The sequence below is a fragment of the Arthrobacter sp. LFS091 genome (assembly GCF_047977885.1).
GTDB lineage: Bacteria > Actinomycetota > Actinomycetes > Actinomycetales > Micrococcaceae > Arthrobacter.
Window position 1 is genome coordinate 226995 of the sequence record NZ_JBFPFP010000007.1, and the last position, 114930, is coordinate 341924.

At 62.6% G+C, this 114930-nt stretch carries 104 protein-coding genes and 1 tRNA gene (2 of these 105 running past the window's edge); 68 read left to right on the forward strand and 37 right to left on the reverse strand.

The window, feature by feature from the left end:
* From ACNQOP_RS14985 to ACNQOP_RS15025, 9 genes are all read right to left on the reverse strand, one after another.
* Positions 1-544, reverse strand: the 5' portion of a protein-coding gene (locus ACNQOP_RS14985) for a type II secretion system F family protein (RefSeq protein ID WP_349471127.1). 335 nt of this gene lie to the left of the window's left edge; the window shows 544 of its 879 coding nt (coding positions 1-544); it begins with the start codon at positions 542-544; the stop codon falls past the left edge of the window.
* Positions 545-554: 10 nt separating this feature from the next.
* Entirely contained in the window at positions 555-1493 is a 939-nt protein-coding gene (locus tag ACNQOP_RS14990) for a type II secretion system F family protein (RefSeq protein ID WP_416404948.1), read from the reverse strand.
* A gap of 2 nt (positions 1494-1495) precedes the next feature.
* Positions 1496-2938: a CpaF family protein gene (locus tag ACNQOP_RS14995; protein ID WP_416404949.1), complete on the reverse strand. Its 1443-nt coding sequence runs from the start codon at positions 2936-2938 to the stop codon at positions 1496-1498.
* On the reverse strand, positions 2935-4134 hold the full coding sequence (locus ACNQOP_RS15000; protein ID WP_416404950.1) for an AAA family ATPase: 1200 nt from the start codon (positions 4132-4134) through the stop codon (positions 2935-2937). Before ACNQOP_RS15000 ends, ACNQOP_RS14995 begins: the two co-directional genes overlap by 4 nt.
* The gene (cpaB, locus tag ACNQOP_RS15005) at positions 4131-4898 is read right to left on the reverse strand and encodes a Flp pilus assembly protein CpaB (protein WP_257371260.1); all 768 of its coding nucleotides are present in this window, start codon (positions 4896-4898) and stop codon (positions 4131-4133) included. The genes ACNQOP_RS15000 and cpaB (ACNQOP_RS15005) overlap by 4 nt, the downstream gene beginning before the upstream one ends.
* A gap of 53 nt (positions 4899-4951) precedes the next feature.
* Positions 4952-5998: a pilus assembly protein TadG-related protein gene (locus tag ACNQOP_RS15010; protein WP_416404951.1), complete on the reverse strand. Its 1047-nt coding sequence runs from the start codon at positions 5996-5998 to the stop codon at positions 4952-4954.
* Positions 5986-6393: a TadE/TadG family type IV pilus assembly protein gene (locus ACNQOP_RS15015; RefSeq protein ID WP_416404952.1), complete on the reverse strand. Its 408-nt coding sequence runs from the start codon at positions 6391-6393 to the stop codon at positions 5986-5988. Before ACNQOP_RS15015 ends, ACNQOP_RS15010 begins: the two co-directional genes overlap by 13 nt.
* 94 nt (positions 6394-6487) lie before the next feature.
* Positions 6488-6676, reverse strand: coding sequence for a Flp family type IVb pilin (locus ACNQOP_RS15020; RefSeq protein ID WP_257371255.1), 189 nt, complete (start codon positions 6674-6676; stop codon positions 6488-6490).
* 324 nt (positions 6677-7000) lie between these two features.
* A complete protein-coding gene (locus ACNQOP_RS15025; RefSeq protein ID WP_416404953.1) occupies positions 7001-7660 on the reverse strand; it encodes a prepilin peptidase in 660 nt (219 codons plus the stop codon).
* Between the two features lie 273 nt (positions 7661-7933).
* Between ACNQOP_RS15025 and rplM the strand changes: the two genes are divergently transcribed.
* The 3 genes from rplM to glmM all read left to right on the forward strand — a co-directional run bounded on the left by rplM (position 7934) and on the right by glmM (position 10439).
* Positions 7934-8377: a 50S ribosomal protein L13 gene (gene rplM, locus ACNQOP_RS15030; RefSeq protein ID WP_024817563.1), complete on the forward strand. Its 444-nt coding sequence runs from the start codon at positions 7934-7936 to the stop codon at positions 8375-8377.
* Between the two features lie 38 nt (positions 8378-8415).
* Positions 8416-8925 carry a 30S ribosomal protein S9 gene (rpsI, locus tag ACNQOP_RS15035; RefSeq protein ID WP_024817562.1) on the forward strand — a complete coding sequence of 170 codons (510 nt, stop codon included), beginning with the start codon at positions 8416-8418 and terminating at the stop codon, positions 8923-8925.
* A gap of 149 nt (positions 8926-9074) precedes the next feature.
* Positions 9075-10439: a phosphoglucosamine mutase gene (glmM, locus tag ACNQOP_RS15040; RefSeq protein ID WP_257371251.1), complete on the forward strand. Its 1365-nt coding sequence runs from the start codon at positions 9075-9077 to the stop codon at positions 10437-10439.
* Positions 10440-10504: 65 nt separating this feature from the next.
* On the opposite strand, the gene ACNQOP_RS15045 is transcribed toward glmM, so the two are convergent.
* Both ACNQOP_RS15045 and coaA read right to left on the reverse strand, forming a co-directional pair.
* On the reverse strand, positions 10505-11347 hold the full coding sequence (locus tag ACNQOP_RS15045) for a D-alanyl-D-alanine carboxypeptidase family protein (RefSeq protein WP_416404954.1): 843 nt from the start codon (positions 11345-11347) through the stop codon (positions 10505-10507).
* A 4-nt stretch (positions 11348-11351) separates the two neighbouring features.
* A complete protein-coding gene (coaA, locus tag ACNQOP_RS15050) occupies positions 11352-12323 on the reverse strand; it encodes a type I pantothenate kinase (protein ID WP_211711187.1) in 972 nt (323 codons plus the stop codon).
* Between the two features lie 139 nt (positions 12324-12462).
* Between coaA and glmS the strand changes: the two genes are divergently transcribed.
* The 8 genes from glmS (at position 12463) to ACNQOP_RS15090 (ending at position 25173) form a co-directional block, all read left to right on the forward strand.
* Positions 12463-14343: a glutamine--fructose-6-phosphate transaminase (isomerizing) gene (gene glmS / locus ACNQOP_RS15055; protein ID WP_235517101.1), complete on the forward strand. Its 1881-nt coding sequence runs from the start codon at positions 12463-12465 to the stop codon at positions 14341-14343.
* A gap of 4 nt (positions 14344-14347) precedes the next feature.
* Positions 14348-14695 (forward strand): holo-ACP synthase, encoded by a 348-nt coding sequence (locus tag ACNQOP_RS15060; RefSeq protein ID WP_235517100.1) that lies wholly within the window; start codon positions 14348-14350, stop codon positions 14693-14695.
* A gap of 18 nt (positions 14696-14713) precedes the next feature.
* Complete coding sequence (locus ACNQOP_RS15065; RefSeq protein WP_416404955.1) at positions 14714-16291, forward strand: NAD(P)H-hydrate epimerase; 1578 nt, start codon at positions 14714-14716, stop codon at positions 16289-16291.
* Positions 16292-16359: 68 nt separating this feature from the next.
* A complete protein-coding gene (glgX, locus tag ACNQOP_RS15070) occupies positions 16360-18666 on the forward strand; it encodes a glycogen debranching protein GlgX (RefSeq protein WP_284986494.1) in 2307 nt (768 codons plus the stop codon).
* Complete coding sequence (gene treY / locus ACNQOP_RS15075) at positions 18663-20975, forward strand: malto-oligosyltrehalose synthase (RefSeq protein WP_416404956.1); 2313 nt, start codon at positions 18663-18665, stop codon at positions 20973-20975. The genes glgX and treY overlap by 4 nt, the downstream gene beginning before the upstream one ends.
* A gap of 58 nt (positions 20976-21033) precedes the next feature.
* Positions 21034-22806 carry a malto-oligosyltrehalose trehalohydrolase gene (gene treZ, locus ACNQOP_RS15080; RefSeq protein ID WP_416405013.1) on the forward strand — a complete coding sequence of 591 codons (1773 nt, stop codon included), beginning with the start codon at positions 21034-21036 and terminating at the stop codon, positions 22804-22806.
* A 76-nt stretch (positions 22807-22882) separates the two neighbouring features.
* Positions 22883-23920 carry an L-glyceraldehyde 3-phosphate reductase gene (mgrA, locus tag ACNQOP_RS15085; RefSeq protein WP_257371244.1) on the forward strand — a complete coding sequence of 346 codons (1038 nt, stop codon included), beginning with the start codon at positions 22883-22885 and terminating at the stop codon, positions 23918-23920.
* Positions 23921-24087: 167 nt separating this feature from the next.
* Positions 24088-25173, forward strand: a complete 1086-nt coding sequence (locus tag ACNQOP_RS15090; RefSeq protein WP_257371243.1) for an inositol-3-phosphate synthase — start codon at positions 24088-24090, stop codon at positions 25171-25173.
* Between the two features lie 89 nt (positions 25174-25262).
* On the opposite strand, the gene ACNQOP_RS15095 is transcribed toward ACNQOP_RS15090, so the two are convergent.
* Entirely contained in the window at positions 25263-26951 is a 1689-nt protein-coding gene (locus tag ACNQOP_RS15095; protein ID WP_416404957.1) for a formate--tetrahydrofolate ligase, read from the reverse strand.
* Between the two features lie 100 nt (positions 26952-27051).
* Positions 27052-28296 (reverse strand): D-inositol-3-phosphate glycosyltransferase, encoded by a 1245-nt coding sequence (gene mshA / locus ACNQOP_RS15100; protein ID WP_416404958.1) that lies wholly within the window; start codon positions 28294-28296, stop codon positions 27052-27054.
* 111 nt (positions 28297-28407) lie between these two features.
* Here mshA and ACNQOP_RS15105 point away from each other — a divergent pair, with 111 nt between their 5' ends.
* Positions 28408-28926, forward strand: coding sequence for a GNAT family N-acetyltransferase (locus ACNQOP_RS15105; protein WP_416405014.1), 519 nt, complete (start codon positions 28408-28410; stop codon positions 28924-28926).
* On the opposite strand, the gene ACNQOP_RS15110 is transcribed toward ACNQOP_RS15105, so the two are convergent.
* Positions 28923-30302 (reverse strand): 6-phospho-beta-glucosidase, encoded by a 1380-nt coding sequence (locus ACNQOP_RS15110; RefSeq protein WP_416404959.1) that lies wholly within the window; start codon positions 30300-30302, stop codon positions 28923-28925. The two genes, ACNQOP_RS15105 and ACNQOP_RS15110, sit on opposite strands and share 4 nt — an antisense overlap.
* Positions 30303-30348: 46 nt before the next feature.
* Between ACNQOP_RS15110 and ACNQOP_RS15115 the strand changes: the two genes are divergently transcribed.
* The 6 genes from ACNQOP_RS15115 (at position 30349) to tsaD (ending at position 35630) form a co-directional block, all read left to right on the forward strand.
* Entirely contained in the window at positions 30349-31443 is a 1095-nt protein-coding gene (locus ACNQOP_RS15115) for a carbohydrate kinase family protein (RefSeq protein WP_257371237.1), read from the forward strand.
* Between the two features lie 69 nt (positions 31444-31512).
* The gene (gene alr, locus ACNQOP_RS15120; protein WP_416404960.1) at positions 31513-32763 is read left to right on the forward strand and encodes an alanine racemase; all 1251 of its coding nucleotides are present in this window, start codon (positions 31513-31515) and stop codon (positions 32761-32763) included.
* Positions 32760-33344, forward strand: a complete 585-nt coding sequence (gene tsaE, locus ACNQOP_RS15125; RefSeq protein ID WP_416404961.1) for a tRNA (adenosine(37)-N6)-threonylcarbamoyltransferase complex ATPase subunit type 1 TsaE — start codon at positions 32760-32762, stop codon at positions 33342-33344. Before alr ends, tsaE begins: the two co-directional genes overlap by 4 nt.
* Entirely contained in the window at positions 33344-34015 is a 672-nt protein-coding gene (tsaB, locus tag ACNQOP_RS15130; protein WP_416404962.1) for a tRNA (adenosine(37)-N6)-threonylcarbamoyltransferase complex dimerization subunit type 1 TsaB, read from the forward strand. The genes tsaE and tsaB overlap by 1 nt, the downstream gene beginning before the upstream one ends.
* Entirely contained in the window at positions 34012-34500 is a 489-nt protein-coding gene (rimI, locus tag ACNQOP_RS15135) for a ribosomal protein S18-alanine N-acetyltransferase (protein ID WP_416404963.1), read from the forward strand. Before tsaB ends, rimI begins: the two co-directional genes overlap by 4 nt.
* Entirely contained in the window at positions 34497-35630 is a 1134-nt protein-coding gene (gene tsaD / locus ACNQOP_RS15140; protein WP_284986502.1) for a tRNA (adenosine(37)-N6)-threonylcarbamoyltransferase complex transferase subunit TsaD, read from the forward strand. Before rimI ends, tsaD begins: the two co-directional genes overlap by 4 nt.
* Before the next feature lie 59 nt (positions 35631-35689).
* Here the strand turns inward: tsaD and ACNQOP_RS15145 are convergent, their stop codons facing one another.
* Entirely contained in the window at positions 35690-36841 is a 1152-nt protein-coding gene (locus ACNQOP_RS15145) for a glutamate--cysteine ligase (RefSeq protein WP_257371231.1), read from the reverse strand.
* A gap of 182 nt (positions 36842-37023) precedes the next feature.
* On the opposite strand from ACNQOP_RS15145, the gene ACNQOP_RS15150 reads away from it, so the two are divergent.
* From ACNQOP_RS15150 to ACNQOP_RS15160, 3 genes are read left to right on the forward strand one after another with little or no spacing between them, the layout of a single operon-like run.
* A complete protein-coding gene (locus tag ACNQOP_RS15150; RefSeq protein ID WP_416404964.1) occupies positions 37024-38175 on the forward strand; it encodes a GTP-binding protein in 1152 nt (383 codons plus the stop codon).
* 29 nt (positions 38176-38204) lie between these two features.
* Complete coding sequence (ykgO, locus tag ACNQOP_RS15155) at positions 38205-38327, forward strand: type B 50S ribosomal protein L36 (protein ID WP_011775528.1); 123 nt, start codon at positions 38205-38207, stop codon at positions 38325-38327.
* Positions 38328-38366: 39 nt separating this feature from the next.
* A complete protein-coding gene (locus ACNQOP_RS15160; RefSeq protein WP_416404965.1) occupies positions 38367-39179 on the forward strand; it encodes a shikimate 5-dehydrogenase in 813 nt (270 codons plus the stop codon).
* Between the two features lie 4 nt (positions 39180-39183).
* On the opposite strand, the gene ACNQOP_RS15165 is transcribed toward ACNQOP_RS15160, so the two are convergent.
* Positions 39184-40410 carry a THUMP-like domain-containing protein gene (locus ACNQOP_RS15165; protein ID WP_416404966.1) on the reverse strand — a complete coding sequence of 409 codons (1227 nt, stop codon included), beginning with the start codon at positions 40408-40410 and terminating at the stop codon, positions 39184-39186.
* 67 nt (positions 40411-40477) lie between these two features.
* On the opposite strand from ACNQOP_RS15165, the gene ACNQOP_RS15170 reads away from it, so the two are divergent.
* The 3 genes from ACNQOP_RS15170 to groL all read left to right on the forward strand — a co-directional run bounded on the left by ACNQOP_RS15170 (position 40478) and on the right by groL (position 43027).
* Entirely contained in the window at positions 40478-40840 is a 363-nt protein-coding gene (locus ACNQOP_RS15170; protein ID WP_284986507.1) for a hypothetical protein, read from the forward strand.
* A gap of 192 nt (positions 40841-41032) precedes the next feature.
* Positions 41033-41329: a co-chaperone GroES gene (gene groES / locus ACNQOP_RS15175; protein ID WP_011775524.1), complete on the forward strand. Its 297-nt coding sequence runs from the start codon at positions 41033-41035 to the stop codon at positions 41327-41329.
* Between the two features lie 84 nt (positions 41330-41413).
* Entirely contained in the window at positions 41414-43027 is a 1614-nt protein-coding gene (gene groL / locus ACNQOP_RS15180; RefSeq protein ID WP_416404967.1) for a chaperonin GroEL, read from the forward strand.
* Between the two features lie 394 nt (positions 43028-43421).
* Here groL and ACNQOP_RS15185 read toward each other — a convergent pair whose 3' ends face one another.
* On the reverse strand, positions 43422-44399 hold the full coding sequence (locus tag ACNQOP_RS15185; RefSeq protein ID WP_416404968.1) for a DUF389 domain-containing protein: 978 nt from the start codon (positions 44397-44399) through the stop codon (positions 43422-43424).
* 186 nt (positions 44400-44585) lie between these two features.
* Here ACNQOP_RS15185 and ACNQOP_RS15190 point away from each other — a divergent pair, with 186 nt between their 5' ends.
* The 11 genes from ACNQOP_RS15190 (at position 44586) to ACNQOP_RS15240 (ending at position 63591) form a co-directional block, all read left to right on the forward strand.
* Positions 44586-46685: an acyltransferase family protein gene (locus ACNQOP_RS15190; protein WP_416404969.1), complete on the forward strand. Its 2100-nt coding sequence runs from the start codon at positions 44586-44588 to the stop codon at positions 46683-46685.
* Positions 46682-48763 (forward strand): acyltransferase family protein, encoded by a 2082-nt coding sequence (locus tag ACNQOP_RS15195; protein ID WP_416404970.1) that lies wholly within the window; start codon positions 46682-46684, stop codon positions 48761-48763. Before ACNQOP_RS15190 ends, ACNQOP_RS15195 begins: the two co-directional genes overlap by 4 nt.
* 242 nt (positions 48764-49005) lie before the next feature.
* On the forward strand, positions 49006-50517 hold the full coding sequence (gene guaB, locus ACNQOP_RS15200) for an IMP dehydrogenase (RefSeq protein ID WP_416404971.1): 1512 nt from the start codon (positions 49006-49008) through the stop codon (positions 50515-50517).
* A 93-nt stretch (positions 50518-50610) separates the two neighbouring features.
* Positions 50611-52503: an ABC transporter ATP-binding protein gene (locus tag ACNQOP_RS15205; RefSeq protein ID WP_416404972.1), complete on the forward strand. Its 1893-nt coding sequence runs from the start codon at positions 50611-50613 to the stop codon at positions 52501-52503.
* 71 nt (positions 52504-52574) lie between these two features.
* Entirely contained in the window at positions 52575-53711 is a 1137-nt protein-coding gene (locus tag ACNQOP_RS15210) for a GuaB3 family IMP dehydrogenase-related protein (RefSeq protein WP_211711214.1), read from the forward strand.
* 131 nt (positions 53712-53842) lie between these two features.
* Positions 53843-55597: a glycerol-3-phosphate dehydrogenase/oxidase gene (locus ACNQOP_RS15215; protein ID WP_257371222.1), complete on the forward strand. Its 1755-nt coding sequence runs from the start codon at positions 53843-53845 to the stop codon at positions 55595-55597.
* Positions 55598-55645: 48 nt separating this feature from the next.
* Positions 55646-56134: a PTS sugar transporter subunit IIA gene (locus ACNQOP_RS15220; RefSeq protein ID WP_416404973.1), complete on the forward strand. Its 489-nt coding sequence runs from the start codon at positions 55646-55648 to the stop codon at positions 56132-56134.
* A 60-nt stretch (positions 56135-56194) separates the two neighbouring features.
* Positions 56195-57070: an SURF1 family protein gene (locus ACNQOP_RS15225; protein WP_284986516.1), complete on the forward strand. Its 876-nt coding sequence runs from the start codon at positions 56195-56197 to the stop codon at positions 57068-57070.
* Positions 57067-57567 carry a DUF3817 domain-containing protein gene (locus ACNQOP_RS15230; protein WP_284986517.1) on the forward strand — a complete coding sequence of 167 codons (501 nt, stop codon included), beginning with the start codon at positions 57067-57069 and terminating at the stop codon, positions 57565-57567. The genes ACNQOP_RS15225 and ACNQOP_RS15230 overlap by 4 nt, the downstream gene beginning before the upstream one ends.
* Positions 57568-57676: 109 nt before the next feature.
* Positions 57677-59266: a glutamine-hydrolyzing GMP synthase gene (guaA, locus tag ACNQOP_RS15235; protein ID WP_257371218.1), complete on the forward strand. Its 1590-nt coding sequence runs from the start codon at positions 57677-57679 to the stop codon at positions 59264-59266.
* A gap of 161 nt (positions 59267-59427) precedes the next feature.
* Entirely contained in the window at positions 59428-63591 is a 4164-nt protein-coding gene (locus ACNQOP_RS15240) for an AAA family ATPase (RefSeq protein ID WP_416404974.1), read from the forward strand.
* Positions 63592-63614: 23 nt separating this feature from the next.
* On the opposite strand, the gene cpaB (ACNQOP_RS15245) is transcribed toward ACNQOP_RS15240, so the two are convergent.
* From cpaB (ACNQOP_RS15245) to ACNQOP_RS15255, 3 genes are all read right to left on the reverse strand, one after another.
* Positions 63615-64409, reverse strand: a complete 795-nt coding sequence (cpaB, locus tag ACNQOP_RS15245; RefSeq protein ID WP_416404975.1) for a Flp pilus assembly protein CpaB — start codon at positions 64407-64409, stop codon at positions 63615-63617.
* Positions 64410-64478: 69 nt separating this feature from the next.
* Positions 64479-64751: an FmdB family zinc ribbon protein gene (locus tag ACNQOP_RS15250; protein WP_235517030.1), complete on the reverse strand. Its 273-nt coding sequence runs from the start codon at positions 64749-64751 to the stop codon at positions 64479-64481.
* A 154-nt stretch (positions 64752-64905) separates the two neighbouring features.
* Entirely contained in the window at positions 64906-65508 is a 603-nt protein-coding gene (locus tag ACNQOP_RS15255) for a 5-formyltetrahydrofolate cyclo-ligase (RefSeq protein ID WP_416404976.1), read from the reverse strand.
* Positions 65509-65639: 131 nt separating this feature from the next.
* Between ACNQOP_RS15255 and galU the strand changes: the two genes are divergently transcribed.
* The 5 genes from galU to ACNQOP_RS15280 all read left to right on the forward strand — a co-directional run bounded on the left by galU (position 65640) and on the right by ACNQOP_RS15280 (position 69108).
* Positions 65640-66545 carry a UTP--glucose-1-phosphate uridylyltransferase GalU gene (gene galU / locus ACNQOP_RS15260; protein ID WP_284986521.1) on the forward strand — a complete coding sequence of 302 codons (906 nt, stop codon included), beginning with the start codon at positions 65640-65642 and terminating at the stop codon, positions 66543-66545.
* Positions 66546-66551: 6 nt separating this feature from the next.
* Entirely contained in the window at positions 66552-67178 is a 627-nt protein-coding gene (locus tag ACNQOP_RS15265) for a GNAT family N-acetyltransferase (protein WP_416404977.1), read from the forward strand.
* Positions 67179-67308: 130 nt separating this feature from the next.
* Entirely contained in the window at positions 67309-68190 is an 882-nt protein-coding gene (locus ACNQOP_RS15270; protein WP_416405015.1) for a hypothetical protein, read from the forward strand.
* Between the two features lie 9 nt (positions 68191-68199).
* A complete protein-coding gene (locus ACNQOP_RS15275) occupies positions 68200-69000 on the forward strand; it encodes an SDR family oxidoreductase (protein WP_416404978.1) in 801 nt (266 codons plus the stop codon).
* 35 nt (positions 69001-69035) lie between these two features.
* Positions 69036-69108: transfer RNA gene (locus ACNQOP_RS15280), tRNA-Ala, on the forward strand.
* A gap of 66 nt (positions 69109-69174) precedes the next feature.
* Here the strand turns inward: ACNQOP_RS15280 and ACNQOP_RS15285 are convergent.
* Entirely contained in the window at positions 69175-69678 is a 504-nt protein-coding gene (locus ACNQOP_RS15285; RefSeq protein WP_416404979.1) for a MarR family winged helix-turn-helix transcriptional regulator, read from the reverse strand.
* Positions 69679-69762: 84 nt separating this feature from the next.
* On the opposite strand from ACNQOP_RS15285, the gene ACNQOP_RS15290 reads away from it, so the two are divergent.
* Positions 69763-70581 (forward strand): class I SAM-dependent methyltransferase, encoded by an 819-nt coding sequence (locus tag ACNQOP_RS15290; protein ID WP_416404980.1) that lies wholly within the window; start codon positions 69763-69765, stop codon positions 70579-70581.
* Positions 70582-71218: 637 nt separating this feature from the next.
* Here ACNQOP_RS15290 and ACNQOP_RS15295 read toward each other — a convergent pair.
* Positions 71219-71623: a hypothetical protein gene (locus tag ACNQOP_RS15295; RefSeq protein WP_416404981.1), complete on the reverse strand. Its 405-nt coding sequence runs from the start codon at positions 71621-71623 to the stop codon at positions 71219-71221.
* Between the two features lie 187 nt (positions 71624-71810).
* Between ACNQOP_RS15295 and ACNQOP_RS15300 the strand changes: the two genes are divergently transcribed.
* From ACNQOP_RS15300 to crcB, 5 genes are read left to right on the forward strand one after another with little or no spacing between them, the layout of a single operon-like run.
* A complete protein-coding gene (locus ACNQOP_RS15300; protein ID WP_235517017.1) occupies positions 71811-72353 on the forward strand; it encodes a PadR family transcriptional regulator in 543 nt (180 codons plus the stop codon).
* A gap of 5 nt (positions 72354-72358) precedes the next feature.
* On the forward strand, positions 72359-74065 hold the full coding sequence (locus tag ACNQOP_RS15305; RefSeq protein ID WP_416404982.1) for an ABC1 kinase family protein: 1707 nt from the start codon (positions 72359-72361) through the stop codon (positions 74063-74065).
* A gap of 60 nt (positions 74066-74125) precedes the next feature.
* On the forward strand, positions 74126-74650 hold the full coding sequence (locus tag ACNQOP_RS15310) for a universal stress protein (protein ID WP_257371210.1): 525 nt from the start codon (positions 74126-74128) through the stop codon (positions 74648-74650).
* On the forward strand, positions 74637-75080 hold the full coding sequence (locus ACNQOP_RS15315; protein ID WP_416404983.1) for a fluoride efflux transporter FluC: 444 nt from the start codon (positions 74637-74639) through the stop codon (positions 75078-75080). The genes ACNQOP_RS15310 and ACNQOP_RS15315 overlap by 14 nt, the downstream gene beginning before the upstream one ends.
* Positions 75077-75442: a fluoride efflux transporter CrcB gene (gene crcB / locus ACNQOP_RS15320; RefSeq protein ID WP_257371208.1), complete on the forward strand. Its 366-nt coding sequence runs from the start codon at positions 75077-75079 to the stop codon at positions 75440-75442. Before ACNQOP_RS15315 ends, crcB begins: the two co-directional genes overlap by 4 nt.
* 52 nt (positions 75443-75494) lie before the next feature.
* On the opposite strand, the gene zapE is transcribed toward crcB, so the two are convergent.
* Genes zapE through ACNQOP_RS15340 form a run of 4 tightly spaced genes read right to left on the reverse strand, consistent with a single transcriptional unit; the run spans position 75495 to position 78588 of the window.
* The gene (zapE, locus tag ACNQOP_RS15325) at positions 75495-76649 is read right to left on the reverse strand and encodes a cell division protein ZapE (protein WP_416404984.1); all 1155 of its coding nucleotides are present in this window, start codon (positions 76647-76649) and stop codon (positions 75495-75497) included.
* Positions 76640-77635: a magnesium/cobalt transporter CorA gene (gene corA, locus ACNQOP_RS15330; protein ID WP_235517006.1), complete on the reverse strand. Its 996-nt coding sequence runs from the start codon at positions 77633-77635 to the stop codon at positions 76640-76642. The genes zapE and corA overlap by 10 nt, the downstream gene beginning before the upstream one ends.
* Positions 77636-77645: 10 nt before the next feature.
* Positions 77646-78071: a DUF1761 domain-containing protein gene (locus ACNQOP_RS15335; RefSeq protein ID WP_235517004.1), complete on the reverse strand. Its 426-nt coding sequence runs from the start codon at positions 78069-78071 to the stop codon at positions 77646-77648.
* Between the two features lie 10 nt (positions 78072-78081).
* Positions 78082-78588 (reverse strand): Lrp/AsnC family transcriptional regulator, encoded by a 507-nt coding sequence (locus ACNQOP_RS15340; protein WP_374111552.1) that lies wholly within the window; start codon positions 78586-78588, stop codon positions 78082-78084.
* Between the two features lie 190 nt (positions 78589-78778).
* On the opposite strand from ACNQOP_RS15340, the gene ACNQOP_RS15345 reads away from it, so the two are divergent.
* Positions 78779-80014 carry an MFS transporter gene (locus tag ACNQOP_RS15345; protein ID WP_416404985.1) on the forward strand — a complete coding sequence of 412 codons (1236 nt, stop codon included), beginning with the start codon at positions 78779-78781 and terminating at the stop codon, positions 80012-80014.
* 10 nt (positions 80015-80024) lie between these two features.
* Here the strand turns inward: ACNQOP_RS15345 and ACNQOP_RS15350 are convergent, their stop codons facing one another.
* Both ACNQOP_RS15350 and ACNQOP_RS15355 read right to left on the reverse strand, forming a co-directional pair.
* The gene (locus ACNQOP_RS15350) at positions 80025-80531 is read right to left on the reverse strand and encodes an Lrp/AsnC family transcriptional regulator (protein ID WP_235516998.1); all 507 of its coding nucleotides are present in this window, start codon (positions 80529-80531) and stop codon (positions 80025-80027) included.
* Between the two features lie 57 nt (positions 80532-80588).
* The gene (locus tag ACNQOP_RS15355) at positions 80589-81797 is read right to left on the reverse strand and encodes an MFS transporter (protein ID WP_416405016.1); all 1209 of its coding nucleotides are present in this window, start codon (positions 81795-81797) and stop codon (positions 80589-80591) included.
* Between the two features lie 117 nt (positions 81798-81914).
* Between ACNQOP_RS15355 and ACNQOP_RS15360 the strand changes: the two genes are divergently transcribed.
* Complete coding sequence (locus ACNQOP_RS15360) at positions 81915-82889, forward strand: LysR family transcriptional regulator (protein WP_257371203.1); 975 nt, start codon at positions 81915-81917, stop codon at positions 82887-82889.
* Here ACNQOP_RS15360 and ACNQOP_RS15365 read toward each other — a convergent pair.
* Complete coding sequence (locus tag ACNQOP_RS15365; RefSeq protein ID WP_416404986.1) at positions 82864-83907, reverse strand: nitronate monooxygenase; 1044 nt, start codon at positions 83905-83907, stop codon at positions 82864-82866. The two genes, ACNQOP_RS15360 and ACNQOP_RS15365, sit on opposite strands and share 26 nt — an antisense overlap.
* Positions 83908-83948: 41 nt before the next feature.
* On the opposite strand from ACNQOP_RS15365, the gene ACNQOP_RS15370 reads away from it, so the two are divergent.
* Positions 83949-84884 carry an N-acetylglucosamine kinase gene (locus ACNQOP_RS15370; RefSeq protein WP_416404987.1) on the forward strand — a complete coding sequence of 312 codons (936 nt, stop codon included), beginning with the start codon at positions 83949-83951 and terminating at the stop codon, positions 84882-84884.
* Positions 84885-84886: 2 nt separating this feature from the next.
* On the opposite strand, the gene ACNQOP_RS15375 is transcribed toward ACNQOP_RS15370, so the two are convergent.
* Positions 84887-85918 carry a pirin family protein gene (locus ACNQOP_RS15375; RefSeq protein WP_416404988.1) on the reverse strand — a complete coding sequence of 344 codons (1032 nt, stop codon included), beginning with the start codon at positions 85916-85918 and terminating at the stop codon, positions 84887-84889.
* A 50-nt stretch (positions 85919-85968) separates the two neighbouring features.
* On the opposite strand from ACNQOP_RS15375, the gene ACNQOP_RS15380 reads away from it, so the two are divergent.
* The 9 genes from ACNQOP_RS15380 (at position 85969) to ACNQOP_RS15420 (ending at position 95564) form a co-directional block, all read left to right on the forward strand.
* Entirely contained in the window at positions 85969-87765 is a 1797-nt protein-coding gene (locus tag ACNQOP_RS15380; RefSeq protein WP_416404989.1) for a glycoside hydrolase family 35 protein, read from the forward strand.
* A gap of 36 nt (positions 87766-87801) precedes the next feature.
* Positions 87802-88254, forward strand: a complete 453-nt coding sequence (locus ACNQOP_RS15385) for an NUDIX hydrolase (protein WP_416404990.1) — start codon at positions 87802-87804, stop codon at positions 88252-88254.
* Between the two features lie 217 nt (positions 88255-88471).
* On the forward strand, positions 88472-89635 hold the full coding sequence (gene rsgA, locus ACNQOP_RS15390; protein ID WP_416404991.1) for a ribosome small subunit-dependent GTPase A: 1164 nt from the start codon (positions 88472-88474) through the stop codon (positions 89633-89635).
* 155 nt (positions 89636-89790) lie between these two features.
* Positions 89791-90885: an ABC transporter ATP-binding protein gene (locus ACNQOP_RS15395; RefSeq protein WP_416404992.1), complete on the forward strand. Its 1095-nt coding sequence runs from the start codon at positions 89791-89793 to the stop codon at positions 90883-90885.
* Positions 90885-91625 carry an ABC transporter permease gene (locus tag ACNQOP_RS15400; RefSeq protein ID WP_416404993.1) on the forward strand — a complete coding sequence of 247 codons (741 nt, stop codon included), beginning with the start codon at positions 90885-90887 and terminating at the stop codon, positions 91623-91625. The genes ACNQOP_RS15395 and ACNQOP_RS15400 overlap by 1 nt, the downstream gene beginning before the upstream one ends.
* Positions 91622-92365 (forward strand): ABC transporter permease, encoded by a 744-nt coding sequence (locus ACNQOP_RS15405; RefSeq protein ID WP_257371195.1) that lies wholly within the window; start codon positions 91622-91624, stop codon positions 92363-92365. Before ACNQOP_RS15400 ends, ACNQOP_RS15405 begins: the two co-directional genes overlap by 4 nt.
* Positions 92362-93318: an ABC transporter substrate-binding protein gene (locus tag ACNQOP_RS15410; protein ID WP_235516976.1), complete on the forward strand. Its 957-nt coding sequence runs from the start codon at positions 92362-92364 to the stop codon at positions 93316-93318. Before ACNQOP_RS15405 ends, ACNQOP_RS15410 begins: the two co-directional genes overlap by 4 nt.
* Before the next feature lie 119 nt (positions 93319-93437).
* A complete protein-coding gene (locus ACNQOP_RS15415; protein WP_211711254.1) occupies positions 93438-94658 on the forward strand; it encodes a pyridoxal phosphate-dependent aminotransferase in 1221 nt (406 codons plus the stop codon).
* Between the two features lie 54 nt (positions 94659-94712).
* Positions 94713-95564 (forward strand): polyphosphate kinase 2 family protein, encoded by an 852-nt coding sequence (locus ACNQOP_RS15420; protein WP_416404994.1) that lies wholly within the window; start codon positions 94713-94715, stop codon positions 95562-95564.
* A gap of 15 nt (positions 95565-95579) precedes the next feature.
* Here ACNQOP_RS15420 and ACNQOP_RS15425 read toward each other — a convergent pair whose 3' ends face one another.
* Entirely contained in the window at positions 95580-95837 is a 258-nt protein-coding gene (locus ACNQOP_RS15425; RefSeq protein WP_416404995.1) for an exodeoxyribonuclease VII small subunit, read from the reverse strand.
* 41 nt (positions 95838-95878) lie between these two features.
* The gene (gene xseA, locus ACNQOP_RS15430; protein WP_416404996.1) at positions 95879-97156 is read right to left on the reverse strand and encodes an exodeoxyribonuclease VII large subunit; all 1278 of its coding nucleotides are present in this window, start codon (positions 97154-97156) and stop codon (positions 95879-95881) included.
* A 230-nt stretch (positions 97157-97386) separates the two neighbouring features.
* Between xseA and ACNQOP_RS15435 the strand changes: the two genes are divergently transcribed.
* On the forward strand, positions 97387-98250 hold the full coding sequence (locus tag ACNQOP_RS15435) for a hypothetical protein (RefSeq protein WP_416404997.1): 864 nt from the start codon (positions 97387-97389) through the stop codon (positions 98248-98250).
* 24 nt (positions 98251-98274) lie between these two features.
* Complete coding sequence (locus tag ACNQOP_RS15440; protein ID WP_235516963.1) at positions 98275-99360, forward strand: 4-hydroxy-3-methylbut-2-enyl diphosphate reductase; 1086 nt, start codon at positions 98275-98277, stop codon at positions 99358-99360.
* Between the two features lie 76 nt (positions 99361-99436).
* Here the strand turns inward: ACNQOP_RS15440 and ACNQOP_RS15445 are convergent, their stop codons facing one another.
* Positions 99437-100666 carry a DNA recombination protein RmuC gene (locus ACNQOP_RS15445; protein WP_416404998.1) on the reverse strand — a complete coding sequence of 410 codons (1230 nt, stop codon included), beginning with the start codon at positions 100664-100666 and terminating at the stop codon, positions 99437-99439.
* 115 nt (positions 100667-100781) lie between these two features.
* Between ACNQOP_RS15445 and ychF the strand changes: the two genes are divergently transcribed.
* From ychF to ACNQOP_RS15460, 3 genes are all read left to right on the forward strand, one after another.
* On the forward strand, positions 100782-101867 hold the full coding sequence (ychF, locus tag ACNQOP_RS15450; protein ID WP_257371188.1) for a redox-regulated ATPase YchF: 1086 nt from the start codon (positions 100782-100784) through the stop codon (positions 101865-101867).
* A 117-nt stretch (positions 101868-101984) separates the two neighbouring features.
* A complete protein-coding gene (locus tag ACNQOP_RS15455; protein WP_416404999.1) occupies positions 101985-104741 on the forward strand; it encodes a hypothetical protein in 2757 nt (918 codons plus the stop codon).
* A gap of 268 nt (positions 104742-105009) precedes the next feature.
* Positions 105010-106038 (forward strand): hypothetical protein, encoded by a 1029-nt coding sequence (locus ACNQOP_RS15460; protein WP_416405000.1) that lies wholly within the window; start codon positions 105010-105012, stop codon positions 106036-106038.
* A gap of 453 nt (positions 106039-106491) precedes the next feature.
* Here ACNQOP_RS15460 and ACNQOP_RS15465 read toward each other — a convergent pair whose 3' ends face one another.
* The gene (locus ACNQOP_RS15465; RefSeq protein WP_416405001.1) at positions 106492-108558 is read right to left on the reverse strand and encodes an alpha/beta hydrolase; all 2067 of its coding nucleotides are present in this window, start codon (positions 108556-108558) and stop codon (positions 106492-106494) included.
* Between the two features lie 96 nt (positions 108559-108654).
* Between ACNQOP_RS15465 and ACNQOP_RS15470 the strand changes: the two genes are divergently transcribed.
* The 3 genes from ACNQOP_RS15470 (at position 108655) to ACNQOP_RS15480 (ending at position 109980) form a co-directional block, all read left to right on the forward strand.
* A complete protein-coding gene (locus ACNQOP_RS15470; RefSeq protein ID WP_416405002.1) occupies positions 108655-108885 on the forward strand; it encodes a helix-turn-helix domain-containing protein in 231 nt (76 codons plus the stop codon).
* 297 nt (positions 108886-109182) lie between these two features.
* Positions 109183-109371 carry a hypothetical protein gene (locus ACNQOP_RS15475; RefSeq protein ID WP_416405003.1) on the forward strand — a complete coding sequence of 63 codons (189 nt, stop codon included), beginning with the start codon at positions 109183-109185 and terminating at the stop codon, positions 109369-109371.
* A gap of 27 nt (positions 109372-109398) precedes the next feature.
* Entirely contained in the window at positions 109399-109980 is a 582-nt protein-coding gene (locus ACNQOP_RS15480; RefSeq protein ID WP_416405004.1) for a hypothetical protein, read from the forward strand.
* A 26-nt stretch (positions 109981-110006) separates the two neighbouring features.
* Here ACNQOP_RS15480 and ACNQOP_RS15485 read toward each other — a convergent pair whose 3' ends face one another.
* From ACNQOP_RS15485 to ACNQOP_RS15495, 3 genes are read right to left on the reverse strand one after another with little or no spacing between them, the layout of a single operon-like run.
* The gene (locus ACNQOP_RS15485) at positions 110007-110774 is read right to left on the reverse strand and encodes an SCO1664 family protein (RefSeq protein ID WP_416405005.1); all 768 of its coding nucleotides are present in this window, start codon (positions 110772-110774) and stop codon (positions 110007-110009) included.
* Positions 110774-111325 carry a DUF3090 domain-containing protein gene (locus ACNQOP_RS15490; protein WP_257371179.1) on the reverse strand — a complete coding sequence of 184 codons (552 nt, stop codon included), beginning with the start codon at positions 111323-111325 and terminating at the stop codon, positions 110774-110776. The genes ACNQOP_RS15485 and ACNQOP_RS15490 overlap by 1 nt, the downstream gene beginning before the upstream one ends.
* A gap of 24 nt (positions 111326-111349) precedes the next feature.
* Positions 111350-112042: a histidine phosphatase family protein gene (locus ACNQOP_RS15495; RefSeq protein WP_416405006.1), complete on the reverse strand. Its 693-nt coding sequence runs from the start codon at positions 112040-112042 to the stop codon at positions 111350-111352.
* 305 nt (positions 112043-112347) lie between these two features.
* Between ACNQOP_RS15495 and ACNQOP_RS15500 the strand changes: the two genes are divergently transcribed.
* Entirely contained in the window at positions 112348-113985 is a 1638-nt protein-coding gene (locus tag ACNQOP_RS15500) for an ABC transporter substrate-binding protein (RefSeq protein WP_349472006.1), read from the forward strand.
* Positions 113986-114195: 210 nt separating this feature from the next.
* Positions 114196-114930, forward strand: partial view of an ABC transporter permease gene (locus tag ACNQOP_RS15505; RefSeq protein WP_235516911.1) — the 5' portion only. Its footprint extends 195 nt past the window's final position; only the first 735 of its 930 coding nucleotides appear in the window; its start codon is at positions 114196-114198; its stop codon lies beyond the right edge, outside the window.

Consider the following 114930-nt stretch of genomic DNA (forward strand, 5'->3'; position numbering starts at 1 on the left):
GTCCTTCGCCGTGAATCGACGCCCTCTCCATGGCGGACTCGAAACCCAGCCCCGCCTCAACTGAAATGAGCATTTGATCGAGGGTGTTGGGAAATTCCAGCTTGATGGCGTCCTGTCGTTTGATCCCGATGTTGACGATCAGAAGATCCGGGAGGAAGTACAGGAGCACAGCCAAGAACATACCGAAGACCGACGCTGCACCGTTCTCACTGGCTAGAACCAACATGACGCCCGAGAGTGCGCCAATGAGGGCAAGCGATGGTTTCAAAGCAATGACCTTGCTGAGCGGCATGGAACTGGGCCGTCCAGCCAAGGCCAACCAATGGTCCAGTTTGGCTTCGTAGCTCCCGGGCATCAGCTTTTTGGCCGCTCCAAGCATGAACGGGGAGCGTTGGTTCTTGGCCCCGTCGCCGCGGCCGAACCCGGAGCCAAGGTTGGACTGGATGGACACGAGCCCTTTCCGGTCTACCGATGCCAGGGACCAGGCGAAGTACGCCAACGGCGTGACAATGAGTGCGATAAAAAGCCATGCAAGCGGAGTCATGATGGGCCTCCTAGAATTTGATCTTTATGGTGCGGCTCATCCAGAAACCACCGACGACGAACAGCAGACAGCTGAGGACAGTCATGGCTATTCCCAATGGGTGGTCTACAAAGAGACGCATATATGTCGGATTCATGACGGCTACGGCAAGCGCCACTACAACAGGCAGTGCCATGAGGATCAGGGCAGACATCTTGCCTTCTGCGCTGAGCGACCGCACGTGTCCCTTGATCTCGCTGCGTTCGCGAATTGTTCCTGACACCTGTTCAAGGACTTCTGCCAAGTCGCCACCCACTTCGCGGTTTATCTGGACGGCCTGGCCAATCCATCGAAAGTCTTCACTTTGCATTCGTGTCGCAACATCTTCGAGGGCCTGCCGGGGGTCTTTGCCTATTCTGACCTCGTTGACTACCCGCGCCAGCTCTTCGGATGTGGGCACTTGTGCTTCACGTGCTGCCGCTTCCAACGAACGCATGATGCTGTGGCCCACACGGAGTCCGCCGATCAACATCTGAATGGTGTCCGTTAGTTGGTCCTCAAACGCGGCTCGTCGCTTCGCCGTTTTGGCGATCAGTATGAACCTGGCGCCGAAGGGGACGGCAATCGCCAGAAGGACGCCGATGATCGGGCTGATGAACAGCCATCCGAAACCTCCCAGGATCAGGAGGGCGATGCCAACCACCACCGTGACGTCAGCCGGGGTCTGTTTGACCCCCGCGTTGTACAGAACCGCCCTATTAAAGGGCCCACCGGACTTGCCAATCGCGCCATCAACCCAGCGGACGGCCGACTCGGAAACACGTCCCACGGCTGAAGGGTCCAACGTTGTTTCGATACGCCGGCGTTCAATCGGAATAGCCTTATTCTTCGGCTTCAGGACCACAACCACAAACAGCATCAGTGAGCCTACGCACAGGCCGATTGCTGTAAAGAACACCCAAGTCTCCACGGCTACCTCCTCCCTAGGGGCAATGTCGTTACGCCGAAGGTGGATGGTGAAACCGAAATTCCCAACTCAACAAACCGGTCAAGGAACCTGGGCCGGATGCCAGTGGGAAGTGCTTTGCCCAGAAAGCGCCCCTGGGCGTCAAGGCCTGCCGAGTAGTCGAAGAGGAAAGCATCCTGCAAGGTCACAACGTCTCCCTCCATGCCCTGGACCTCGGTCACGTGAGTTACCCTGCGGCTGCCATCCCGCAGTCGAGTGACCTGAACAATAAGGTCGACTGCTGAGGAAACTTGTTCTCGGACGGCACGCAGGGGAAGGTCCATGCCGGCCATCAGTACGAGGGTCTCCAAACGGGCTATGGCGTCACGGGGAGAGTTGGCATGGACTGTGGACAACGATCCGTCGTGGCCCGTATTCATTGCCTGCAGCATGTCCAGGGATTCGCCGCCGCGCACTTCGCCAACGATGATGCGGTCGGGACGCATGCGGAGGGAGTTTCGGACGAGATCGCGGATGCTGATAGCACCCTTTCCCTCAATGTTCGGTGGACGGCTCTCCAATCGGACCACATGTTGTTGCTGCAGTTGGAGTTCTACAGCATCCTCGATAGTGACAATGCGGTCCGACTCAGGGATGAACGATGACAGGACATTCAGCAACGTCGTTTTACCTGTACCAGTGCCTCCCGAAACAATGATGTTGAGCCGTGCCTGCACGCAAGCGCTTAAAAGCTCCGCCATCTCCTGGCTTACGGAGCCCCACTCGATGAGGTTCCGTACTGTAATGGGGATATGGCTGAACTTTCGGATTGTCAGCGATGGACCGTTGACTGCCAGTGGAGGGATGATGGCGTTGACACGGGATCCGTCTTCCAACCGGGCATCGACAAGTGGCGAAGACTCGTCAATTCGACGCCCCACCTTGGAGACGATCCGCTCAATGACTTTCCGAAGGTGGGCATCGGAGCTGAACTGCAGATCGGTTAGGGCCAGATGTCCATGCCGCTCCACGTAGATTTGGTCGAATCCATTCACCATCACTTCAGTAACCGATGGGTCCTCCAGCAGACGTTGAAGCGGCCCAAAGCCCATAACTTCATCAGCTATTTCGCGTATGAGGCGACGCCGTTCCTCGGGTGACAAAGGGACCTGCTCGTCGTCGATGACCGCTGAAAGCTCGTCTACAGCGAAAGAACGCAGTTCCTCTTCTGAGGACGAGGTGTCACCGGTCCTGTTGCCCATCCTTTCAAAAAGGGCCGAGGCCGCACGTTGCTTGAGGCCTGCCAAGGCATCAACGGCGGGGAGTGCCGGAGTTCCACCTAAGATAGGACCCGAAGCCAGCGTTGCTGCCGTCCCCTCACCAGCCAAGGTGCTTTCGGGCGAGTGCGAATCGGTGAAGCTGGCCGCAGCAAGCGGATTATTCCTTGTCAACCTCTCGGACAGTTTCATGACACCACCACCCTGCGGTGGAGCTTGTTCTGCGGTGTCGATTCCAATCGCGGATCGAAACGCTGAACCAACTTTCGCAACCCCTTGATCGCCGTGTCCCTTGCCGTTCCCTGAAGGACCGGTACGCCCCGATTCGTCGAGTACGGAAGGGTCCGGGACCGCGGAATCACCGTGTCAATCGGGACACCGATGGTGGCCTCAACATCCTGGACTGAAAGACCACTCTTTCTGTCCGCAAAATTCAGTACAGTGTGTCGGCCTTGCGGCAGGAGTTGGAGTTCCTTCAATACGCTGAAGCATTTTCGGAGTCCCCGAATGCTTGGCACATCCATCCCACAGACCCAGACACCGTCAGTGGCCAGTTCCAGCGTGGCGAGGCAGTGTTCGCCCAAGCCCGGTGCCGTATCCACAACGACGTACTTGAACTCCGTGGCCAACTGATTGAGGAGGCGGGTCACATGATCGGCTGTGATGTAGTCCGACTCGGAAGGCTTCAGTGGTGCGCAGAGTGCGTAGATGCCAGCCGGATGGACGGTCAGGAACGCCTTGAGGACCATGGAGTCCTGAGCGGCTGCACCGTGAACTGCCTCCGTGATGGAGTGCTCCGGTTCCAAGAGCAGGCCGGAGGCGACATCCCCGAACTGCAGGTCCAGGTCCACAATCACCACGCTCATTGGGGCCAGAGCCCCGAGTCCTATGGCCAGATTGGTGGCGACGGTTGTTTTTCCCACGCCGCCCTTGGGCGACATGACGGCTATCACCCGCCCCTTTTCTTGAGCCGGGTCCGCAGCGGGCTGCATTCCTCGCCGCCGGCTGGCGGACGCCAGGCATGCACGCTCCAGGAGGATGCGAAGCTCGTTGACTTCGGCGTCCGGGGCTACGACATCCCTGACGCCAGCATGCATGGCTTTCAAGACGATGTCCGCACTCGGCTCTGCCACCATCAGCAGGCTGATTTCCGGGTACTGTAGGTCGACGACTGTGGCCAGCTTGAATGCATCGTCCGGATTTACGCCCGGGCCAAGGATCATCACCTCGGGGGGAGCACCAGTCATTTGCTTGAAGAGTTCGTCCGTACCAGCCTGGAGAATAGAAGGGGACAGGGTTTGCAGGTCGCCGTGAAGGGCCCCTGTGACGGCCTGGCGGACGCGGGCTTCAAAGTCCCTGACGGCGGTGATGGCTACGAATCGGCTCATTGGAGCAGCCCTCCAAAGGTGGTGGTTGGGGGATCGCTCTTGGCGGTCTTCTCAGTTTGCTTCGAGAGCCATAAGGTTCCGAACTCCGCACCAAAGACCATCTTTGAAGCGTTGGCGTCGCTGAGGGCGACAGTTACATAAGCGGATCCGTTTGGCAGTGCCACCGCCTTTTCGGTGCCCGCTGACTTCTCAGCGTCGGGGGCGGCTTGTTGAACTGCAGTAACCAGGACATCGTGGTAAAGCAGCTTGGTGAAGTTCTTCCAGCCCGTCACATTGGCTGGAAGATTGGCCCCAGCCGCTACGGCGTCATCCACTTTGAAAGATGCGTATACCGTGACGGTGTCGCCGGCCTCGATACGGCCCCCGAGGATGCGCTCGGGCGAAAGGACGAAAGTGGACTCCTGCAGCCCTTCCGGGACCGGCACGGTGCCAGGTGCCAGATCCTTTGGACTCACCAGCTTCATTCCCAGGAGTTGTTCGCCGGGCTGCATGTCAGCGGCGGTGACCTTGCCTGTTTGATCGGCGAGAGCGCTTATTGACCCGGGCGCGACTGCTGATTGAGGCAAAGTTTCGGTTTTTACCTTGGACTGAAGCTCTTCCGCTTTGGTGCCGGCAGGAATGCGTTCCTTCACCACCAGGACACTTACGGGATCGAGCCCCTCTTGTGCACGTTTGTCGGCTCCCTGAACGTAGGTGACCAGTAGGACTGTGCCAATGACTGCCAGAAGCAGTGCAGCTATGCCTCCCAGTAGGCGTGTTTTCACTTTGTAGCTCCTTTCGGGTTCTTGCGTGGTTATTAGCAGGCACTCTTGGGCGCCTACTTGGTGAGTGTCACAACAGATGCTCCGTAGTTCGGAATGCCACCCGTTGCTTGAGAACCCTCGTCGAGAGATACGAAACGGGAGAAGTAGCCTTGGATGGCTCGACAATTGTTGGTGCAGCTGGGCGCCGCCGGGTCCAGCTTTTGGCCGCCGTCGAATTTGTAGCCTGTGACCTGGAATGCGGCGAAACCAACTAGCGTGTATTTGGTCTTGCTGCCGTTTTGAGCAGCCGTTTTGAAGAGCGGTATCAGCGCGGGCGCGTCCATGATGTGCGCCAGGACGGAATTGCAGGTACTTCCATTCGGGAAGTGGTTTCCCGGTTGACCGATCACGACGGCGCTGATGCTGATGTCAGTCGAACACCCGGAGTTGGTCTCCAACCAGCCAAAGCCTCCTGGCTGATAGCCGTTCTGTGCAACGCAGCCCCCTACGGCCGGTGCATTCGTGTCGTACCGAAGGGTCACATGTGTCGGGATAGGCTCACCCGAGAAGTTTCCAGTCGAATTCAGGGATGCCAGTTGTGCGGGTGAGAGGTACTTTTTGAAGACGCACTCGCTGGCGGTCCAGGGGAGCGTTGTGGCGCTTGTTGGCGAACCCCATGTGGCTTCGGCCGTGGCACCTACCTGGGCAGTTTGGAAGCCCAGCACCCGTGCAAACATTAGCGAGAAACTGTTGGCACCGGTTCGCGCATCCCTGGCATTGGTTACCACGCGGACTCTGGTAGCGGCCGGGAATGTGACCACGGCACCGCTGGAGTTGTCGTTCGCGTTGCTGTTGGCGAACTGGCTCCCGGTGGCGGCGCTGCTTCCGCATGTGCCTTCCGCACAGTCAGTAGCAATAGCCAAGGCAGCTGCGTCGGCCCCATTTTGGAGCTGGGCCTTCTCGGCATAGACGGCACCAACATCCACTGCAAGGGCAGCAAAACCGAGAAGGACCACCATCATCAGTGCAACCAGCACAGAGACGGCACCCCGCTCCTTGTCCTCGCATTGGGCTTTGCCGGCTGTAAGGGCATCTGCCGGCGAACACGTTATCCGCCGCATCGCATGACCCCCACTCCTGTCATAGTGATCGGGAAGATGCCCGGAGCTCCAAAGAAGCCCGAGTCCAGGAAACCGGACATCGAACGAAGCGAAACACGGGTGGTCACCGTGACGTTTGCACCGGGTGCGCAGCTTGCGGCGTTGTTGGTGACAGTCACACCCAGGCCGTTGAGCCCCGGGGCCGCAGCCAGCGCCGTGCCGGTGACATTGAGGCTGCCCTCTTTGTAATGAACCGCCGCATACCGGGCACCCTCACGAGCCGCTTCGGTGAGGGACACCTGGACGTTGTAAGCGCGGCCAAACTCCATGATGCCAACAAGGATCAGCAGCAGTAGGGGCAGGACAATTGCCATTTCAACGGCAACTGCTCCTTTTTCCGTGGTTCTCGCTTTCATTGTTTTCTCCCAGAGCCAGAAAGAACGATGCCTTAAATGGCGTCGGCCGGTCGTGATGACTTTGCAGTCTCACGACCGACCGCCGCCTGACTCGCTACGGGATGAGGCCGGCGAACAGGGCCGAAACCCGGCCACCCAGCGCGAACGCTGCGGCGCCGACCACGACGGCGATGGCGGCGACCATGATGCCGTATTCAACCATCGTGGCTCCCTTCTCCTCCTTGGTGAAGCGGTCCTTGACGCCGGCGATGTACGAAGTGATGGTGAACATAAAAGTAGACATTGGAAAATCCTTCCCAGAAAAAGTGAATGCAAAATGGGTTATAGGTCCAGCAAATTATCGGAATTTGCTTCGAGTTCCGAACTACCCCCATGTTTCCTTTAGCGGTTCGGAATTCGATGACATAAGAATTCACCCTGGGTGGCCGTCGCGACAATGCGTAGCCGTACTCGATTTCCTGGTAGGGGCACTACTTGGCGGGGTGCGCCCGAGCTGGGAAGTACTCAGTTTTGGGGGTGCAAGGGACCCAAACTACTTGGTTTTGACAGTGGCCTTATTAATTTCGAAGGGGGGAGTCAGCCTTGGTTAGTGCGTACTCAGGCAGGGCTAAACCATGACCACGGCAACGGCCAGGGCGGCGATGACCATTGCTGGCCCGTGAGCTGTCTCCCTCGGTTTTTCCCCGCGTCGCAGGCGTAACATCAGCACCGTGAGCAACCCGCCCACCACGAATCCCAGCAGTCCGCCGTAGAGTACCTGCGCCCAACCCAAGTAACCCAAGTACAGGCCAAGGGGAGCTGCGAGCTTTACGTCGCCCATTCCGATGCTCCCGGGCGAAAAAAGTCCCAGAATCAGGTAGCCGGCGAACAAGATGGCCCCACCCGCCAGGGCACGGAGCAGCTCGCTCCACGCAGGAGCCAGCGTTGCGGCGGTCGCGAGAAGACCCACGCCACCACCAAGCAGGAGCAGAACCAGCGGATTCGGCAGCAAATGCAGCGTGAAATCAATGCGGGAAAGTTGCACCCCACAGAGCGCCAGAAAAAGGAAAGCCGGCAATTCGGCAGAAAAGCCGAACCGCCACGCGAGCAAGCCAAACAGCAAGGCGGTGACGGCCGCCGTCGTGATCCGGACCCTGGGGGAGGGGAGTCCGCCAAGCCGCGGCAGCCAGGCGTGGATGAGGGACTCGGCCAGCGGGCTCAACAGCAGACCGGGCAGGGCCAGCAGGAGCGGCAAGGCAAGTCCATCGGTCACGTGTTTCCCCCTCATTAACACAGGTACCCCCATGTGCGGTAACCCCATTTTGACCCGGGCGCCCCGTTGAAGGTATTGTTTAGAGTCGTTGTGCGTGTCCTATCTCGATGACACATGCCTTATGGGGGATCCAGTTGCAGGGTCGCTAACTCCTGAGGCATTTCGAGATCCTGGGATGACTGGTACATAGAGCCCTCACCTCTGCTCCGGTAGCGCATACATAGTAGGTACACGCCTTATTGCGTGTCGCCTAAAACATGAACGCCAGAACAAGAACGAGGCAAAACCGTGCGTACGTACACCCCGAAGCCCGGCGATATCAACCGCCAGTGGCACGTCATTGACGCCACCGACGTTGTCCTTGGTCGTCTTGCCAGCCAGACCGCAACACTGCTGCGCGGAAAGCACAAGCCGACCTTTGCGTCCCACATGGACATGGGCGACTTCGTCATCATCATCAACGCTGAAAAGGTCGCCCTCACCGGCGCCAAGCTGGAGCAGAAGCGCGCATACCGCCACTCCGGTTACCCGGGCGGCCTGACCTCCGTCAACTACGCCGAACTGTTGGAATCCAACCCGGTTCGCGCTGTTGAGAAGGCCATCAAGGGCATGCTCCCCAAGAACTCCCTCGCAGCTCAGCAGCTGGGCAAGCTCAAGGTCTACCGTGGCGCTGAGCACCCCCACGCTGCACAGCAGCCGAAGACTTTCGAAATCACCCAGGTCGCCCAGTAGTCCTGGCCACCAACCAACTTTTCATTACAAGGAGAACCGTGGCTCAGAACGAAGAACTGACCGCCGAAGCCGTCGAGGCCGAGGAAACCCTCACCAGCTACACCTCTGAAAGCAGCAACGCTGCTGAAGATGCTCCCAAGAAGGAGCGCCCGGCACTGACCGTTGCCGGCGCAGCTGTTGGCCGCCGCAAGGAAGCCGTTGCACGCGTTCGCGTCGTACCGGGCTCCGGCAAGTGGACCATCAACGGCCGCACGCTGGACAACTACTTCCCGAACAAGCTGCACCAGCAGGACGTCAACGAGCCCTTCAAGATCCTTGATCTCGAAGGCGCCTACGACGTCATCGCCCGTATCCACGGTGGTGGCATCTCCGGCCAGGCCGGTGCGCTGCGTCTCGGTGTTGCTCGCTCGTTGAACGAGATCGACGTCGACAACAACCGCGCAACCCTCAAGAAGGCCGGTTACTTGAGCCGTGACGCCCGCGTCATCGAGCGCAAGAAGGCTGGTCTCAAGAAGGCACGTAAGGCTCAGCAGTACTCCAAGCGTTAATTCGCTGCACGAAAGCCCGTTCCGCCACTGTGGCGGGGCGGGCTTTCGCCGTTTAAGGCGGCCCGCAGGCGCCTGGATTGGGGTTCCAGTGTGACTCTCCGATGCGTCCCTGAACTGATGGTGTCCCGTCGTCGTCTAAACTTGAGCCGATGTCTAGATTATTTGGAACAGATGGCGTGCGCGGTCTCGCGAACGGATTGCTTACTGCTGAGCTGGCTATGCAGCTCGCCCAGGCCGCCGCCGTCGTACTCGGCCATGACCGCGCAACCAACGGCAAGCGGCCCCGCGCCGTCGTCGCCAGGGACCCCAGGGCAAGCGGTGAGTTCCTCGCCGCGGCCGTCGAAGCAGGGCTTTCCAGCTCCGGCATCGACGTCTACGACGCCGGTGTCCTGCCGACCCCCGCCGCCGCTTACCTGGTTGCAGACCTGGACGCTGACTTTGGGGTCATGCTCTCGGCCTCCCACAATCCCGCGCCCGACAACGGGATCAAGTTCTTCGCCCGTGGCGGCCAGAAGCTCCCCGACGACGTCGAGGACGCCATCGAGGCACAGCTGGGCCAAGAGCCGCAGCGCCCGGTGGGTGCCGACGTCGGACGCATCCAGCGGTTCTCCGACGCCGAAGACCGTTACATCGTCCACCTCCTTGGAACCCTGCCCAAGCGCCTTGACGGCCTGAAGGTCGTTCTCGACTGCGCCCACGGTGCAGCCAGCGGGTGCTCACCGCAGGTGTTCAAGGACGCTGGTGCTGATGTTGTGGTGATTGGTGCTGAGCCGGACGGCCTGAACATCAACGAGGGCGTCGGATCCACCCACCTGGGCCCGCTGAAGGAAGCTGTTGTAAAGCACGGAGCTGACCTCGGCATTGCGCACGACGGCGACGCCGACCGCTGCCTGGCAGTGGACCACGAAGGCAACGAGGTGGACGGTGACCAGATCATGGCGATCCTGGCCCTCGCCCTCAAGGACTCAGGGAAGCTCAAGGACAACGTCCTGGTAGCCACAGTCATGAGCAACCTTGGCCTCAAAATCGCCCTCCGCGAAGCCGGAATCACCATCCTCGAAACGGCAGTGGGCGACCGCTACGTGCTTGAAGGAATGCGCGACGGCGGCTACAACCTCGGTGGCGAGCAGTCCGGCCACGTGATCTTCTCCGATTACGCAACTACGGGCGACGGTGTCCTGACCGGCCTCCAGCTTGCAGCGCAGGTGGCACTGACCGGCCGCAGCCTCAAGGAACTGGCCACCGCGATGACCAAGCTCCCGCAGCTCATGATCAACGTCAAGGGCGTGGACAAGGCCCGTGCAGGTACCGATGAAGGCGTTGCTGCTGCGGTTGCCGCTGCGGAACTCGCATTGGGTGAAACCGGCCGCGTGCTGCTTCGCCCGTCCGGTACCGAAGCCCTGGTGCGCGTTATGGTGGAGGCCGCCGACATGGAAACTGCTGAGCGGATCTGTACGGGTCTTGCAGCTGTTGTCCGCGAACGATTGGGCGCTTCCAGCGAATTGGCTGTCTAAGAAACGAAATGGCCCGCTCCCTGATTCATCGGGGAGCGGGCCATTCTTCTTTAAAACACAAACGCTCAGAGGTAGTCCGGCGCCGCTTCGAGCCCGAAGTACTCCTCCAAGGTGGCGATACCGCGTGCCGCCATATCCGTTGCCGCTTCCACGCCGACGTAACGCAGGTGCCAGGACTCGTAGAAGTAGCCGGTGGTTTCGTGGAACATCCACGGGTACCTGACCACGAAGCCGAATTTGCTTGCGTTGGCTTTGGCCCACACGGCGGCGGGCTGTTCAGCGAAACACGGCTGGAAGCTGCAGGCGCCCCCACCGTCGCCGATGTCGAAGGCCCAGCCTGTTTGGTGTTCGGAGTGTCCGGGGCGGGCGGATGCGCGGTCGGCGGCTGCTTGCCCCGTGCTGGCGACATAGCCGTTGTAGGTGGCTACCTGGGTGGTATAGGAGCGGTAGCCCGATGCCAACGTCATGATGACGCCCTCCGCGGCTGCGGCGCCGAACATCTTCTCTGCGGCAGCCGCCGTCGTGCTGTTGACCAATGACGCTTCGCCGCTGACGGCGAGCCGGATGTTGGGTTGCACGAGATCCGCGGGAACGAAGTTCTGCGGGTTCAGCGGCCGGTGCTTGTTCACCACCACCCAGGGGCTGGTTGGGTCGGTGAGGGAGAATTGTGGGGCGGCAGCGCTCGACGGCGTGGCGCTGGGTAGCGGAGTCGCCGCGACGTCGGTGGGGGTGACGGCAGGCGACGCGGACGTGGCCGTCACGGTGGGGCTCGGAGATCCAGTGGGGGTATCGGCCGCAGCGGTTGAGGGCGTGTTGCTGGCCGGCGAGCAGGCTGACAATGCGAGTAGCCCGGCGCCGGCTGTGAGCAGGCCTGTAAAGGCCCTGCGGCTTGGTTGCTGGGTGGCCAAGGGCTCAGACCTTCCGGAGGAGCATACGGCGGATTGAGTGGTCTGCATCCTTGGTGAGCACCAGTTGGGCCCGTCCACGGGTCGGCAGCACGTTCTCCTCGAGGTTCGGCTCGTTAATTCGCTTCCAGATGCCGCGCGCCGTCGATTCGGCGTCGTCGTCGGAGAGCGTGGCATAACGGTGGAAGTAGGATTCGGGCTGCGCGAAAGCCGTACTGCGGAGCTTGCGGAAACGGTCCACGTACCATTCCTCGATGTATGAGGTTTTGGCGTCCACATAGATGGAGAAGTCGAAGAAATCGCTGACGGCCAATCCCTGCTTGCCGTCCATGCGGGGACGCGCCGGAGCCAGAACGTTCAGGCCTTCGACGATCAGGACATCGGGGCGCCGGACCACGACTTCCTTACCGGGCACGATGTCGTATGTGACGTGCGAGTACCAGGGCGCGCGGACTTCCTCCGCACCTCCCTTGACCTCTGAGACGAAGCGGAGGAGCCCGCGGCGGTCATAGGACTCGGGGAAGCCCTTGCGTTCGAGCAGGTGGCGCCGTTTCAGCTCAGCCAGGGGGTAGAGGAAGCCGTCAGTGGTGATGAGTTCCACATTGGGCGTACCGGGCCAGCGCCTGAGCATTTCCCGGAGCACGCGGGCGATGGTCGACTTGCCTACGGCAACGGAACCTGCGACGCCGATGACGAAGGGAGTGCGCTGTGTCTGCTCACCCAGGAACGTGGTGGTGGCGGCGTGGAGTTGGTGGGAGGCCTGCACGTACAGGTGGAGGAGCCGCGAAAGGGGGAGGTAAACCTCCCGGACTTCCTTCATATCGAGGGGGTCGCCGAGGCCCCGGAGACGGAATATGTCCTCTTCGTTGAGGGGCTGCTCCATCTGTGCTGCAAGCCTGGACCAGGTCTGGCGGTCCAGCTCAACAAACGGGGAAGCGCCGTCGCCATTAGCTTCGGTGCGTTGCAAAGTCACGCTCATGATTCTGCCCTCCGCGGGGCGGATCAGGAAATGCGCGACGACGGGAGGGTGAATTATGAGTGACTTGGCTCTCGTCATATAGCCTAAGAGCTGGGACGTCCCACATCAGTTGTTTGCATGAGCCGCTAAGCTTGAGCCCATGTGTGGAATCGTAGGCTATGTTGGCAATTCGTCCCGTAAGGCAGCTGGTCACAGCGCCCTGGACGTCGTTGTGGAGGGGCTGCGTCGTCTTGAGTACCGCGGCTATGACTCCGCCGGCGTCGCAGTGGTGGCTGACGGCACCATCTCGTCCCGTAAGAAGTCCGGAAAACTGAGCAACCTGATTGGCGAGCTCGAAGCAAACCCCATCCCGGAGTCCCTGACCGGCATCGGTCACACCCGCTGGGCGACGCACGGCGGACCAACCGACCGTAACGCGCACCCGCACCTCTCCGACGGCGGCCGCTTGGCCGTGATTCACAACGGCATCATTGAAAACTTCGCCGAGCTCAAGCAGGAGCTCCTCGGCAAGGGCGTCACCTTCGAATCGGAAACCGACACCGAAGTAGCGGCTGCACTCATCGGCGACATCTTCCGTACCCAACTCAACGACGGCGGCAGCCTCACCGAGGCCATGCGCCTCGCCTGCCAGCGCCTTGAGGGTGCCTTCACCCTCCTGGCCGTCCACGCGGACCAGCCCGACGTCGTCGTGGCCGCCCGCCGCAACTCCCCGCTGGTCGTAGGCCTGGGCGAGGGCGAGAACTTCCTCGGCTCCGACGTCTCCGGCTTCATCGACTACACCCGCCGTGCCGTGGAACTGGGCCAGGACCAGATCGTCACCATCTCGGCTGATTCGGTGGAGATCACCGACTTCTTCGGCGCACCGGCCGAAGGCAAGGAATACCACGTTGACTGGGACCCGGCATCGGCAGAAAAGGGTGGGTTCAACTCCTTCATGGAGAAGGAAATCCACGACCAGCCTGACGCCGTAGCGCAGACCCTCCTGGGACGTTCGGACCTTGACGGCAAGCTGACCCTGGATGAGCTCCGCATCGACCCGGAGCTGCTTAAGCAGGTCAACAAGATCATCGTCCTCGCTTGCGGCACCGCGGCCTACGCCGGCCTGGTTGCCAAGTACGCGATCGAGAACTGGTGCCGCATCCCCACGGAAGTGGAGCTCGCACACGAGTTCCGTTACCGCGACCCGATCGTCGATTCCAACACGCTGGTGGTCTCCATCAGCCAGTCCGGCGAAACCATGGATACGCTGATGGCCGTCCGCTACGCCCGCGAACAGGGCGCAAAGACCATTTCCATCTGCAACACCAACGGTTCCACCATCCCGCGTGAATCCGACGCCGTGCTCTACACGCACGCAGGCCCGGAGATCGCCGTCGCGTCCACCAAGGCGTTCCTGGCGCAGATCACTGCCGCTTACCTGTTGGGCCTGTACCTGGCCCAGCTGCGCGGCAACATCTTCTCCGGCCAGATCAAGGACGTCCTCGCGGACCTGTCCAAGATCCCGGCCAAGATCCAGCACATCCTGGACAACGCAGGCCCCCTCCGCGAGCTCGCCCGCAGCATGAAGGACGAAAAGTCCGTCTTGTTCCTGGGCCGCCACGTCGGCTACCCGGTAGCCCTCGAAGGTGCTTTGAAGCTCAAGGAAATTGCGTACATCCACGCAGAAGGCTTCGCAGCCGGCGAGCTCAAGCACGGCCCGATCGCCCTGATCGACGACGGCCAGCCCGTCTTCGTCGTGGTGCCTTCCCCGCGTGGCCGAGACTCCCTGCACTCCAAGGTCGTCAGCAACATCCAGGAAGTCCGCGCACGTGGCGCCCGCACCCTGGTGATTGCCGAGGAAGGCGACGAGTCGGTCAAGGACTACGCAGAGCAGGTGTTCTACGTTCCTGAGACGCCCACCCTGTTGATGCCGCTGCTCACCACGGTTCCGCTGCAGATCTTTGCCGCTGAACTTGCCGGTGCCAAGGGTTACGACGTCGACCAGCCGCGTAACCTCGCCAAGAGCGTGACCGTAGAATAACGGCATGATTGTTGGCATTGGCGTAGACGTCGTAGACATCGAACGGTTCGGCAAGCAGCTGGAGCGGACCCCCGGCCTCCGGGACCGCTTGTTTGTTCCCGCGGAACGCGAGCTCAACACCCGCTCTTTGGCTGCCCGGTTCGCGGCCAAGGAAGCCGTGGCCAAAGTGCTCGGCGCGCCTGCGGGAATGAACTGGCAGGACTGCTGGATCGGGCTGGACGAAAACGGGCCTACCGTTCAGGTCAAGGGCACGGTACTTGCCGTGGCTGAGGCCAAAGGCGTCAAGCGCTGGCACTTGTCCATCAGCCACGACGGCGGCATCGCTACGGCCACCGTTATTGCCGAGGGCTAGGGCAGGCATAACAGAACAATGATCAGCGCCTTCACCGGACAACAGATCAGGGATGCGGAACAACCGCTCCTGGACTCCGGCGAGGGCGCTGTTCTTATGCAGCGGGCGGCCTACGGGCTGGCGCAAGAGGTAGTCCGGCAGGTCAAAAGGAAACGTAAGCTGAGCGGCGCCAGCGTCACGGTCCTTGCAGGCAAGGGAAACAACGGTGGAGACGGTCTTTTCGCCGCAGCCTTCCTTGCCCGTCGCGGAATGCGCACGACGGCGGTCCTCGCCGCCCCGGAAGTCCATCCCGGGGCACTGGCTGCTTTTACCGCCGCCGGTGGTCGGACCCTGCGCCTGGAGCCCGGGAACGCCGAAGAACTCGCCGTCATGTGCGCCGGCGACGATGCAATCATCGATGCCCTGCTTGGTACGGGGGCCCGTGGAGGCTTGCGTGGGGCTGCAGCCGAGCTGGTTGCCGCCTTGCAGGAACTGCGCCCCTCCCTGGTAGTAGCCTGCGACCTTCCCAGCGGACTGGACGCCGGCACAGGGGAAGTCCACTGGCCCGTGCTGAATGCGGACGTGACGGTCACTTTCGGCGGCATCAAAGCCGGCCTGATGACTGACCCGGGGGAGGCCTGTGCGGGTCGGGTTGAACTGGTGCCAATCGGTATCGAATCCGGGCTTGGTTCCGTGAGCCCGGAGCTGCGACGCCTCACTGCCGGCGACCTCGGACCCCTGCTTCCGACACCGGATCGCCGCGCGCACAAGTACTCACGGGGTGTCCTTGGGGTGGTGGCAGGTTCTGCGCGGTTCGCCGGTGCCGCCGTCCTGAGTGTCCACGCTGCAGCACTTGCCGGAGTGGGGATGGTGCGGTATTTGGGCCCAGAAGCCGCAGCGAAGGCTGTGCTGGCCCTGACCCCTGAGGCCTTGTGGGAGTCCGGCGATTCTGGTCGCGTCCAGGCCTGGGTGCTGGGGCCAGGGGTGGATGGGGATGAACAACTGCGGCGCGCCGGGGACGCGGCGAAGAAAGCCATGGAAGTCGGATTGCCCGTGGTGGTTGATGCCGGAGCGCTGGGCGTCCTGCCGGACCGTTGTCCGCCACACTGGATCCTGACACCGCACGCGGGGGAGCTGGCCTCCCTGCTCGATTCACTTCCGGCCCTGGGTGAGATCGCAGTGGCCCGCGACGACGTGGAAGCCCGCCCACTGCATTTCGTACGGCTGGCCGCCGAACTGACCGGCGCCACGGTGCTGCTGAAGGGTGCCACCACACTCGTGGCCTCGCCGTCGGGCGTTGTTTTCAGTCAATCGGAGGGCACTGCGTGGATGGCAACCGCCGGGAGCGGTGATGTCTTGGCCGGCGTTTTGGGTGCCCTGGTGGCGCAGTCCGCCGAAGAGGTCAGGGACGACGACGGCGCCTATGCTGCCTTGGGCTTGGAGCAAGCGGACCGTTGGGCTGCTGTGGCAGCCGTCGCGGCGAGCGTCCATGGCAGGGCAGGAGCCAACGCATCTGCCATTTTTGACGGTGGACCCATTACAGCCTCAGCAATCATGAAGGCCGTTCCAGCCGTCATTGGTTCGCTCAGCGCGGAATACGACCACACAAGACCCTAAGGTTACTGTCGTTGTCGGGGTTCTCTGTAGTCTTGCAACAGTTGTTCGCATCATCAAGAGGAGAACGCATGGAAGTCTGGCCCGGATCGGCTTATCCGCTGGGTGCCACCTTTGACGGCACCGGCACCAACTTCGCGCTGTTTAGCGAGAAGGCCGAAAAAGTGGAGTTGTGCCTCTTCGACGACGACGGCGGGGAAGTCCGCGTAGATGTCACCGAGGTTGATGGTTATGTATGGCACTGTTACCTGCCGCAGGTTCAGCCCGGGCAGAAGTACGGCTACCGCGTGCACGGGCCCTACGACCCCGACGCGGGTCAACGGTTCAACCCCAACAAGTTGCTCCTGGATCCTTATGCCAAGGCTGTCCACCGGCAGATCGATTGGGATCCGTCATTGTTTTCCTACAACATGGGTGACCCGGAGTCCCGGAATGACGAGGACTCCGCCGCGCACATGATGCTCGGTGTGGTGATCAACCCGTTCTTCGACTGGGACGGCGACAAGCTCCCGCGGATCCCGTACCACAAGTCGGTCATTTATGAGGCACACGTCAAGGGCCTGACGCAGACCCATCCGGAGGTGCCCGAAGAGCAGCGCGGCACGTACGCGGGCGTTGCCCACCCCGCCGTGATTTCACACCTGCAGAAGCTCGGCATCACAGCGATCGAGCTCATGCCCGTGCACCAGTTCGTCAATGACGGCATCCTGCAGGACAAAGGCCTGAGTAACTACTGGGGCTACAACACCATCGGGTTCTTCGCGCCCCACAACAGCTACAGCTCCAAGGGCGATACCGGGCAACAGGTCCAGGACTTCAAAGCCATGGTCCGCGCACTGCACAGCGCAGGCATCGAAGTGATTCTTGACGTCGTGTACAACCACACGGCCGAAGGCAACCACTTGGGACCCACGCTGTCCTTCAAGGGCATCGACAACTCCGCGTACTACCGGCTGGTGGAGGACGACCAAAAGTACTACATGGACTACACGGGCACCGGAAACTCGCTCAACGTTCGCAGCCCGCACTCCCTCCAGTTGTTGATGGACTCACTCCGCTACTGGGTCACCGAAATGCACGTTGATGGCTTCCGCTTCGACCTCGCGTCCACCCTGGCTCGTGAGTTCTACGATGTGGACAAGCTCTCCACGTTCTTCGAACTCATCCAGCAGGACCCGGTTGTTTCCCAGGTGAAGCTCATTGCCGAGCCGTGGGATGTCGGCCCCGGCGGCTACCAGGTGGGTAACTTCCCGCCTCAGTGGACCGAATGGAACGGCAAGTACCGCGATACCGTCCGCGATTTCTGGCGCGGTGAGCCCTCCACCTTGGGTGAATTCGCGTCCCGCCTGACCGGTTCGGCAGACCTTTACGAGCACTCCGGACGCCGGCCCTACGCCTCGATCAACTTCGTTACGGCACACGATGGCTTCACGTTGATGGACCTTGTGTCCTACAACGAGAAGCACAACGAGGCCAACGGCGAGGACAACAACGACGGCGAATCCCACAACCGCTCATGGAACTGCGGCGAGGAAGGGCCGACCGAAGATCCCACAGTGCTTGCGCTGCGGGCACGCCAGCAACGCAACTTCATTGCATCCCTGTTCCTCTCACAGGGTGTACCGATGCTGCTCCACGGCGATGAGCTTGGGCGGACACAGAACGGCAACAACAACGGGTACTGCCAGGACTCCGAGCTCACATGGATCAACTGGGACAACGTGGACCAGCCGCTGATCGAATTCACGGCGGCGGTGAGCGCCCTGCGCGCCAAGCACCCCAGCCTGCGACGCAGCCGCTTCTTCGACGGACGCCCGGTCCTCCGTGGCGAAGGTGAGCGGCTCCCGGATATCGTATGGCTGGATGCTGACGGCAGCACCATGAGCCCGTCCGACTGGGACGAAGCCTTCGGCCGCTCCGTGGGCGTGTTCCTCAACGGAGACGGTATCAACGGCCGCGACACCCAGGGCCGGCGCATCACGGACGTCAACTTCCTGCTCTACTTCAACGCCGACCAGGAAGATGTGGACTTCCAGATCCCCTCGGACGAGTACGCGCCCGCGTGGGACGTCATGATCGACACCGCTGGAGAGGGCGCCGAAGCCGGCGTCATCAAGCCCGAGCAGCACCTGAAGGTCAGCGGCAAGTCTCTGGTGGTCCTCCGCGCCCACAGCACGCCCGAGGTTGAGCCCGATCATTCCGTGGCTGCTTCCCTGGCTGCCCTGACCCAGACGAGCACCCCGGAAACGGCATCGCTCACTTCTCCCGCCGTAACGTCCCTGCCCTTCGACTACAAGGGGGAGGGGACCGCCACGCAGGAGAGCGGCCAGGACGGCGACGCTGCAGCTGAGCCGGCTTCAAAGGAGAACCAGGCGTGAAAACTCCCATCTCGACGTATCGGCTGCAGATCCGTCCGGGCTTCACCCTCCAGGACGCTGCCGGGCTAACCGGCTATCTGCGCTCCTTGGGAGTCGACTGGGTCTACGTGTCACCGATCCTGACGGCCGAACAAGGCTCTGATCACGGCTACGATGTCACCGATCCGTCAACCGTGGATGCCTCCCGCGGCGGCCCTGAGGGGCTCGAAGCCCTGGCCCGGTCAGCCCGGGAACAGGGCCTTGGCATCCTGGCTGACATCGTGCCAAACCACATGGGAGTCGCCTCACCCAAGCAGAACTCGTGGTGGTGGCAGCTCCTGAAGGAGGGCCAGGGTTCCAAGTACGCCGAAGCCTTCGACGTCGACTGGGCCTTTGGCGGCGGCAAGATCCGCGTTCCGGTCCTGGGCAGCGATGACGACCTCGACGAACTCAAGGTCGTGGACGGTGAACTGCGTTACTACGATCATGCCTTTCCGCTGGCAGAGGGAACTTACGCCGAAGGTGACAGCCCGAAAGATGTGCATGCCCGGCAGCACTACGAGCTGGTCGGCTGGCGGCGTGCCGATGCCGAGCTGAACTACCGGCGATTCTTCGCGGTCAACACGTTGGCTGGCGTGCGGGTCGAAATCCCTTGGGTTTTCGATGAAGCGCACCAGGAAATTGTCCGCTGGTTCCGTGACGGCCTGGTTGACGGGCTGAGGATTGACCACCCCGATGGCTTGGCCGACCCGGAAGGCTACCTGGCCAGGCTGCGGGAGGCTACCGGCGGGGCATACCTGCTGGTGGAAAAAATCCTTGAACCGGGCGAACAGCTTCCGGAGACCTTCGACTGTGAAGGCACCACCGGCTATGACGCACTTGCCGATGTGGACCGCTTGTTCGTGGACCCCTCAGCCGAGGAGTACCTGAACTCCCTCGACGCCCGGCTCCGTGGAACGGATGCGCCCGCTGATTACCACGCCATGATCCGTGGGACGAAGCGACGCATTGCCGATGGGATCCTGCGCTCCGAGATACTGCGGCTGGCGCGTTTGGTTCCTGAATCCCTGGAACTTCCCCATGGGAAAGTCGCGGATGCCCTCGCTGAGATCATTTGCTGCTTCCCGATCTACAGGACTTACCTGCCTTACGGCGCCAAGGTCCTGAGCCAGTCCATAGAAGAAGCAGCACGGCACCGCCCGGATCTCGACACCGTACTGCGTCGCTTGGAGCCACTGCTCCTTGATGAATCCGGCCCGCTGGCCCGCCGTTTCCAGCAGACCTCCGGAATGGTCATGGCCAAGGGTGTGGAAGACACTGCGTTCTTCCGCTACACGCGGCTGGGGACGCTCACGGAAGTGGGAGCCGACCCCACCGAGTTCTCAATCCCCGCAGGGGTTTTCCACGAGCGCATGGCACGTCGTCAACAGCTCCTGCCGTTGTCGATGACCACGCTGAGCACGCACGACACCAAACGGAGCGAGGACGCCCGCGCCCGGATTTCGGTTATTTCGGAGGCTGTTCCCGAGTGGGAGTTGTTCCTGGGAACGGTTCAGCAACTCGCTCCGATTCCGGACGGCCCCCTCGCAGCGTTGATATGGCAGTCAATCGTCGGAGCCTGGCCGGCTGATCGTGGACGCCTGCAGTCCTACGCCCTGAAAGCGGCGCGGGAAGCAGGAAACTCGACCAACTGGACCGATCCGAATGCCGAGTTCGAACGGCACCTGGCTGCCGCCGTCGACGCCGCTTTTGATGTCCCCGAAGTTGCGGCCGCGCTGGACAACTTCGTTGCCGAGCTTGAACCCTTCGGGACGACGAACTCGCTGTCGGCGAAGCTGATCCAGCTGACCATGCCCGGCGTCCCGGACGTCTATCAGGGCACGGAATTCCGGGATGGTTCGCTGACCGACCCGGACAACAGGCGGCCCGTGGATTTCAAGGCCCGCATCGCGGCACTCGCCGAGTTGGACGCCGGTGCCAAGCCGGCGTTCACGGAGGAATCGGCCAAGCTGCTGGTGCTCTCCCGCGCCCTGAGGCTGCGCCGCGATCGGCCGGAGCTGTTCGCAGGCTACCTGCCGGTGGCAGCTCGGGGTTCGGCGGCAGGCCATGTGGTGGCCTTCGACAGGGGAGCGGAAAAGCGGGGAGCCTTCACGGTAGCCACCCGGCTGCCCAGGCGGCTCGAACGTGACGGCGGGTGGCGGGACACCGTTATCGATCTCACGGTGGACAGCATCGACCAACTGACCGGTGCGTCCTACAGTGCCGGGGCTGTGCCGGTTGCACGGCTGCTTGAGCGTTACCCCGTGGCCCTGCTGGTGCCTGCCACCTGATTCCGGAACGACCAACGTCGTCACTGCAATGCACGCTTGAACACCTAAAGGGAGCATGATGCTGGAGCACGCTGCTGGGAAAAACCGCTATGACGTCTGGGCGCCGAACGCTGGTTCGGTGCGGCTGGTCGCAGGCGGTCAAGAGTACGCCATGGAACAACAGCACGACGGCGCGGCCACCGGTTGGTGGCGCGCCCCGGCTGACGCGGTGGCACGGGGAGCGGACGGTGACTCCTACGGTTACCTCGTGGACGGGGAAGGTCCTTTCCCGGACCCCCGTTCCCGTCGACAACCTGATGGCGTCCACGGCCTGTCGGCGATCTTCGATCCCGACGTCCACCAATGGCAGGATGCCGAATGGAAGGGCAAGGCACTGAAGGGCTCGGTCATTTACGAGCTGCACCTGGGCACCTTCACCCCGGAAGGGACGCTGGATGCGGCCGCCGGGAAACTGGACTACCTTGTGGACCTTGGCGTGGATTTCATCGAGTTGCTGCCGGTCAACGGCTTCAACGGTGTCCACAACTGGGGTTACGACGGCGTCCTTTGGTACGCCGTGCACGAACCATACGGCGGACCCGCGGCATACCAGCGGTTCGTCGACGCTGCCCACGCAGCAGGTTTGGGCGTCATCCAGGACGTTGTCTACAACCACCTTGGACCCAGTGGAAACTATTTGCCCAAGTATGGCCCGTACCTGAAATCGGGGGAGGGCAATACCTGGGGTGACTCCGTGAACCTGGATGGTCCCGGCTCGGACGATGTCCGCCGCTACATCCTGGAGAACGCAGAAATGTGGCTCCACGATTACCACGTGGACGGGCTGCGCCTGGATGCTGTTCATGCCCTGCGCGACGAACGGGCCGTCCACATCCTGGAGGACTTTGGGGCGTTGGCGGACCGGATCGAAGCCGAGACGGGTATTCCCAAGACCCTGATCGCGGAATCGGACCTGAACAACCCGCGCCTCATCTACCCGCGCCAGGACAACGGATACGGCTTGGAAGGCCAGTGGAGCGACGACTTCCACCACGCGGTGCACGTCAACCTCAGCGGCGAGATCACCGGTTACTACTCGGATTTCGAATCCCTGGCTGTGCTGGCCAAGGTCCTGGAACATGGCTTCCTGCACGATGGCAGCTACTCCAGCTTCCGCGGGCGGCACCACGGCCGACCCATCCGGCATGACCTGGCACACCCGTCAGCACTGGTGGTTTGCCTGCAGAACCACGACCAGATCGGGAACCGTGCAATCGGCGACCGGCTCACCGCCTCGCTCTCCTTCGGGAAACTGGCCATCGGTGCCGTGCTGACCATGACGTCCCCCTTCACGCCCATGCTGTTCATGGGTGAGGAATATGGCGCGTCCACTCCCTGGCAGTTCTTCACCTCGCATCCGGAACCGGAGCTGGGCAAGGCCACAGCCGAAGGCCGGATCAAGGAGTTTGAACGCATGGGATGGGACCCGGCGGTCGTTCCCGACCCCCAGGACCCAGAAACGTTCCAGCGCTCCAAGCTCAAGTGGGAGGAAGCAGAAGAGGGAGACCACTCCCGCCTTCTGCAGCTGTACAAGGATTTGGCACAGCTGCGCCATAACACCCCGGAACTGGCGGACGGCGGATTTGGGGATACCTCGGTTGAGTTCGACGACGACGAACGCTGGCTGCAGATGTCCCGCGGCGATGTACGGGTTGTCTGCAACTTCGGGGACGAGGCACTCGCGACACCCCTGGACGGCTCCGTGCTGCTGGCCACTGACCACGAAGCAGCCCTGGACGACGGGACGTTGACGCTTCCTGGCGGTAGCGCCGTCGTCGTCCGTATCAACTGACCTGATTCGAGGGTGACGGCGCCCACATAGCGGACGCGCCGTCACCCTTGGATTGTGCAGTGGCAGGATGGAACGTATGACTTATTCGGCTGCGGAGAACCGCTACGAAACCATGCCCTACCGCCGCGTCGGACGCAGTGGACTAAAGCTTCCCGCCATCTCGTTGGGCCTCTGGCACAACTTCGGCGACGACAAGCGGTTCGACGAACAGCGCGCCATCCTGCGCCGTGCGTTCGACCTTGGGGTCACCCACTTTGACCTCGCCAACAACTACGGACCACCGGACGGATCCGCCGAGACGAACTTCGGGCGCCACCTGAAGGACGACTTCAAGCCGTATCGAGACGAACTCATCATCTCCACCAAGGCCGGTTACTACATGTGGCCAGGCCCCTATGGTGAATGGGGCTCCCGCAAGAACCTGATCTCCAGCCTTGACCAGTCGCTGGAGCGGATGGGCCTGGACTACGTGGACATCTTCTACAGCCACCGCCCCGATCCTGAGACCCCGCTGGAAGAGACCATGGGGGCGCTGGACTACGCAGTACGCTCCGGCAAGGCCCTCTACGCCGGCATCTCCTCCTACACTCCGGAGCAGACCATCGAGGCCGCCCGGATCCTGAAAGAACTCGGTACGCCGCTGCTCATTCACCAGCCCAGCTATTCCATGCTCAACCGCTGGACGGAGAATGGCTCACCCAACCTCTATGAGGCACTGGATCAGGTGGGAGCAGGTTCCATCGCGTTCTCGCCCCTCGCCCAGGGGATGCTGACCGACCGGTACCTCAACGGTGTCCCGGCGGATTCCCGCGCGGCCAAGGAAAGGTTCCTCTCCGAGTCCGCGCTGACGGAAGAAAAACTGGACCGTGTGCGCGGACTCAAGGCGATAGCCGAAGGACGTGGGCAAACCCTGGCCCAGATGGCGATTGCGTGGATCCTGCGCGAGCAGCCGAAGGGCTCGCCCGTTACCTCTGCGCTCGTCGGGGCGTCCAGCGTCGCGCAGCTCGAGGACACCCTAAGCGCTATCAACAACCTGGAGTTCAGCAAGGACGAGCTGACGGCGATCGACGAATTCGCGGTGGAATCCGACATCAACCTTTGGGCGCAGAAGTAGCCAGCAGGAACTGACACAAACAGCAGGGGCCGGTAAGGAACAAAACCGGTCCCTGCTGTGTTGGTTAGAATGCAAGTGTGCGCCGAATGGCGCCGTGCCAATTAGCCGCGCCCTGGACATACTCAGGGACCCGCCTGGCACCTGAGGTTATTTCTCAAAGGAGTTCCGTGTCTTCACATCCGATTCGTGTTGCCATTGTTGGTGTAGGAAACTGCGCTGCATCGCTGGTCCAAGGTGTCCAGTACTACCGCGACGCTGACCCGAAGGCCACGATCCCGGGTCTGATGCACGTTGAGTTCGGTCAGTACCACGTCAATGACGTCCAGTTCGTCGCTGCTTTCGATGTCGATAGCAAGAAGGTTGGACTGGACCTGGCCGACGCCATCGGTGCCAGCGAAAACAACACCATCAAGATCGCCGACGTCCCGGCCACCGGTGTCACCGTTCAGCGCGGCCACACCCTGGACGGCTTGGGCAAGTACTACCGCGAGACCATCGTCGAAGCCCCCGAAGAGGCCGTGGACATCGTCGCAGCGCTCCGTGAAGCCAAGGTTGACGTCATGGTGTGCTACCTGCCCGTGGGTTCGGAACAGGCCGCCAAGTTCTACGCCCAGTGCGCCATCGACGCCGGCGTCGCATTCGTCAACGCCCTGCCCGTCTTCATCGCCGGCACCAAGGAGTGGGCCGACAAGTTCACCGAGGCCGGTGTTCCGATTGTTGGCGACGACATCAAGAGCCAGATCGGTGCCACCATCACGCACCGCGTCATGGCCAAGTTGTTCGAAGACCGCGGCGTCACCCTGGACCGGACGTACCAGCTGAACGTCGGTGGCAACATGGACTTCAAGAACATGCTGGAGCGCGACCGCCTCGAGTCCAAGAAGATCTCCAAGACCCAGGCCGTGACCTCCAACGTCGAGGCTGAGTTGCACGCCGACGACGTCCACATTGGACCGTCCGACTACGTTGCCTGGCTCGACGACCGCAAATGGGCGTTCGTCCGCCTCGAGGGCCGCAACTTCGGCGACGCACCTGTCTCCCTGGAGTACAAGCTTGAAGTATGGGACTCCCCGAACTCGGCCGGCGTGATCATCGACGCCATCCGCGCCGCCAAGATCGGCCTGGACCGCGGCATCGGCGGCCCGCTGCTCTCCGCTTCCAGCTACTTCATGAAGTCCCCACCGGAGCAGTTCAACGACGACCTCGCCCGCGACAAGGTGGAAGCCTTCATTCGCGGCGACATCGAGCGCTAAAGCCCTCAACAAGCGCCCCCGCACCCCGGTGAACAACACCTGGGAGCGGGGGCGTTTGTCGTGCGGCGGGTGGATTTTTTGGGGGAGGGCTAGAACAGGCCCGTGGGGTTGCCGTCGGCGTCGACGTCCATGCGCATGGCGGCCGGTTCCTTGGGGAGGCCGGGCATGGTCATCACCGCACCGGTCAGGGCCACAATGAACCCTGCCCCTGTCTTGGGGATCAGATCCCGTACGTGCACTTTGAAACCCTTGGGCGCGCCCAGCCTGGAGGCGTCGTCGGTGAAGGAGTACTGGGTCTTGGCCATGCACACGGGAAGTCCTGACCAGCCGTTCTTCTCGATCTCGGCGAGGCGTTTGAGCGCCGGTACGGAAAAGTCCACGCCGTCCGCCCCATAGATTTCCTGGACAATGGTTTGGATCTTTTCCTCGACGGAGAGCTCCAGCGTGTACAGATGGTGGAAGTCCGAGGGCCGTTCCAGCGCGGCGGTTACCTTGGCTGCGAGCTCATCACCGCCGTCGCCTCCGCCGCCGCGCCCCCAGACGTCGGCGACGGCTGCGTCCACGCCCTCGGCTGCGCACCAGGCCAGGAGCCAGTCCAGTTCTTCCGGAGTATCAGAGGCGAACCTGTTGATGGAGACCACGGGGGAGATGCCAAACTTTGCCACATTGCCGATGTGCCGCTTCAGGTTCTCCACGCCCGCTGCCAGAGCCTCGACGTTGGGCTCGTTGAGCCGGTCCTTGGGAATCCCGCCCTGCATCTTGAGCGCGCGGATGGTCGCAACAATGACGACGGCGGAGGGCGCCACGTCTGCGATGCGCGCCTTAATGTCCATGTATTTTTCGGCGCCGAGGTCTGCTCCGAAGCCCGCCTCGGTGACGACGATATCGGCGAGCTCCATGGCCGTGCGGGTTGCAATCAACGAATTGCAGCCATGGGCTATGTTGGCGAACGGGCCGCCGTGAACCAGCGCGGGGGTGCCTGCGATGGTTTGCACCAGGTTGGGCTTGATGGCGTCCTTGAGCAGCATGGTGAGGGCTCCCTCGACACCGAGGTCGGCGACGGTCACCGGGGACCGGTCGAAGGTGTAGCCGAACGTAATGCGACCGAGCCTGCTTCGCAGGTCATCCAGATCCGTGGAAAGGCAGAACACTGCCATGATTTCGGAGGCGACGGTGATGTCGAAGCCGTCTTGTCGGGGCACTCCTTGTGCCGGTCCGCCAAGCCCGATAACGACCTCCCTCAGCGCGCGGTCGTTCATGTCCAGCACCCGTTTGAAGGTCATCCGGCGAGGATCGATGCCCAGGGCGTTTCCCTGGAAGATGTGGTTGTCCACCAATGCCATGAGGGCGTTGTTGGCCGACGTCACGGCATGGAAATCCCCGGTGAAATGCAGGTTGATGTCGTCCATGGGCAGGACCTGGGAGTAACCCCCTCCCGTGGCTCCGCCTTTCATCCCCAGGATTGGGCCAAGCGAGGGCTCACGCAGGGCGATCATCACGTTGTTCCCGGCCCGTGCCAGGGAATCGGCGAGCCCCACGGTGGTCGTTGATTTGCCTTCGCCCGCCGGGGTGGGTGACATGGCCGATACCAGCACCACTTTGCCCGGTTTCCTGCCTTGGGGGAGTTGCAGCTTGGCCGGATTGATTTTGGCCTTGTAGGGCCCGTACAACTCAAGGGCGGCCACAGGGATTCCTGCCCGTTCGGCGATCTGCTCGACGGGCAGCATGGTGGCTTTGTGGGCGATTTCCAGGTCACTTAGGACCTTCTGTTCAGACATCGTTGTCCTTTGGCTGTGGCCATACAGGGTGCTGCGGGCCGGGCGTACTTGCGCTGTGCGCGACAATCTACCAGCACCGTTGAGCCAAACAGGCGAGGACTCAGCGCCTGGGGACCAACAAACCGCTGACTGCTTCCCGGTAGCTCTCCAGTGTGATCGCGGCTGTTCGCTGCCACCCGAATGACTCGGCATGGGTGGCGGCAAGCCTTCCCATGCCTTCGCGGGTCTGGACGTCGTCGTAGAGGTCTTCCAGGGCGTCCGCCCAGTCCGAGGGGTCGTGTCCATCCACCAGGAGTCCGGTGCGGCCGTCGGAAATGGCGCGGGAGAGGCCACCGACGTTGGTGGCAACGACGGGTGTGCCACACGCCTGTGCTTCCAAGGCGACCAGGCCGAACGACTCGCTGAAGGAGGGCATGACCACGACATCGGCGGAGCGGAACCAGCTGGCCAACTCGGGAGCCACGACCGGCGGCCGGTGGGTGACGACGTCGTCGAGCCCGGCGTCGTGGATGATCTGCGTGAGGTTGAAGTCCTTCGATCCGCTGAGGGATCCCAGGATGGTCATTTCGAGGTCGATGTCGGGCCGGCGCCGACGAAGGATTCCGGCGGCCTTCACGAACACCTGCGGACCTTTGAGCCGCTGGATCCGGCCGGCGAAGAGGATGTGGAAACTGTCCGGGCGCACTCCCCGGAGGGCGCGGGATTTCTTGCGGAAGGACGGTGTGAAGACGTTCAGGTCGACCCCGGGCGGTGCAATGTCGATGCGGTCGCGGTCCGCCCCGTAGTGGGAGACGAGTTCCTCGGCCTCTGCGGGGGTGTTGGCGACCAGGCGGGCTGCACCGTCGACGATCTTTTGCTCGCCTTCTTCCCGTCTACGGGGTTCGGGGCGCTCGCCGGACTGCAGCACCAGGTTCTTGACCTTGGCCATGGTGTGCATGGTGTGAACCATGGGAACGCCCCAAAGCTCCGACAGTTCCAGCCCTGCCACCCCCGAAACCCAGTAGTGGGAGTGGATGGCATCGTAGCGGCCGTGCAGTTGTTCATGGCGGATCCGGTCTATCTCGCCCACCATCTGGTGGAGGAGCTCCGGCAGCTCTTCTTTGGGAATCTTCCTGCGGGGTCCGGCCATGACGTTGTGGACGCAGACGCCGGGCCCGGGATGCTCGACGGCGGGCTGGTTGGCCTTGGTGGAGCGCGTGAAGATTTCCACTTCCACGCCGGTCTCAGCCAATGCCATGGCGAGGGCCCGCACGTAGACGTTCATTCCGCCGGCGTCCCCGGCACCCGGTTGCTCCATGGGGGAGGTGTGCAAGGACAGGAATGCCACGCGACGAATCAATGGCATGGCGTTCCTCCTGACAAGACGGGGCAAAGGCTGTTTGCCCTGCAGAAAACACTACTCCTGCCGGGCATCGCCTGGCCGAAGCAAACCCGCTATGTGGACAACGCTGCTACCGTGGCCGCTGTGACCGACGAAAAGACTTTCGACATTCGACAAGCAACAACCGCGGACTGGCCCGGCATCTGGGCCGTGCTGGAACCCGTGATCCGAGACGGTGAAACGTTCACCTGGGACCGTGACACCACGGAAGAGACAGCGCGGGCCAAGTGGTTCAAGGAGGCTCCGGGACAGACCTTCGTGGCCGTCGACCGGGGAAGCGGCGAGGTGCTGGGAACCGGCGAATTCCATGCGAACCAGGGCGGTGGTGGCAGCCACGTGGCCAACGCCGGGTACATGGTGGGGGCCAAGCACTACGGCAAGGGCATTGCCCGGGCCCTGTGTGCGTACTCCTTGGCGGAAGCCAAGGCAGCCGGCTTCTACGCCATGCAGTACAACGCCGTGGTGGAGAGCAACGTCCGCGCGGTCTGGCTCTGGCAATCCATGGGATTCACCATCCTCGCCACCGTGCCTGAAGCGTTCAACCATCCTGAGATCGGGTACGTCGGACTGCACGTGATGTACCGGAAACTCTAGGACCACAGCCTGCGCAGTTCGGGGAAAGCCTGCTCGTACCGATCCAACAGATCCTTGCCCAGCGACGCCGAACCCACCAGCGGATGCGCGGCGAAGGCCCGTACGGCGGATTCCCGGTCGCCCTCCCTGACAGCACGAATGGTCAGTTTCTCCACCTCCTTAACGCGTTTCATCAAAGTGAGGAACTGCCTGCCGGGACGCTCCTGCGCAAGCGGCAGGGCGCCGTCGGGCGTTACCTCGCAGGGAACCTCGACGACGGCGTCCCCGGGAAGGCCGGGCACCGCACCATACGCTGTGGCCGGGCCGCCGGCGGCAGACACCGGAGAGTTGGGAACGTTCAGGATCAACTGGGTCCTCCCGCCCCCGAAAAGGGCTTTCATGAGGGCCAACGCCACCCGCTCGTAGCCGCCACCGGCCAGGTCTTCCTCATCCCGTTGTTCGCCGTGGGTGCGGGCTTCGGCCAAATAGCCTTCCTCCCGGGACCGTCGAGCGGCATCCCACAGCGCATAGGCGTGGTCAGAGTCCACCAACGCCGGGTACAGCGAGCGTTGCTGCTGGTGGATGGAGGTGCCCCGGGTTTCCTGTTGGGCCCTGATGGCGTCAGTTGCCTGCGCGGTTTGGTAGTAGTAGTAAAGGTATTCGTTGGGAAGGCAGCCGAGCCTCTTCAGGAGCTTGCGGCCGAACAGCCGACCCTCTTCCATGGACCCAAGGGCCCTCTCGTCCTCGAGCAGGCCGGGCAACAGGTCAGTCCCACCCGGAGCCAGCCGGTATAGCCAGCCGAGGTGGTTCAGCCCAAAGTAGCCCACGCCGTCGAGCATTCCGTCCTTCAGCGGCGCCCCTGCGGCGCGGGCCGCCCGCTGCACCAGTCCGCCTGCGGAATCGCAGATCCCGATCACGTGCCCGCCCAGCACTGGACGCAGCGCCTCGGTGACCATCCCCGCGGGGTTCGTGAAATTGATCAGCCACGCATCCGGGCAGTGGCGACGCATGGCCTCTGCCAGTTCAAGCATCCGGGGAATGGAGCGCAGCGCATAGGAAATCCCACCCGCCCCGGTTGTCTCCTGTCCCAACAGGCCCAAGTCCAGGGCGACGCGCTCGTCTTCAATGCGGCCCGCCGTTCCACCGGGGCGCATCGCCGCGAACACCACATCCGTACCTTCAAGGGCCTGTGCCAGGTCCGTCGAAACCACGACGTCGGGCCGGGAACCTGCCGCGGTGGGCATATCGCGGAGCACAGCCTCAATGGCCGCAACCCGCAACGCGTCGACGTCGTAAAGCACCAGTGAGTCCACCAACCCCGCGAAGGGGCCCGCGCACAAAGCCCGGTACACCAGGGGAACCCGGAATCCGCCGCCACCGGCGATCATGAGCCGCATGGTCCGAGTCTATGCAGCCCGGAGGGTGCAGCGTAGTCTGCCGTGCATGGACGCTATGCCCCAGCGACGTTACGATCCCCTTGCCGCCGTCAGGTCTGACGGCGATCACCAATGCGACCTCCTCCTGACCGGCACGGTGTTCCAGGACATTATTTTCACGGGCTTGCCGCACGCACCTGAACCCGGCACGGAAGTCTGGAGCGAAGGCATGGGAAGCTGCCCGGGCGGCGTGGCCAACCAGGCCATCGCCGCCGCGAGGCTGGGACTGCGGACCAATCTGGCAGCAACGTTCGGGGACGACGGCTACGGCGACTACAACTGGCAGATATTGGAGAGCCAGGAACACGTGGACCTGTCCCTGTCCAGGAGGATTCCAGGCTGGCACTCTCCGGTCACGGTGTCCATGTGCGTGAACCAGGACAGGTCCATGGTGACCCACGGCCACCCTGCTCCCATCAGTGCATCCGAACTGATGGGGCAGCCACCCAAGGCGCTCGCCGCCGTCGCGGACCTGGGTGAGGAACTGGAGCCGTGGATGATGGCCGCGAAGACAGCGGGAACCAAACTCTTCGGCGTCGTGGGGTGGGACCCCACCGGCAAATGGTCCGAGCGTCGGCTCGAACAACTCGGGAACTTCCATGCCTTCCTGCCCAACGCGCCCGAAGCGATGGCGTTCACCGGCAAAGCAGACCCGTGGGCTGCCCTGTATTCGCTGGCCGACCGGGTGCCCGTTGCGGTGGTGACCCTTGGGCCCCAAGGCGCTGTGGCAGTGGATTCGGAAACCGGCGAAGAGGAGTGGGTTCCGTCCCTGCCGGTTTCTGCGTCCGACCCTACGGGTGCCGGGGATTGCTTTGGAGCGGCCTTCATTGTGGGCTGCCTTGCGGGATGGACGCTGGGGGACAGGCTGCGCTTCGCGAACCTCTGTGCCTCGCTGGCAGTCCAGGAAGTCGGAGGATCGCTGGCTGCGCCCGGATGGGGTGACATCGCCGACTGGTGGCACCGGGCAAACGCGCGCAAGGAGCGTCAATCCAGCCAGTGGGTCCGTCGCTTCGCGTTCCTGGAACCGATCGTCAAAGACATCCCGGCGGAGGCGCAACGGCGGGCACGCGCCACCATCGCCCACCTCTCCGACGCACAGTAACGCGCGCGGCCACCGTCCGCGGCCCACCGCAGTTAACCCGAATTCACTGGCACCACTAGAATCTCTAGGGTGACTTACGAAGCAGCAGCAGATATCGGGATCGGATCCAAGGCCTCCATAACAAGGTCGGCCCTGCTGGAACGTTCGGCTGTGATCGATCTCGACGCTGTGCGGCACAACGTCCGCCAGTTCGTCGCCATCGCCTCGCCGGCCTCCGTGATGGCGGTGGTCAAGGCTGACGCCTACGGCCACGGTGCCGTCCAAGTGGCCCGCGCCGCCCTCGACGCCGGAGCGGCCTGGCTCGGTGTGGCGCACATTTCCGAGGCGCTCGCCTTGCGCGCTGCCGGGGTGGATGCGCCGCTGCTGGCTTGGCTGCACACCCGCGAAAGCAACTTCCAAGCGGCAGTCGCCGCCGGCGTCGACGTCGGAATTTCCGGCTGGGAACTGGACGCAGTGGTAGCTGCTGCCCGGGAACAGGAACGGCCGGCGCGGGTGCACCTGAAGGTGGACACCGGGCTTGGCCGCAACGGCTGCACCATCGAGGACTGGGACCAGTTGCTGGGCCAGGCAATGGACTACCAGGACCAGGGGCTTCTGCGCGTTGTGGGTATTTTCTCGCACCTCGCCGTGGCCGACGAACCGCACCGTCCTGAAACCGACGAGCAACTCACTATCTTCCGTGAGGCCATCGCCATGGCCGAGGACGCAGGCGTGGACACCGAGGTCCGCCACATCGCCAACACGCCCGCCACGCTGTCCCGCCCCGACTCGCATTTCGACCTGGTCCGCGTAGGTCTTGGCGTGTACGGGCTCTCGCCGTTCGAGGGCGCCACGTCCGCTGACCTTGGATTGCATCCGGCAATGACGGTCCGCACGCTGCTGTCCAATTGCAAGAAGGTCCCCGAAGGCCAGGGAGTTTCCTACGGGCTGAACTACCGCACCACCGGGGAGAGCACGCTGGGCCTGGTGCCGCTGGGCTACGCAGACGGTGTCCCTCGGATTGCCACTGGCGGCCCTGTGCGCGTCAACGGTACCAACTACCCCGTGGTGGGCAGGATCGCCATGGACCAGATGGTGATCGATCTTGGCCCCATGACAGTCGAGGCCGCCAATGCCCTCAAGGGCGCGGAAGCTGTCATGTTCGGCGACGGCGCCGACGGTGGCCCGACCGCGGATGATTGGGCAGCCGCAGCAAGCACCAACAACTACGAGATTGTCACCCGCATCAGTTCCCGGGTTCCGCGCAGCTACGTCAACGAGCTCGCCACCGGTCCAGCGGCACCTGCAGGTGCCGTCGACGCCGAAACGGCGGCGCTGTGAACCAACCCCAGTGGGAACGCACAGTCACGGTAACGACGGCGGACCAGACCCACGCTCTCGCGGCGGCCCTCGGTGGGGTGCTTGAAGCGGGGGACCTCCTGGTGCTGACCGGGGAACTGGGTGCGGGCAAAACCACGTTTACCCAGGGACTCGGGGAAGGGCTGGGCGTCCGCGCAGGAATCATCTCGCCCACTTTCGTCCTGGTCCGGATCCACCCGAACCTCCCTGATGGTCCCAGGCCCGGTGGCCCGGATCTGGTCCACGTGGATGCTTACAGGCTCGACTCGGCCGCGGAGGTGGACGATATCGATCTCGAGAACACCATGGACTCCGCTGTGACAGTGGTGGAGTGGGGCAGGGACCGGGTGGAGCATCTCTCCGAGAGCCGCCTGGAAGTCGATTTGCACAGGTCCGTGGGCGGCAACAGTGCCGCAGAGACCGGCGGCGTCCTGGATTTTGATACCGAGGACGACGACGAGCCCCGCACCATTGTGTTCCGGGGCTTTGGTCCCCGCTGGTCCGTAGCACCCCGCCTGCTGGACGAAACGGGATCCCGCCCTGCCGAAGAAGGAGGCAACTGATGCTGATCCTGGCCATTGACACCTCCGCTGTTGCCAGCGCGGCCCTGATCTCCGATGACGCCATGGAAGGCGTGGTGGATTCCTTCGCCACCGAGGACACCCGCAGCCACGCCGAGGTCCTTGCACCGGGCATTGAGAAGCTCTTGGCGGGGGCGGGTGTTACCGGAGCTGACATCGATGCGATCGTCACCGGGGTAGGTCCTGGTCCTTTCACCGGGCTGCGTTCCGGTATTGCCACGGCCCGCACCCTCGCATTCGTGTGGAACAAGCCGCTGCACGGACTGATGAGCCTGGACGCGATTGCCCTGGAAGTTGCGGAATCCACGGTGTCGGCTTCCGAGTTCCTGGTGGCTACCGATGCCCGGCGCAAAGAGGTCTATTGGGCCCGGTACACCGTCGCCGATGGCCGGCTCCCGGAACTCGTGGATGGCCCGCATGTGGGTTTCGCTTCTGAGCTGCCGGACTTGCCCGTCTTTGGGGCAGGCGCAGGTCTGTACGCGAAGGTCCTCAGCGCGGACCCGGACTTCGCCGGAACACAACCCAATGCGGCATCCCTGGGTCAGTTCGCCTTGGCCCGGCTCGCCGCGGGACAGGCACTCCTCGACACAACGCCCCTCTATTTGCGGGAATCGGACGCCCAGGTCCCGGGCCCACGGAAGCGTGCGCTATGACCGGGGCCGCTGAGATGTTGCTGCGCGACATGACCGAGGCCGATATTCCCGTGGTCGAGGCGTTGGAACGTCGGTTGTTCCCCGTGGACGCCTGGCCGCTGCAGATGTTCTTTGACGAATTGGCCCAGCCCGAAACCCGCCGCTACGTGGTTGCAGAGGTCGCTGGGGAGATCGTGGCCTATGCCGGGCTGATGTGCATCGAGCCCATCGCGGATGTCCAGACGATCGCCGTCGTTCCTGAATTCGAAGGCCAAGGCATCGGCTCGGCGGTCCTGACCGAACTCATCGAAGAGGCGCGGCGCCGGCGGGCCGCGGACGTACTCCTGGAGGTCCGCGCGGACAACCCGCGCGCCCAGAGGCTGTACGTACGTTTCGGGTTCGAACAGATCCACGTCCGCCCGCGCTATTACCGGGATGGCACCGACGCCCTGATCATGCGCCTCCCGCTGACCGATTCCACTTCTTCTGAAGGAGCTCCGGCATGACCGCGACTTTTCCGCAGGAACTGAAGCAGCCGCTGGTGCTCGGCATTGAGTCTTCGTGTGATGAGACCGGTGTCGGGATCGTCCGGGGGACCACGTTGCTGACCAACACGGTGTCTTCATCCATGGACGAGCATGTGCGCTTCGGTGGTGTCATCCCCGAGATCGCTTCCCGGGCCCACCTGGATGCCTTTGTTCCCACGCTGCAGGAATCATTGCATGAAGCCGGTGTCACGCTGGAGGACATCGACGCCATTGCGGTCACGTCAGGACCTGGCCTTGCCGGCGCCTTGATGGTGGGCGTTTGTGCCGCGAAGGCCCTGGCCTTGGCCACCGGCAAACCGCTGTACGCGATCAACCACCTGGTGGCCCACGTGGGCGTCGGCCTGCTGGATGGAAAGCCCGACGCCGGTGCTGCCGCCGGCTTGGGCGCCGGTCAGTTGCCGGAGAACCTTGGCGCGCTCCTGGTGTCGGGCGGCCACACGGAGATCCTCAGGATCAGGAGCATCACGGACGACGTTGAGCTGCTGGGCTCAACCATCGATGACGCGGCCGGCGAGGCCTATGACAAAGTGGCCCGCATCCTTGGCCTTGGCTATCCCGGTGGCCCTGCCATCGACAAGCTGGCCCGCCAGGGTAATCCGAAATCCATCCGTTTCCCGCGGGGACTTACTCAGCCCAAGTACATGGGGACCGCCGAGGACAAGGGCCCACACCGCTACGACTGGTCGTTCAGTGGACTGAAGACAGCCGTGGCCCGCTGTGTGGAGCAGTTCGAGGCCCGCGGCGAGGAAGTGCCCGTGGCCGACATTGCGGCGGCCTTCCAGGAAGCCGTGGTTGATGTCATCAGTTCCAAGGCGGTCCTTGCGTGCCAGGAGAACGGCATCACCGATGTCCTGTTGGGCGGCGGCGTCGCAGCGAACTCACGGCTGCGCGAATTGACCCGCCAGCGCTGTACCTCAGCCGGGATCACCCTCCACGTCCCGCCCTTGGACCTCTGTACTGACAACGGCGCCATGGTGGCGGCATTGGGTTCGCAGTTGATCATGGCGGGCATCGGGCCGAGCGGTCTTGCCTTCGCGCCGGACTCGTCCATGCCGGTCACTTCGGTGTCACTGCCTGCCCAGGCGTAATCCAGCCCAAAGGGTATTAACTCCCGGGTGTTAACCCGGGCATGCCACCAAGCCGGAAGCTAGGCATCGGGACCCTTGCGCATTTGCTGGACGAGGTCCATCACCACTGCTTTCAAGTCGCCGTCATGCTCGGCTGCGACGCGGCGTTGGCGCTGGTAGCTGGCGCCGCGCTCGATGATCCGGAGGACGTCGGCCAGCTCCTCGGAGCAGCCCAGCTTGGCAGCTACCGGTTCCAGCCGGGCTACTGTTTCCGCGAGGTGCTCGGTGACGAGCTGTTCGTTGCCGTCTGCGTCCAGGATGATGATGGCTTCCATGCCGTAGCGGGCGGCGCGCCATTTATTCTCCTGCACATGCCAGGGTGGCATGGTGGGGATGCTGCCACCGGCGTCCAGGATGGAGGAAAATTCGTCCACCAGGCACTGGGTCAGTGCAGCGATGGCTCCAACTTCTTCGAGGGTGGCAAGGCCATCGCAGATGCGCATTTCGATGGTGCCCAGGTTGGCTACCGGCCGGATATCCCATCGGATTTCTGAGGTGGCGTCGATAACCCCGGTGGTGAACATGTCCTGGACGTAGGACTCGTAGGCCTCCCAGGTTTCGAACTGGAAGGGCAACCCGGCCGTGGGAAGCTGCTGGAACATCAGGGCCCGCTGGGAAGCGTAGCCGGTTTCCTCGCCTGCCCAGTAGGGGCTGGAGGCAGACAATGCCTGGAAATGCGGGAAGTAATTGACCAGGCCATCGAGGACGGGCAGGACTTTGTCCCGGCGATCGATGCCCACGTGGACGTGGACGCCGTAGATGACCATTTGGCGTCCCCACCACTGGGTCCGCTCAATGAGCTTGGCGTAGCGCTCTTTGTCGGTGACAGGCTGGAGCAGGGGAGGGCTGAAGGGGTGGCTGCCTGCGCAGAACACCTCAACGCCCATGGGGTCGGTGACTTCGCGGACAGCTGCAAGGGAGCGGCTGAGGTCCTCTTTGGCGTCCTTGACCGTTTCGCAGATCCCGGTGACAAGCTCCACGGTATTCAGCAGCAGTTCGCGCTTGATATGGGGGTGTTCGTCGTCCTCATTGAGGTCCGGGTGGTTCGCGGCGACGCCCTTCAGGACATCGTTTGCGACCGATACCAGTTCCCCGGTGCGTGCATTGACGAGCGCCAACTCCCATTCCACACCCAGTGTCGACTGCCTGGATGGCGCAAAATCAATCTGCACGTAGTCCCCTCAATTTGTACTTTCCGGCCTTGTGTTGTGTCAGCCGGACACGATTCCCCGCTGCGGGGCCGCCAGCGGTCGAATCAAGTCTAATGCAGCCGGAACACCCGTGATATCGAGGGGCCCAGGCCCGCAATGAGTCGTCATTTGCTAAATAGAATGATTCTCATTAGTATAAACGCATGCATCTCACAGTCGTCAGTTCCCTCGACAGCCAATGCCGGGAAGCAGCCACGGGGAGGTTGGGTCGAACCCACGCCAACTCGGCAGTGGTTCTCCATGACCTGCTGGATGGTTCGCTGGTCCTGCGCAGGGTTTACCGGGATGGACGCCTGGTTGAACGCGAAACGACAGTCCTGGAGCACGGCTGCCTCAGCTGCACCGTTCGGCTCGACGTCGTACCGACGGCGGAACGCCTCGCCGCATACGGGTTCGACCATGTTGTGCTTGGCTTGCCGCCGGGCGTCGCCGCCGGGATGGCCGTTGCCGGGCTTCGCCAGGGGCTCAGCCGCCCGGCTGTCATCGACAATGCCGTGTTGGCGCTGGATCCCGCAGACCTCGATGACCACATCTGGGACCGCCATACCTTGTTCGAGTCCGGCTTCACGTCCATGCCGCAGGATGACCGCACCAGCGGTGAGTTCCTTATCGGGGAGTTCGGCCACGTGGACACGGTCATGGTGTATCCGGGCCTGGGCGCAACGTTGACGGGCGCCCATCCTGAAGGATCGGCGTCATGGGCGACCGGCATGGAATTGCTCGTCGAATTGGCACCGCATGCCGCTGCCGTCGGTACGGCCGACCCCTACCGTCCGGGCTGCTTCGACCAGGCCGAAACCGCGGCACGTAACCGGCCCGGCGTCGTCCATGTGGCGGCGAGCGAAACACCAGGTTCCTTCCGCACGGTGCTTCACAAAGCGAGCCGCCCACTGCATCCGGGCCGCTTCCGTGATGCACTGCCACGGTTGGCCGCGGGTACGCATTGGATGCGTGGCCGGCTATGGATTGCCTCTGCTCCCGCCACACGGATCGCCGTCCAGGGAATCGGACCGAGGGTTTGGCTCGAAAGCACGGGGAAGTGGCTCGCGGATTCGGCCGATGTGGCGCCCGCTGGCACGTCCGCAGGCAAGCCGGGTCCCGACGTCGACTCCGTCCTTGACTGGCATCCGAGCCACGGCGACCGCGGCACGGTATTGGCGATGACCGGGCGCTCGGAAGATATTGATGCCCGCGTAATCCGCGGGCTCCTGGACGAATGCCAACTGACGGAGGCGGAAATGGAACTGGACTTTGGCGTCTGGGACGATCCCCTGGAACTCAGCGACGCCCTCTAAGCCGCACCACCAACAAAAGGAGAAACACCATGAAGGTCAGGAACTCACTGCGTGCGCTCAAGAAGATCCCCGGAGCGCAGATCGTCCGGAGGCGTGGACGCACGTTCGTCATCAACAAGAACAACCCGCGGATGAAGGCGCGGCAGGGCTGATCCCGGTGCTGCATCCATCGGGCGTTGTTTAATGGGTGGATGCCCATCCTGAACAAAGACATGTCCCTGTGCATTTCGCTCGCGGCCCGGCCCAGCAACATCGGTACCCGGTTCCACAATTATTTGTACGATCTGCTCGGCCTGAACTTTGTCTATAAGGCGTTCGCACCGGCTGACATCACCCTCGCGGTGGCGGGCATCCGCGGCCTCCCCATCCGGGGCGCCGCGGTGTCCATGCCGTACAAGGAAGCGGTCATTCCGCTGGTTGACGTAATGCACCCCTCGGCCAAAGCCATCGATTCCGTGAACACCATCGTGAACGACGATGGGGTCCTTACCGCCTACAACACCGACTACATCGCCATAGCCCGGCTCTTGAAGGACCACGAGGTACCCAACAGCCACACCGTGCTCCTCCGTGGAGCAGGCGGCATGGCCAAAGCCGTCGCGGCAGCGCTGCGTGACGCAGGCTTTACCGCTGTCACCATCGTGGCCCGCAATGAAACCGCCGGTCGAGCCCTCGCCGACCTCTACGGGTTCGGCTGGCAGGACGACGTCAACGGTTCGACGGCGGACCTCATCATCAACGTCACTCCCTTGGGAATGGCAGGTGCCGACGAATCGGCCCAGTCCTTCGATGACGCGACGATCGCTGCCGCACAAGTGGTATTCGACGTCGTTGCGCTGCCGTCGGAGACGCCCCTGATTACCGCTGCGCGTTCAGCCGGCAAACCGGTGATCACGGGTGCCGAAGTCATCGCCATCCAGGCCGAAGAACAATTCGTCCTCTACACGGGGGTGCGTCCGACCCCCGGCCAGGTGCGCGAAGCTTCTGAATTCTCGCGCCGCTGAAACCCTAAGCAGACACCGGCTCCACCACGACAGCCACTCGCTCCTCGCCGATCCTGGTGAGGACCAGGGTGGCTGTTTTCGCTTGGCCCTTGCCGGGCTTGGCGGGAAGCAACTGCTTCCGCAACTCTTCGGGGGTGACTGCCGTACCGCGCTTCTTGATGTCCAGCACCGTGATGCCGTTGCTCTTCACCCAGGCTTTCAGGGCCTTGACGTTGTACGGCATGACTTCCAGCACCTTGTAGGCGCGGGCAAACGGGGTGTCGTGCAACGCCGGGGCGCAGATGTAGGCGATGTGTTCATCCACCAAGTGACCGCCGAGGCGTTCAGCGACATCGGCCACCAGGCCCGCGCGGATCACCGCCCCATCCGGTTCGTACAGGAATCCTTCCACCGGCCCGACGGCGGCTACCGGACCGCCGTCGAAATCCTCGCCGCTGGTGATTTCGGCAGCGCCCTGGCTGCCGAGGACCAGCGCTGCGCGCCTTACCCCGGGGCGCGCCACCGCGTTGAACCACAGCGTGACCTCGGTGACATCACCGAGGACGGAAACCCACTGCGCCTCGCAACCTGCGGGCACGGAATCGTGCGGGATGCCCGGACCCATCTTGACGCCAATGGCGCGCCCCGTGGCAGCCAGGTTTTCCACGAACGACAGAGGGGGAGAGAAGGCCTCGGGGTCCCAGATCCGCTTTGTTCCGGAGGTGGACGTGGTGCGTCGGGCGGGATCCAGCCACACTCCATCGATACCGTCCAGCTCCACGGAGGTAGCGTCCGCATGGACCACTGTGGCGTGTGGGAAGGGGATCAGGTTGATCGTGGCGCAGGCAGCAGTCGTCTCGTCCATCTCAACAGCAGTCACGGCGATGTCCATGGACGCCATGGCCATCGAGTCAGCTCCCAGGCCGCAACCGAGGTCCGCGACATGCGAAACGCCGGCCTGTGCAAAGCGCTCGGCGTGCCGGGCGGCGACGTTCAACCGGGTCGCCTGCTCCAACCCGGCCTGGGTGAACAGCATTTGGCGGGCAAATTCGCCGAACTTGGCCTCTGCCCGGGTCCGAAGGCGGGACTGCGTCAGGACGGCAGCGACGAGTTCGGGGGAGTGGCCCGCTTTCCGGAGGTCGGCGTTGACGCTGAATGCGTCGGCTTCCTTGTAAGGCCCCAGTGAGGCAAGAAGTTCCCATCCTTCGGTGGTCAGCAAGGGCGCGATCTGTTCCTGCGGTGCGTGAGGCATGGGATCAAGCCTAACGTCGCAGGATATGACAGCGTGACTTGGGAATCAGCCAGATAGGGTTGTTTTCATGGAAGACAACGCAGCCGCACAGCCGTCCCGCATCACCAAATATGCCCGTCCCGCACTTATTGCGGGCATCGTGATAGCCGTGGTCTGCATAGCCCTGCTCATCATCATCCTGGCCTTGGACTCCTTCAATGCGGCCGCATACTCCGTCACCGGCAAAAGCGTCAACGATGCCACCGATGAAGCACGGGAGATCCGCGACCTGTACAGCGGCGCCCGCATCGGCGGGATTATCGCCCTGGTGATCTCCGGCGTCGTGGCTGTCCTGTCCGCAGTGGTGCTGTACCGGAACCGCGGCAATGCCCCCGTGGATGGGGACGACGACGGCGAGGACTACGGCCTGGACGACCTCACCGGACGGTGACGGGAGTTCACCCATGACGAAATGCTGGCACTCACCTTGACCGAGTGCTAACGCTTACATAGAGTCTTATTAGCACTCTCCCCCGGAGGGTGCTAACCACGCCAGGCGTTCCTCCGGCACCGCGACGACGGTTGCACGCCCCGGCACCCCAGTTCTTAGTCCATGAATCAGCTCATGAAAAGGAGAGTCCGAGTGTCGGTCTCGATTAAGCCTCTTGAGGATCGTATTGTTGTTCGCCCGCTCGAAGCAGAGCAGACCACGGCTTCCGGCCTGGTTATTCCGGACTCCGCACAGGAGAAGCCGCAGGAAGGCGAAGTTGTTGCAATCGGCCCCGGCCGCTTCGATGACAACGGAAACCGCGTACCGGTTGACGTAGCTGTTGGCGACGTCGTCATCTACTCCAAGTACGGTGGAACCGAAGTCAAGACCGGTGGCAACGAGTACCTCGTTCTGTCCGCCCGCGACGTCCTCGCGATCGTCGTAAAGTAACTTCCCGGAGCCCGCACCGCCGCCGCGTTGGAATCATTCCGACCCGTCAGCGGTGCGGGTTTTCTGTCTTGAAAGGACACAACCATGGCAAAGCAGCTTGCTTTTAACGATGCTGCCCGCCGGTCTCTTGAGGCCGGTATCGACAAGCTCGCCAACACTGTCAAGGTGACGCTTGGTCCGCGCGGCCGCAACGTCGTGCTGGACAAGAAGTGGGGCGCTCCCACGATCACCAACGACGGCGTCACCATCGCCCGCGAAGTTGAGCTTGACGACCCCTACGAGAACCTTGGCGCCCAGCTGGCCAAGGAAGTAGCCACCAAGACCAACGACGTCGCAGGCGACGGCACCACCACGGCTACCGTGCTGGCCCAGGCCTTAGTCAAGGAAGGCCTGCGCAACGTTGCAGCCGGCGCCGCTCCCGGCGAGATCAAGCGTGGCATTGAGGTTGCGGTTGAAGCCGTGGCTGCCCGCCTCCTGGAGAACGCCCGCGAAGTCGAAGGCACCCAGGTTGCCAACGTTGCCGCTATCTCTGCCCAGAGCGACGAGGTTGGCGAACTGCTGGCCGAAGCTTTCGGCAAGGTGGGCAAAGACGGTGTCATCACCATTGAAGAGTCCTCCACCACGCAGACCGAGCTGGTCCTCACTGAGGGCATGCAGTTCGACAAGGGCTACCTGTCCCCGTACTTCGTCACCGACGCTGAGCGCCAGGAAGCCGTCCTCGAGGACGCCCTCATCCTGATCAACCAGGGCAAGATCTCCTCGCTGCAGGACTTCCTGCCGCTCCTGGAGAAGGCTCTGCAGGCCAACAAGCCGCTCTTCATCATTGCTGAAGACATCGAAGGCGAAGCCCTTTCCACGCTGATCGTCAACCGCATCCGCGGCACGCTCAACGTTGTGGCCGTCAAGGCCCCGGGCTTCGGCGACCGCCGCAAGGCCATGCTCCAGGACATCGCCACGCTTACCGGCGCACAGGTTGTCTCCCCGGACCTCGGCCTGACCCTGGACTCCGTTGGCCTAGAGGTACTCGGTACCGCACGCCGCATCACGGTCACCAAGGACAACACCACCATCGTTGACGGCGCAGGTTCGGCCCAGGATGTGGCTGACCGCGTTGCACAGCTGCGTGCCGAGCTCACCCGGACGGACTCCGACTGGGACAAGGAAAAGCTGCAGGAACGCCTCGCCAAGCTCGCCGGCGGCATCGGTGTGATCAAGGTAGGCGCAGCCACCGAGGTCGAGCTGAAGGAAAAGAAGCACCGCATCGAGGACGCCGTTTCCTCCACGCGTGCAGCCCTTGAAGAAGGCATCGTTTCCGGTGGCGGTTCCGCACTCATCCACGCCCTCAAGGCGCTGGACGAGTCCCCGGCCGTCAAGACACTGGAAGGTGACGCGGCAGCAGCCGTTGGCATCGTCCGCCGCGCACTGGTTCAGCCCCTCCGCTGGATCGCACAGAACGCCGGCTTCGACGGCTTCGTAGTGACGGCCAAGGTCTCCGAGCTCGAAGCCAACCACGGCTTCAACGCCAAGTCCGGCGAGTACGAGGACCTGATCGCCGCTGGCGTGATCGACCCCGTCAAGGTCACCCGCTCCGCACTCCGCAACGCCGCTTCCATCGCTGCCCTGGTTCTCACCACCGAGACCCTGGTTGCCGAAAAGCCGGCCGAGGAAGAAGACGCACACGCAGGCCACCAGCACTAAGCTGTCTGCGCCAAAAACCCCGGCCACGTTGATTCGTGGCCGGGGTTTTTTCTGTGCGCGCTCTCTCACGTTCCGCCTGTTTGGGGTGGGCGCTCTCTCACGTTCCGCCTGTTTGGCCGGGACGCTCTCTCATGTTCCGCCCGTTTGTGGTGGGCGCTCTCTCATGTTCCGCCTGTTTGGCCGGGACGCTCTCTCACGTCCCGCCTGTTTGGCAGGGACGCTCTCTCACGTCCCGCCGGTTTGGCAGGGACGCTCTCTTACGTCCTAGGTGTGGGGCAGCGTCGGGCTGAAGGGGGTGGGTTGTGAGTGAGCGTCGGGCTGAAGGGGGTGGGTTGTGAGTGAGGGTTGGGCTGAAGGGGGTGGGTTGTGAGTGAGGGTTGGGCCACAGCCTCGGCTACCCGGGCCGCCGGATGGCACCGAGCCGTCGCGGGGGAGAAGCCGGTCGGCGGCTTGAGGGTGTGCGTTTGCCTATGAGCCGGTAGAACACCAGCACCGCGGCGGCAGCTGCCACGATGCCCACAAGGTTCACGGCCAGTTGCATCGCCGATCCCGCAGCCTTGCTGTACTCACCCAGGACGAGGGCCACAGCAACATAGCCGGCCGCTGGCACAGTGGTGACGGAGATGAAGACTCCCACCAGGGCGGAAGACCTGTGGCTGATCATGGACAGCATCCCCGCAGCGCCGGCGAGTGCGGCCACAATCAGCGAGTACGGCCCAGGGTGGTAGATGAACTCCACCGCGGATCCCTGGTCCAGAGCGTCAGCGGGAAACAAACCCAGCGGTACCGACAACCATGCTGCTGCTGCAGTCACGGCCATCGCCACGGGGAACCCGACTCCAAGAGCCAGACAGGAACTCCGTACCAGGCGCCACTTCCGTTCCACCAATCCCACGGACAACGCAGCGAGCGGGCCGAACTCCGGGCCAACCACCATGGCACCCACTATGGCGATGGTGGAATCGGTCACAATTCCGATCGCTGCCAACTGAGCGGCAATGATGAGGAACGCGAGGAAACTCCACGTCAGTTTCGAGTCCTCCCCGGTTTGCCGGGATACCTCGTCCCAGATGACGGAATCGGCGGATTCCCCTGGGGCGGACGCCTCGGCCTCATCCGCGCGTGCGGACAGGACCAGATCCGGCGAGGAAACTGAGATGGAGCCGAGTTCCGGAAGCTTCAAAATGTGCAGCCTTTGTATCAGCTCTTCGGCGGATTCCCGTGCGATTTGGACTGTTATGACGTCCCCGGGCGGCTCCACGGAGGCTCCCTTGTGTACCGCCGTTTCGGCCGCTCCGTTCTGCTCAAGGCAGCATTCCAGAACCGACTCAGACAATTCCGCCGGCACGCATAGGCGCAGCTGGACGATCATGGTGCTCCCTCCGTTGCTTCAGGCTTCAGCGTAGTTCCCGGGACGGTCCGGGGGGCACAACGGGCACAGGCGACGCACAGCCAAGACTGGGATAATCCATAGCTGAACCTGAGCTAATGAGGGCCTTGGAACGCAGCCCGGATGACGGACCCAAGTGGGTTGGCGCGGCCGGACCGCGTATGATGGATGCTTTGTGCCACAGCTTTTGAGGAACTGCCTAACGTGACTACGCCAACGATCCCAGCCCCTGCCCGACCCGGCAGGCGGGCTTCGGGACCCGTTGGAAAGTCGAAGTTCCGCCCTGAAATCCAAGGTCTGAGGTCGCTCGCTGTCTTGATGGTGGTGAGCTACCACGTCTGGATCGGGCGGGTCTCCGGGGGCGTGGATGTCTTCCTCCTCATCTCGGCGTTCCTCATGACCCTGCAGTTCACCGGACGCTATAAACAACGCCGGCCGATGGATCTGCTGCGGCACTGGCTGCACCTGTTCCGCCGACTGCTCCCCGCCGTCGTGGTGGTCCTCCTCGCGACACTCGCGGCCAGCTTTGTCTTCCTGCCGGCCACCCGCTGGGTCGAGGTGGTCAACCAAGGGTGGGCCTCGCTGTTCTACTACGAAAACTGGCTCCTGCAGGGCCTCGCGGTTGACTACTACGCTGCGGACCATAGCCTGGCGAGTCCGCTGCAGCACTTCTGGTCGCTGTCCATCCAGGGCCAGGTCTTCATTTTGTGGCCCGCGATCTTCGCCTCCGTAGCGCTCCTGTGCCGGCGCTTCAGCCTGAAATACCGGGCGACGCTCGCCTATGTCTTTGCGATCATCTTCGTTGTCTCCCTGGCTTACTCGATCATATTCACGGCCAATAACCAGGCTGTGGCGTACTTCGATACTTTTGCCCGACTGTGGGAATTCGCGCTGGGAACATTGCTCGCGCTGGTTTTGCCTGGCCTGAACTTCGCCAAGCCGGTCCGCGTCGTCATGGGCTGGATCGGAGTGGCCGCGATGCTCAGTTGCGGGATCCTGCTGCAGGTCCAGACTGCCTTCCCGGGTTTCGTTGCTTTGTGGCCAACGCTTGCCGCAGTCGCGGTGATCGCCGCTGGCCAGACAGGCAGCCGGCTGGGCGTTGACAGGATCCTGAGCTCACGCTTCCTGGTCCGGCTTGGCGACAACTCCTACGCCCTCTACCTTTGGCACTGGCCCATTTTGGTGATCGCCTTGGCTTGGAGCGGCAAGGACCATGCGGGCTGGATCTCCGGAACACTGATCATCGCCCTGGCTTTGGTCCTGGCCTTCCTCACCACCAAGTACGTTGAGAAGCCGTTCCGGGAATGGAAGTGGCCGGAGGTGAACCGCCGTCGCTCCGCCATTGCTATCGCTGCCTGCCTGGCCGTGGCGTGCGCGCCCCTCCTGGGATTCCAGTACAAGCAGGACCTGGACTTGAAGGCCGCCCAGGCGCAGGCCGCTTTCGATAACCCCGGAGCCCAGGCTCTCCTTCCCGGATATGTGAACCAGGTGGGCGAAAACGCGATGACGCTGCCCACCGCTGAGCAGCTTCCTTCGGACTGGGCGCACCTGACGGAGTCGTGCTCCGGCGAGACCAAACCGGAATCGTCGCTGCTGCTGGAGAACTGCCAGCAAAACAACGTGGGCGATGACGCGACCAAGACCGTGCTGGTTCTTGGCAATTCGCATTCCCAGCAATGGCTGGAGGCTGTTGGGGTGCTGGCTGAGCAACACCATTGGCGGCTTTACGCCATGCTTTACGGCGCCTGCCCCTTCATGACGGATAATCCGGATGCGGACCCGGTGTGCAATGAGTTCAACCGTGAGGTTCGCAGCCACATTGCGGCCCACCCACCGGACGCCGTTTTCATGGTGGGGACCGCGGCGACTCCCTCAACACCGGATGAGCAGCTCACGCACGGGTTTGAGGAACTCATCCCCGAAGTCAACGCCGTTGGTACCCAGGTGATCGCTATGCGCGACAACCCCCGGTTCACCTATAGCCTGACGGATTGTACGCTTTCCAAGGGACCGGACAGCCCTGACTGCCGACCGTTGGAATCGGATGTGCTCGCGGCACAGAGTCCCTTCGACGCCGTCATGGGCAAGTACCAGGATCTTTTCGTGTTGGACATGACCGACCTCATCTGCGACGGAACCTACTGCCCTCCCATCGTGGGAAACACCTTCGTATACCTGGACGACAACCACATGACCAAAACGTATGTAAAGAGCATGGCTGACATGCTCGACGAGAGGTGGTTTGCCGCGACCGGGTGGCAAGAATGATGGAAACCCAGAGCGCCACGGCTGCGTCAGGAACCCCGGAAACCACGACGTCGGAACGCCGTTTCCGTCCGGAAGTCCAGGGCCTGCGTGCCTTGGCTGTGGTCATGGTGGCGGCCTACCACATCTGGCTCGGCAAGGTTTCCGGCGGGGTAGACGTTTTCCTGTTGATCTCGGCGTTCCTGTTGACGTTGTCCTTCACCCGCAAACTTGAGGCTAACCGGCCCTTGCGCCTTGTGGGGCACTGGCTGCACGTTTTCAAGCGTTTGCTGCCGGCCGTCGTCGTGGTGTTGCTGGCGATCCTCGCCGGGACCTGGGCACTTATCCCGCAGAGCCGTTGGCCCGATGTCCTCACTGAAGCGTGGGCTTCCCTCCTGTACCGGCAAAACTGGCAGCTTGCTGCCTTCGCGGTGGACTACTACGCCCAGCAGCACGTGGATGCCAGCCCGCTCCAGCACTTCTGGTCGCTGTCCGTGCAGGGCCAGGTGTTCATTCTTTGGCCGCTGATCTTTGCCGGCATTGCACTGTTGCAGCCGCACCTTGCCAAACGGTATCCGGGGCGGAAAGCCGTTGGTCACCGGCAGCTGCTTTTCGTGGCGTTCGCTGTGGTGTTCGTGGCGTCACTGCTGTTCTCGATCCAGGAGACCTACAGCAACCAGGCCTACGCCTACTTCGACACCCGCGCCCGACTGTGGGAGTTCGCCCTGGGTTCCTTGCTTGCGCTGGCCCTGCCATACCTGAAACCGGGGCGGAGACTCCGGGTTTTCCTGGGCTGGGCCGGCATCGCAGCCATGCTCTCCTGTGGGCTGCTGCTCACGGTTGACCGTTCATTCCCGGGCTTCGTGGCACTGTGGCCCACCCTGGCTGCGGCGGCTGTCATCGTCGCGGGGCAGAGCGGCAGCAGGTGGGGTGTTGACCGGATCCTCAGTTCCCGCCCGTTGGTCGCTGTGGGAGGTATTTCCTACGCCCTGTACCTGTGGCACTGGCCCATCCTGGTGTTCTTCCTGCTCGCTTCCGGGACCACCACGCCGAACATCCTGGAAGGTATGGGCATTATGGCCGCCGCCGCAGTGCTTGCGGTGGCCACTACCAGGTACGTCGAGCAACCGTTGCGGCGCTGGAAGTGGCCGGACGTGCGGTCCTGGCGTGCCGCCGTCGTGATTGTCTCCTGCGGTGCGCTGTTGGCGTTGCCGGTCACTGCCTGGCAGGGCGCCATTACTGCAGAGGCAACGGCAATTGCCTCCCAGCCCCATGAGCTGACCCCGGGCGCGGCCGCACTGTCCCCGGATTATGCGGGGGAGCCGTCGGCGGAGGCCCTGGTCATCCCTGCGCCGGCGGCCATGAAGGATGAGTGGGCGAACGTTGATGGTGAGTGCACCGGGGACAACGTGCCCAGTGATCCTGTGCTGGAGGGCTGCCTCCAGAACGGGGAGCCTGAGGTGGTCACCAAGAGAATTGTCGTGCTGGGGGACTCGCATTCCCAGCAGTACATGGCTGCCCTGGGCCCCATCGCCAAGCAGCATGGCTGGGAAGTGGTGACGCTCCTTAAAGGCGGCTGCCGGTTCGGAGCGCAATCGTCGGAGCGGGCCGATTTTTGCAACGACTTCAACAGGGCAAGCTCCGCTTACGTCCTGGAGCACAAGCCTGATGCCGTGTTCACGGTGGCGTCGCTGACGCACGTGGACGCGCCGTTCGAAACTGAAGTGCCGGGCTACCTTGAGGGCATCAAACCTTTCACGGACCTTGGCATTGACGTGGTGGGCGTCCGGGATAACCCGCGATTCAGTTTCAACATGCCGGAGTGCGTCCAGAAAAAGGGCAAGGATTCGCCGGACTGCAATGTTCCGCTGGAGGAATCTTTGGCAGCATCCTCGCCGTTGGACGACTACGTTGGCAAAGTCGACCGCTTGTTCCTGATGGACATGAGCGACTTCATTTGTGAGCAGGGAACATGCCCGGCAGTCGTGGGCAATGTGTACGTCTACAAGGATGACAACCACCTCAGCAAGACGTACGTGCAGACCATGATCCCGATGTTCGAGCAACGGTTGCTGGCCGCTACGGGCTGGTCTGACAGCTAGTTTTGGCACCGGCCGGCGGCTTGGACAACGTACGACGGCGGCCTGCCGCCAGTGCTGTTGCTCACAGTCAGGCGTCGCGGAATATGGCGATCGCCGCGGAGGTTCTACTATTTATTCAATACCGGCAGCACCTTCTGCCATGCAGTACCTATGCACAGGCCAGTCCCGTAATGACGGGCTGGTCATCAGTTGCAACCCCTACCAGTTAAGCCCCCAAGAACCCAGGTAAGAGGCGCACACTCATGACCGAGCCCGAACACAATCCGTTTGGCTTCATTGGCCTGACGTACGACGACGTCCTGCTGCTCCCCGGACACACCGATGTTATTCCGTCCGAGGCAGACACCACATCACGCATTTCCAAGCGCATCACCGTGCAGACCCCGCTGCTTTCCGCAGCGATGGACACGGTCACCGAGTCCCGCATGGCGATTGCCATGGCCCGCCAGGGTGGCTTGGGTGTTGTCCACCGCAACCTGTCCATTGATGACCAGGCCGAGCACGTGGACCGCGTCAAGCGCAGCGAATCGGGCATGATCACCAACCCGTTGACCATTGGCCCGTCAGCCACCCTGCAGGAACTGGACGAGCTTTGCTCCCGTTACCGCGTATCCGGCCTGCCCGTTGTTGACACCGATGGCAGGCTCCTGGGTATCGTCACCAACCGCGACACCCGGTTCATTCCGGAGTCCGACTTCCCGCTCCGCAGCGTCGCCGACACCATGACCAAGATGCCGCTGATCACCGGTCACGTGGGCATTAGCCGCGAGGAAGCTTCGCACAAGCTGGCCACCAACAAGATCGAGAAGCTCCCGCTGGTGGACGAGCAGGGCCGCCTCAAGGGCCTTATCACTACCAAGGACTTCACCAAAGCCGAGCAGTACCCGTTGGCTACCAAGGACGATGAGGGCCGGCTCCGCGTTGGCGCAGCCATTGGTTTCTTTGGTGACGGCTGGGAGCGCGCCATGAAGCTCATCGACGCAGGCGTGGACGCATTGTTCGTTGACACGGCCAACGGTCACTCCCAGGGCGTTCTCGACATGATTTCGCGGCTTAAGTCCGATCCGGTTGCTGCGCACGTGGACGTCATTGGCGGCCAGGCGGCAACCCGTGAAGGCGCCCAGGCACTGATCGACGCGGGTGCCGATGGCATCAAGGTCGGCGTTGGCCCGGGTTCCATCTGCACCACCCGCGTGGTGGCAGGTGTCGGCGTTCCGCAGATCACCGCCATCTACGAGTCGGCCAAGGCCGCCATTCCGGCAGGCGTTCCGCTGATCGCCGACGGCGGGCTGCAGTACTCCGGTGACATCGGCAAGGCCCTGGTTGCAGGTGCGGACACCGTCATGCTCGGCTCCCTTCTGGCCGGTTGTGAGGAATCCCCGGGTGACCTCATCTTTGTCAACGGGAAGCAGTTCAAGAGCTACCGTGGCATGGGTTCGCTGGGTGCCATGCAGTCCCGCGGCAAGAACACGTCCTACTCGAAGGACCGCTACTTCCAGGCAGACGTCTCCGGTGATGACAAGCTCATCCCTGAGGGCATCGAAGGCCGTGTGGCATTCCGTGGCCCGCTGGCTTCGGTGGCTTACCAGCTGGTCGGTGGCCTCCGCCAGACCATGTTCTACACCGGCGCTCCCACCATTCCCGAGCTCAAGGCACGCGGTAAGTTCGTCCGGATCACGCCGGCGGGTCTTAAGGAATCACACCCGCACGACATCCAGATGACTGTCGAGGCGCCGAACTACGGCTCCCGCTGATCTGATCTGCTGGTCCCCGTGGAGTAACTCACGGGGACCAGCTGTTTAAGCCGGGGCGGCTGAAATGTCGGTCCGGAAGCATAGGCTGGGCATATGTCTGAAAAGCCCGCGGAACCGCGGCACCCGGAGTCGGTCCGGCTGAACCCACTTCAACCTGGCAAGGCACCGCCCCGCAAGCTGGCGCTGCGTCCGTACGCGCGCGCCGTCGGGCAGGTCCTCAAGGTGAGCTTCAAGGCTTCACCTGCAGCGGTGGTCATGAAGGTTCTAGGTTCACTGATCTCGGCCACGTTGCCGCTGGTCACCACCTACTTTGCCGCGCTGACCACCACCGCCCTGGCGGCCGGTTACGCGGGGGATCCCGACGCCGGTCCGCGGGCAGTCCTCTACGTCGTCGTCACCGCGGCCCTGGGGTTGTTTTGGGGTGCGTTCAGCAGCGTTGACCGGTACATCCAGCAATTGATGAGCTTCCGGGTTGGCGCGATCGTGGGCGACATGATGTACGAACGCTTCCTGGCCTTGGATTTCTGGCGCTATGACGACAAAGAGACGGTGGACCTCTACGATCGCGCCAAACGGTTTTCCGATTCGTATGCCCGGGTACTGGACCGTATCGCTGCCATCTTTACGCAGCTGGTGTCCGTGATCCTCGCTATCGGTGCGTTGCTGCTTGTCAGTTGGTGGATCGCAGTGATCGTGCTGGTGGCGATTGTGCCCAGCGTCTATTTGCAGTTCAAGCTCTCCCGTGAGCAGATCGCGCACTGGAACACCCAGGTGGATTCGCGCCGGCAACGGCGGATGATCGAGCAAAACCTGCTCCGGCCGCAGCACATTGCGGAAATGCGGCTCTATGGAATCGTGGGGTACCTGATGGACCTGCGCTCCCGGTTGCGGGACGCGGACGAGAAAAGGCGCCTGGATTTCCAAAAGCGCTATATCCCCAAGCAACTGGCAGCAGACTCCCTGCAGTACGGTGCCGAGGTCGTGTCGCTGATCTGGGTGGTGGGTCAGATCATCGCCAGGGCGCAGCCGGTAGGTCAGTTCCTCTACGTCCAGCAGATCGTCAGCCGTGCCTTGTCCACAGCCAACAACCTCGTTTCCTCGCTGAGTTCCATTGATGAGGACCTGGCCAACCTCAAGGACTATGAGCTCTTCATGGCGCTGCCGATTCCAAGTGGCAAGGAGAAGCCCCTGGCCGTATCTCCCTCGACAGTGGAACTGAGGGACATCCGTTTCAGCTACACCGGCAGTGACATCGAAGTCATCAAAGGCATTTCGATGACCATCACAGCGGGCCAGCATATTGCCATTGTCGGTGAAAACGGTGCAGGAAAGTCCACCTTGATCCGCATCCTGGCCGGACTGTACCGGCCTGATTCGGGCCAGGTCCTGCTCGACGGCGTGGACCTGGCCGGGATTGATGTCACCAGCTGGCATAGGCACCTCGCGGTCCTGAGCCAGGAGTTCCTCAAGTACGAGTTCGCCACGGCGGCCGACAACATCTACCTGGGCGATGTCGATGCGCCACGCGATGATGCCCGCGTCCGGCGTGCCGCCTCCGACGCCGAGGCCATGGAATTCATCAACAAGCTTCCCAACGGCCTGGAGAACCACGTCAGCAACTGGATGGAAGACCCCCGGGGCCGGAAGGGAAGCGGACTATCCGGAGGCCAGTGGCAGCGGCTGGCCATGGCGCGCAACTTCTACCGCGACGCCTCGTTCATGGTCATGGACGAGCCCACATCGGCCATTGATGCGCTGGCCGAGCACCGCATCTTCACTCGTCTCTTCGCCGATCGCAGCAGCACCATCATTGCCATCAGCCACCGCTTGGCCACCATCGAAAAGGCGGACATCGTGTACATGCTTGAAGACGGCCGGATCGCCGAGCAGGGGACGCATAAGGAGCTTGTTGCGTTGCGTGGCCGGTATTTCCGGATGTTTGAATCCCAGCTGTCCGTGGACGAAACCAGTCGGAACGTTCCTTAGTCACGGTGTTTCGTGGCGCCGCGTGGCTGGGCCGGGCCGGTGGCGTGGGGTTGGTGGGATAAACTCGAGCAGTGACTTATGAGATTGAGATTGGCCGTGGCAAGCGTGGGCGTCGTGCCTACTCCCTGGATGACATTGCGATCGTTCCGAACCGCCGGACACGTGACCCGAAGGACGTCTCTGTTTCCTGGCAGATCGATGCCTACAAGTTTGAGACTCCGGTCATCGCAGCCCCCATGGACTCCGTGATGTCCCCCGATACCGCCATCGCTTTTGGCCGTCTCGGTGGTCTTGGCGTCCTTGACCTTGAGGGCCTTTGGACGCGCTATGAGGACCCGCAGAAGGTCCTCGACGAGATCGCAGGACTGGCGGACGAGACCAGCAGCCCGGCGGTCACCCGGCGCATGCAGGACTTGTACATGGCACCCATCCAGCCTGAGCTCATCAGCTCCCGCCTCGCCGAGATCCGCGCCGCTGGCGTTACTGTGGCTGGCTCCCTGACACCGCAGCGGACCCAGGAACACTACAAGACCGTGGTGGCGGCCGGCGTCGACATCTTCGTCATCCGCGGTACCACCGTTTCGGCGGAACACGTCTCCAAGAACCACGAGCCGTTGAACCTCAAGCAGTTCATCTACGAGCTCGATGTACCCGTGATCGTGGGCGGAGCCGCCGGCTACACACCAGCCCTGCACCTCATGCGCACGGGAGCTGCCGGTGTGCTGGTTGGCTTCGGCGGCGGCGCAACAACCACCACCCGCCGGGCCCTGGGGATCCACTCGCCCATGGCTTCGGCAATCTCCGACGTCGCGGCCGCCCGCCGCGATTACATGGACGAGTCCGGCGGCCGTTACGTCCACGTCATTGCCGACGGCGGCATGGGCAGCTCGGGCGACATTGTCAAAGCCATCGCCATGGGAGCCGACGCCGTCATGCTCGGCAGCGCTTTGGCCCGCGCCGAGGAAGCCCCCGGTCGCGGCTGGCACTGGGGCCCGGAAGCGCACCACCTTGAAACACCCCGCGGGGACCGCGTCAACGTCGGTACGGTCGGTCCCTTGGAAGAGGTACTTTTCGGACCGGGCCACCACACGGACGGCACGTCCAACCTGATTGGTGCGCTGAGGCGCTCGATGGCGACCACCGGGTACTCGGACCTCAAGGAGTTCCAGCGCGTTGACGTCGTCGTGTCACCGTACTCGGGCAACTGATTCTGCTTTGAAGCCCCGGCTTCCGGATAACATCCGGAAGCCTGGGTTTTTGCGTTCCGGTGCCCTGCCCAAGGAAGCACCCAACAAGTAGGGTAGGGAACTACCAGCTGTTGCGTTTGAGGAGGGGTCCGATGAGCAATATCGCAGGCGGTCCGCAGGGGAATTCGCAGGGAGCTTTGAGCCCGGAATCCCGCGCCGCGTCGATCGAAGTCCTGAAAGCCACGGCCGAAGCCGGCAAGGAACTCGACATCCTGATCGTGGGCGGCGGGGTGGTGGGAGCCGGCGCAGCCTTGGATGCCGTGACCCGCGGCCTGACCGTAGGGATCGTCGAAGCCAGGGATTGGGCCTCAGGAACTTCGTCCCGCTCGTCCAAGCTCATCCACGGGGGACTCCGCTATTTGGAGATGCTCGATTTCGGACTGGTCCAGGAAGCACTGCAGGAACGCGGGCTGCTGATCCAGCAGATCGCGCCCCACCTGGTCCGCCCGGTTCCTTTCCTGTATCCGCTGACCCGCCGCTTCTGGGAGCGCCCCTACGTAGGCGCCGGCATCATGCTGTATGACACCCTGGGCCTGACTTCCGGTCACAGCCGAGGCGTGCCCATGCATAAGCACCTCTTCCGGCGCGGCACCCTGCGCGCTGCTCCGAGTCTCAAGGACGACGCCTTCGTTGGGTCCATACGCTACTACGACGCCCAGGTCGATGACGCCCGGCTGGTGGTCAACCTGGTCAGGACTGCCGCCCATTACGGTGCGCACGCAGCCAACCGTGTCCGGGTGGTCGACTTCCTCCGGGAAGGTGAACGCGTGGTGGGCGCCAAGGTCGAAAACCAAGAGGACGGCAGTGTCTTTGAGATCAGGGCCAAGCAGGTAGTCAACGCCACCGGCGTCTGGACGGATGAAACCCAGGCAATGGTCACAGATCGTGGGCAGCTCAAAGTCAGGGCTTCCAAGGGCATACACCTCGTTGTGCCCCGCGACCGTTTCCAGTCCACCGTGGGGTTAATTCTGCGTACGGAAAAGTCAGTGCTGTTCGTCATTCCCTGGGGGCGGCACTGGATCATTGGGACTACGGATACCGACTGGAAGCTGGACAAGGCGCACCCGGCGGCTTCCAGCAAGGACATTGACTATGTGCTGGACCATGTCAACAAGGTCCTGAAGCGTCCATTGACACGGGAAGACGTGGAGGGAGTCTACGCAGGGCTCCGTCCGCTCCTGGCCGGCGACAACGATTCCACGGCCAAGTTGTCCCGCGAACACGTTGTGGCGCATCCTGTGCCGGGCTTGGTAGTAGTGGCCGGTGGAAAGTACACCACCTACCGGATCATGGCCAAGGATGCAGTGGACGAGGCGACCAGGGCCATGGACGAGCGTGTTCCCTCCAGCTGCACGGAAACCATTCCGCTGCTCGGCGCCGAAGGGTTCAAGGCCGCGTGGAACCGGCGTGGCAGGTCCGCCGAGCAGGCCGGTGTCCACGTTGCCCGCGTCGAGCACCTGCTCAACCGTTTCGGCTCAATGACCCCGGAAGTCCTGGACATCATCTCCAACCGACCGGAATTGGCAGAGCCCCTTCCAGGTGCAGACGACTATCTCGCCGCAGAAGTCGTATATGCAACAACCCACGAAGGCGCCCGTCACGTTGATGACGTTTTGACCCGCCGCACCCGTATTTCCATCGAAGCCTGGGACCGCGGTGTGTCTGCCGCGCCCGTAGTAGCTAAGCTGATGGGAGAAATCCTTGGCTGGAGCGAGACCCAGCGCGAAAGCGAGATCAAGCACTACCTGGCGCGGGTGGAAGCTGAACGACTTAGTCAGCAGCAACCCGATGACGAATCGGCCGATGCCGCACGCATGGGGGTGGATGACATCGTTCCCCTTCGCTGACCAGTTCAGGGAAATGCGGTCCCAGGGCCACACTGGAGGGAACACGACTTGGCTGAACCACTTGACCGCTATGACGCGGAACTGACAACCCCGGACACTGTCATCCTCGAACTTGTCGCCCAGGACAAGATCGATGCTGCGGCCCAACTGGCCACGAAGCTCCACGCGGCTGGCCGGATCACCAACCTCGAGTGCTTCCTGGAGCAGGTACATTCACGTGAACACCAACTGGCAACGGGGCTTCCCGGGGGAATAGGCCTTCCGCACGCCCGCAGCGAGTACGTGGACAGGATCTCCATCGCGGTGGGCGTGACCAAATTCGGCCACGCCCTGGATTTCGGCGCAACCGATGGGCCTGCAACCCTGATCCTCCTCATCGCCACCCCGGCAAGCTCCTTCTCGGACCACCTTGAGGTGCTGGCCACCCTTGCCCGGTCCCTGTCGAAGGAATCTTTCCGGGAATCACTCCGCCGGGCGCACGATCCCGAAGTCATCTCAGAGCTCATCAACTCCAGCTTGGTGTTCTTCGACCACTGAAGTCTTGTGCACTGAACACCCGTTTCGTTGTTCTACAGCTGGACGAAGTACGGTTAAGGGGTGTTAAAAACCGCGTTGAAACCCCGCTGGATCGCAGGACTGGTCTTTGCGCTTGTGCTGTCCGGGGTGTTTGTGCTGCTCAGCCAATGGCAGCTCAGCCGGTCCACCCAGCACGAGCCTCCCGCGCCGTCCAGCATCGAGGAAGTAAAACCCCTTGTGGACGTCCTCAAGCCGGGCGAGTTCTTCCATGGATCCGTCTCCGACCAGATGGTCAGCGCGACCGGAAGCTATGACCCCGACAAGCAGGTCCTTGTGGAGGGCCGCCTGTACAACAACCAAAAGGGTTACTGGATCGTCTCCGCCTTCGCGGTCAATGACGCCCCAAAGCTCAGCGGCGTTGCCGCCTCGCCCCGGACCTGGATTCCGGTAGCCCGCGGCTGGGTGGCCGACGCCTCCCAAGCCGGGCCGCCGCCGTCGGGCACTATCACCTTGACCGGTCGCCTCATCCCGTCTGAAGCCCCCGTACCGAACGTCGACGCCGGTCCAGGACGCGCGTCGGCAGTGTCTACCGCGGAACTCATCAACGACTGGCAAGTCTCCAGCTATCCCGGCTTCGTCGCCGCGACGTCGGAGATGGCCGGTGGGGTAGCTGTGCCGGCCTCCGACACGATGAAGCCCCTCAATATCCCCGCGCAGCCGCCTGCCGAGCAGGTCAACTGGCTGAACCTCTTCTACGCGGTGGAGTGGGTAGTCTTTGCCGGCTTCTCGATCTTCATCTGGTGGCGGCTGGTCAAGGACGACTACCGCCGGGACCTGGAAGAGGATGAGGACGACGAGTTCGACGCCGAAAACGGTACAGTCAGCGAAAACGGCGCTGAAGAGCCCACCAGCACAGATTCGACAAGCCCAGAGCAACAACAAAAGGTGCAGCAATGATTGAGCCCAAACCGGCCGTCCAGCCCGAGCAATCCGGAAACAAGCCCAAGAAGCGGCGGTTTGGCGGAACGGAAGCCCAGATCCGTTCTGCGCTGAAGTTCTACAAGGTGATGGCCTACCTCACGGGTGCGATGCTTCTTCTGCTGTGCGCGGAGTTGATTGCCCGCTACGCCTTCGGTGTTTCGCTCTACGCTGGCGGTACCGATGCGGTCACCGGACAGCCGTTCGGTTTCGGTTTTGCCGAGTCTGAGCCGAAGGGAGTCCTTGGCGGCTTCAACATCTCCACGTCGGTGCTGATCGTGCATGGCTGGATGTACGTGGTCTACCTGGTCTCGAACTTCCGGCTGTGGTCCCTGATGCGGTGGCCGTTCTCCAAGATGGTCCTGCTGGCACTCGGTGGCGTCATTCCGTTGCTGTCGTTCTTTGTCGAGAAGAAATTCCACGCAGAGGTTGAGGCCGAGTTGGCCGCGAACCCCCAGGCCTCCAAGCGCTACTAGGCACCACTGGGCGCCGCGGGTGTGAGATGCCTAACGACCGGCCCGGTTTTGGCCCTTCCGCGCCATCGTCAAGGTGCACCGGGGCGGTCCGGCAAAGTAGTCTTGGTGGGTGACTACTCCCACCGCACCCCAGACTTCCCAGAAGCCGGTGCTGGTTGTTGACTACGGTGCCCAGTACGCGCAGCTGATTGCCCGCCGCGTCCGTGAAGCGAATGTGTATTCGGAAATCGTTCCGCATACCTTCACCACCGAGCAGCTTCTGGCCAAGAACCCGGCAGCCATCATTCTTTCCGGCGGACCCTCCAGCGTCTACGCCGAGGGCGCGCCGTTCGTGGGCCCGGACCTCTTCGAGGCCGGCGTTCCGGTTTTCGGCATCTGTTACGGATTCCAGGCCATGGCAAATGCCTTGGGTGGCAAAGTGGCCCAGACCGGTTTGAGGGAATACGGTGCAACCGAAGCGCTCCTCGTGGGTGACGCACGTTCCATCCTTGATGGCGTCCCGGCGTCGCAGAACACCTGGATGAGCCACGGCGACTCCGTACACGAAGCTCCCGAGGGCTTCGAGGTACTGGCTACTACGGCCGGTGCCCCGGTAGCGGCCTTCGCCAACGACGAGAAGCGCCTTTACGGTGTGCAGTGGCACCCCGAAGTGAAGCACTCGGTCCTGGGCCAGCACGTCCTGGAAAACTTCCTCTTCAAGGGCGCGGGCCTTACCCCGAACTGGACAACCGGGAACATCCTCGAAGAGCAAGTGGATCGTATCCGCGAGCAAATCGGCGATTCCAAGGTCATTTGCGGTCTCTCCGGTGGCGTTGACTCCGCCGTCGCAGCTGCATTGGTCCAGCGTGCTGTCGGCGACCAGTTGACCTGTGTCTTCGTGGACCACGGCCTCCTGCGTGAAGGCGAAGCCGAGCAGGTTGAACGGGACTTCGTTGCCGCTACGGGTGTCAACCTGTACGTTGCCAATGAGCAGGAACGCTTCCTCTCGGCTCTTGCCGGCGTGAGCGATCCCGAAACCAAGCGCAAGATCATCGGCCGTGAGTTCATTCGCGCCTTCGAGGAAGCGGAACGGGCCATCATCGCCCAGGCCGCAGCCGACGGCGAGAAGATCAAGTTCCTGGTCCAGGGCACCTTGTACCCCGACGTCGTCGAATCCGGCGGCGGCGAAGGTGCTGCGAACATCAAGAGCCACCACAACGTGGGTGGGCTTCCCGAGGACCTGCAGTTCGAGCTTGTCGAGCCGCTGCGCGCCCTGTTCAAGGACGAAGTCCGTGCCGTCGGCGCTCAGCTTGGCCTGCCGCAGGAAATCGTTGGCCGCCAGCCGTTCCCCGGCCCCGGCCTGGGTATCCGCATCGTTGGCGAAGTGAACAAAGAGCGCCTGGACCTGCTGCGCAAGGCTGACGCCATTGCCCGTGCGGAGCTGACGGCCGCCGGTTTGGACAACGACGTCTGGCAGATGCCGGTCGTCCTGCTCGCAGACGTCCGCAGCGTTGGCGTACAGGGCGACGGCCGCACTTACGGGCACCCGATCGTGCTCCGTCCGGTGTCCTCCGAGGACGCCATGACGGCTGACTGGTCCAGGTTGCCTTATGACCTCCTGGCCCGCATCTCCAACCGCATCACCAATGAGGTGGATGGCGTGAACCGCGTGGTGCTGGACGTCACAAGCAAGCCACCGGGAACCATCGAGTGGGAATAGCATTCTGAATGGCCGGCCTCCCTTGGGAGGCCGGCCATTGTGCTCAAACCGGGGGCATCGTGAGCCTCCAAGGGCCAGTTGGTTGCGAACTGGCGGCGAATTTCGCGTCGGAACAGCGTTGCGAAGTGGGCTGGCGGGGTATTCCGGCTACCCTCGAAAGTATGCCGGTATGGTCCAGGGCGTCTAAAGCTAGTACAGAAAAGAAGGCAGAAGTTGTGTCATTAGGTCTAGGCCAGGAAGAGGGCTCCGAGGAGCTCAGGAAATGGCTGTCTGGTCTTAAGCCCGTTACCGGGGCAGATACGATGCTGCGTTTCGTTAAGACCCCGGAAGGCGCCATTGACCTCAGCAATGCGCACCCGTCGGGCCTCGCCCAGCTGCTCGCGGGCCGCAGGACGCGCCTGTCAACTCTGATCAGGGACAGGCAACAGTATTTGGTCGCTGCCCGGGCAGCCCGGAATATCCGGTCCAAAATTTTCGAGCTCAGCAACGACCGCGGTATCGAAGCCGGATACTTGTCCGCCGGTACCGTGGTGTGGACATCGGCAGTAGGTGGGAAGCCCCAGCGCGTTTCCGCGCCGGTCATGCTTACGTCCATTGTCCTCACCGTTCGGCCGGGCGAGGACGACTTCGAACTCCAGCTCACCGAACAGGCCCGTATGAACCCGGCCCTGGTTCGGCACCTGAAAACGGTGCACGGCATCGTCTTTGACGTCAATGCGGTCGCACGCATGGCCTACAACACCGCAAGGCTCGACCCCCAGCCGGTTTTGGACCGCTTGGCTACCTTGGTCCAGCCCATTCACGGCGCGGAGGTGGAGTTCAACCTGCTCGTCACCACCTTGGCTGACCTTTCCGGGAACCTGGATGATCCGTGGATCAACATGAACAACCCCACTGTGGCCGCTTTGGCCAGTGCAGCCAACGGTGGCGACATTGAGCCTGAACCCATCAAAGCGGGCAGGTTCCCCGATCTTGACCAGCGGAATCCCGCTGATGAGCTCCTCTTGCTCGACGCCGACACGGACCAGCAGTACGTGGTGGACGCAGTGCGGGCTGGAGATTCGCTTGTTGTCAGCACTCCGCCGGGGAGTGGGCAAACACAGACCGCGATCAACGCCATCGGTGCCTTGGTCAGCGAAGGCAAGTCTGTACTGGTGGTGGGGGACAGGCAGTCCAGCCTTACTGGTTTGTCCGCGCACCTGGAGTCGCTGGGCCTTGATTCGATGTTCTTCCGGCCGGGCAATGGAACTACGCCGCAGCAGCTTAAGGGCCAACTGGTCCGTGCCATCATGCGCAGCGAGAAAGCCCTGGAGCCTCAGCTGGGTAACCTTCACCAGACGTTGATCGAGCACCGGCATGCCCTGATGGACCACGTGGCATCCCTGCACAATGTCCGTGAGCGTTGGGGTTGTTCCCCGTACCAGGCTATGCAATCGCTCGCCGAATTGACGTCCATCCACCCTGCGCCATCCACGACGGTGCGGTTGAAGCGCAGCGTCCTGGACAACATCAAGGACCGCGAGGAACTTGCCGGCCGGTTGCGCCGTGCGGCCGAACTGGGCAGCTTTAGCCGAGCCTCGACTTCCAGCCCCTGGCATGGCGCACGCCTGGTGACCCGCAAGGAGACAGAAGAAGCCCAGCAACTGGTTCGTTTGGCTGAGGAGAAACTCCCCATCCTGCGTGACCGCATGAAGCAGGTTTCCGACCACGCCGAAATCAGGTTGGGCGAAACGTTCACCGAATGGGGAGCCCAGCTTGAACTGCTGATTGCCGTGCGGGAAAGCCTGGACAAGTTCACCCCGGACATCTTTGACCGGCCTGTCCATGACCTCATCTCCGCAACAGCCAGCTCCGCATGGCGACGTGAACGGAACCTGGAAATGCCGTCCATGCAGCGTTCCAGGCTGCGGCGCGTAGCCAAAGAATACGTACGGCCCGGCGTCCACATCGCGGACCTCCACAGTTCGCTGGTACTCGTCCAGGAACAGCGAGCCTTGTGGGCCGGCTACGCGACGACGCAGCGTCACCCGGCTGTGCCGTCCGGCCTTGCCGACCTCGGTGCTCTTTACCGGGAATTGGACGGCGAACTGCACCGGCTCGGCGAAGCCCTCAAGCACACTGCTGCCGGAGGCTCCCTGCACCAGACGCCGTACCCGGAGCTCATGGAGCGGTTGGAACGCCTTGTAGCGGACACAGCCACCCTGGAGACCCTGCCCGAGCGGACGCTGTTGATTGAAGAGATGCGCGAGCACGGTCTTGGTGAGTTGCTCGCTGACCTTGCTGCCCGCGAAGTCCCGGCACCCTCGGTGGCCGCGGAGCTGGACCTTGCCTGGTGGCAGTCTGCGCTGGAAGCCATGATCAGCGGCGACGACTACCTTGCTATGTCCGATGGCGATTCGCTGCGCCGCCTCGAGGCCGAATACCGCCTCGCGGACCAGGCCCACATCGCCAGTGGCGCGGCCCGGCTTCGTTGGCAGCTGGCCCAGAAATGGCGTCAAGGCATCCTCGAACACCCGCGGCAGGCCGAGTTGCTTCGTGCCCTGTTGAAGGATGGGCGTGTGACGTTGCCGGCACTGAGCGCCCAGGCACCGGACCTTGTTCCGCTGCTGGTGCCGGTCTGGTCGGTCAGTCCTTACCTGCTGACCGGAGTACTTCCTGCAGAACAGAAGTTTGATGCTGTGGTGATCATCGACGCTGAGTCGACCTCCTTGCAGGCAGTTCTTCCCGCCATTGCCCGGGCACAGCAAGTAGTGGCCTTCGGAGATGCAAAGATCGCCAACGCCCGCACTTTCAGCGTTGCCGTGGAACCTCCGGTTGCCGGTGTAGCCAGCCACGAGGTTGTGGACAGCGCCTTCAAGGCGCTTGCCCGCGTGCTGCCCACATGGCAGTTGAATTGGGTTTACCGTGCCGTGGACGAGGACCTGATCCTCCAGCTGAGCAAGAACTACTACGACGGCGGACTGCGGCGCCTGCCCGACGGCAATTCCGTCACGGGGCTGGACCGTTCGATCCTGGTGGAATACATCCCCGATGGCACTGGCCTCCCGGGTGCTGACCACGAAGGTGTTGAGTCCGTCACCGCCGAAGTCAACCGTGTGGTGGACCTGGTGTTCGAACACGCCAGGCTTCGTCCTCGCACATCCCTGGCCGTAGTAACGGCCAGCCTCCGCCATGCGGCCAGGATCGGTGAGGCCATCAGGCTCCAACTGCCAAACCACCCCCTCCTGTCCACTTTCTTCGGAGCCGGTCCCGAGTCCTTCAGGGTAGTGGACCTGGAGCGCGCCCAGGGCTTGGTGCGGGATCACGTCATTTTCTCCCTCGGCTACGGTCGCACACCTCACGGGCGTGCGCTCCACTCCTTCGGGCCTTTGTCCACCGAAGGCGGGCGTAACCGCTTTGCTTTGGCAATGACCCGTGCCCGGCGGTCCATGCACGTGCTGACGTGCTTCCGCCCCGAAGACCTTGACCAGGATCGACTGGCTCACGGTGCCGTCGACTTCTACGAATTGCTGGACCGCGAACTCTCTGGAAACAGCAACCTTGGAACACCTGCTTCCCGCGCCGTCGCCAGCGAACAAGCGCTCGGTGAAGATCCCTTGGTGGCTGATCTTGGGGAGCGGTTGCGTGCTCGTGGAGCACGTGTGTGGCATCTCTACGATGGAGTGCTGGACATCGCTGCCGCCGCGGATCCGGTGCACACCATTGGCCGGGAGGGTGCCGAGATTCCCACCCCGGTGGCCATCGAATCCGATGGCACCGAACGTTACAGGCGTATGAGCGTGCGCGAGCGAAGCCGTCTGCGGCCGCAACTGCTGGAGCGCATGGGGTGGCGGTACATGTCGTTGTGGACGATTGAAGTCTTCACGGACCCGTCGTCCTGCGCCGACCGCATCGGCTCCTACCTGGGACTGGAAAACCACATCCCGCAGCTCGCTTCCTCTCCCCAGCATGGCTTCCTGGACGTGGATGTTGAACAATTGAACCTTGACAAAGCACCGCCTTCCTTCGCGCCCAGCGCACGAAGGGCGGCCGGCAGGAGCGAGGCTGGCCCCAAGCCGGCCGATGCTGCAGCCGACAACGGAAAAGAAGCACCAATGACGGAACAAGTAACCGGCGGGGAAGACAGCGCTGCGGAGCGCTCGGAGGATGCCGGCCAGGCCGGCGCTGAGGGCTCGGAGGAGTCGAAGGCTGTTCCAGCCAAGCCGGCCCCGCAGGGCATTCTTCCAACCAAGGCTGCAGAGGACGACCCCCGCCGTTGGGGAGATGAGTCCGGTTATGACCACGAGGAGTGGCTCAAGGAGCAAAAGCCCCCGCACTGGGGCTGATGCCAGCCTGACGGAACGTCCTTTCACGGGCTGACCAGTACAAAGAAAAGCTTGCCCTGCGTTGATGCGCCGGCAAGCTTTTCTGCTTGCCGGGGGTCGGCAGCCACAACCACCAGGCCGTCGTTGTCACCCGTACCGAGCCACTCCCCGGCCTTCCCGCCTTGGGCAGAGGTCCACAGCACGGCAATAGGACCAGCCAGGACCTGGCTTTCGCCGGACTCATCGTAGGATCCGGCTGCGGTAAGGACCACGGACACCAACTGGCCGGGGGAAAGTAACTGGATGGATGAAGGGTCGGCCATCCGGAGTGGAACCGCTGCCGTGCCCGGGGGTGATCCGGTGAGCAAGCCAGGACCCAGCAGGCTGGACTCCGTGGGGATCTGGCCCTGGCCAAGGGGTGCAGCGAGCTGACGCCCTGCGAGGGCGCCGGGGTCCTCAAATGCGGTGGGGATTGCCAAACCCTGGGTTACAGGAATGGTGGTGAAGTCGGAAGCGGCCAGGTTGGTGCCGCTGGGGAGGTCCCGGACAGCCACCAGTACGTTGACGCGTTGCTCAGAAGCGGGCGTGAGCTGCTGGACTGCGATGCCGGCAGCCAGGCAGAGCAGGAGCGCGACAGTGAGGCGGCGGTTCCGTCCGATCAAGGATCCGAACCTGCGTTTCAGGCCACGCCGGGTGTCAGGGTTGCGCGGACGGTTTCGGCTGAACCTGGAATCAAAGGGGGCGCGCAGCGGCGCACGCGATGGGGGAGACCATTTACCGGCGGCTGCCGCTGATCGCTCGGCCCGGGCAAGGAGTGTGCTTCGTGACTGATGTGGCATGCAGCCACGCTAGCCAGCACGGCACCCACGGAAACAGTGCCGGGCTGGGCTATGTGGAAAAGGGAGCTCTTAGCTGGCTGCGGCTGCCGGGGCCGGAGTCGCGGCGGGAGCCGACGACGCAGGTGCGGGCGCTGCGGGAGCGGCCGAAACCGTGCTTCCTTTGGCGTCGCGGGAGTCAGTGCGGTAGAAACCCGAGCCCTTGAAAACAACGCCAACGCTGTTGAACTTCTTCCGAAGCGCTCCCTTGCATTCGGGGCACTCCGTCAAGGAGCTGTCAGAGAAGGACTGGACGATGTCAAAGGCATGGTCACAGTCTTTGCAGGCGTATGCGTAAGTGGGCACTGAATTCCTCCTTCAGGACAGGGTTCAGGTCCTGTGCCACGCATCCGGAGCGTCTCCGGGTTAGCAGTCGCAGGGCCTGAGTGCCAATTCTATCATCCGGCGCCATTGCAGCATTCGTGCCGGACTGAAGCTCATAACATCGAACCGGGGCCACCTATTCCGGGCCGTCGAGGCGAACGGTTCCGGAGGGCGTGAGCACTTCCCGCACGGGGCGGTCGAAAGCTTCGGCGGGTATGGAACCGGAAGGCAACAGGTCGTCGTCGTACACCACCGCGATGGTGGGCGGCCGCTGGCCGGATGCGTCGAGTCCTTGGAGGAGCCGGTCATAGTAGCCGCCTCCTTGGCCGATCCTGTTTCCGTCCCGGTCAACGGCCGTGGCCGGCATGAAAATCCCTGCGGCGTCCGCGATGACCGAACTTTCCAGCCTTTCGCCCTCGGGTTCGTCAATGGGGGCGTAGGAGGACCGCACGAACACGGTCGACGGCGTCCAATACACCCAACTCAATTGCCTTTCCGGCTCGCAGACCGGGAGCAGGATACGGTGCCCGGCGTCGTGCAGCGCCTGAATCAGGGGCAGCGTGGGGGGTTCGAAAGCGACTCCAACGTAGACCGCAAAAGTGCCGGTGGCGGGGGCCCTTGTTGCTGCCCAGTCCGTGCCGTGCCGGGCTATAGACGCGCCGGCGGCTGCAATCTGCTCTGGCGCAAGGCTTCGCCTGTGAAACCGGCGGCTGCTCCGGATCTCTTCCTTCGTTGCCATATGTATCCGTTCTTTGGGTCCGTACGTAACACCGGAAGGAGCAGGAGGGCTGCCCTTCCCTGAAACAAAAAACCCTCTTTCGGTGCGGCGGGGTTTAGCCGTTGATGTCTTCCTTCCGTTAGATTAGTCCGGTGACTCTCGATAACAATGCTGTCCGTAAGGCCGTCATCCCCGCAGCGGGCCTTGGCACCAGGTTCCTGCCTGCAACAAAGGCGATGCCCAAGGAAATGCTGCCCGTGGTTGATAAGCCAGCCATCCAGTACGTCGTCGAAGAAGCCGTTAAGGTGGGCCTGCACGACGTCCTCATGATCACGGGGCGCAGCAAGCGCGCCCTTGAAGATCACTTCGACCGTGTGCCGGCCCTTGAGGCAACGCTTGCCGAAAAGGGTGACACTGCCAAGTTGGAGGCCATTCAGTCGGCCACCAACCTGGGCGACATCCACTACGTTCGCCAGGGCGACGCCAACGGGCTCGGCCATGCAGTCCTTCGTGCAAAGCAGCACGTCGGCCACGAACCGTTCGCCGTGCTCCTTGGTGATGACCTGATCGATCCTAAGGACGACCTGCTCAGCGAAATGATTGCTGTCCAGCAGAAGACCGGCGGATCCGTGGTGGCCCTCATCGAAGTTGAGCCATCAAAGATCAGCGCCTACGGCTGCGCGGACGTGGAGGACGAAGGCGAGGACGGCTACGTGCGCATCAAGCAGCTCGTGGAGAAGCCTTCGCCGGAAGAAGCTCCATCAAATCTGGCCGTCATTGGCCGCTACGTCCTCCACCCGGCCGTGTTTGAGGTCCTGGAGAACACAGGGCCGGGCCGCGGAGGGGAAATCCAGCTGACGGATGCCCTCGAGGTGCTGGCTGCAGGCGAGGGTGAAGGCTATGGCGTATACGGCGTGGTCTTCCGCGGACGCCGCTTCGACACCGGCGACAAACTGAGCTACCTCAAGGCCTGCATCGAGCTCGCCTGCGAACGCGAGGACCTCGGCCCCGAATTGCGCGAGTGGCTGCCGACCTTCACTGCAGCACTTCCCAAGTAACAACGGATGTACGGCTCTGCGATCTGGCCGGTGACGCTGGAAAGCGGAGACCTGTTGCTGCGGCCCATCCGTTACCGCGATAAGCGGGAGTGGTCCGAAGTCCGTTCACGGAACAGCGAATGGCTGGCGCCATGGGAGGCGTCCAACCCGGCTCCGGGTGGGCGCCTCCCCAGCTATCGCCAGATGGTGGCCTCCCTGAACGACCAGGCCCGTCAGTCCACCGCGCTGCCATTTGTCATTGTCGAGCGGACGCCCGGCTTCCGTGAACCGAAAATCGTAGGCCAGTTGACGGTATCGTCCATTGTCTGGGGTTCGGCCATGATGGCTACCCTGGGCTATTGGGTGGATAGGGACCGCGCCGGGCATGGCATCGCTCCGACGGCCGTTGCGATGGCGACAGACCATTGCTTCCGCGTGCTGGGCCTGCACCGCATGGAAATCAATATCCGCCCGGAAAACGCGCCAAGCCTCAGGGTTGTGGAGAAACTGGGTTTCCGCGATGAGGGCTACAAGGAACGGTACTTGCACATCAATGGCGAGTGGGCCGACCACCGTTCCTTTGCACTTACTTCCGATGAAGTTCCCGAAGGACTCCTGCGCAGGTGGCTCAGCGGACAAACGGGCAGGTCATAGGCCTTTTCGGCCCTAACTCCAGTCATTTGCGGACTCGCCCACGACACACCGGCCTCAATGCCGCCGCCCCCGGTCATTTGCTTCTACGGTTTTGAATGTGGACTTCCCTCTCAGCAGCTCAGTGATACTCGTGGTCGCTGTCGCGCTGTGGATGGTCTGGGTGGCGCCTTATGTTTTACGGAACAGGCGTTCACAAGTCCAAACAGTGGCTGTTCCAGCAGACGCAATCGACGACGAACCAGACGAACCGCAGGCAGGGGTGGTACTGACTTTGGCACCTCAGCAGGAGAAACCGATGGAGACCATGCACAGGACAGCACCGGCGTCGCCCCAGGGATCCACACCGGCCGAAACTGCTGCCCGGAAGTCGTCCTCCACACCCTTCACTATTCGGTACGCCCGCTTTACGTTGGCGTTGTCGGGCCTTGCCCTGCTTTTGACGGCGATCGTTTCAGGCATCCTTTGCCTCTTCGGTAAGGGATCGCTGTGGTTGCCGCTCGTCTCGCTGGTCGGTGCGGTAGTCGCCGTCGTGGTGTTGCGCAGGCTTGCCCTTCGGGACCTGCGCGAACGACGCGCGCGGCGTGCAGCGCAGGCCGCGCCGATCCCGACTCCCGCCCGTTACCTGCCAAAGGAAGAGCCGGACGAGCCCAAGGCGACCACCGTCTTCGATGCCGAGGCCGCCAGCCGCGAAGCCAACCGGCCTACAGCTGATGAACTGCGTCAAGCCGCGCTGGCAGTTGCCGTGGCAGCCGGGGATCACTCGGCCAAGTCTGCCCAGGAATCCAAGGGCGCAAGCTGGAAACCTGTGGAGGTCCCGAAGCCCACGTATGTCGATGCCGCGAAAGCAGCGCGCCCGGCACCTGAGCCGCTGGATCTCCCGGAAGCCCCCAAGCCCGTGGGCAAGCCCATCTTGAAGCAGAACGCCGAGCAGGCCGAAGCGGTTGCGGTTTCCGTCAAGAGCCAGAGCGCCCTCAGCAACCTGGATGACGTCCTTCAGCGCCGTCGCGCCTAACAGCCCTCCATGACCAGTATCTGCGTTGCAGGGGGCACCGGCCAGGTTGGCCGGGAAGTTGTCCGCCTCGCCGTGGCTGCCGGGCACACGGTCTCCGTTCTCAGCCGCCACGTGCCCGCCATGGCCTCAGCGGATCGTCTCGACGGCGCAGCCTACTTCGCTGCCGACGTCACCACGGGCGACGGGCTGGCCGCCGCCCTGGCGGGTACCGACGTCGTTATTGATTGCCTTGAGGGACAGTTCGGCAAAGCCAAAAAGCAATTCGCCGACGGCGGCGCGCGCCTCGCCGCGGCTGCCCACCTGGCCGGGGTGGTCAGGATTGTGGCGCTGTCGATCATCAACTGCGATCTGAGCACCTATTCGTATTACGTTTCCAAGGCCGAAAAGGAGCGCGCGTACGCCGAGTCGCCGCTGCAAACCGTGGTCGTCCGGGCCACGCAGTTCCACGGCCTCGTCGCGATGGTCTTCGCCGCAGGCGCGCGACTAGGACTCATCCCCACTTTCAACGGCGCCAGGTTCCAGACCATCTCGCCGGCGGATGCCGCGGCCTCCCTGCTCGAAGCGGCCACGGCTGAGGCGGAGGCTCCACCGCACAGCGTCCGCACTGTAGGTGGCCCGGAGGAGCTCACCATGCGGCAGATGGCGGAGGATTGGAAACGCGTCACGGGCGCCCGCGGAAAGATCATCGGGCTGCCGCTGCCGGGCCCGATGGGCGCTTACCTGCGTGCAGGCCATAACCTGGTCCCCGAACAAAAGGTTGGTTCCGAGACGTTCGTGTCGTGGTTGGAAAAGCGCCGCGAAACTTTATAGCCTAGGGACACTGGTCCGGCATCAAACCGGACCCAGGGGCTATAGCTCAGTTGGTAGAGCGCTTCGTTCGCATCGAAGAGGTCAGGAGTTCGAATCTCCTTAGCTCCACCCATTCAAGGCCTAGAATCCGCGGAAGTTTCCAGCCTCCGCGGTCGTCTGCAAGCCTTTCAGGCCTTACTCGAGAGCCAGAAGCATCGCTCGGAGCGGTCCGATGAGCTCCTCATGAAGGCCGGGGACGCCGGCTATCAGCATCCGTTCTTTCTCGATCAGCGTGGTGAACGCCGCTTCCACGGTGGCTCGGCCACTGCCGGTGAGCCGCACAAGGACCACCCGGCCATCACGGTCGCTGACGCGCCTCTCTACCAGGGATCGGTCCAACAATCGGCTTACACGGTTGGTCATTGTTCCGGACGTGACAAGGGTCTGTTGAATCAGTTCCCCGGGGGTGAGTTCATGCGGCGGTTCGGACCTTCGCAGAGCCGAAAGGACATCAAATTCCCACCCCTGCAGATTGTGTATCGCGTAGGCCTCCCTGCGCGCTGCGTCCAGACGCTGCGCGATCCGGCCGATGCGACTGAAGATATGAAGAGGGGAGGGATCGATGTGGGGAAGAGCGCGTTTCCATCCGTCGATAAGCAGGTCGACGTTGTCGGCAGGTGCGTCAGGGGTTGCTTTCACACCATCCAGTATATCTTGACGTCAAGATATTTTGGCGGGTAACGTCACGCTCGTAACCTAAACCGGTCCCGAACGGAGCGCCCTATGCCCATCGACTTCTCCAGCCCTGGCAACCGCAATACTTATGCCCTGCGCGTTGCCGACCCGACGTGGACGCAAGGCATCACCGCGCTGATCGATCCTCGAGGCCTGCGGGTAGCGGACATAGGGTGCGGTGGAGGGATCTATTCGACCTCATGGCTTGAACTCGGAGCTGAGTCAGTGGTCGGCGTCGATTTCTCCGCCCAGATGATCGAAGATGCCGTCACGCGGGCTGACGAGTCGCCGGACCTGACCTTTTTGCTGGCAGATGCCACCGCGACAGGGTTGGTGGACCACTCGGCTGATCTGGTCTTCCAGCGGGCCCTGGTTCACCATCTCGAGGAACCAGTACTCGCTTATCGGGAAGCTAAAAGAATCCTAGCCCCGACCGGGCGTTTGATGATCCAGGACCGGACGATGACGGACGTACGTCGACCTGGATCGCCGACACACCTCCGTGGCTACTTCTTCGAACTTTATCCCCACCTTCTTGACTTCGAGGCAGCGCGCCGCCCCAAGGAACAACAGGTGGAGGCCGACCTTCTTTCGGCTGGGTTCAGCAACGCTGAACGACACACGCTTGCCGAAAGGCGCCGGACCTACGCTTCAATCGATGAGTTGTCCGACGACCTGAGAGCACGAACGGGCCGGTCCATACTGCATGAGCTCACCACTTCGGAGCTCGAGCGCCTCATCGATTACATTTCCGCCAAGGTCGATGCCGAAAAGCCAATTGAGGAAATTGACTACTGGACCGTCTGGCTAGCCGCTCCGCCAAGGCAGTTTTTTGATGCCAACGATTCTGCCGTACTAGGACGCTGAGGGTTCAGCCAATAGCCGTAGAGAGGCCCATCCATCGAATTCCAAACCTCATGTTCCTTTGGCGTGACATTGCACCGCTGCGAGGTCAGGTGGCCACTCATGTCTGACCCTGCACCATGCCTCATGCTGTAGGGCTTTGCCGCGTCGGAGCTCAATCCTATTTCAAGCTGAACGGTTCGCCAGTGGCGTCCAGCCTGTCAATCGTCGAGGTCAGATGGGGCCACACGGCGGTTGCTCGATCGGTGGCAAGGTGTTCTGCAGAATGTCTTCCTCCCATGGGCTGAGCTGGGCGTCGTGCACGTTATACACCCTGATACTGACGGCCTGGTTGTCATTGCCACCAGGGTTTGGCGAGGTGATCTTCCAGTGGGTAGTTTTTGAAAATTAGTTCCGTCGGAATGACTTCCGGGGCCCCTCCAGATTATTTTGAGTCATATTGAGAGTTACCTCCATCCGGAGCTCAAAATCCCGGCTGTCCTCGCTGAAGTCCCTTCGGGAGTCCAGCTGACTCATCGGGTCCAACTCACGGAGTGTCACCCAGTGTGAGGCAAGGTGCGGAATCTGCTCACGGGAGAGGCTGCCCTCCCCGCTGAGTCTGCCGATCTCCAGGTCCTCGGAGAACGGGCTGTACCGCGCTTCATCGGTCTGAGCCACAAACGAGGTCCAGTCCCTCCAGGTCGGCCCCTGTGTCACCCGCGCCCCTAAGTACGGTCCACAGGATGTTCTCCACATCGGATGCCGTGCAGTCGGACGAGACGCCGATCAGGTATGAAACCAGGGGGCCGCGAACTGCGATGTTCCCTCCGCGGGGGTCGCTGTCTATCCAGGTGACGCACGGCATTGCGACGAGTTTTCGGTCCAAGCCGAAGACACTCGGAGTCGCCAGTGGGGCGACAAATCTGTAAACGCAGGATGACAGGAGCACGATCACCACCAGTAGGACTCCGAGACCTACTATCCGGCCAGTCCTTGCTGATCGCAGTGCAGGTCCGTTCGATGGAGCAGCCTGATCCTTGGCAATGCGGTCTGTACCCTCTGCCACGCCGGAATAGTAAATCCAACGATTAGCATAACCCTGCTGGTCTTGACGGCGTGAATAGAGCCCACGACAAGGGCAGGGACGACGGACCCGGCCGCATTCGACAAGATAACCCCATTGTCTGCGCCCGGTCTGCGGCATATCGTTAACTATCGTTCAGTATCGTTCGCGACGTATTGAGGTGGGCAAGATGCAGGATTCATTCCCCGCAGGCGGATTTATGGGCAACAGTTTTGACGGGATGTGGCAGGCCGTTGACGAGTTTCGTTCCCGGTTTGAGAAACGGTCCGGAACCAGGGCAGGGCGGGGCGAACTCCGCACGGCTGTCCTGGCACTGCTGGCAGAGCGTCCCATGCACGGCTACCAGATCATCCGTGAAATCGATGAGCGCAGCAAGGGGAGCTGGAAGCCAAGCGCCGGGTCCGTCTATCCCACCCTGCAACTGCTGGCGGACGAAGGGTTCATCAGCTCGGAGGAATCCAACGGACGCAAGATCCATTCCCTGACGGAGGCCGGTCGGGAGTACCTGGCTGAGTCTGAAACGTCCGCGCCGTGGGAGTCGTCGGGTACTGGTGCGGGCCCAGGGTTCGGGGCCCTTCCCAAAGCCGGAATGGCGCTTGCGCAAGCGGCGGCGCAGGTGGGCCGCACCGGGACGCCCAAGCAGGTGCAGGAAGCTGTTACCGTGCTCGAAGAGGCACGACGCCGGCTCTACTCCATCCTCGCCCAGGATTGACAGGGGTGACGTCGGTTCGGCGCGATCGGGCAGATCCAGTACCGGGCGGGGGTAATACCCGTGCCCGCTATCGCCGAATCCTGCGTTTCGCCGCTTGGCACCTTTCCGTCACGTGGTGGTTTGAGCTCTTACTGCCGCGGGTGGGGCTGCGTTGGGTGGGGGAGCGGAACCGGGCCCGCAGGATGCGCTCCTTCGCCCGACGGTTCCATGACCTGGCGGTTGAGCTCGGGGGCCTGATGATCAAGGTGGGGCAGTTCATGTCTTCGCGCCTTGATGTCCTTCCGCCGGAGATCACTGCCGAATTGGAAGGGCTGCAAGATGAGGTGCCTGCGGTGCCTTTCCCCGCGATCCGTTCCCTTGCCGAGGCCGAACTGGGCGCGCCCTTGGGGGCAGTTTTTGCTTCGATCGAGGAAGTGCCCATCGCCGCGGCCTCCCTCGGCCAGGCGCACCGGGCACAGCTTCTGCCCGCTAATGCCGCTGACACCGGACTCAGCAGCGTGGTGTTCAAGGTTCAGCGCCCGGGCATCCAAGCAATTGTCGACGTCGACCTGGCCGCCTTGCGCAGGGTCGGAGGCTGGCTGAGCCGCATCCGCCTCGTGTCTGACCGGGCCGATGTGGCGGCCCTGATCAAAGAGTTCGAGAAGACCAGCCTCGAGGAAATCGACTATTTGAACGAGGCGGCGAACTCAGAACGATTCGCTGCTGATTTCGCCGACGATGCGCGGGTGACGGTGCCCGCCGTCGTCTGGGAGCGGACAACCAGGCGCGTACTCACCCTTGAAGACGTCACGGCCATCAAAATCACCGACGCCGAGGCGTTGCGGGAAGCCGGCATTGACCCTGCCGAGGTCGCGCCGGTTTTCGCCTCCGTCATGTTTGACCAGCTTTTCACCAACGGTTTCTTCCACGCAGATCCTCATCCGGGCAATATTTTCGTCACTCCAACGAAAGGCCAGGCTGAACATCCATGGCGGCTGACGTTCATCGATTTCGGCATGATGGGCGAGGTGGCCCCGGGGACTCGAAGTGGCCTGCGCAAACTCCTGATTGCGGCCGCATCCCGTGATGGCAAGGGGCTGGTGAACGCCATCGGCGACGTCGGAGTGCTGATGCCTTCGGCTGACAAACCTGAGCTTGAACGGGCCATGTCGCAGCTCTTCGACAGGTTTGGCGGGATGGGCTTTGCCGAACTGCGGGACGTGGATCCACGCGAGTTCCGTGACTTTGGTGCCGAGTTCGGCACGGTGGTCCGGTCGCTGCCCTTTCAGTTGCCGGAGAATTTCCTGCTCATCATCCGGGCCATGTCCCTCACCTCGGGCGTTTGTAGTTCGCTGGATAGCCGGTTCAATCTTTGGGATTCGGTGGAGCCTTACGCGGCACAGTTGATCCGTGATGAGCGCGGTGGGCTCGCCAAGGATGTGGCGGCCCAGGCGTTGGATGCCGCGGTGGTAGCCCTGCGGTTGCCCAAACGCCTGGATGGCGTGATCACGCAGATCGAGGACGGCACGCTGCAGATTTCCAGCCGACGGCTGGAACGGCAAGTGGCACGCCTCATCCGTCTTGCACACAGGGCTGTGGGCGCAGTGGTCTTTGGGGCCGTCCTGATTGCGGGCGCCGTCGTTCGGCCAACCGACCCTGCTCTGGGTACCGTTCTGATGATCGGCTCGCTGCTGCCGCTGCTTGCCGGCTGGTGGGCCGGTCGCCGTGGATGATGGGCGCGGAATGGGCAAGGCGTTGCAGGTGCGCCCGGAAGCGCGTCTTAGACTTGCCGTGTGACTGACATCCCCGAACGCCTCCCGCCGGAACCCGGCAGCCTGGCCGGCCCAATCCTGGTGGGCGTCATGCCCGGTCAACACCCGGTTGTGGTTGAGCAGGCAGCCCGCATGTCGGCCCTTCTGGGACGGCCTTTGGTGTGCGCTTACGCTGACGCTACGGTCTATCCGGTTGATGGCACCGCCGGGGGTCCCTGGGCGCCGATAGATCCTGACGGTGTTGATGAGGATTCCGAGGCCATTCCGCGCTCGCTGAAGGCATCGTTGACCGCCCAACTCGCTGGGGCGGGCGTCGAATGGTCTCTGGTGCCACTGGCTGGGGAGCCCGCACACGCGCTGGCCCGCGAAGCCCATGCACTGGACGCGTCCATGATCGTGGTGGGCACCCGGGACCATACGCTGGCGGCCGCACTTAAGGAAATGACCTCCGGATCCGTGGCCCGCCATCTAAGCCACCGTCAGGACCGTCCCGTGCTGGTTGTCCCCGTAAATCCGAGGGTTCCGGCCGACGATGACGACAACTGAGGCCAAGCGACCAGTCCACCTTCATTGGCGGTTCATTGGAACGGTGGCTGGAGGCGGGGTCCTGGGAGCGCTGGCGCGTTACGGCCTTGGTTTGGTCATTCCGGCGCCAGGGGGGTGGCCTCTTGCCACCCTGGTGATCAACCTGACCGGCGCTTTGGCGCTCGGTGCACTGCTCGAAGGATTGTCACGCAGGGGGCCCGACGCCGGAAGCCGCCGGGTCCTCAGGCTCGCCTTGGGCACGGGGTTCTTGGGCGCCTACACCACGTACAGCACCTTGGCAGTGGACGCTGTGCACTTGTTCGCAGCGGGAACGGCACCCGCAGCCATGGGTTATCTTGCCGCCAGCCTCGTGGGCGGTGCTGCCGCTACCACGGCAGGTATCTGGTTGGGTTCGTGGCAGCACAGGCTCGTCAAAGGCCGGACGCCGTGACAGTGGTCCTTTTGGCACTCGCAGGCGGACTGGGCGCGGCGGCCCGATTCGTCGTGGATGGACTCGTCCGTGCACGCTTCCGGACCGCGTTGCCGTGGGGCACCATTGTGATCAACGTTTCCGGTTCGTTGTTGCTGGGCTTCCTAGCAGGACTTGTCATGCGTGGGCAGGCGCCCGAGTCGCTGCTGCTGATCGCCGGCACAGGCTTCCTGGGTGGCTACACCACGTTCAGTACTGCCAGCCTTGAGACCATTCGCCTGGTCCAAAGCGGTCGAACGGGTTTGGCGCTGGTCAACGGGCTGGGAACAATGGCCGCCAGCGTTCTGGCCGCTGCAACCGGCGTGTGGATCGCTGTTCTTTGACCCCGCTGGCGGCGCCCCCAGGCACCCGGCCATCAGGACGGCCGCCGGAAGTTCAGCTTCCGGCGGACTCCTCGCGTTCGAGTGGCTTGGCTGATTCGCATCGGGTCAGCAGGGACAGGCGGCTCGCGATACGTGCCAGATCCACCGGCATAACGCTTCCGGAACCGGCGCCGTCCCAGTCCAAGGGACCCTTGCCTACCAGGAACAGTGTGATGTCCTGATCGTGGAGCACGTCTACTACGTTGCTGAACCGCTGCCAGGCGGGCGCCAGCGCAGGGTGGTTTCCTGCTGGTGAGGGAACATCGTCGATCACCCACGTGGCGTAGCTGTCAGCCAGGGCAAGGTAGTCCGCGGGCGACGTCAGCCCTCCGCACAGTTCGTCAAAGCCCACCCAGAGCAGATCCGGATCGGAATTCCTGACGACGATCGGATGCGTGGTGGGGGTCAAAACGCGGCTCTGGATAGGGGCAGGTGTGAAGAGGCCAAGGCGACCCAGTTGCGCGGGCGTCCCGGGCGTAATGATGCGGCCGGACCGGAACCCTTCCGAGGGGTTCTCGGGGGAGTCGGCGCCTGCAGGTACACGCCGGAAATCCAACGCGCCGGAGATCTCCACGATGTCCATCATGTCTTTGATGGCCTGGATGGTGGGCACGAAGTGCTCGTGCCACAAGGGGTTGGGCAGGAGGTCGTCCGGAGCGTAGTTTGAGGTCACCACCAAGGGAATGCGTCGTTTGGCCGCATCCCGCAGGAGGCGGGCGATGAACATGCCGTCTCCGACATCATGGACATGGAACTCGTCAAAAAAGAGCACATCGATGTCAGCCAGCAGCGCATCAACGGACTTCTGGATCATGGTTCCGTTACCCGCAGCAGGCCCATGCGTGCCGGCATGGAGCGAGCGGAAGAAATCGTGGAAATGCACCCGCCGCTTCCTTACCGGCAACCTGGCGTAGAAGCTGTCCATCAGCCAGGTCTTGCCGCGGCCCACAGGGCCGTGAAGGTAGAGGCTTCGTGGCACCTTTCGGGACAGCGCACGACGGCGGCCGGTCAGTTGGGCGCCAAAAGCCGCCAACCGCTCGGCTGCTTGGCGCTGGCTGTACTCGAGCTCGAAACCGGAGCGGCCGGCGTCGTCCGCTAGGTCGTCAACCATGGCGAGGCGGGCGGAACGTACCGCCGGACCGATCCCCAGGGTTGGTGTCACAGCCATCCTTTGCGCTTGAAGATGAGGTACATAAGCAGGGCGGCGCCGAACATCAGGCCAATTGCCAGCGGATACCCGTACTCCCAGTGCAACTCAGGCATATTGTCGAAGTTCATCCCGTAGACGCCTGCCACGAAGGACGGGGCGAAGAGGATGGCCGCCCAGGAGGAGATCTTCTTTACCTGCTCGTTCTGTGCGGCACTGGCCTCGTTCTGGCGGTTCGCCGTGAGCGTTCCGTCCAGGGTGAGTGCGTTCTGGAGGATGTCCCGGAACGAATTCGCACGGGAAATGACCCGTTGTGCATGGTCCTCGACATCCCGCAGGGAACGCTGCAACTCGATGTCCACACCGTATTTTTCGAAGCCCCTTTTCAGGAGGTCCATCATTTCCGGGAGGGGATGGATGGCCCGCTGGAACTGGATAACTTCCCGCGAGAGTTCGTAGATCCGGCGCGATACCGAACTGTCGCCGCTGAAAAGTTGGTCTTCGATCTCGTCGATGTCGTTTTCCAGCCCGGCGATCACGGGCGCATAATCGTCCACCACCTGGTCCACGAGCGCATACAGCACGGCTTCCGGACCGTGCCGCAGCAGATCGGGGCGTTCTTCCAAACGCTTGCGGACGCGGGCCACTCCTCCCGTTTCAGCATGCCGGATGGTGACCACGAAGTTCGGACCGGTGAAGACATGGAGTTCGCCGAATTCCACGGTCTCGGTCTCGTCCAGGTAGCGGGCGGGGCGCAGCACCGTGAACAGGCTGTGGTCGTAGCGCTCTAGCTTGGGCCTCTGATGCGCCGAGACAGCGTCTTCCACTGCCAGTTCGTGGAGGCCGAACTCAGCGGCAACCGCCGCCATTTCCTCCTGTGTTGGCCGGTACAAGCCGATCCAGGCCATGCCCCCGTGGACCGAAAGGGTTTCGAAAGTCTGCTCAAGGCTGCTGGGGGTGGCAGTGCGTACGCCGTCCACATATACGGCATTGTCGATGATGGTCACTGGTTGAACGCTACTGCATGGCCCCGATGATGGCCCCGGCGACAGTCATGGCCACCAGGTCGTGGCCCGAATCGATCAACGTCACTGCCGTGGGGCGTCCTGCGAATCCGTTATGGATAACGTGCCCGCCGGAGCGGAAAACCAAGGCAATGACCAGGGCGAAGAAGCCACCTGCAAGGAATGTGTTCAGTCCCAGCGCGCTGATGAGGATGGCCAGCAGGATGCTTGTGACGGCTGCTGCAACCATCATGGGGACCCAGATGCCGGCGCCGCCCTCAATGTTCTTGAGATCGTCTTCGGTCTTGCCAATTGCCTGCATCCACCGTCCTCCAAGAACGGCTGGCATGTACCAGACAAAGCCGATCACCATGCTTGAAACGAATGCCAAAAGCACGGCGAGCCAATTGATCTGGGAGATGTGTGAGAGCCAATCCATGCAAGAAATCCTAGTCGGCCCGGGCCGCCGCTCCGGGGCTCTGCCCTTCGGACTTGCCGCGTGTTGGAGCTGCAGCCATCCTTCCGATCAGTGGCTCGGTCCGGTAGGGAATATGCGTGTGCAGCGCCAGAACCGTTTCGGTCCTGATCACTCCCTTGGTGCGAAGGACGGCGCGCAGGGCGGATTGGAGGTTGTGGGTGTCCGTCGCAACCACCCTGCACCAGAGATCACCGCGGCCGGAGATTTCGTGGACTTCGAGCACCTGCGGTATCAGGCGCAACGCCCCGATGACGCCGTCCAGTTCACGGTGGGTGACTTCGATCGTGACGAAAGCGACGACGTCGTACCCCACCTTTTCGAGGTCCACTTCACGGCCTGCTGCCTGCAGGACTCCGGAGCGTAGAAGCCGCTTGATCCGGCTCTGCGCAGTATTGCGGGCTATGCCCAGCGCTTCGCTCAGTTCGGCGACCTGGATGCGGGGGTCCCGGATGAGTTCCAGCAGGATTTTCAGGTCCATGGGGTCAAGACTGTTCAAATGGTCACTCCAGCTCACTCTGACGGCTACACTTTGAGCCTTTTGATCAATTCTTGTACTTGTTTGCTTCTTTGAGCGCAGCTCTATTGCATTCTATTGCCATCACTGTTCAGTCGTGCTGGTTCTCCCACAAGGACGCCCCAGCCCGGCCACCGAGCCCGAAGGCATGGAAATGACTGTCTTGAGCGAACTCCGCATGCGTCCGGCCACCGCCGCACGCTGGGGCTGGGATGCCTCCACCACCGCCCGGCTGGTCCTTGCCGGGGTTGTGATCTTCACACTGCTGGTTGGCGCCAACCTCGCCACGCCCTTGTACCCGCTGCTTCAGGCCAGGATCGGTCTGTCCTCCCTGGACGTGACCATCGCCTTCTCAAGCTACGTCCTGGCGTTGGTTGCGGTCCTCATGGTGGCCGGTCACTGGTCGGACCACATCGGACGGCGTGCTGCGCTGGTCCTGGCTGTGTTGGTGGGTTTGGTGGGCGGCATGATCTTCGCCAACGCAGACAGCCTGGTGACGTTGTCCATGGGCCGGGCACTCCAAGGCGTGGCCGTGGGTCTCGCCACCGGTGCGAGCTCCGCTGCACTCCGGGAATTGCTGCCCCAAAGGCCGGACTGGGCGTCACGTTTCACTCTGCTCTCCTCGGCCGGCGGCGTAGCGGCAGGCCCGGCAATCGGCGGCCTGTTGTCACTCCTGCCGGACCCCACACGTACGCCCTACTACGTTCACTCCGCAGTGCTGCTGGCCGCCCTCATACCGCTGTGGTTGCTCAAAGCCCGGCCGGCCATTGCGCCTGCGGAAGGCCCCAGGCCATTGAAGGTCCTGGCCCCCAGGAAGCCGTCCATTTCCAAGGACGCGCGCGGTGCCTTCTGGATGGCAGCGGCCACCGGATATCTGAGCTTTGCGGTGTTCGGCTTTTGCTTGTCCCTGGCGCCGGGATATTTCGCCACGGTGGTGCACGCCGATTCGCGGCCGTTGATAGGAGCCCTGGCCGGTCTCACCCTGGGAGCTTCGGCCCTAAGCCAACTCCTCGGGACCCGTGGACGATTCGTGGTCCCCGTTGCGTTGGCCATCCTGGGTGTCTCCGTGGTCCTGGTGGGAGCAGCGGCTGCGTGGTCGAGTCCATGGCTTCTTGTGGCCGCAAGCATTACGGCCGGAGCGGGCCAAGGCATTGCTTTCCGCCAGGTCTTCAATGAGGTGGCCGGAAAGGTCGAAGCGGCACGTCATGCACAGGTCATCAGCACGGTCTACGTGATCACGTACTTGGGCAGCGCCGTTCCGGTGATTGGGCTGGGACTGGCGGTCTCGTCCCTCGGGCTGCAGGCCGCCGTCGTGGGTTTTACGGTCCTTTGCGGAGTGGCGGCATTGGCCTTGGCGGCGGTGTCTCTTCGGAGCGCCCTGCGGGCCTGACAGATCGCAGCTATTCCGGGAGCGGTCCGCGGTTTCCCGGAATGTGCTGGAACACCATGGTGGTCTCCGTGTGTCCCACCACGGGATCGGTGGCGAGATTGTCCAGGAGCCAATTGCGGAGATCATCGGTGTTGGCCACTGCGATATGCAGGAGGTAGTCCACCGAGCCAGTGGTGTGGAACGTGGAGATCACCGCGGGAAGCTTGGGAACGCGTGCCGTGAAACGGTCGATTTGGTCGCGGTCGTGGGCACGGAGCCGAACAGCAATCAGGGCCTGGACCGAGCGCCCGATGGCCGGCAAGCTCAGGACGGCCTCGAAGCCTTCGATGATGCCCCGCTCCGACAGTGCCCGCGTCCGCATCAAAGCCGTGGACGGGGCGATTCCGACGAGCTCAGCCAGTTGCTTGTTGGAGATCCGCGCATCATCCACCAACGCCGCCAGGATCCGTTCGTCAATCGAGTCCAAGGGCTCAGTGCTGGCCGTGGTTGACCGAACATTCTTCGTGGGGTTGCTCACGGATCCTCCTGAAATTGCCTGTCATTCATCCTAGACCGTGAAATCTTCAGCTGACTATCAGGCGGGGGACCTCTGGCGGTGTACCGCCAAGGTGACAACCGCCGTCGTGCACGAAAGTGCCATGACAGACCATGCCAAAGCGGGCCACCCGTAGGCCTGAAAGGCCAGGCCGCCAGCCCAGCCGATGATGCTCGAGCCCAGGTAGTAGGAGAGGTTGTACAGGGATGCTGCCTGGGCGCGGCCCGTGGTGGCAATGGCGCCGGTCCATCCCGAGCCGACGCTGTGCGCCGCGAAGAAGCCTCCTGTGAAGATCACCAGGCCGGCCAGCATGGCTCCGAGGTTCTCCGTCAGGGTCAGGGCCAGGCCTGCGGACATGACGGCGATCCCGGTTACGAGGACGTTGCGTCGGCCGAACCTGGTGGTCAGGCCGGCGGCCCATCGTGAACTGACGGTGCCTGAAAGGTAAGCCAGGAAGATGAGACTCACCACGGTGGTCGGGAGTCTAAATGGTTCAGCGTGGAGGCGGAATCCCAAGTAGTTGTAGACGGCCACGAATCCGCCCATCAGCAAGAAGGCCTGCAAATACAGCGCCAGGAGTTTGGGATTGCGGGAATGTCCGCCCAAGGTCCTGACCGCTCCCCGGAATCCCATGGCTGGAGAGGGGCTGAACCGGCGTTGCCTGGGGACGAGTACCAGGAAAAGCACGGCTGAGACGGTGGCGAGCAGGGAGACGGCCAAGGCCGCGGCGCGCCAGCCCCACAATTCGCCGACAGGACCAGCAACCAGCCGGCCGGCGAGCCCACCCAGGGTGGTTCCCGCGACGTAGCTGCCCGCTGCGAGGGCGGTATGGATCTTGGTGACTTCCTCGTTGAGGTAGGCGATGGCGATGGCTGGAATGCCGCCCAATGCCATGCCCTCCAGCGTCCGGAGACCCAACAGCAGGGGGAGGGCCGGTGCAAGCGGAACCATCAACCCGAGCAGGGTGGCTGCGGCGATGCCGATGGCCATGGCCCGTACCCGGCCGATCCGGTCTGCCACAAACGACCACGGCAAAACCGTGGCGGCCAGTCCTACGGTTGCCAGGGAGATGCTCAGTGCCGCCTCAGCCGCTGTGATGTGAAGATCGCTTGCCATGAGCGGGAGGACGGCCTGCGTGGAGTAGAGCTGGGCGAACGTCGCCACCCCGGCAAGGGCCAAGGCAGCCAGGACGCGACGGTATCCGGAGGAGCCTTTGGCATGCCCGTCCCACGATTGCGTGTTTCCCATGACCTTCGTTTTACTCACCGGGCAACAGTAGGCTTCAGGCATCTTCATGATCCAATGCATAGGTTAGCTATGATTCATGCAATACGGCATGAATCATTGGCCACGCCAAGGAGCGCCATGGAACCCGATCACCATCAGCTCATCCAGCTTCTCCCGCTCCTGCCTGTCCTCGCGCAACTTGGCCGTACCGAGCACATGACCGAGACAGCCGAGTTGCTTGGGGTGCCCCAGTCCACAGTCAGCCGGGCCGTGGCAAGGGCCAGTGCGATTATTGGCATGGATTTGCTGATCCGGGATGGCAGGGGCATCCGCCTCACTCCCGCAGCCAGGACATTGTTGCCCTACATCGAAGATGCCCTGGAGGACTTCCAGGCCGGGCTGGACCGGGTGAGGCATGAATCTGACGTAGTGCGGGGGCGCATTGGCGTCTCCTTCCAACACACGTTCGGGGAAGCCACCCTGCCGCTGCTCATCAGCGCCTTCCGCGGGCGCCATCCCCAGGCCGTCTTCGAACTCAGGCAGGGTCCACGGGACGACTGCCTGCAGGAACTCGCAGCGGGGGAAACCGACTTCGCGTTGATCGCCCCTATTGCGCCCGATGGCAAGGGCATCCGGTCCCTCCCGCTCTACCGTGAACCGCTGCGGGCTGTCCTGCACTACCGCCACCCGCTGGCAGGGCGGCCCAGCGTGCGCCTTTCCGAACTCCGGCACGAGCCTTACGTCACCCTGCCCACCGGTGTTGGGCTCAGGGCACTGGGCGAGGAACTGTTCCGGGAGGCTGGCTTCCGCCCCCGGATCGCCTTCGAAGTCCAGGAATCCACTACCGCACGCGGACTGATTTCCGCAGGCCTGGGCTTCGGCATCCTCCCGCCTGCAGGGCCCGGCTCAGGAACCGGACAGTTCCTTCCGAAAGCCGAACTTGGACTCGTCGAAGTAGCCATCGAGTCCGGACTCGCTTTCAGGCAAATCGGCCTGGCATGGCGGGAACGGAGCTTTGAACCCGACGCCGTCCGGCTCTTCCGCGAAATGGTGGTCACCGAGGGCGGCGGCCTGCTGGCCGAACTTGTCAGAGCCCGGTCAGGAACTCCCTGACCACGTCCGTTGCCGAACCTGTCCGCGACTGCCGCCAACCGGTACCCGCCCACAGGTTCAGGCGGTGCGGATCCCCGGCGGCGGACGAAGCTGCCCGAACGGGTGAGGTGAGGTGGTGAATGGCAGGGTAGCCCTCCGGCGCGTCAGCGTGATCGCGAACGAACTCATTGACCAGCGAACGCGCCGTGCGTCCCGTGAACGCCCGCGTCAAGGCCGTCGCGGTGAACGCCGGATCGCCCAAGGCATCTTTATGCACCTGCCTGGCGCCACTTTCGTCTGTCCGGACCAGGGCCGTGCCGATCTGCGCGGCTTCCGCCCCGGCCGCCAACACCTCGCGAAGCGTCGCGGTGTCCATGACCGCACCTGCCGCTATCAGCGGAAGTCCGACGGCGGCCCGCACCTGGGCGACCAGTTCCGCCGTCGTCCGGGCTTCCGGTGCCTCGGCTGGTTCGTTGGCGTGCGGGAGGAAAGCTGCGCTGTGGGCGCCAGCGGACCCGTGCTGCACCACGATGGCGTCCGGACCTTCTTCCGCGGCGGCGAGGGCCTCCCGGACATTGGTCACGCTGGAGATGACCGTGGTGCCGGCCTTTTGCAGCGCACGGACAACCGTTTTTCCGGGCAGGCCAAAAGCAAAGCTCACCAGTTCCACCGGATCGGCAAGCAGGGCGTCGATCTTGTCCTGCCACGCGTCGTCGTCATCGAGGCGCAGCTCCGGCAGGGCTACACCATAGCGGGCGGCTTCGGGCTCCAGTTCACGCCGGTATTGCTCGAGGCGTGCCACCGCTTCGGCATTGGGTGGGAGCTGGTCCGGGTTGGGTACAAAAACGTTCATGCCGAACCGGATGTTGAGGTTCCGTGCCGCCGCGATCTCCCCGACCATGGACTCAGGGCTCTTGTAGCCGGCGGCAAGGAAACCGATGCCCCCGCCGTCGTGGACGGCCTGCAGCAGGGCCGGGGTTGATGTTCCGCCAGCCATGGGGGCTGCGATGAACGGGGTGCCAAACATGGATCCAGGCATGTGCGGTTCCTCCTCAGGACGCTCCAAGCTAGTCTTTCACGGTGAACAATCTTGACTCTTCCCAACATTCCCCTGCCCATGAGGAAGTCCTGAGTGGCACAGTCATTGGGCTCGATATCGGTGGGACGAAAACCCGCGGCGTGCGGTTCGAGAACGGCATGCCTGTACGGGATGCGAGTGCGGGCAGCTCGAATGTCCAGAACGTAACCCGCGAGCAGGCGGCAGCCAACCTCGCCGAACTCTTTGGCAGCATCGGCGGAGGGGTTGTCGAGGAGGTCTACGCAGGAGCGGGTGGCATAGACACTGACGAAGACGCCCAGGCGCTCGCAGACCTGATTGCCCCGCACGCACCCGGGGCCCGGATCACGGTGGTCCACGATTCGCGGCTGCTGTTGGCAGCTGGTGGTGCGAGCACTGGTGTGGCCGTCATCGCCGGCACCGGCTCTGCGGCATGGGGGAGGAACGACGCCGGCGACGAGGCCCGGGCGGGTGGCTGGGGCTACCTCCTGGGCGACGAAGGCAGCGGGTACTGGCTGGGCCGCGAAGCCGTCCGCCACAGCCTCCGCCGGATGAACCAGGGCCTGGAGCCGGATCAGCTCAGCCGTGCCCTGTTGGAGTCCTGCGGCGTGGAGGAACCCGGTAAGTTGATCGCCCTCTTCCATTCGCCGGACACGGGACGCCGTTTTTGGGCGCAGCAGGCCCGCTTGGTGGTGGAAGCAGCCGACGCCGGTGACGGCGTCAGCCTTGCACTGGTGCAGCAGGCCGGTGCCGACCTCGCCGACCTCGCCGAACAAGCCATTCGCCAACTCGGCCTGGACGGGCCTGTGATCCTGGGCAGCGGACTGGGCATGAACGTTCCTAAGCTCCAGGATGCCTTCAAAGCCAGGTTGGCCGACGCCGGCATAGTAGACGTCCGGATCCTGCAGCAGGATCCGGTGTTCGGGGTTCCCCGGCTTGTAGCCGAGCAGCGCGGCTAAACTCAGCCGCGGGTGCGTGGCCGGAGTTTGACTCCGGGAAGCGGGGGAGCCGGGATTCGTCCGGCTTCGGGGCCGGCGTCGGGCCCGTGGCCGTGGACGACGCCAAAGCGCGAGGTAGCGGCAGCGTCGTCGTCGAGCAGCCCTTCGGCTTCCCATTCCTCGCGGGCCTTTTCCACTTCCTCATGTGTCCGCCCCACGAAGTTCCACCACATCAGCAGGTCTTCGCCGAACGGTTCGCCGCCAAGGAGCATGAATCGGGTGTCGGGCTGGGCATCTACGGACAGGGTGGCCCGGCCGGCGCCGAGGTAGGCCAGGGGGCCGGCTCCGATGTCTTGTCCGTCGATCACCACGCCGCCATCCAACACGAGCACAGCGTGTTCAAAGTCCGGGCGGAGTGGCAGCTCAAGAAGTCCCGTGCCAACGATGTCGGCACCGACTATAGGGCTGAACATGGTAGCGGGGGAGCGCTGTCCGGCGAACTCTCCCACCATGACGGTTGCGGTGTAGCCAGGTCCGGCAGCCACCGGAAGATCACGGACCTGCTCGAAGGAGGGTGCCCGGTGGCGGTGCTCGTCAGGAAGGGCAACCCAGAGTTGCAGCCCCCGGGACATGGGGATCTCAGCCACCAGGGAGCCTGGACCTGAGTCCGTGTTTGCAGGGAGGACGGAGAATTCCGAGTGCGATATACCGTGGCCCGCTGTCATGATGTTCAGCTCGCCCGGACGCACCACCACATCACTGCCGACACTGTCGCGGTGCCGGACGGCACCTTCCAGTGGCCAGGTAACGGTTTGGAGCCCGCAGTGCGGGTGGGGAAGCACGCTCATGGCCACCCGATCGGGCCCGAAGCTGTCCAGGAAGCACCAGGCTCCAACAGTTGGCAGCCCGCGCTGGGGCAGGGTGCGCATGACGTTCATGGCGCGGACGCCACCCAGGGGAACTTCCCGCTCGGGCCACAGCTGAACGCATGGACCTTGCCCCTCTGGTGCAGCGGGGCAAACTTCCTGCGCCGGGGAAGTATCAAGATTGGTCATGTGTTCATCACCTGTGCATAAATGTTGGAAATTGAGCTAATCTGTTCCACGTGAACAACGCCCTCTTGAGCTACCACGACGCTGTCCTTTACCGTTCGGGTGAACCGTACCGCATCCTCGCCGGAGCCATCCACTACTTCCGCGTCCACCCGGAGCTGTGGCAGGACCGGCTGCGTCGGCTCAAGGCCATGGGTGCCAACACGGTGGACACCTATGTCGCTTGGAACTTCCACCAGCCCCGGCAGGATCAGGCCCCGGACTTCACCGGCTGGCGTGACCTGGGGCGGTTCATCGACCTCGCTGCAAAGGAGGGCCTGGACGTGATTGTCCGCCCGGGCCCCTACATTTGCGCGGAATGGGACAACGGCGGCTTTCCTGCCTGGCTGACTGGCACACCCGGCATCGGCCTCCGGTGCATGGACCCGGTCTTTACCGCAGCAATCGAGGAATGGTTCGACCACCTCCTCCCCATCATCACTCCGCGCCAGGCATCCGCGGGCGGTCCCGTCGTTGCCGTGCAGATCGAGAACGAGTACGGCAGCTACGGCGACGACCACGAATACATCCGCTGGAACCGGCGTGTCCTTGAAGCGCGCGGGATCACCGAACTGCTTTTCACCGCCGACGGCGGCACCGACTACTTCCTCGACGGCGGCTCAGTGGAGGGAACCTGGGCGACGGCAACCCTGGGGAGCCGGGGTGACGAAGCGGTGGCAACCTGGCAGCGCCGCAGGCCCGACGAGCCGTTCTTCAATGTCGAATTCTGGGGCGGCTGGTTCGATCACTGGGGTGAACACCACCACCGCAGGGATGCCGGGGATGCGGCGTTGGAAGCCCGGAAAATGCTCGACCTTGGCGGCTCGCTCTGCGTCTACATGGCCCATGGTGGGACCAACTTTGGCCTGTGGTCCGGCAGCAACCACGACGGCACCATGCTGCAGCCGACAATCACCAGCTACGACTCGGATGCACCCATCGCTGAAAACGGTGAATTGACCGCCAAGTTCCACGCTTTCCGGGGTGAGTTCTACCGCGCCCAAGGCATTGAGGACCTGCCGGAGATCCCCGCAGAACTGCTCGCCGAAGCTCCGGTGATCCCCGCACGCTCGTTGGCCTTGCCGGACGCTCCGGACCTGTTGGAGTTGCTCCGGACGGCCGGTAAGCCCACCAGCAGCGTCAAGCCCCTCAGCTTCGAGCAATTGGGGCTCGACGCCGGAATGGTCCTCTACGCCTCCGAAGCCATCCTTCCCGGACGCGCCGATGCCCCCACGGAAAGCCGCCTGAAAATCGCTGGGCTGAACGATCGGGCCTATGTGTGGGTGGACGGCGACTTCGCCGGGGTCCTGGATGATGTCACTGGTGCTGAGGGGCTCGTTGTCACCGGACGTGGCGTGCAGGCCAAGCTCGAGATCCTCGTTGAGAACCTTGGCCGCATCAACTACGGCCCCCTGACCGGACACGGGAAAGGCATCCTGGGTGGCGTGCTGATCAACCAGCGCTACACCTTCCACTGGACACAGACGCCCATTGCGCTGGCAGAGTGGAAGGAAGAAGACCTGGAGGGCCTGGTTGGGGCCGACTTCGACGTCGCGGAGCCCGCCGATACCTATATTGCGCTGCCTGATTCCGGCAAAGGCTTCGTATGGCTCAATGGCTTCCTGCTCGGACGGTATTGGGAAAGAGGCCCTCAAAGGACCCTTTACGCCCCGGCCCCCTTGGTCAAAGCCGGCAGCAACACGATCAAGGTGCTTGAACTGGGCACGGCGGGGACCGTCGTCGAGCTTCGCGAAAAGTCAGACCTCGGCCCGGAAGAAGACGGGCCTATTTCCGCTGCGGAGCTCTCCTAGCAGGAAGACCCCCGGAGCGGCACATATGCTGGCACCATGACCCTGCAGTTCGATACCCGCCCAGCCGCCTACGCCGTGATCGTCAGGGATGGACGAATCCTGCTTGCTTACTGGAAACAGGACGATAAGGAAGGCTGGACACTTCCCGGCGGGGGACTGGACTTTGCGGAACATCCTGTGGACGGATGCCGGCGGGAAGTCTTTGAAGAGACCGGCTATGAGGCGAAGATCGAACGGATGCTGGGCATCGACGTGGGCCACTGGCAGGATGACGTCCGGCCCGATGGGACCGTGACGGACTTCGAGGCGCTTCGCTTGGTCTATGAAGCCACCGTCGTGGGAGGCGAGCTCACCCACGAGGTGGATGGAAGCACCACGCATGCGGCCTGGATCCCCTTGGAAGACATCGGGAAGCTGAACAGGGTCGCGCTGGTGGACACAGCCCTGCGCCTGCACCGTGAGCGACCCGAGAACGGGAAGCTCAACTAGCAGGCAGGCCTAGCCAAAAGCGGCGGCTGTTGGCTACGCTGAACTTCGTTGCCGGTTTTCAGTAGCCGGTCCCAGATGCCGAGGAGGTGGATTTTGATGATTGCCATAATCTTGCGCGCCCCGCACACAGTTGCAGCGCACTGTCATCACCCCACCATTCCTGTCCCGGCATCAGCCTGCCAAAACTAGGGCAGCCGGGCCTCAGCAGAGGTTTCCATTGAATACTTTCGCTTCTTCAAGCAACCCTTCAAACAGTTCTACCCAGCAACTCCGCGGGCCGATCGACTATGGCTACACCACCAGCACTGCGGAACTCTTCCGCGCAAACACGGCTCCTGATGCGCGGGCCACGCCCGGCCGCGTAGTTCGTCTCGACCGGAACCGTGTCCTCGTGGCATCACATGACGGTCTCCTCCACCTGCCCTACCCGGCGCACGGCGTGGTTCCAGCCACGGGGGACTGGGTGTGGCTTGGCCACAACAGCGCAGGCGAGCCAGCCGTCGTCGAGGTCCTGCCCCGGCAATCGGCACTGAGCCGCAAGCGCGCCTTCGAGGCTTCCTCCGAGGAGCAGATCCTGGGGTCCAACATCGACATTGTGGCAGTGGTGGTTCCCGTGGACCGTCCGCTGACCCACAACCGCCTGGAACGGACCCTTGTTGCCGCCTGGGACTCGGGCGCCACGCCGCTGGTGGTCATCACCAAAGCGGACCTTGCCCACCTGGCAGATGACGTAGTGGGGGAGGTGATCCTCCAGGCAGCCGGTGTGGAGGTGGTCACCACCTCCGCCGAGCAGGGCGACGGTCTCGATGAACTGATGCGGCACATCCCGGGGGGTGCAACGCTGGTCCTGCTAGGCCCCTCCGGCGCCGGTAAATCAACCCTCATCAATGCACTCGCCGGACGGGAGGTCCAGCAGACCGGAGCCGTGCGGGCCGGAGACGGCAAAGGAAAACACACCACAACGTCCCGGGAGTTGGTGCCATTGGCCGGTGGCGCCGTGCTGATGGACACCCCGGGCGTTCGCGGTTTCGGGCTCTTCGACGCGGATGACGGCATGGACGAGATGTTCGGGGACCTTGACGAGCTCTTCGCACAGTGCCGTTTCGCCGACTGCGCCCACCAGGCAGAGCCAGGGTGCGCCGTTCAGGAGGCGCTCGCCGACGAGTCCCTCGACCCCAGGCGTTGGGCCAGCTACCTGAAACTTCAGCGCGAACTGGCCGCCCTCACCAGGAAACACGACGCAGCAGCACGCCGTGCCTACCAGCGGGAATGGCACCAAAAGGTCATGACTGCGGACAGGGGTCAGCGTGCCGCTGAGCGCCACAGGCACGATCAAGCTGAAGAACGCGCAGCGAAGGGAGGCAAACGGCGCAGACGTTGAACATTGCCGATTCATTACGGAATCCGTGGCGGCGCTGACAATCGTCGGTGCCGCTGGCTACGCTGGGTGAAGATTGCTTTGCAGCCGAGTAATAAGCCTGCATATGATCGTTTGGCTCTACCGATAATGTCCGCCAAAGATAGGTAAGCCCGGGTATGGCTGAAGCCATGATTGAGTTCAAGAGCGTCACTAAGCAATACCAAGGCGGGCAGCCTGCGGTGGACGCTCTGAGTATGTCGATCGACGAAGGTTCGATTACCGTCTTCGTCGGGCCTTCGGGTTGCGGCAAGACCACCTCGCTGCGCATGATCAACCGGATGGTGGAGCCCACCAGCGGAACCATCACGGTGGGCGGCGACGACGTCTCCCGCGTTCCCGCGGCGCAGCTCCGCCGCTCCATGGGGTACGTCATGCAGTCCTCCGGTTTACTGCCGCACCGCTCAGTGCTGGATAACATCGCCACCGTTCCGCGGCTCAACGGTGTTTCCAAGGCGGCGGCGCGGAAGCGCGCAGCGGAACTGCTCGACGTCGTTGGGTTGGCTTCGGTGCTTGGCAAGCGGTACCCTTCCCAGCTCTCGGGGGGTCAGCAGCAGCGCGTCGGGGTGGCCCGGGCGCTCGCTGCTGACCCGCCGGTCCTGCTCATGGACGAACCCTTCAGCGCCGTCGACCCTGTGGTCCGCGACGAACTGCAGCAGGAACTCTTGCGGCTCCAGCGGGAATTGGCCAAAACCATCGTCTTCGTCACACACGACATCGATGAAGCCACCGTGCTCGGAGACAAAGTCGCTGTGTTCGCTGTCGGCGGCAAGCTCGCCCAGTACGCGGCGCCAGAAGAAATCCTCCGGGCGCCGGCCAACGACTTTGTTGCCTCCTTTGTTGGACGTGACCGCGGTTTCCGCCATCTTGCCTTCAACGCCGCCGACGCCGTGACGTTGCACCCCGTGACCATGGTCAGTCCCTCCGATGGCCCCGATGCGGGCCGCCGGTCGGGGGAATGGGCTTTGGTGGTGGACGCAGAATCGCGGCCACTTGGTTGGTCTTCTCCGCGCGACGGAGCAGGCCTGATTCCGGGCGGTTCGCTGTTCCGCAAGGGCGATACCCTGCGCCGCGCGCTCGATGCTGCGTTGTCGTCGCCGTCGGGCCTTGGCGTCGCAGTGGACGACGACGGCCGGGTGGCCGGAGTCCTGAAGGGGCCGGAAGTCCTTGCCCTGATCGAGGAAGTCCGGCACCACAGGGAGGATGCCACCTGATGGAGTGGTTCCTCGCCCACAGCGGCATGGTCCTGGGACTGGCCGGGCAGCATCTGGTGCTCGCCATTGTTCCGATGGTCCTCGGCCTGCTGATTTCGATTCCCTTGGCCCAGCTGGCCCGGCGCAATTCTGCCCTACGGTCGGTGGTAGCGACCGCGACGTCGCTGCTCTACACGATTCCGTCCTTGGCCCTCTTCATCATTCTTCCCACGGTCCTTGGCACACGGATCCTGGACCCCATTAATGTGGTGGTTGCGCTGACCATCTATGCAGTTGCCCTTCTGGTGCGAGCCGCAATGGATGCCTTCGACTCCGTTGACGATGACCTCCGCAACGCAGCCGTGGCCATGGGCTTCAAACCGCTGCCCAGGTTCTTCCAGGTGGACCTTCCGCTGTCCCTGCCCGTGATGTTCGCGGGCCTTCGCGTGGTGTCGGTCAGCAATATTTCGTTGGTCAGCGTCGCAGCGCTCCTTGGTGTGGGGAATCTTGGAGTCCTGTTCACAGACGGCCTCCAGCGCACCTTCGTCACCGAAGTGGTGGTGGGTATTATCGCCATCCTGGTGCTTGCGCTGATCATGGACGCCATCCTGGTTATCCTCGAGCGGTTGCTGACCCCGTGGACCCGGGCAGTTGGCGGGAAGTCCCAACGCCAGGACGCCAACGCGCTGCTGACGGAGCCAAAGTCCGGACCCGCCGTTCCGCACCCGGGCATGCGCGCGGACCCGGAGGTGTCCTCGTGAACATCTTCGCGGAGACCATCGCGTGGTTGATCGATCCCATCCACTGGAGGGGAAGCGGCGGGATCCCAACCCGAACCTTCGAACACCTCCAATACAGTGCTTTGGTGCTCCTCATTGCCGCAGTCATCGCCGTGCCCATCGGGCTGTTCATCGGCCACACCGGCCGTGGGCGGGTAGTTGCTGTAGCGGTGGCCGGTGCGCTGCGTGCCCTGCCGACGCTCGGTTTGCTGGTCCTGTTCGCCCTGCTCGCCGGAAGTGGTTTGATGCCCCCGGTCTGGGCCCTGGTGATCCTGACGGTCCCCCCGCTTCTCGCAGGGACCTACGCCGGGATCTCCAGTGTCGACGCCGTGGTGGTGGACGCCGCCCGGGCCATGGGAATGACGGAACTCCAGATCCTCTTCCGGGTGGAACTTCCCAACGGCTTGCAAGTCATGTTCGGTGGCATCCGTACCGCGGTCCTGCAGGTCATAGCCACAGTCTCGGTGGTGGCCTACCTGCCCTTGGGTGGACTGGGACGCTACCTGTTCGACGGGCTCGTCCTCCAGGATTTCCCGCGCATGCTTGGCGGTTCCCTGCTCATCGCCGGGCTCGCCATCGCCGTGGATTTGATTCTTGCCGGCGTACAGAGGCTTGTCCTCTCGCCCGGCCTGACCCTCGATTCAAGCGGCCGCCAGAAGGCGACCGACGATCTCACAGCCACAGCTCCCGCCGAGGCTGCCGTTCAAGGAGGTACACCATGAAAAACCCCGTCCCCATGACCCTTACGCGCCGTGGTCTCGGCGGCCTCGCAGCCGGCCTGGGTGTAGCCCTCGCGTTGAGCGCCTGTGGCGGCAGTCCGCTGGCCTCTCCATCCACCTCGGCCCCCAGTGGCTCGGCCGCCGGCGGCTCGCTGGTGGTCGGCTCCGCCGACTTCCCGGAAAGCCAGGTCATCGCCGAGATCTATGTGGGTGCCCTGAATGCCGCCGGCCTGACGGCAACGTCCAAGCCGAACATTGGATCGCGCGAGATCTACTTCAAGGCCGTCCAGGATGGCTCCGTAGACCTGGTCCCGGACTACTCGGGCAACCTGCTGTCCTACGTTGATACCGAGGCCTCCGAAGTCTCAGCTGAGGACGTCTATAAGGCACTTTCGGGCAAGCTCCCTGACGGCCTGGCCGTCGCGGAAGCCTCCAAGGCCGAGGACAAGGACGCCATGGTGGTTACAAAAGCCACGGCTGAGAAGTACAAGTTGAAGTCCATCGAGGACCTGGCGAAGGTCTGCAAGGACTTCACCATGGCTGCTCCGGCCACGTTCGAGACCCGTTCCTACGGCTTCCCGGGGCTGAAGAAGAACTACAACTGCGAGCTCAAGGGGCTGCAGCCGTTCAACGACGGGGGTGGCAACCTGACTCTGCAGGCATTGTTGGAGGACAAGGTCCAGGTGGCTGACATCTACACCACCACCCCGTCCATCGTTGACAACGACCTCGTGGTCCTTGAGGATCCCAAGAACAACTTCAAGGCCCAGCAGGTCCTGCCGCTGTACAACAAGGCGAAGATGACCGATAAGGCCAAGGAAGCGCTCAACAACGTTTCCAAGACCCTGACCACGGACGACCTGATCAACCTCAACCGTGCAGTCAGTGGCGACCAGAAGCAGAGCCCCAAGGATGCCGCAGCCGCTTGGCTGAAGGACAAGGGCATCGTCAAGTAACACCTGACGAAACCGCGTACGACGGCGGTGACGGACCCGCGCGGGCCCGTCACCGCCGTCGTCGTTTGTGTGAGTCAAGTCTCAGCGGAAGTCCATCACCCGTGTGGCATATTTGAGGAATGGCGAATTTCAAGCAGTCCACCAAGCTTCATAATGTCCTCTACGACATCCGTGGACCGATTCTTCAGGCCGCCCAGCAGATGGAGGCGGAGGGTCACCGGATCCTCAAACTGAACATCGGAAACCCGGCTCCTTTCGGCTTTGAAGCGCCTGACGCCATTTTGGTGGACATGATCCGCCACTTGCCAAACGCCCAGGGCTACAGCGATTCACGGGGCATTTTCTCGGCCCGGACCGCAGTCTCGCAGTACTACCAGACCCGCGGAATCCAGAACATCCACGTCGACGATATCTACCTGGGCAACGGGGTCAGCGAACTGATCACCATGTCCCTCATGGCCCTCCTCGAAGACGGCGACGAGGTCCTGATTCCCACTCCGGACTACCCACTGTGGACGGCATCGGTTGCTTTGGCCGGCGGCCGCCCCGTTCACTACCTCTGCGACGAAGACTCCGGTTGGCAGCCCGACCTCGAGGACCTCGAAGCCAAGATCACGCCCCGGACCAAGGGCATCGTGGTCATCAACCCCAACAACCCCACCGGCGCCGTCTACCCCGAGGAAACCCTCAAGAAAATTGTTGCCTTGGCCGAGAAGCACGGGCTGGTTCTTTTCTCGGATGAGATCTACGAAAAGATCCTTTACGAGGACGCAGTCCACGTCAATCTCGCCGGACTAACCGGAGACGACGTCCTCTGCCTGACGTTCAGCGGGCTGTCCAAGGCCTACCGGGTCTGTGGGTACCGTGCAGGCTGGATGGCTATTTCGGGGCCCAAGAAAGATGCCGCCGACTACCTTGAAGGCATCAACCTGTTGGCCAACATGCGCCTGTGTGCCAACGTTCCGGCACAGCACGCCATTCAGACGGCTCTTGGCGGCTACCAGAGCATCAACGACCTCATCCTGCCCGGAGGCCGCCTGCTGGAACAACGCAACAAGGCCTACGATCTCCTCAATGCCATTCCCGGAGTCAGCACGCAGCAGGCCAGGGGAGCGCTCTACCTCTTCCCCAAACTGGACCCGGAGGTCTACCACATCAGGGACGACGAGAAATTTGTCCTGGACCTCCTGAAGGAACAGAAAATCCTGGTCTCCCACGGGCGAGCCTTCAACTGGGTACGCCCGGACCACTTCCGGATGGTCACGCTGCCCAACGTCAAAGACATCGAAGAAGCGATTGGCCGCATGGCTGACTTCCTGTCGAGGTACCCGGGCAACTAGCCTGAGGTCCATGGCCGCGCCACGGGGGCGCGGACCGGCAGAAAGGCACGCCTGATGGCTGAAGTTGAGTTCGCCAAGAGTCCGGCCAGCGTATTAAGGGTCGGATCTGGGTTTTCGCTGGCGGAGGTGGATCCGGAATCCACCCCGGGCTACGACGGTGCGAAATCCGACGGAAAGTCGCTGCTCTCTGCCCAGGATTCACGGTTGGCGGACTTACAGGAAAAACTGTTCGCCGAGGGCAAGTTCGGCAATACCAAGCGGCTTCTGCTGATTCTGCAGGCCATGGACACTGCAGGCAAAGGCGGCATTGTCAGCCACGTCGTGGGCGCCATGGATCCGCAGGGTGTGCAATTGGCAGCTTTCAAGGCGCCCACGGACGAAGAGAAGGCCCACGACTTCCTCTGGCGGATCGAGAAGCACGTTCCCGATGCCGGCATGGTGGGAGTTTTTGACCGTTCACACTACGAGGACGTCCTGATCCACCGCGTCCACGCGTGGGCGGACCCTGCTGAGCTGGAGCGCAGGTACACGGCCATCAACGCCTTCGAGGCAGGCCTGGCGGAGCAGGGCACCACGATCGTCAAGGTCATGCTCAACATCAGCAAACAGGAACAGAAGAAGCGTCTCATTGCCCGGCTGGACGATCCCAGCAAGCACTGGAAATACAGCCACGGCGACCTGACGGAACGTGCCTACTGGAACGACTATATGGACGCGTACAGCGTGGCGTTCCAGAAGACCTCGACTGACATTGCCCCCTGGCACGTCGTACCAGCCAACAAGAAGTGGTATGCCCGCATCGCGGTTCAGCAATTGCTGTTGGATGCGCTCGAAGGGATGCATTTGGACTGGCCCAAAGCCGACTTCGATGTCGCCGCTGAACGGAAGCTCGTCGAGGCATCCTGAGCCCCTGCCGGACCGTTAGCCGGTAGTGGTGGAAGCCCCGGCGTCGTTGCCTGCATCGCGTGCCGAGGCCAAGCGCTTGCGGGCGCCCTCAAGCCAATCCTCGCAGCGCTTGGCCAGCGCCTCGCCACGCTCCCAGAGCGCCAGTGATTCCTCGAGGCTCGCCCCGCCGGCTTCGAGTCGGCCAACAACGGCCACGAGCTGTTCCCGGGCTTCCTCATAGCTCAAGGCGTCCAGGGAATCAGGTGCCGACGCCGGTGAGTTGTTCTCGGTCATGATGTCCTTTGATTGTGATGCTGACAATGTTGGCTGTGGAATCAATGTTCCAGGATCTGTCCTTGGCCCTCGGAGACAGCCCGGAACCGACCCTCCGCTACACGTATCGCCAATTCCGCGCCTTTGGGAGCCTCCTCGGGGCTACTGACCACCTGATGCCCGGCTTGGTCGTCGCCGACGAGTTGGACAACCGCATAGCCGCGGTCCAGGGTCTTCTGGGGCGACAGGGCCCTGACCTGTGCCCGCAGGTGGTGCACCTGGTCCAAGGCGCGTACAACAGCTGTGTTGACCGCCGCGTGTGAGCGCCGTTGCAGGCGGTGAATATCCTCGGCCCGGGCATCGACCATGGACGCGGGGGATGCCAAGACCGGACGGGATCTCAAGGAGTGGAGTCGGTCAGTTTCCCTATCCACCATCCGGCCAATGCTGCGGCGGAGGTGGTCCCGGGCCTGACGCACCATAGCCAGTTCCTCGGCGACATCCGGGACGATCCGCTTTGCAGCATCGGTGGGAGTGGAAGCGCGGAGGTCGGCGACGTCGTCCAGGATGGGCCGGTCTGCCTCGTGGCCGATCGCACTGACAACAGGGGTGGTTGCTGCAGAGACAGCACGAATCAGGTCCTCGTTGCTGAAAGGAAGCAGGTCCTCCAGCGCGCCGCCGCCTCGGGCCAGGACAATGACGTCCACGTGCGGGTCGGCGTCCAGCTTCTTCAGTGCGGCGATGATCTGTGACACCGCCGTGTTGCCCTGCACGGCTACCTCTCGAACATCAAATTCCACAGCTGGCCAGCGCAGGGCGGCGTTACGTAGCACGTCCTTCTTGGCGTCCGAGTCGCGGCCCGTGATGAGGCCGATGCGGTGGGGGAGCAAAGGCAGTTTCCGTTTGCGCGAATCAGCGAACAATCCTTCCGCGGCCAAAGCCTGGCGGAGGCGCTCAATCCGAGCCAGCAGGTCGCCGAGGCCAACGGGTCGGATGTCCTTGACCGACATGTTCAGGCGGCCAGTCTTGACCCAGAAATCCGCCTTGACCAAGGCAACTACCCGCGACCCGCGCTCCAGCGGTAATTTCTGCCGGTCCAGGACCGTGGACCACACCGAAGCCGGCAGCGAAATCTCGGCGTCGACATCACGCAGTGTCAGGAAGGCATTGCCACCCCGGCGGTTCAGCTCGATGACCTGGCCCTCGATCCAGGCTGCGGGAGCCCTCTCGATGTGGGCTTTGAGCTTGCGGGAAAGAAGCTGCAAGGGCCAGGGATTATCCGGACTGGTCTCGGCAGCAGTCCCGGGGAGGGTGGACTCCGGAGTCGCTTCAGCGGACATGGCAGGTCCGTGATTGGCCCGGAAGCCGTGGGTGTACCAGCATGATCACTATCCTCGCTCGGGGTGCGGCAACTTGCTCGGGTGCGGCAACTCGCTCAGGTGCGGCAACCTGCTCGGGTGTGGCGCAGCGCCGCGTTCCAACTCTATCCATAGCTTTACCTGGTGGCTCCGACATTTTTCGGATCATGTGGACAGACCTAGGATGGTGGCACTGGACCCCGACCCCGAGGATGACTTTGCGTACCTTCGTTTCAGCAGTGGGAGTGATCCTCGCCCTGGTGCTCACTGCCGTCGCCGTTCCGGCCGCGTGGGTGGACCAAAACATTGTTCAGGAAGATGGCTTTGCCCGCATCGCCGGTGGATTGGGCAGTGATCCCGATTTCCAGGCGCGTCTGGCGGACGCCGCCGTCGGCTCTTTCGAATCCTCAGTCAACCTCCCAGGGCCCATCAAATCCCTGGCCGCCGGGGTTCTTGAACAGGCGGCGTCCGGGATGCAGTCCTGGAGCGACTATCCGCAGGCTTGGGAAGAGACAGTGAGGAACAGCCACAAGCTGAACTTCGGTGCGGCTGGGCAGCCGGAAGAATCAGGTGCTTCCACGGCCCTGGTCTTGGACATTGGGCCCCTGGTCAGGCTGATCCGCGACCATTTGGCCGACGCTACGCGCGTCCGGCTCGACGTCCCCTCTGAACGGCTTATTTCGCTGGGCGAACCGTCCCACCGCCAACTGGTGGAAAGGGTCGCAGCCTTTGCTCCGTTATGGTGGGTTGCCGCCCTGGGAGCTCTCGTTTCGGCGTTGCTGGCTTTGCTTGTGGCACGCAGGAGGCCTGCGGTCCTGGCATTCCTGGGGCTGGGCGGCCTGGCCGTGGCGGGGCTCTGGTCGGTTGGATTGAATGTGTCTGAAGGAGTTGTTGGCAACCTCTCCAACGGCAACGAACTGGCAGGGCTGTTCATTTGGAAGTTTTTCACCGCCGTCCAGTCCGGTTTTGGTCCCTGGACAACGGTGGCTGCCCTGATCTCGGCCGCCTTGTTGGTCATCGGCTTGGTCGCCTGGATTATTTCCGCGAGACGACCATCACCTTATGCCCGAGGATAATGACCTGACCGGTAACATTGTGGGATGACCTCCACAGCAATTTCCATCCCGATGCCCAGCGTGCCCCGGAGACGGCGATCGCCGGAAGAGGTACTGGCAGCGGCACCCGTCACGGGTCCCAAGAAGGTGCTGTTGGCGGCACCCCGCGGTTATTGCGCCGGCGTGGACCGGGCTGTCATTGCGGTCGAAAAGGCCTTGGAGCACTACGGCCCGCCCGTCTACGTCCGCAAGCAGATCGTCCACAACGTACACGTGGTCAGCTCCTTGGAAGAACAAGGCGCCATCTTCGTCGAGGAAACGGACGAGGTTCCCGAAGGCGCCCTGGTGATCTTCTCCGCGCACGGAGTTTCACCGGCAGTGGTGCAGTCGGCAGAGGACCGCGGCTTGCGCACCATCGACGCGACGTGCCCGCTGGTCACCAAGGTCCACCGCGAAGCCGTGCGCTTTGCCAAGGACGACTACGACATCCTTCTCATTGGCCACGAAGGCCACGAGGAAGTCGAGGGCACCGCCGGCGAGGCCCCCGAGCACATCCAGATCATCAACGGTCCGCACGAGGTGGACAAGGTCACAGTGCGCGATCCCGAGAAGACCATCTGGCTTTCGCAGACCACGCTGAGCGTGGACGAAACCATGGAGACCGTGCGCCTCCTGAAGGACCGCTTCCCGACTCTGCAGGATCCTCCCAGCGACGACATCTGCTACGCCACCACCAACCGCCAGGTGGCCATCAAGAAGATCGCACCGCAGGCTGACCTGGTCATTGTGGTCGGCTCGGCCAACTCGTCGAACTCGGTGCGCCTGGTTGAGGTTGCCCTCGAGTACGGGGCCAAGAGCTCCTACCGCGTGGACTTCGCCAACGAGGTGGATGAAGCCTGGTTCGAAGGCGTCGCTACCGTTGGCGTCACCTCCGGTGCGTCCGTTCCTGAAGTCCTCGTCCAGGATGTCCTGCGCCTGCTGGCCGACTACGGCTATGGCGAGGTCCAGGAAGTCGTAACAGCGGAGGAAGATCTCCTCTTCTCGCTCCCCAAGGAGCTGCGGGCTACTTTGAAAAAGGCCGGGGATGTCTCCCGGGCCCTCGGTGGCCGCGGGAACCGGGCTACGTCCTAGCAATAAGCTTTTTACTGAACTGGCCCGCAGCGGGCGCCCTTCCTGGTGGAAGTGGTCGCCGCTGCGGGCCAGTTCGTTAAGCCGCAGACTCCTGGGGCTCTTCGCTAAGAAGTTCCGGAGCGGCCAAAGCCCGCGGGACAGCTTCCACGGACATGGGGGCCGTGAGGCCAGCATCGTCCATGGTGTTCAGCTTCCGCGCGGTTGGGAGCACACGTGCTTCGAGGGTGCCCACCATGGCGTTGTACCGGTCCACCGATGTCTTGAGGGAGCTTCCCAGCTTGCTGACGTTCTCACCGAGTGTGCCCATGCGCTCGTAGAGCTGCTTGGCGAGCTCGAACAGTTCGTGCGCGCTGTCCGTGAGGACGTCCTGCCGCCAGGTGAAAGCCACTGACTTGAGGACTGCCAACAACGTCCCCGGTGATGCCAGGACGACGTTCCGGGACAGGGCGTGTTCAAGCAGGCCGGGGTCGGCCTCAAGGGCAGAGGCAAGGATGGACTCGGCCGGGAGGAAGCAAATCACCAGTTCCGGTGAGTTCCCCGGGATGTCCCAGTACTTTTTGCTGGCCAACGCATCAATGTGCGCCTTCAAGGCCTTTGCGTGCTGGGCCAGGAGGGTCTTGGAATCGTGGGCGGAGGCTTGCGTTACCGATTCACCGAATGCCCCTTCTCCGTGGAGTTGTTCCTGTGCCGCGAGGTAGGAGGCCAATGGGACCTTGGCGTCCACCACCAGCTGCTTATCCCCGGGCAACTGGACCACAAGGTCGGGTCGCAATGTGTTCTCGGTGCGGCCCGAGTGGACCTGCTCATGGAAGTCCACGTGCCTGAGCATCCCGGAAGCTTCAACCACACGGCGAAGCTGGACTTCGCCCCACTGCCCGCGTGTGCTGTTGGAACGCAGGGCAGAGGCCAGGGCATGGGTTGACCGAAGTAGTTGTTCATCGGACGAACGGGCGTCCTGCAGCTGTTGGGCGAGCTGTCCGTACTGCTCAACGCGGTCACGTTCGAGCAGCGAAACCTGCTGCTGCACCGCGGTCAGCTTTTCCGCCACGGGCGCCAGGGCGCGCAGGACACTTCCGTCAGAATTCCTTGCTGCGCTCAGCTCGCGGTTCTGTGTAAACAAAAGCCGCCGCTCGGCGTCGGCTGCTGCGAGCTGTGCCGTCACCTCCGAAAGGCGCGACGATACGGCGTCGAAGTCCTCCTCCAAGCCGGCGCCCCGGCGTCGGAAGACGACGTAGCCGGCCGCCAGACCCACGGCCGCGCCGATCAGCAACATGAGTAGTGCCAAAACGAATCCAAATCCATCCATGTGGCAACCCTGACACAGGGGTACGACAGTTTTAGTGAGGTTGTGGCCGTGGGGGTCGCCACAGCGTCGGGCCGAACAAGCATGGACAAGGTATCAACGGGTAGAATCAATGCTCGTGGCTCTTACTATTGGCATCGTCGGACTGCCCAACGTCGGCAAATCAACCCTTTTCAACGCACTGACCCGAAACCAGGTGCTCGCCGCGAACTATCCGTTCGCGACGATCGAGCCGAACGTGGGTGTAGTCAACCTGCCGGATCCGCGCCTCGCGAAGCTGGCCGAAATCTTCGGTTCGCAGAAGCTGCTGCCTGCCCCGGTATCCTTCGTGGACATCGCGGGCATTGTAAAGGGCGCCTCCGAGGGCGAAGGCCTGGGCAACAAGTTCCTTGCCAACATCCGCGAGGCCGAAGCCATTGCGCAGGTAGTCCGTGTGTTCGATGACCCGGATGTCATCCACGTCGACGGCAAGGTTGATCCGCGCTCCGATATGGAGACAATCAACACTGAACTGATCCTGGCCGACCTCCAGACCATCGAAAACGCGATCCCGCGCATCGAAAAAGAAGTCAAGATCAAGAAGCGCGAAGCTGCCGAACTGGCCGCCATCAAGGCTGCCCAGGCTGTGCTGGAGCGCGGCGACACGATTTTCTCCTCCATCAAGAGCGACAAGCTCGAAATGGGGCACCTCAAGGAACTCGGCCTCCTCACGGCCAAGCCTTTCATCTACGTCTTCAACGCTGACGAAGGCATCCTCGGCGACCCGGCCAAGCAGGAAGAACTTCGGGCCTTGGTGGCTCCGGCCGACGCGGTCTTCCTCGACGCCAAGCTGGAATCCGACCTCGTGGAACTGGACGAGGAAGAAGCCCGCGAAATGCTGGAAATGAATGGCCAAAGCGAGTCCGGCCTGGACCAGTTGGCCCGTGTTGGTTTCCACACGCTCGGCCTGCAGACCTACCTCACGGCTGGTCCGAAGGAAACCCGTGCGTGGACGATCCGCCAGGGTGACACGGCACCCCAGGCAGCCGGCGTCATCCACTCCGACTTCCAGCGTGGCTTCATCAAGGCCGAAGTTGTCTCCTTCGACGACCTCATCGACGCCGGCTCCATGGCTGAGGCAAAGTCCCGCGGCAAGGTCCGCATTGAAGGCAAAGAATACGTGATGGCCGACGGCGACGTGGTGGAGTTCCGCTTCAACGTCTAGCGAATCAAGGCAAGAAGTAGTTCATAGAATCACCTGGCGTCCAGCTTCAGAAGCACGCCCGACCGTGCCTCTGAAGCTGGACGCTGCCGTCTAACGTTTTTTGGGGCGAGAGGAACCGTGGCCGAGGAACGTCCGCAGCAGCCAGAGGCACCGAAGCAGCCGATCAAGCTGCGCAGCCTCGCCCCTGAATTCAGCGGCCAGCACGGGATCTACGTGTGGCACCTTGAAGAGGCGGTCCTCGACAAGAGGAACCGCGACATCGCCCTCACCGGCCGCTACGGAGCCGGCAAGTCCAGCGTGCTCGACAACTTTCAGAAGAAGCACGACAAAGACACTATCCGCATCAGTATCAACACCATTGGCCCGGATGATGACGACGAGGACCTGACCAACCGGATCCAGAAGGAACTGGTCAAACAACTCGTCTACCGGCTGACACCAGGGAAGATCCGTCGATCCCGGTTCGCCCGCCCCAAACCCGTGACCAAGTTCAGGGCGTTCCTGCACGCCCTCTTTGTCAGTGTTGTGGGTCTGGGGCTTCTGTGGGTGCTGGGGGTGCGTTCCGGGCCCGGCTGGCCGGACGCCGCAGCGGACTTGCCCGGGTACCTCGTACGGGCTGGAATGCTTTTCGGCCTTGTTCTGGCGTCGCTGTGGGCGGCACGGTGGATCATCGGCGACCGGATCGTTTCGGAGGTCACGACTGCCGGCACGAAAATCGCCCTGGGCGAAGGCCCGACCACCTACTTTGACAGCTTTCTCGACGAGATCGTTGCCTTCTTTGACACCGTCAAGCCGAAGTTCGTGATCTTCGAAGATCTGGACCGCTTCGAGGATCCGCAGATCTTCGACTCGCTCCGGGAACTGAACACCCTCGTCAATGCTTCCGCGAACCGGCAGGCGGGGAACGAGCCTCTTCGGTTCATCTACGCGATCAAGGACAGCCTGTTCGAGCAGCTCGGAACGGATCCGGAATCCAAAGACGAAAAAGATGAAGAAGAGAAGCTCAAGGACGGCGAGGAGCTGGTAAAACTCGGTCTTGCCGAGAACGTCGTGTCACGTCCTCTCCTGGACTTGATCGCACGGCACACCACCGACATGCGTCTGATGAAGAACATCTGCAACGAGTTCGTGGTGTTCGCTGAGCATCTGCTGTGGAAGAAGAAGAACCGTGCGCCGGGCATGACGGCGGACCATCTCTTCGCACTTGTCGCGTACAAAAACTTCCACCTCGCTGACTTCGAGGCAATCTCGCAGCGCACCAGCACCCTCGATAAGCTCGAACAGCTCCATCGCGACGAGGTCAGGACCCTTATCGAGGGTCTGCAGGAGCAGCGGCGCAAGCGGATGAGGACCGAGGAGCAGCGCGATCGGAAAGAAGCCACCGCAGTGGAGTTGGGGGGCAGGCTTCGCGATCTCAAGGACATGTTCCCTTCCCCGAACGGCTATTCATACTCGTCCGTCATGGTCGATGACCAGGGCTACGGGTTTAATGCCGTCGACACAGTGGAATTCTGGGAGCGCGTGGCCAAGTCGAAGTCCTTCTCTCTCGTGCAGAACCGCGGGGCTACGGTGACGCCCTCTGCAGGACAGATCGGCCGCGTCTTTCCAGAGGTCATGAGTTCCGCGCAATGGTTGGATCCCGATCCCGCCGAATCTGCCCGCCTGCTTCGTCAATACGACCAGGACATCGCGGGGTTGCGAGGTGCGGACTTCGCCGGACTGGCCAGCTACGAAGGCGTACCGAAGGGGCGAATCAGGTTCGATCAGCGCATCACCGAGGTACTTGAGTCAGAGCTGGCGCGCGATCTCGTGCGGCGGGGTTTCATCACGCGCAACTACGCTGAGTACTCCGCGATCTTCTACGGCAAGTACGTCGGCGTCGACGTGGCGTTCTTCTACAACCACAGTGTCCAGCCGAACGAGATGTACCTCGACTACGAGTTCACGTCGGAAAAGGCCATGAGCAACCTGCTTGAGCAGGTGCCGGCGGACTTCATGAGCACCGTAAGTGCTCTGAACCTCCAAGTCGCGTCCTACTTGCTCAATGAAAAACCAGAAGACGCGAAGAAACTTGTCGCGTACGTCGTCATGCATGACGGCAAGGACGTCCATGCATTCATGGATGCCTTCCTCAACACACCTGACGCCCCTCGCGAGCTCCTCATCCAACAACTGACAGAGCACCCGTGGCCCGATGTCTTCGAGTACGTCGCGAAGCACCCTGGCATCCCGGACGAAGAGACGCGGCTGAAGCTGTTCGACACGGCGCTCCTGAACGCGCTGAGTATCGACGTCTATGAGATCGGCAATTCCTCGAGGGCGCTGCTCGAGTCTTCCTATCAGCGTCTCACCGCCCTCAGTCAGAGTCAGACTGCAGCACAGACTGAGCGGGTCTTCGAAATCCTCGAGGCGGTGGAGCTGGTGGTCACGGACCTTAGTGGCCTGAGCACGCCGCTCCGGGACCGTATCGTGGCAGCGCACAGGTACAAGCTCAGCTCACCAAACCTGCAGATGGCACTCGGGATCGACGTAGACCCGACGCTCGACGAGGTGCGCCAAAAGCAGAGCGTGTGGGAGTTCTGCAATAAGCGCATCGGGGACTACATCGCTTCAATGGATGCCATCGGGCCGATCGTGCTCACGGAGTCCGTGCTGGTCGATGTCATCAACGAGCAGCACGAGTCATGGACCGAGGACCAGCTGCGCGAAGTGATTGAGCAGAGCTCCGCTCTCGCCACGATCCAAAAGATCGAGGCTGTCCCGCAGCTGACCTGGCCTTTGATCGTGGATGCGGGCCTCCTGGCTCCGACGGTCACCAACGTCTGGGCTTACGTGCAGGCTCACGGGTTGACGAGCAGCTGCCTGGACTTCTGACCACGGGGGGGTCGATACGGTCGAACTGCGGGACGTCGAGAAGGTTCCAGACGAGGACCGTGACGTCCTCGCGGTCCGCGTGCTGAATGCTTCGACGCATCTGACGGCGCAGGCCAGGGTACAGCTCGTCAAGCAGCTGAATCTTGAGTCCGCGGTTGAGCCCGCCGAGATTACTCCGAATCCCGACCAGCGTCGAGGAGCCGGTCGTGGAGCAGCCGCTCAGCACCCGTGACGCGATGATGGAGAGGCTCAAAGCTATCTGGAGGTCATGAAGGAGCGGAGCAGGCAACGCGCTGAAGCGCTCGAACATGAAGCTCTCAAACCCACTGTCGAGGTGGAGAGGTCCTCAGCATCCGCTCCGGCCGAACCCGCAGCCGGCGCATCCGCTATGGCCGCGGAACAGGAACAGGTTGACACAGTCGTGGTCAAGGAAACCACCGTTACCGCTTCGGCTCGGGAGCAATCGCCGTCGGAGCAGCCTTATGTGTCAGCCTTGGCGAACACCCGGATAAAGTCCGAGCGGTCCCAGAAGATTGTCGACGCCGTCGCTGTCTGGGAGCCGGATGCTGTTGCAGCGCTCGAGCGTGGTGAGCGTCTGGATGAGTCGACGATTCCCCACGGCATCGGTCCGAAGTTCCTGGAGAGCCAGGGACCTGGACTGCACCCCGAGGTACGTGCGCAGCTTCAGGCGCGTGAGCTCAAGAAAGACCAGATACGAATCCTATATACCCAGATCCACGAGATTCGCGAAAAGCGAGTTGAGCTTGGTCAGCCGGCGAACGAATCGCAGTGGAAGCTCTGGGGTGAAGTCGAGACCGAGCGGATCCGTGAGGATACGAGAGTCAGCCGCAGGGCGCGCCTGCAGAGCGAACTTGCCGACGGCTTCTACGAGTCGAACACGGCTGCCAACACTGCCGAGGTCGGTAGACAGCAGAAGGCTCTATCGGATGTTACTGCCCAGATCGAGCAGAGGAAGGACGCTTACTTGGCGAGGCTTTATGCAAAGAATCCTGAGCTGAAGCCGTATTCGCTGCGCAGTCGGTTGAGGTGCCGAGCGCTAGGGCCAGCTTCAGCTCCCTGGACGAACAATCTGCGGTACGGCCTGGATAGCATCTGTTGCCGATTCAACAATGGCGATTTCCTCATTCGCCGTCGTAATCATGACCCCGCGGACGGGCAGGCTATTTACTACCGTCCGGATCAGCAACGCAACGGCTATTGCCAGCGACAGTTGTGCCGAGATCGCCGGTATACACCTGAAGAACCAATCCATCCGGTCCGAAGCCGTTGGTTATGATGAGCTTGTTCGTGGCCGTCGACTGATCAAAGACCTTCACGTCGTACCCGCGGGACTTATAGAACGCCTCGACCTTTTGCCTTAGCATCTCGCGCTCGGTGTCGCCAAGGGGCCCTCTGGTCCTGGATCCGCCGAATTCTTTGCCGCTTCCGGTTCTCTGGAAGTTGCAGTAGCCACCTGCCGGAACATCCTTATTGGTCCAATCACCCGGCGCCATCGCTTGGATCTCATCGAGTAGTCCGAAGAACTCCGCGCTGGCTGCTTCTGGCGTCATTGTCGTTCCTTCTCCGCTGCTGGGAAGATCGCTTGTTGAATTCGATTGCGAAGATGAGGGAGTCGCCGTTCCGTCATTGCCCGGTGTTGTGGAGAAGCATCCGGACGCGAGCAGAAGGACCGAGCAGGCCGTGAAAACGGTTGCCGTCATTCTTCGTCTGTTCAGCAATTCTGGTTCCTTCATTTGTTATGCACCACGGGTTTTCCTGAGTTCGTCAGACTATCTGTCAGGCCGAGTGAGGCGTTGGCTTGGTTGATGCTGGACTCGGTACCTACGGAAGCGTATCCAAGTTTGCCTTCTGCCTGGAGCCAGCCGTGGTTCTCGGTTGGTAATGCTGACACTTCGTTTTCGGCAGTCCCGGTCCCATCGGCTCCGAGCTGCGTCGCACCATAACCGGGTAGGGGCACTGTGAACGATGGTCCACCCTGAGGAGCCTGGAACGTCTGCGTGTGGAAGCCTTGAATACGTTCTCTGCCTACGTTTCCAATTTCGGAGACATTGTCGACGGTGAACTTGGTCTGGTAGACATCTGCCCCGGGGTTGAGGTGAAAGTCCTTTACGCCTGACACTCCCTGCAGAACGCCAATATCAGCGTTGAGATTGACGCTGTCGACAGCTACGCCCTCCACAGCTGCAGCTTGGGCCGTCAACGTGCCATAGGACAAGCCAGAGATGTTATTTCTGGCAACGTTTCCAAGGCTGTCCTGAACGGCCGCGAGAGCGTTGATGTCTTTCCTCAGGAACGACCCACCTGTCCTGGCATTGGTGTCGTCAAAGACACCTGCAGCTGATGCAGGTTCAAAAGCTAACCATCCCACCACTGCCAGCCGTGGCGGGTTTCCTGCCGGGGTCGAACTCAGCTCGGCAATGCGGTATTGCTCTCCGTATTGGCCGTCGGCGGCCCGGACTAGATCTGGCATGCTCGTGGCCACCGTTGTATCGACACCCGGGACTTGGTATGTCGTAACTTTGGCCGCATCGAGATCTCCGACGCTGATAGCAGCGCCGGGCTGTTCAAGATTGAGGCTGATCAGTTGCTTCTCAATACCACTGCGACCGGGCTCCAAGGCACTTTTGATGCCTCTGAGTCGGTCGAGGTAGCCCGGTGTGTTCAACCACGTTGGCGGAGTTGGGTGGGTCCCCTTGGCTGTCTCGTGCACGAAGACGTCGAATTCCTTCAGCATCTGCGTCAGCACTAACTGGTTGGCTTGATTTCTTGCAGTGTAGGAAACCCCTTGCAGATTTCCGATGATTGACGGGAACGTATTGATGAGGAGTTTCTGGGTTTCGCCGGGAGTAACTTTGCCGGTGCCGGTATCTACTGTGTGGCCGAGGCTGGTCCACCACGCTGCTGTCACGGCAGGGTTGTATTCCTGCTGTTGCAGTAGTCCCTGGAGTCGGGCTTTGTTCGCTGGTGCGGCGAGCCATGTTTTCAGCTGCGCGGCGTTCAGGGTCGCGAGGTCGTTCAAGCCCACTTGGCTTGGTGCTGTGTACTGGATGAAGAGGCCGTTGAGCATGCTGTCCGCTATAGCGCCACTGCCGGCTGTTTCGAATGCGGTGGCGACCTGCTCTATCCAATCGGCGTCTGCTGCGTTGGCGGCGAGGAGCTGCTCAAAGCCGGCGACAAATGATTCAGTCTCGATGTTCACCCAGGAGCACGATGCTGTGAAGCTGCTCCAGGCATTTTTGACGCTGCTGAAGTGTGAGTTCAGGGTGTTCGTGGCAGTCCGGGACACTGACGCGAAGCCGCGCAGCTTGCCTGGATCTGCTGAGGTGGTTCCGGTTCCTGGTCCGCCGGCGAACCGGGGCCGTTCCCGCGGAGAAAACACAGCTGAGACAGGCGGTGCCGGGACCGGTGTACTCTCGGGCATCGGGTCAAGGACCATGGTGGCGAGTGTCGCGGATGCTTTCGCGATGTCACCGGAGAGCAGGTGCTGTTTGCGGATGTTGTCGCGCTGCTGCCAGGCATCCATGTTCTTTTGCCGGGCTTTCTCTTGCTGTGCCCTGTGCTTGGCGTCGCGAACGTCGTCCGCCAGAACTGCCAGAACACCTGAGAGCTTGCCGCGATCATCGGACCTGATGCCGCAGGCGTCCTCGAACAAACGTGCGTAGCCGCCGTTGAAGTCCTGCACTGCCTGCTCCACGGCTCCGTACAGGAAGCCACCCTCGGCACGCAGAACCTCGTCGGCGGCGTTCGCAGCACTGATCAGCGCATCGGCTGCGCCGTCATCAAAAGCAATTCCCATGCCTGCCCCCAACCAGAACAATAAATCCAACGACTAGCATAACCGCTGTTTGCGCGGTTGGGAGTTTAAGGCGCCAGCCGACTTTAGGGTGGGTGTATGCCAGAGGACGCCAAGAAGCATAGGTTCCTTACGACGGAGCAGGTTGCCGAGGAACTGAATGTGTCAGTGAACCAGATCCGGGCCTTGCTCAAGTCAGGCGATCTGCGGGGTATCCAGGTTGTAGGCCGGAACGTCTGGCGCATTGCTGCCACCGATGTGGAGAGCTACATCGCTGAGGCGTGCAGGGTCACTGCAGAGCGGATCGCCGCCGGCGAACTGCCTGAGTAAAAGTCTTGCTGATGCGAGGCATGAAAGCCTGGGTTCGATATAGCAGGAGCGCGATGCTGCGCTGAAAATGATCGAGTCGTTATTCCCGGGCGATTTTCACATTCCGCTGGATTCACCCAACAACAAAGAGGAGTGGAAGATCGGAGGCGAACCCATGCTGTCTCTCGGCAAAGCCAACGACCTCTTCGTCTCTCTCAATGTCAAGACGGCTAAGGCGCTGTACGACTCTTTGTCCGATCTCTCGCACCCTTCATCATGGCCCTCGCCCTTCAATCGGTAGCTGTGGAGGTAGAAGGTGTGACATTCAGGACCTATCCTCCGGTCGCCGAAGTCCTCGACTACCAGGCCCGTTTGGGCTGCCTGATACTTTACAAAGCTGCTCACACCTTCGCGGGCTACCACGGCCTCAATACTGACACCCTCGAGCGATGGGCGGAAACAGCTCCGGGGCACTGGTTTGGTCCGACGGACAAAGCAGAAGACTAACCGGACACTGTATAAAGGGGACTTGATATGGACGTCCTGGCGACGGTAATTGCCATTCTCGGTGGCGTAACGGGTCTTTCCGGCTTCATCATCTCTTTACAAGCGGATCGTCGCGCTACGCGGGCCGACAAGCGTGCGGCCGCATCAGACCAGAGGGCGATTCGGGCCGAAGAGGAAGGCGCACGCGCAAGAAAACGGGAACTGTGGAGCGAAGTCATCAGTGCCATGCAGGACGTTGTGGGCGCCAACGTTCTTGCCCAGGATCTCCGACCGGTTCTCGTGCGGGTTCGTTCCTCCATGATGGAGCTCGTTGATGGCGTCACCAGCGACCATTACAGGCGCCTGGATAAGTGGATGAGCGTCGAGCACAAAGTGATCAACGGACTGCTCGAGCAGACGATGCTGAAACTGAGCGGAAGCGGTCACACCGTGAAGCAAATAGAAGATGCCCATCATCCGCCGAACGAGTGGGCCGCGATGTTCATCAACAATCTCCGGGTAGCCCGGAAGCTGGAACCAAGCCCCGAAGTCGAAACCAGCAGCGACAGAACGTGGTTGAGTTCCGCTTCAACGTCTAGAGTGCCAAGTCCACACAAATGGCCGCCTTGAACAGCAGTTCCTGGCGGCCATGTGCTTTAAAACAACGGCCACGGAACTGCAGACGATTCTCCGCTGGGCGCTGGGAACTGCCCAACAGAGCGCAAGCGGTCGGAGCGCAACGCCAATGCTTCGACTTCTTCGGCACTGAGCAGCCCCGCGAGTTGTTGACCCAGCTCGCCCCGGAGCCCGTCGCGGACACGATCCAGTCCGGCGAGTTCATCTGCGTTCAGCGCGTCCCCAATCCACCCCCACAGCACGGTGCGCAGCTTGTGGTCCTGGTGAAAGGTGAGCCCATGGTCCACGCCGTGCCGGTGTCCGTCAGCCATGGCAAGAATGTGGTCACCCTTGCGGTCGGCGTTGTTCACCACGACGTCGAACACCGCTGTGCGCCTGAGTGCCGGCGTATCTTCGTGGACCAGCGCAACGGTCCGTCCGTTCTCGTCCTGGCCTTCGAGAACACGCTTCCAACCCGTCTCCGGCACTGAATCCGCAGCCACCAGATCCACGGCGTTTTGGGCCGGGTCCTGGTCCTGCCACAGTTGCACCATTCCTTCGCCCAGTGGGCCATCGCGCAGCCACGTGCGGGGAACGACGCCCCACCCGAAGGTCTCCGAGACCAGAAAAGCGGCCACCTCACGGTGAGCCAGGGTCCCGCTGGGAAAATCCCAGAGCGGACTTTCGCCTGCTATCGGCTTGTAGACGACCGCAACCTCGCCGATGCTGCCCAGGAACGTGGCGTTGGATGCCGTCGTGATGCGTCCGGTGAGGGTGAGCTCCGCGGTCAGCAGGTCCGGCGTCGGCATCAGAGCCCGGGGGAGGGGCAGACGTGACCTTCGGCATCCATCGGGTTGCCACACAGCGGGCACAGAGGACGGCCGGCGTCCACGATCTCCCGGGTGCGCTTGGCGAACGCACGGGCTGTTCCTACCGGCATCCGTACCAGCAGCATTTCGCGGTCGGAAGCATCATCCAGGTCCAGCGCATCATCGTCTTCGTCATCGAGCTCGGAGATGGGATAGGCCTCGATCACCACCTGGGCCGTGGTGGGGTCCCAACCCAGGCTGATGGCTCCGGTACGGAACTGCTCCTGGACGGGCTCCAACGGATCATTGTCCACCAGCTCTATGGGAGTGCCCGTGGGAACACTGAAGGGATTGCCTCCCACCGTGATGAGCTGGTCGAGAATCTCGTCGATTTTCTCGGCCAGGAGAGCCGACTGCTGCTTCTCCATGGCGATACTTACGATCTGTTTCCCTGCGCGCACCTGCAGGTAGAACGTGCGCGCGCCCGGAAGGCCGATCGTACCGATCACTACCCGATCGGGCCAAGCAAACTCGTGAACACGTGTAGGCATGTCAATATTCTAGGCAGAGGACGCTCAGGGCGTCGTGTGCCCGGCGCCGCCGCCCACGGGGGCATCCCCCGAGGGCGCGCTCCGGGAGAGCCAGGAAAGATCGCCGGCCACGGTGTTGGTCGCGACGACGGCAGGCCGGGGGGAGCCGTAGCGGACGATCGATACCGAGGCGGGGTCAACGCTGAGGCGCTGGAAGAGGTCAAGGTGCATTCCCAGCGCATCGGCGAGTATGGACTTGATGACGTCGCCATGGCTGACCGCCACCCATACGGACTCCGGGCCGTGTTCGGCTTCGAAGGCTGCATCGTGGCGCCTGATGGCTGCTACTGAGCGGGCCTGCATGGCGGCCATCGACTCGCCGCCGGGAAAGACGGCTGCGGATGGTTGGGATTGTACGACCTGCCACAGGTCCTCGGTTGCGAGTTCACTGAGCCTGCGTCCCTGCCACTGGCCGTAATCACACTCGGTGAGCGCAGGTTCGATCGGGGAGTACGGCTTGATGGCCTGGCGGTCAATGATGAGTTCGGCAGTCTGCCGGCAACGTTCAAGGGGGCTCGACACCACCCCGACCAATGGCACCGACGCAAGCCGGTCTCCGGTGACGGCTGCCTGGTCGCGCCCGATCGCGTCGAGGCTGACTCCGGGAGCCCGCCCGGCCAGGAGTCCGGAGGCATTGGCTGTGGTGCGTCCGTGCCGCACGAGGATAACTGTCGCCATTCCCTTAGCCTAACTACACGCCCGACGGCGGTCGGTCGCCAGCCCGGCACCGGCGAAGATCATTCCTGTCCTGCTGTCAGACAGCGAATGCTACCACCGAGTAGCGTTTGACTTGAAATTCCCGGCAGTTTAGGCATGTAGAGGTTGCGGAACGGTTACAGTTTGGCCATCAAGTCCCAACATCCGGACGCAATGTGGGTAGGCTTACACTCACATGTAGGCAACGTCACAGTAGGAAACTGTGCTTGTGCCTGGGGGGAATCACGAATTTCCCCTCCTCAACTCCACGACTCATAGGAGGCGGAATGCGTTTCTCGCGCACTTCCAAAGCTCTAGGCGTAGCGGCGATCATCGCCCTCGCAGCCACCGGTTGCGGTGGCGGCGGTAGCAACAACTCCGGTTCATCCGCAGGCGACCCCAACAAGGTCATCATTGCTGACGGCTCTGAGCCGCAGCGCCCGCTCATGCCGGCAGACATCAACGAGGTCGGCGGTGGAAAGATTGCCACGCTGATCTTCTCGGGCCTTGTCAGCTACGACCCGTCCGGTAAGCCCGTCAACGAGCTGGCGGAGTCCATCGAGGCGCCTGACGCCAAGAACTTCACCATCAAGCTGAAGAAGGACCAGAAGTTCACCAACGGCGAAGCCATCACGGCCAAGACGTTCGTTGACTCGTGGAACTTCGGTGCAGCAGCAAAGAACGCGCAGCTCAGCGCCACGTTCTTCGAAAGCATCAAGGGTTACGACGAGACCAGCGCCGAAGGTTCCACGGTGGCGACCATGTCCGGCCTCAAGGTCGTTGACGACACCACCTTCACCGTTGAGCTCAAGCAGCCCGAGTCTGACTGGCCGCTGCGCCTCGGTTACACGGCCTTCATGCCCGTTCCGGCAGCAGCTCTTGCTGATCCCAAGACCTACGGCGAAAAGCCTGTAGGCAACGGCCCGTACAAGATGGCAGAGAACGGCTGGCAGCACAACGTGCAGATCCAGCTGGTCCCGAACGCCGACTACAACGGTCCGCGCAAGGCCAAGAACGGTGGCGTGACGTTCAAGATCTTCCAGAACGACGACGCTGCATACCAGGACCTGCTGTCCAACAACCTGGACATCCTGCAGACCATCCCCACCAGCGCACTGAAGAACTTCAAGACCGACCTCGGCGATCGCTTCATCGAGAAGCCGTACGCGGGCAACCAGACCATTGCCATCCCGGAATACCTTCCGGAGTGGAGTGGCGAAGCCGGCAAGCTGCGCCGCCAGGCCATCTCCATGGCCATCAACCGCGATGAGATCACCAAGGTCATCTTCAGCGGCGGTCGCCAGCCGGCCAAGGACTTCACCGCTCCCGTCCTGGACGGTTACAGCGACAGCATCCCCGGTTCTGACAACTTGAAGTTCGACGCCACCAAGGCCAAGGACCTCTGGGCCAAGGCAGACGCCATCCAGAAGTGGGATCCGAACACCGTCTTCACCGTTGCATACAACGCTGACAAGGGTGGCCACAAGGCTTGGGTTGAGGCTATGACCAACCAGCTCAAGAACAACCTCGGCATCAAGGCCGAAGGCCTTCCGTTCGCCACCTTCAAGGAAGCCCGCGATCTCGCGACCTCGGCGAAGCTGACCGGTTCGATCCGTGCCGGCTGGCAGGCAGACTACCCGTCGCTGTACAACTTCCTCGGACCGATCTACAAGACCGGTGCAGGCTCCAACGATGCCCGCTACGCGAACCCCGAGTTCGACAAGGCTATCTCCGATGGCCTGTCCGCCCCGAGCGTTTCCGACGGCAACAAGGCAATGAACAAGGCGCAGGAAATCCTTCTCAAGGACCTGCCTGCCATCCCGCTGTGGTACCAAGTAGCACAGGGTGGCTGGAGCACCGGCGTCTCGAATGTTGACTACGGCTGGGACGGCGTCCCGCTCTACTACAACATCACCGGCAAGTAAGCGCGATTCGGCGGCGGAAGTGCTCAGTTGAGCACCTCCGCCGCCTTATCTCGTTGCAAATCAATGACGCCCAACTCTGGTTGGGCGTCCTTGTGCAGGCCTACACTGCCTTGGCATGGAACGTTTGCACATCAGACGAAAAGGTTCTTTGATGAACAACTCCGCTGCACCCCAGCCCCGGGTGCCTGCTGATCGGGGTGTGGTGAGCTGATGGCCACCTATATCCTTAAACGATTCCTCCAGCTGATTCCCGTATTCCTGGGAGCGACACTGCTGGTTTATTTCCTGGTCTTCAGCCTGCCTGGCGACCCCATTGCTGCTCTCTTCGGTGACAAACCCGTCAACGAAGCGGTCGCGGCCAAGCTGCGTGCCCAGTACAACCTGGACCAGCCCTTCATTGTTCAATACCTGCTCTACCTCAAGAGCATCTTCACGTTCGACCTCGGCCAGGACTTCTCCGGCCGGCCGATCGCAGCCGTACTTGGCGAGGTCTTCCCCGTGACAGCACGCCTCGCCGTCATGGCCCTGATTTTTGAAGCCGTCTTCGGCATCGCCTTCGGCTTGGTCGCAGGTCTTCGCAAGGGCAAGCTTTTCGACGGCACCGTGTTGATCGCATCCCTGATCGTCATTGGTATCCCGATCTTCGTGCTCGGCTTCATCCTGCAGTTCTTCATTGGCGTGCAACTGGGGTGGGCCAAACCCACGGTCAGTGCGGCGGCTACGGTTCAAGACCTGATCCTGCCGGCCATCGTTCTTGGCCTGGCGTCATTCGCTTACGTTCTGCGGCTTACCCGCACCAGCGTCATCGAGAACATGAATGCCGACTACGTCCGGACCGCGACGGCCAAGGGCCTGTCCCGCTTCCGGGTCATCAATGTGCATATTCTCCGCAACTCGCTCATCCCGGTGGTGACCTTCCTGGGAGCCGACCTCGGCACACTGATG

Coding starts and splice junctions, on each gene's coding strand:
- ACNQOP_RS14995 (WP_416404949.1), bottom strand. CDS start 2,938: ATGAAACTGTCCGAGAGGTTGACAAGGAATAATCCGCTTGCTGCGGCC.
- ACNQOP_RS15000 (WP_416404950.1), bottom strand. CDS start 4,134: ATGAGCCGATTCGTAGCCATCACCGCCGTCAGGGACTTTGAAGCCCGC.
- ACNQOP_RS15010 (WP_416404951.1), bottom strand. CDS start 5,998: ATGCGGCGGATAACGTGTTCGCCGGCAGATGCCCTTACAGCCGGCAAA.
- ACNQOP_RS15015 (WP_416404952.1), bottom strand. CDS start 6,393: ATGAAAGCGAGAACCACGGAAAAAGGAGCAGTTGCCGTTGAAATGGCA.
- ACNQOP_RS15020 (WP_257371255.1), bottom strand. CDS start 6,676: ATGTCTACTTTTATGTTCACCATCACTTCGTACATCGCCGGCGTCAAG.
- ACNQOP_RS15025 (WP_416404953.1), bottom strand. CDS start 7,660: ATGAGGGGGAAACACGTGACCGATGGACTTGCCTTGCCGCTCCTGCTG.
- glmM (WP_257371251.1), top strand. CDS start 9,075: ATGTCTAGATTATTTGGAACAGATGGCGTGCGCGGTCTCGCGAACGGA.
- coaA (WP_211711187.1), bottom strand. CDS start 12,323: ATGAGCGTGACTTTGCAACGCACCGAAGCTAATGGCGACGGCGCTTCC.
- glmS (WP_235517101.1), top strand. CDS start 12,463: ATGTGTGGAATCGTAGGCTATGTTGGCAATTCGTCCCGTAAGGCAGCT.
- ACNQOP_RS15060 (WP_235517100.1), top strand. CDS start 14,348: ATGATTGTTGGCATTGGCGTAGACGTCGTAGACATCGAACGGTTCGGC.
- ACNQOP_RS15065 (WP_416404955.1), top strand. CDS start 14,714: ATGATCAGCGCCTTCACCGGACAACAGATCAGGGATGCGGAACAACCG.
- glgX (WP_284986494.1), top strand. CDS start 16,360: ATGGAAGTCTGGCCCGGATCGGCTTATCCGCTGGGTGCCACCTTTGAC.
- treZ (WP_416405013.1), top strand. CDS start 21,034: ATGCTGGAGCACGCTGCTGGGAAAAACCGCTATGACGTCTGGGCGCCG.
- mgrA (WP_257371244.1), top strand. CDS start 22,883: ATGACTTATTCGGCTGCGGAGAACCGCTACGAAACCATGCCCTACCGC.
- ACNQOP_RS15095 (WP_416404957.1), bottom strand. CDS start 26,951: ATGTCTGAACAGAAGGTCCTAAGTGACCTGGAAATCGCCCACAAAGCC.
- mshA (WP_416404958.1), bottom strand. CDS start 28,296: ATGCCATTGATTCGTCGCGTGGCATTCCTGTCCTTGCACACCTCCCCC.
- ACNQOP_RS15110 (WP_416404959.1), bottom strand. CDS start 30,302: ATGCGGCTCATGATCGCCGGTGGCGGCGGATTCCGGGTTCCCCTGGTG.
- ACNQOP_RS15115 (WP_257371237.1), top strand. CDS start 30,349: ATGGACGCTATGCCCCAGCGACGTTACGATCCCCTTGCCGCCGTCAGG.
- tsaB (WP_416404962.1), top strand. CDS start 33,344: ATGCTGATCCTGGCCATTGACACCTCCGCTGTTGCCAGCGCGGCCCTG.
- rimI (WP_416404963.1), top strand. CDS start 34,012: ATGACCGGGGCCGCTGAGATGTTGCTGCGCGACATGACCGAGGCCGAT.
- tsaD (WP_284986502.1), top strand. CDS start 34,497: ATGACCGCGACTTTTCCGCAGGAACTGAAGCAGCCGCTGGTGCTCGGC.
- ACNQOP_RS15150 (WP_416404964.1), top strand. CDS start 37,024: ATGCATCTCACAGTCGTCAGTTCCCTCGACAGCCAATGCCGGGAAGCA.
- ykgO (WP_011775528.1), top strand. CDS start 38,205: ATGAAGGTCAGGAACTCACTGCGTGCGCTCAAGAAGATCCCCGGAGCG.
- ACNQOP_RS15160 (WP_416404965.1), top strand. CDS start 38,367: ATGCCCATCCTGAACAAAGACATGTCCCTGTGCATTTCGCTCGCGGCC.
- ACNQOP_RS15165 (WP_416404966.1), bottom strand. CDS start 40,410: ATGCCTCACGCACCGCAGGAACAGATCGCGCCCTTGCTGACCACCGAA.
- ACNQOP_RS15170 (WP_284986507.1), top strand. CDS start 40,478: ATGGAAGACAACGCAGCCGCACAGCCGTCCCGCATCACCAAATATGCC.
- groL (WP_416404967.1), top strand. CDS start 41,414: ATGGCAAAGCAGCTTGCTTTTAACGATGCTGCCCGCCGGTCTCTTGAG.
- ACNQOP_RS15185 (WP_416404968.1), bottom strand. CDS start 44,399: ATGATCGTCCAGCTGCGCCTATGCGTGCCGGCGGAATTGTCTGAGTCG.
- ACNQOP_RS15190 (WP_416404969.1), top strand. CDS start 44,586: ATGCTTTGTGCCACAGCTTTTGAGGAACTGCCTAACGTGACTACGCCA.
- ACNQOP_RS15195 (WP_416404970.1), top strand. CDS start 46,682: ATGATGGAAACCCAGAGCGCCACGGCTGCGTCAGGAACCCCGGAAACC.
- guaB (WP_416404971.1), top strand. CDS start 49,006: ATGACCGAGCCCGAACACAATCCGTTTGGCTTCATTGGCCTGACGTAC.
- ACNQOP_RS15205 (WP_416404972.1), top strand. CDS start 50,611: ATGTCTGAAAAGCCCGCGGAACCGCGGCACCCGGAGTCGGTCCGGCTG.
- ACNQOP_RS15215 (WP_257371222.1), top strand. CDS start 53,843: ATGAGCAATATCGCAGGCGGTCCGCAGGGGAATTCGCAGGGAGCTTTG.
- ACNQOP_RS15230 (WP_284986517.1), top strand. CDS start 57,067: ATGATTGAGCCCAAACCGGCCGTCCAGCCCGAGCAATCCGGAAACAAG.
- ACNQOP_RS15240 (WP_416404974.1), top strand. CDS start 59,428: ATGCCGGTATGGTCCAGGGCGTCTAAAGCTAGTACAGAAAAGAAGGCA.
- cpaB (WP_416404975.1), bottom strand. CDS start 64,409: ATGCCACATCAGTCACGAAGCACACTCCTTGCCCGGGCCGAGCGATCA.
- ACNQOP_RS15255 (WP_416404976.1), bottom strand. CDS start 65,508: ATGGCAACGAAGGAAGAGATCCGGAGCAGCCGCCGGTTTCACAGGCGA.
- ACNQOP_RS15265 (WP_416404977.1), top strand. CDS start 66,552: ATGTACGGCTCTGCGATCTGGCCGGTGACGCTGGAAAGCGGAGACCTG.
- ACNQOP_RS15275 (WP_416404978.1), top strand. CDS start 68,200: ATGACCAGTATCTGCGTTGCAGGGGGCACCGGCCAGGTTGGCCGGGAA.
- ACNQOP_RS15290 (WP_416404980.1), top strand. CDS start 69,763: ATGCCCATCGACTTCTCCAGCCCTGGCAACCGCAATACTTATGCCCTG.
- ACNQOP_RS15300 (WP_235517017.1), top strand. CDS start 71,811: ATGCAGGATTCATTCCCCGCAGGCGGATTTATGGGCAACAGTTTTGAC.
- ACNQOP_RS15315 (WP_416404983.1), top strand. CDS start 74,637: ATGACGACAACTGAGGCCAAGCGACCAGTCCACCTTCATTGGCGGTTC.
- zapE (WP_416404984.1), bottom strand. CDS start 76,649: ATGGCTGTGACACCAACCCTGGGGATCGGTCCGGCGGTACGTTCCGCC.
- ACNQOP_RS15335 (WP_235517004.1), bottom strand. CDS start 78,071: ATGGATTGGCTCTCACACATCTCCCAGATCAATTGGCTCGCCGTGCTT.
- ACNQOP_RS15340 (WP_374111552.1), bottom strand. CDS start 78,588: ATGGACCTGAAAATCCTGCTGGAACTCATCCGGGACCCCCGCATCCAG.
- ACNQOP_RS15345 (WP_416404985.1), top strand. CDS start 78,779: ATGACTGTCTTGAGCGAACTCCGCATGCGTCCGGCCACCGCCGCACGC.
- ACNQOP_RS15355 (WP_416405016.1), bottom strand. CDS start 81,797: ATGGGAAACACGCAATCGTGGGACGGGCATGCCAAAGGCTCCTCCGGA.
- ACNQOP_RS15360 (WP_257371203.1), top strand. CDS start 81,915: ATGGAACCCGATCACCATCAGCTCATCCAGCTTCTCCCGCTCCTGCCT.
- ACNQOP_RS15365 (WP_416404986.1), bottom strand. CDS start 83,907: ATGCCTGGATCCATGTTTGGCACCCCGTTCATCGCAGCCCCCATGGCT.
- ACNQOP_RS15375 (WP_416404988.1), bottom strand. CDS start 85,918: ATGACCAATCTTGATACTTCCCCGGCGCAGGAAGTTTGCCCCGCTGCA.
- ACNQOP_RS15385 (WP_416404990.1), top strand. CDS start 87,802: ATGACCCTGCAGTTCGATACCCGCCCAGCCGCCTACGCCGTGATCGTC.
- ACNQOP_RS15395 (WP_416404992.1), top strand. CDS start 89,791: ATGGCTGAAGCCATGATTGAGTTCAAGAGCGTCACTAAGCAATACCAA.
- ACNQOP_RS15400 (WP_416404993.1), top strand. CDS start 90,885: ATGGAGTGGTTCCTCGCCCACAGCGGCATGGTCCTGGGACTGGCCGGG.
- ACNQOP_RS15410 (WP_235516976.1), top strand. CDS start 92,362: ATGAAAAACCCCGTCCCCATGACCCTTACGCGCCGTGGTCTCGGCGGC.
- ACNQOP_RS15415 (WP_211711254.1), top strand. CDS start 93,438: ATGGCGAATTTCAAGCAGTCCACCAAGCTTCATAATGTCCTCTACGAC.
- ACNQOP_RS15420 (WP_416404994.1), top strand. CDS start 94,713: ATGGCTGAAGTTGAGTTCGCCAAGAGTCCGGCCAGCGTATTAAGGGTC.
- ACNQOP_RS15425 (WP_416404995.1), bottom strand. CDS start 95,837: ATGACCGAGAACAACTCACCGGCGTCGGCACCTGATTCCCTGGACGCC.
- xseA (WP_416404996.1), bottom strand. CDS start 97,156: ATGTCCGCTGAAGCGACTCCGGAGTCCACCCTCCCCGGGACTGCTGCC.
- ACNQOP_RS15435 (WP_416404997.1), top strand. CDS start 97,387: ATGACTTTGCGTACCTTCGTTTCAGCAGTGGGAGTGATCCTCGCCCTG.
- ACNQOP_RS15440 (WP_235516963.1), top strand. CDS start 98,275: ATGACCTCCACAGCAATTTCCATCCCGATGCCCAGCGTGCCCCGGAGA.
- ACNQOP_RS15445 (WP_416404998.1), bottom strand. CDS start 100,666: ATGGATGGATTTGGATTCGTTTTGGCACTACTCATGTTGCTGATCGGC.
- ACNQOP_RS15460 (WP_416405000.1), top strand. CDS start 105,010: ATGAAGGAGCGGAGCAGGCAACGCGCTGAAGCGCTCGAACATGAAGCT.
- ACNQOP_RS15465 (WP_416405001.1), bottom strand. CDS start 108,558: ATGGGAATTGCTTTTGATGACGGCGCAGCCGATGCGCTGATCAGTGCT.
- ACNQOP_RS15470 (WP_416405002.1), top strand. CDS start 108,655: ATGCCAGAGGACGCCAAGAAGCATAGGTTCCTTACGACGGAGCAGGTT.
- ACNQOP_RS15480 (WP_416405004.1), top strand. CDS start 109,399: ATGGACGTCCTGGCGACGGTAATTGCCATTCTCGGTGGCGTAACGGGT.
- ACNQOP_RS15485 (WP_416405005.1), bottom strand. CDS start 110,774: ATGCCGACGCCGGACCTGCTGACCGCGGAGCTCACCCTCACCGGACGC.
- ACNQOP_RS15490 (WP_257371179.1), bottom strand. CDS start 111,325: ATGCCTACACGTGTTCACGAGTTTGCTTGGCCCGATCGGGTAGTGATC.
- ACNQOP_RS15495 (WP_416405006.1), bottom strand. CDS start 112,042: ATGGCGACAGTTATCCTCGTGCGGCACGGACGCACCACAGCCAATGCC.
- ACNQOP_RS15500 (WP_349472006.1), top strand. CDS start 112,348: ATGCGTTTCTCGCGCACTTCCAAAGCTCTAGGCGTAGCGGCGATCATC.